A 114,558-nucleotide genomic window follows, 5' to 3' on the forward strand; every position below is an offset into this window, starting at 1 on the left:
GCCGGATGATCGGGCCCGCACCCGCGGGCCCGATCATCCGTGCCGCCGGGCCACTCTGGCAGGCAAATGTTGTTAATTGGCTACGATCGAGGCAAGGCAGAAATTTTTTGATTTTTTCCCGAGAGATATAATGCAATAATCGCATCGTTTTAAACAATGCGTATGTTATCTCCGTGAACACTCAGTTACTTGCGCAAGCGCCTGCTGCAACAGCGGTCAAGCCTGTGCCCCGGCGCGCGAGAAGATTCGGCATCACGGTCGCCGTGATACTGGGCACCCTCGCGCTCGGCGAGACGGTCCTTCAGGTGCGCAGCTACATCAAGTCCGGCCGCAGTGCGGTCGATCTCGTCACCGGGGAAACCGCGGTCGCGATGAACGACGCATATGGGGTGCGCACCTACCGCCCCAACTTCACGCTGAAAATGCCCGATCCGAAGTTCCGCTTCGTGACCAACTCGCAGGGCTTCCGCAGCCCCGAAATCGCACCGCGCCAGGCGCCGGGCGAATACCGGATCGTGGTTGTCGGTGCATCGACCGTGGCCGGCGCGTATTCGAAAACCAATGAGCTGACCTTTCCGGGCCAGCTCGAAACGGCCTTGCGCAAGACCTTGCGCGTACCGGTCGACGTGGTGAACGCGGGGGTGGAAGGCTACACCATCGCCGATATCGAAAGGCTGATCGACCGCGCGCTGATCAAGCAGGCGCCGTCGATGATGCTGGTCTACTCCGGGTACAACGATCTCAGTGCCATCTGCGGCGCGACCCGGCCACGCAAAACCGACCGATGGGACGTGCCGCAACCGGCCTTGCCGCACTGGGTCCTGAGCAGGCAGCTGATCTCCAAGAATACGCTGGCGCTGCGCGAGCCGCCGATCCGGCTCGGCATCGTCGATCCGGCCCGGTATTTCCCGGCCTCCTATGGCGCCACGCTGGATCGTATCGTCATCAAGCTGAAAGCGGCCAACATCGTGCCGGTCCTGCTGACCAACGCGCGTTCTTACCGGGGCGTGGCGCATAAGGAAGCGGCCAAGCTGGCGGAGTCGAGCCTGTTCTACCATTCCTGCATGAACCTCGATGGGCTGCACAAGGCCAGCGAGATGTTCAACCGGACCATCGCCGATGTCGCGCGCAAGCACGATGTCAAGCTGATCGACCTGGCCGCGGCCATTCCCAGCGGGCGCGCCCACTTTGTCGACGCCCACCATTTCACCTTGAAGGGCGATACCGTGGCCGCGCAAGTGATCCATGCCGCCCTCGCCGATGTCATCGTTCCCCGATAGGTCCAGCGTGCAGATCACCGAAAGCCCGTATCTCATTTTCTTCATCGCGGTCCTGCTGCTGCATCGCCTGCTGCAAGGCAGTCACGATCGCCAGAAAGTCCTGCTGACGATCGCCAGCTATTATTTCTACGCCACGCTGGACTGGCGCTTCCTCGGCCTGCTGGTCGCCCTCACGGCGATCAACTTCGTGGCCGGGGCCTGGGTCGCCGGGGCCGGCACGCCGGCTCAAAAGCGTATCGGTGTCTGGGGCGCCGTACTGCTCAGTGTCGGCATCCTCGGCTATTTCAAGTATCTGAACTTCTTCGGACAGATGATCAATTCGCTGTCCGCCTGGTTCGGCGGCAACAGCCTGGTGCCGTTCGTCGAGGTGATCCTGCCGGTCGGGATTTCGTTCATGACCTTCCAGGCGATCTCGTATCCGATCGACCTGTATTACGGCCGCCTGAAACGCCCCTTCGGCCTGCTCGACTTCAGCATGTTCCTGGCCTTCTTCCCGCGCCTGCTGGCCGGGCCGATCGTGCCGGCCGCCCAGTTCCTGCCCCAGCTGGCGACGGTGGCGCCGCGCGTCGGCGCGGACCAGCGTTTCGAGGGCATGGCGCTCATCATGCTGGGCATGTTCAAGAAAGTCGTCCTCGCCGACATCCTCGGTTCGCACCTGGTCAATCCAGCCTTCACCGACCCCGCCGCCTACGCCTCGCCCTTCCTGTGGATCGCGCTGGTGGGCTACAGCTTCCAGGTCTACCTCGACCTGAGCGGCTATTCGGACATGGCGATCGGGGCGGCGCGCATGCTCGGTTACGAATTGCCGAGCAACTTCAACCGGCCGTATATGGCGACCAGCATCGGCGGTTTCTGGCGCCGCTGGCACATCAGCATGTCTTCGTTCTTCCGCAATTACCTGTACATCCCGCTGGCCAGTTCGTGGAAAGCGCCGGCTGCCGTAAATCTGCTGATCGTCTTCGTGGCCATCGGCCTGTGGCATGGCGCCGGCATGAATTTCGTGATGTACGGATTGATCCACGGCTCGCTGGTTGCCTACGAGCGCTTCAGGAAGGATCGCCGCGCCCGCCTCAAGCTGGCGCCGAAAGAATACCGGGGGCCGGCGCTGGCGGGCCGCATCGCCTTCATCTTCTCGATCGTCGTGTTGTCGCGCATTCTGTTCCGCAGCCCGGATTTCGCGTCTGCCGGCACCTATCTCGGTCTGATGCTGTCGTCGCCGGGCACTGCCTTCCCGCTGACCACCGCGGCGGCGATGGTCCTGGCCGTTGCGGCGTTCATGCATTTTTCGCCGCTGCGCTGGCGCGATGCCGCGATGCGCGCGCTGAGCGGGGCGTCGGAATGGAAAACCGGTGTCGCCTTCGTCGGCATGCTGTATGTGGCCGCCGCATTCACGCAGAAAAGCGGCGGCTTCATCTACTTCCGCTTTTGACCGGCAGGTGCCCGCATCCGCGGGCACGCCGCCGGAGCGCGCACCGATGCTGCGCACTGATGCTGGTAAGATGCGCAGTGCGCGCCAAAGCGCATCCGAAAGAGCCCATGTCCGATCTGATCCACGACTTCCTGTTCGCCGTACCGGTGCTGGCCGCCATGCCGCAGCAGGCCGCGCCGACGCGGTACGAGCCGCCGGCGCGCCACGCCATCGAGGTGGCCGCATGAACCCGATGAAGGGCGTCGCGCTGCTCGGCGCGCTCGGCGTCGCGGCCACCGCCGCCGGCGCGGTCGGCACCGTGCTGTACCTGCAGGAGCAGGGCGTGGCGCCGCGCACGCTGGCGCCCTACGTCGAGCGGCGCAGCGCCGGCCACAATCCCATGATCACCGACAGCGGCCAGTGGCTCGGCGCCAGCCTGCGCACGGTCGACCGCGGTGCCGGACTGCCGCTGCTGCTGCCGCCGCTGCGCGCCGGCGCCCAGGAGCAGCCGGCGCAAGGCAAGGGCGGCGCGCTCAAGGACGTCGATTCGAACGGCGCGCTGCTGCGCGCGATGGCGGCCGCGGTGCCGGGCGACGTGATCACGCTGGCGCCGGGCACCTACCGCTTCAACCATGCGATCAATGCCAGCCGCTCCGGCGTGGCCGGGGTGCCGGTGACGGTGCGCGCGGCGCAATCCGGTACGGTCATCATCGAGTTCAGCACGATCGAAGGCTTCGTGGTGCGCGCGCCGCACTGGCGCTTCGAGAACCTGACCATTCGCGGCGTGTGCGGCAACCATAACTACTGCGAACACGCCTTCCACGTGGTCGGCGGCGCCACCCACTTCGCGGCGCTGAACAACACCATCCTCGACTTCAACGCCCACTTCAAGATCAACGGCAAGGACGGGGTCTTTCCCGACCATGGCCTGCTCGAGTCCAACACCCTGAGTAACAGCGCGCCGCGCCGCACGGGCAATCCGGTGACGCCGGTCGACCTGGTCGGCGCCAGCGACTGGACCATCCGCGCCAACCTGATCACCGACTTCATCAAGGTCGGGGGCGACCGCGTCAGCTACGGCGCCTTCGCCAAGGGCGCCGGCGCGCGCACCGTGTTCGAACGCAACGTGGTGTGGTGCGAGGCGCGCCTGCGCGGCCAGCCGGGGCAGCGCGTCGGCCTGTCGCTGGGCGGCGGCGGCACCGAAAAGCCGTATTGCCGCGACCGCAAATGCGTCAACGAACAGCAGGACGGCATCGTGCGCGACAACCTGGTCGCCTCGTGCTCGGACGTCGGCATCTATCTCAACAGCGCATCCGGCAGCCGCGTCGAGCACAACACGCTGGTCGACACGGTCGGCATCGACGTGCGCTATCCGGCCAGCAGCGCCACGGTCGAAGGCAACCTGGTCGACGGTCCGATCCGCAGCCGCGACGACGGCGTGCTGCGCCTGGGCGACAACCGCAGCACGGCATTGGGCTGGTCGTATGTGGGGCGGCATCCGGTGCGCGCCTTGTTCCGCGACTGGGAAGCCGGCGACCTGGCGTGGTCGGATGAAGCGCCGCGCCGCGCCGGCGCAGTCGAACGGCCTGATTTGTGCGGGCAGAAGCGCGCCGTGGCGCCGGCCTACGGCGCGTTCGAGGACTTCGCCGCCTGCGTCACGACTTCGTCGAGCAGACCCGCCAACTGAGCGGCGCGCGCGCCGCGTTCGCAGGCGCGCACGCTATCCGGCGCCGCCAGCGGCGCGCGTCCGGCCGCCACCAGATCCAGGAATTGTTCGAGCGCCACTGTGATCGCGGCGCTGTCGTCCAGCGCGGCGACGGTGTCGATGCCGCAGCCGCGCAGCACGGCGGCGGTGTCGCCGCCGGCATCGGTCAGGGCCAGCAGCGGGCGCCCCGCACGCAGGTATTCGTACAGCTTGGCCGGCACCTGGTCGTTGCAGTTGGCGGCCTGCAGCAGCAGCAGGGCGTCGGCGCCCAGCATCTCGGCCAGCGCCGCGCGGTACGGCAGCGGCTGCGCGATCTCGACCAGGTCGGCGACGCCGTGCCGGCGTGCCAGTTGCGCGACGGCGTCTTCGTGCACCGCCGCGCGCAACACCAGGCGCAGGCTGTCCACGCCGATACGCCCGCGCGCGCGCAAGGCCGCCAATGCCGCGAACAAGGGACCGGGATCGCGCTCGGACGGATACACGATCCCGCTGTGCAGCAGGCGTAGCGGACCGGGCGTGCGCGCGGCCGGGGCGATGCCGGCGAAGGCCGCTTCGTCGTAGCCGTTTTCGATCAGGCGAAAGCGTTCCGGCGGCACGTCGGGGTAGCGCGCGCGGTAGCTGCGCACCGCGCCCGGCGTGGTGCACACCGCGACGCTGCAATGGCGCACCGTGCGCGCCTCGACCCAACTGGCGGCGCGGCGGCGCGCGCGGCCGCTGGGGTGGCTGGCGTCGATCATAGGGTCGCGCAAATCGGCGATCCAGGGCAGGCCGCTCAGGCGGCGCAGGGCCAGGCCCACCAGGTGGGCGCTGGCGATCGGATAGGTCGACCAGATCGCCTGCGGACGATGGCGCCGTATCAATCCCAGGCCGGCCGGAATCGCGCCCAGCAGCCACGATACCCAGCGGTCCGGCAGCGCCGTCCAGCCGAGGTAGCGGCCCTTGAACGCCAGGTGGCGCGCGCTGTCGAGCGCAAAGGCACGGCGTACCGTCACGTCGGGCGGGATCTCGTCCAGCTGGTCAGGGCCGACGCTGTCGTAGGCGCGCGGTGCGGCGCTCAGCACCAATGGTTGCCAGCCCAGCGGCGGCAGGCGCCGCACGAACTGCAAGGTGCGCTGGATGCCGCTGCTGCCGCGCTGCGGCGGGAAGTGGAACGCGATCATCAATACCGGCTTCGCGCGGCTCACCATGCGCGCATCCAGTCGCGCGTCCATTCGGTCAGGCTGTCGTGCCAGGGACGGCGCGAGAAGGTATGGTCGGCCCCGGCCAGGTCGCGCCGCGTCACGCGCGGCCGGCCCAGCAGGCGCCGCCAGCCGCGCGAGCCGGCGGCCACGCCGGCGAATTCCTGGGCAGTCAGGTCGGCCCCGCTCAGCACCAGCAGCACGGCGCCGTCGAAGCGCTGCAGGCGCGCGTACATGCGCGCGGGCAGGGCGTCGTCGCCGCTCTTCGCAAACAGCGACTTCACGTTGCGCCAGGCCGAGCGCAGCGCGGCGCCGACGTCGAATTCGCCGCGCGCGATCTTGCGCCACAGGCCTTTCTGCAGCAGGCGCCCGGTGTAGTAATGGGTGACGGTGGCGCGCGCGGCGCCGGCCTCGGTGCGCACCCACGGGTTGACCAGGGCCAGGCCGGCCACGCGCTTGTCGTTTGGCGCGTACAGGGCGGCGGCGGTGGCGCCGTCGCACAGGCCGAACAGGGCCACCTCGCGCAACTGCGGCTGCTGCACGAAGAAAGCATCGATGGCGGCGCGCAGGTCGGCGTCCACCGTTTCGAAGTCGCGCTGCGCGCCCTCGCTGTCGCCCATGCCGCGGTAGTCGAAGCGCAGCGCCGGGATGCCGGCGTCGGCCAGGCTGCGCGCCAGCAGGGTGAACTGGCGGTGGCTGCCGGCACGGTATTGCGGGCCGCCGACCACGATCACCACGCCGCGCGTGGCTTGTTGCACGCCGGTGGGCAGGCTCAGGATGCCGACCAGGCGCTCGTCGCCGCAGGCGAAGGTGAAGGCGCGTTCTTCATGCATGGCAGGGCTCCGGCGCGGACAGGGCCGACAGGGTGGCGTCGATCAAGGCCGGGCAGACGGCGACTTCCTGGGTATTCCAGAACGGCTCGCCAGCAACCTGTTGCAGGCTGACCGCGACGCCTGCAGCGCGCCACGCCTCGGCCACGCGCAGGCTGGCGGGCGCGAGTCCACGTTCGGGTGCCGGTGTCACGTCGATCCAGTGCACCGGGCAGTGTGGAATCAATGCGGCGCCGTCGGCGGCTTCCATGCCCAACGCCAGCGCCGGCGCCAGCATGTAGCCGGCTACTTCCAGCGTCGCGCCGCCCGCCAGCGTGGCGCGCAGGGCGGCGGTGCCGCCGGACTTTTCTGCGTTGCCGAGCATGTCGCCCGCCACGCGCAGGCGCAGGAACTGGGTCAGATGGGTGGCGCCGCTGAGCACCGGTTGCCACAGCAGCAGCGAGGCGATGGCCGGATCGCGCCGCACATGCGCCAGCCCCAAGAGGGCGCCCAGGCGCAGGCCCCACAGCGTCACCGGCACGCCGCAGCGCGCGCGCAGCCAGTCCACGGCATGGGCGACGTCGTCGAGCCAGCCATCCCAGCTCGCATCGGCGAAATCGCCGCTGCTATCGCCGCAGCCGTGCAGGTCGAGCTGCAACACTGCCACGCCATCTGACGCCAGCGCGCGTGCCTGCAGCGCGGCCATGCGGCGCGCCCGGTTCATCTCTTCGGCGAACGGGTGCAGGTACAGCACGGCCGCGCGGCAGGGCCCCGCCGGCGCGTGGAACAGGGCGAAGCGGGCGCCAATTGGCCGCGCCAAAAACAGCGGCTCGGCCGGTGGAAGTTCGCCCGCCGCCATCTTCATTGCGCCAGCTTGTCGTCGACGAAGGCGCTCAGGCTGCCCAGGGTGGCGAAGGTGCTGGCGCTGATGTCGTCGTCGTCGACCATGATGCCGAAGCGTTCTTCCAGCGCGGCGATGACGCTCACCACCGCCATCGAATCGAGCTCGGGCAGGGCGCCCAGTAGGGGGGAATCGGGACCGAGCGCCTGGCCGGCGTCGCCCAGATTGAGCACGTCGACCAGGACGGCTTTGACTTCTTCGAGTTGCATGTTCACTCCATGGTTGGTTGCGGCCGCGGGCCGGGCGCGGCGCGGCGGCGCCCCAGCGCGTGCAGGCGCTGCAGCAGCGGCCAGCGGTAATAATTGAGATGGTATAGACAGCGTACCTCGTCCGTCCAGCGCAGATGCCATTCCATCACGCGGCCGTAGAATTCGATGCGCTGCAAGCGGCCGGCGTCGAACAGCGCGCGGCATGCTTCTTCGCGCATTAGGAGCGCCGGCGAAAAATGCGCCGGCACGCTTTCGTCGTAGGCGGTCTTCAGCACTACGATGCAGTCATGGCTTTCGACGCACAGGTCCATTGCCACCACCCGATCGTCGAAGCGGTAGCGGTACACCTTCGCCGCCCCGCGCCGCGCAAACGCTTCCAGCAGCAGCGTGTAAAAGCGTGCCTGGGCGTCGCCCGCGCGCACGGCGGTGGCGTCGCGGCCTTTCCAGCCGCCGCTTTCCAGCGCAGCGTAGTCGTTCACCGCCGCCGCCATGTCCTGTGGCGTGGTGAGCGTTTCGCAAAGGGTGGCAATGCCTTCGCGTTCCAGGCGCGCGCGCTGCTTCTTCAGGTTGGAACGCAGGTTCTTGCCGCGCGCCGCCCAGTAGGCGTCGAAGCCGCCGTCCATGGTAATGCGCGCGGTGTCGATGTAGTCCAGCGTCTGCAGGCACGGACCATCGGCGGGACGCGGATCGAGCATCGGATCGAGCTGGCTGATTCCGGCCAGCAGCGCGCAGCCGGGCAGGTTGCGCACCAGCGCCACCAACAATGCCGGCAAGGCGACGCCGGGCCGCGCCAGCCACAGGCCGACCGGCGCCTGGGCCGGCTGGAAGCTGCGCCAGGCGCCGCCACCGCTGCGTTCCAGCAGCGCCATCGCCAAGGTCTCGCCATCCTGTTCGCAGCAGGCCAGCTGCGCGTCGTCGCCGAACGCCGCCAGCAGCGCGCGCACGAAATCGGCGTGCAGCAGCGGCGAGGCCGGGCCGGCCGCATGCAGCGCGCTCCACGCGTCGGCGAAGTCGCCGAAGCGCGCGGCGGGATGGAAGCGCCACTTCATGCTGGAGCCACCGCCGCGCGCACGCGCTCGATGATCCAGTCCAGCTCCGATTCGCTGAGCTCCTGGTGGCAGGGCAGGGCCAGCACCCGTTCCGAGAACGCGACGCCGTGCGGGCACAGGGCGGCGTTGACCTGGGGCGCCAGCGGGCGGCCGAAGCGCACCACCGGCACGCCTTGCGCCACCAGCTGCGCGAACACCGGTTCGGGATGGTCGAACAGCAGCGGGAATTGCCACGGGCAGGCGCCGCCCGGCAGCGCCGGATACAGCGGCCGGCAGCCAGGCAGGGTATTCAATGCCTGTTCCAGGCGCAGGTAGTTGGCGCGGCGGAGCGCGACGATGCGATCGCGCGAGGCCAGGCGCAGCACCAGGCGCGAGAACAGCGACGAGCGCCGCTCCAGCCACCACGGATCGAAGCCGAAGCCGCTGTCGGACGAATCGGGCGTGAGCGCGCGCGCCTGCTGCGGGCGGCGCGCCTTGGCGGCGTTCCACAGCATGTCCTTCAGCGCCAGCGCCGGGCGCAGCGCGGCACGCAGCAGCGGCAGGCGGCCGTGGCGAAAGCTGGTTTCCAGCGTGGCCAGCATCGCCTTGCCTTCGAAGCCGGCGCCGGCGCCGCGCAGTACGACGCCGTCCAGCGCATGGCGCTGCGAAGCCAGGCAGCCGCCTTCGTAGATCGGGAAGAACTTCATGCTGCTGCCGACCGCGTAGTCGCCGCTGGCGCCGATCGCGCGGCCGTCGCGTTGTCCGAAGAAGGCGTGCGCGCAATCCTCGATCAGGGCCAGGCCGTGGGCGTCGCAAAAGGCGCGCGCCGGCGCCAGGTCTTGCACGAAGCCGTAGTAGTGCACCACCACCAGCGCCTTGACCGTGGCGTCGAGCAGCGTGCGCGCGTGTTCCAGGTCGGGCGCGGTGTCTTGCCCGATGCGGTAGAAGCGCGCGGATGCGCCGCGATCCTGTACCGGTCCCAGCATCGACAGGCTGTGCCAGGACGGGGTCAAGACCGTGTCGCCGTTCGTCACGCCCGCGCAGCGCAGCGCCAACGCCAGGGCCACCCGGCCGCTGGTGACCAGGCGCGTGGCGGCCAGGTCGGTCAGCGCCGGCAACGGCGATCCGGCGCCGCTGCGCGGGCCGAAGGCGGCGCGCGACAGCACTGGCGCGATCGGCGCGCGGACGGCGGGAGAGGGACGGTGGAGCATGACGACTAGTATAAAGCTTGCAACGAATTTCGTCGCGGTGCAACATGGCGCGTGCAGGCATGCCTGCGCCCCAAGCTGGTAAGATCGCGCCTTGGCCGACGGCGCGTGGCGCCGGGCCCTGATCTGGTGGAACCCTGGATTGATTCGATGAGCGAGCTGCTTCAAGACTTCATATTCGACACGGCGCGCAAGACGCCCGACGCCGAAGCGCTGGTGTACGGCGCCGAGCGCCTCGACTACCGCGCACTGGCGCAGGCGGTGCGCACCGCCGCGGCGGCTTTTGGCGCAGCCGGCATCAAGCGCGGCGAGCGCATCGCCGTGTACCTGGAAAAGCGCATCGAGACCGTCAGTGCGCTGTTCGGCGCCGCCGCCGCCGGCGCGGTATTCGTGCCGGTCAATCCGCTGCTCAAGCCCGAGCAGGTGACCTACATCCTGGCCGACTGCAATGTGCGCATCCTGGTCACCTCGCCCGAACGCCTGCGCCAGTTGCAACCCGCGCTGGCGGCCTGTCCGGACCTGCGCACCGTGTTCGTCACCGGCGCCGAAGCGCCTGCCGATGCCGCGCTACCGGTGCTGGCCTGGGATGCGGCGCTGGCCAAGCATGCCGAGCCAGCCGAACCCACCGTGCGTCGCATCGATGCCGACGTCGCCGCCATCCTGTACACCTCCGGCAGCACCGGCCGCCCGAAAGGCGTGGTGCTGTCGCACCGCAACCTGGTGGCCGGCGCCAGGAGCGTCGCCGAGTACCTGGCGATCGCGCCGCAGGACCGCCTGCTGGCGGTGCTGCCGCTCAGTTTCGACTATGGCCTGAGCCAGCTGACCTGCGCCTTCTTGCGCGGCGCCAGCGCCGTGCTGCTCAATCACCTGTTCGCGCGCGATGTGCTCAAGGCGGTGGTCGACGAGCGCATCACCGGTCTGGCCGCCGTGCCGCCGCTGTGGAGCCAGCTGGCGCGCCTGGACTGGAGCGCGGCCACTTCGCTGCGCTACCTGACCAATTCGGGCGGCGCGATGCCGCGCGCCCTGGTCGATGCGCTGCGCGAGCGCCTGCCGCACGCCGAACTGTTCCTGATGTACGGCCTCACCGAAGCCTTCCGCTCGACCTATCTGCCGCCGGCCGAACTGGCGCGCCGCCCGGATTCGATGGGGCGCGCGATCCCGAACGCCGAAGTGATGGTGGTGCGTCCCGATGGCAGCCGCTGCGCGCCGCACGAGCCGGGCGAGCTGGTGCACCGCGGCGCACTGGTGGCGCTGGGCTACTGGAACGATCCGGCCAAGACCGCCGAGCGCTTCCGTCCGGCTCCGGGCCAGGATCCGGCGCTGCCGCTGCCCGAGATGGCGGTATGGTCGGGCGACACCGTGCGCTGCGACGAAGACGGCTACCTGTACTTCATCGGCCGCAGCGACGAGATGATCAAGGTGTCCGGCTACCGCGTCAGCCCGACCGAGATCGAGGAAGTGGTCAGCGCCAGCGGCCTGGTCGAAGAGGCGGCGTGCTTCGGCGTGCCGCATCCGGAGCTGGGCCAGGCGGTGGTGCTGGTCGCCGCCGGCGACGGCGCGGCCGTGCCGGCGCTGCTGGCCGAATGCAAGCGCCGCCTGCCGGCTTATATGGTGCCACTGCACGTGGCGCTGCACCCCGGCCAGCTGCCGCGCAACCCGAACGGCAAGATCGACCGCAAGACGCTGCAGTCCGGTTTCCTTACCCTGTTCGATCCATCCGATAAGTTATCGTCATGAGCATCATGAGCATCGCCAAGCCGGTCCACGCGGACCAGATCCATTTCGCCGTCGACGGCGCCGAGCTGCTGGTGGGCGGCCTGCCCCTGAGCCGCCTGGCCGAGCGTGTCGGCAGCACCCCATTCTATGCCTATGACCGTGCCCTGCTCGATGCGCGCGTGGCCAGCCTGCGCGCAGCGCTGCCGTCCGCGCTGCGCCTGCACTATTCGGTGAAAGCCAACCCGATGCCGGCCGTGGTGCGCCACATGACGGGACTGGTGGACGGCATCGACGTCGCCTCCGGCGGCGAACTGCGGGTGGCGCTCGACGCCGGCCAGGACCCGGGCGCGATCAGCTTCGCCGGGCCGGGCAAGAGCGAGGCGGAGCTGATGCAGTCGGTGGCGGCCGGCATCAACATCCACGTCGAGTCGCGCCGCGAGATCGATGCCGTGGCACGCTGCGGCGACCGCTTAGGCGTGCGCCCGCGCGTCACGGTGCGCATCAATCCGCCGTTCGAACTGAAGGCATCCGGCATGCGCATGGGCGGCGGCGCCAAGCCGTTCGGCATCGACAGCGAGCAGGTGCCCGAGCATCTCGCTGGAATCGCTTCACTGGGCCTGGAGTTCCATGGCTTTCACATCTTCAGCGGCTCGCAAAGCCTGAAGGCCGATGCGATCGTCGAATGCCAGGCGCGCAGCGTCGAGCTGGCGCTGGAGCTGAGCCAGCATGCGCCGAGCGCGCCGCAGCTGCTGAACATCGGCGGCGGCTTCGGTATTCCCTACTTCCCGGGCGAGGCGCGTCTCGAGCTGGCGCCAATCGCCGACGGGCTGGAACGCTGCCTGGAACGGGTGAACAATACGCTGCCGGGGGCAGCGCTGGCGATCGAACTGGGACGCTACCTGGTCGGCGAAGCCGGCATCTACGTGGCGCGCGTCATCGACCGCAAGGTCTCGCGCGGCCAGACCTTCCTGATTACCGACGGCGGCATGCACCACCACCTGGCCGCCTCGGGCAACCTGGGCCAGGTGATCCGCAAGAATTATCCGCTGGCGGTCGGTAACCGTATGGATGCGACCCCGGGCGCGCCGGCCACCGTCACCGGCCCGCTGTGCACCCCGCTCGACATCCTGGGCGAGAACGTGGCGCTGCCGGACGCGCAGGAAGGCGACCTGGTGGTGGTGTTCCAGTCGGGCGCGTATGGCCTGAGCGCCAGCCCGACCGGCTTCCTCGGCCATCCGGCGCCGCGCGAAGTGCTGGTCTGACGGGACGCGCGCGCGGCCGGCACGCGCACGCCGGTTTGCAGGAATGACAAGAAAGCATGGTAAATTGCGGCACTCTGTACCGAATCCGACCATGAACCATCTTCCTGCGACCTTCTCGGTCATCATCCCCAACTACAACAATGCCGCCACCCTGGGCCGCGCCCTCGATTCGGTGCTGGCCCAGACCTGGCCGGCGCACGAAATCATCGTCATCGACGACGGTTCCAGCGACGATTCGCCCGCAGTCGCGGCGCGCTACGGCGACCGCATCCGCTACGCACGCCAGGCCAATGGCGGCGTATCGGCCGCGCGCAATGCCGGCGCCGCCCTGGCCAGCGGCAACTGGCTGGCCTTCCTCGACGCCGACGACACCTTCCTGCCCGAGCGCCTGGCGCTGCATGCGCGCTGGATCGAACGCGACGCCGCGCTCGACTTCCTGCTGGCCGACCAGAACTTCCGCACCCCGGAAGGCGAACTGCTGCAGCATTCGATCGACGCCACTCCGTTCGGCCGCGAGCTGCTGGCGCGCCATCCGGGACAGCAGGAGATCGTGCTGGAACAAAGCCAGTTCGGCCCCCTGATCGCCGACGGCTTCACCGAAGTGCGCACGCTGTCGATCCCGCGCGCGACCTTCCACGCCCTGGGCGGTTTCCCGGTCGGCAAACGCATTGGCGAAGACCTGCACCTGGTGGTGCGTCTGTGCGCCGTCAGCCGCCGCGCCGGCGTGGTGCCGCAGCCGGTGGCCGACTATTTCATCTATCCGGCCAGCGCGATCCGCAAGGACGTGGTGGGGGCGCAGCGCAACTTCGTCGCGACGCTGGAAGACCTGGCGCAGGAGATGCGCGCCGCGCCGGCAGGCCTGCGCGCCGGGCTGCGCGAAAAGATCCGCCAGGCACGTATGAGCCTGGCCTATATGTACCTGCGCAAGAACGAGCGCGCCGGCGCGCTGGCCTGCGTCACGCCGCTGCTGGCGCCAGTACCGCGCTGGCGCGCGGTGCGCGACGTGCTGTCGATCCTGCGCGGGCTGCGCTAGAACGGCGGCACGCCGTAATCGGGCTTGAGCTAATCGGGCCTGAGCGTCAGGCGCTCAGGCTGCGCGCGGCCGCGTGGTCGCGCCGCACCAGCTGCAGGCGCTCGAGCTGGCGCTCGATCGATTCGCGGTGGCGCTGTTCGTCCGACAGCGTGACGTGGCCGACCGTGGCGCCCGGGCGTGCCAGCGCTGCCAGCCGCGCGCTGGCTTCGTCGAACTCGCGCGTGCCGCTGGTGGCCGGCACCGGCGGGGTCCAGTTGTCGGACCAGATGCCGGCGCCGCGCAGCGCGCGCTTGATCTTGCCCTTCATGCGGTCGGCCGGCGCCAGATTGCGCTCCATATCCCACAGCGTCGGCAGGGCGGTCGGGCGGTAATCCATCTGCAGCGATTCGCACCAGTCGCGCCACTTGAAGTCGAGGATGTGGTCGTAGCAGCTGACCGGGATCCAGGGCACGCGGAAAGCGTCGGCCACGATCGCCGCATGCATCGCTTCGGCGATCACCAGGCGCGCGCCGCGGATTTTCTCGACGGTGGTGCGCGCATCGTCGGACGGGTCGATGAACTCGATCCCGGCCTGCTCGCACACCGGGCGCCAGTCGGCGTTACCGAGGCTGCCGTGGTGCGGCATGAACACCACCTTCCCGGTCGGCGCCGGGGCCGGGCCGGCGACCTGCGTCAGCAGCACCGCCGGGTCGCTCAGTACCAGCGACGGATCGAGGTTCAGCACCTGGGCCGAGCGCGGGCCGCGCACGCCGTAGAACTTCCAGCGCGCGTCGATGGTGGCGGCGCCGTTGTAGCCGACGCCCGAACCGAACACCAGCTTCTGCGGCTGGGCCGGCACCTTGTCGTTGATCAGGGTGCCGATGCCGACGAACAGCTGCGAGGCGTCTTCGTCAAACAGTTCCGGCGCCAGCGTCTCCCAGATCCAGGGATTCAGGTCGTCGCCGAAGTTGCCGGTCGGGTGTTTGTAGTAATACAGTTTCATGTGGTCCTCAGTGGGGAGCCTGTTGCGGCTCTCGAATCAGGCGTTGCAGGATGGCCGACACGGCGTCGGTATGGTTGCGGATCGAATAACGTTGCGCGGTGACGGCGGCGGCGCGCGCCATGCCTGCGGCCCATTCCGGCTGGTCGAGGATGCGCAGGATGGCGCCGGCCAGCAGCTGCGGGTCGCGCGGCGGCACCAGGAGGCCGTCGCGTTCGTGCGCGACCACGTCCAGCGGACCGCCTTCGGCGGCGGCGATCACCGGGCGCCCGGCCGCCATCCCTTCCAGGAAGGTGCGGCCGAACGGCTCCGGCAGGGTCGAGGCGTGCACCACCACCGAACTCAGTGCCAGCAGGTCGGGAATGTCCTGGCGTCCGCCCAGCAGCATCACGCGGCCCGCCAGGTCGGGGCCGGCGACTCGTTGCTCCAGCGCCTGTGCGAACCGGTTGTCGCGGCCGTAGGCGGAACCGACCAGCAGGAAGCGCGCGCGCGGGTAGCGCGCCAGTACCTGCGGCGCGGCCGCCAGCAGCACGTCCTGGCCTTTCCAGTCGATCAGGCCGCCGACCAGGGTGATCACCGGATCGCCAGGCTCCAGCCCCAGTTCGGCGCGCAGCGCCGGCAGCGGCGCGCGCGGCGCGAACTGCGCCAGGTCCAGCCCTTCCGGCACCACGGTGCATTTTTCCGGCGCGATGCCGACCTTCAGCAGGCCGTCGCGCACCGCGGTCGATACCGGCATGCAGTGGCCGATCCAGGACAGGACCATGCGGTCGATCCGGGTGACCGAATGGAAGCCGCGCGCATGCAGCACCGCCGGCAGCTTCGCCAAGCGCGCGCCGAGAGCGGCCGCGAAGTTGGTGGTGGCGTCGTTGTTCAGGTAGACCAGCCGCACGCCGTCGGCGCGAAACGCCCGGTAGTAGCGCAGCGCGTAGGGCAGCACGTTGGCCAGGTTCTCGATGTGCGAGGCGAACGGCACCCGGCGCCGGTCGAGTGCGGCGCGGTCGACCAGCGGCCGCGCCGGCATGTGGCGCCAGGGGCCGAAGCGCGCCAGGCACCGGTACGGTTCGGTGTCCAGACCGGTGTACAGCAGCGGCGCGAACGGCTGCTCGCGGCGCGTGGCCAGCTGCGCCAGCATCGCTTCCAGCGAGATGATGGCGCCGCCGTAGCCGGCGCCGTTCTCGCAGAAGGCGATCCGGATGGACGAAGAAGTACGCTGGTCCATGCGTCAGCTCCGCGACGGCAGGCGCGCGCCGAGCCAGACCCGGGCCTGTACCAGCTGCCCGCGGATCGGATGATGGCTCCAGACCACCCCGAGCAGCCAGCCAACGAGGGCCAGCAGGCCGCCGAGCACGGCGTCCACCAGCGGCATGCCGGACGAGCCTTCGTAGACCATCAGCAGCAGCGGGCCGGCCACGGCGCACCCGGTCACCAGCGCGCTGCGCGCGGTGGCGCCCAGCACCGCGCCCAGGCCGATGCCGGCGGTGCGCTGCAGCAGGTGCGAGGTGCCGGCCAGCACCACCAGTTCGGTCAGCACGATGCCCCAGGCCACCGCGTGCAGGCCGAGCAGGCTGCCGGCCAGCACCGCCACCACCCGCACCGGCTGAGTCATGAGCTGCATCTTGGTCACTTGCTTGACGTGGCCGTTGGCGATCATGACGTCACCGGCGAAGATGGTCAGCATCGAGATCGCGCCGGCCGCGCACAGGATCTGCACCAGCGGCGCCGAGATGTCCCAGTTGGGACCGTACAGGGTGCGCATGGCCGGCAGCGCCAGCACCGCCATCACGCCGAAGAACGGCCAGGCGAAGCCGGTCAGGTAGGTGATCGCCATCCGGTACGGCTGCACGATGTCGCTGCTGTCGCGCCGCAGCGCCGAGAAGTAGGGCAGCACCAGCGGCAGCACCGCGCCCATCACCAGGGTCTTGAAGATCTGCACCAGGCCGTTGCCGCGGCTGAAATAGCCGGCCGCATCCAGGCTGATCGACTTGGCGATGATGACGTCGGGCGAATTGCTGCTGCCGACGTTGGCCAGGGTGCCCAGGCTGGCGATGCTGCCGAACTGCAGGATCTCGCGCATGTGGGTAAAGCGCGGCAGCAGCGGGATCGCGCCCTGGCGCAGCGCCACCGCGATCAGACCGAACATCACGATGCCGGCGAAATTCGACCAGGCCAGGCTCATTGCGCCATGGCCGCGCAGGGCCAGCACCACCGACACGACCGTGCCGCACAGCGCGCTGCCGATGCGCACGGCGGCGACTTTGCGCAGCTGCATGTTGCGGCGGTAGATGGCGTTGAACAGCGAGCCGACCGGCGTGATCGCGAAGCTGGCCGCCATCACGGTCATGATGCCGTGCAGGCGCGGCTCGTCGTAGAAATCGATCACCGGCTGGCGCAGCGCCAGCAGCAGCAGCGCCATGGCCCAGGCCAGCAGGATCGCCACGCCCAGCGCCGAGCGCATGTTGTCGCGCGTGAGCTGCGGCGCCTGGATCACGTACTTGGCCACGCCGAAGTCGCGGAACACGTGCAGCAGCGCCATCAGGAACGCCGCCACCGAATAGATGCCGATTTCCTCGGACGTGATGATGCGCGCCAGGATCATCACCCCGACGAAGCCGATCGCCAGCTCGGCGTACTGGGTGATGAAAGCGATGCCGAGCGAACGCTTGATCGGGACTTCAGACGACGACATGCCGCTCTCCATGGAACCACTGCAGCAGGCGCGCCGCGAACATCAGGGGATTGCTGTCCCAGGGCCGGCTGCGCGGCAGCTGAAACGGGTCATGGCGCCGGGTGGCGACGCCGGCCGCGGTGCTGAACGCCGCGCGGTAGCCGGCGGCGCGCACCATCGCCATGTGGCGGTCGTCGAAGTCGGCGCCGTACTTGCCGTTGGGGTAGGCGAACAGCTGCACCGGACGTCCGGTGATGCGTTCCAGGTCGCGCTTGTTGTCCTCGATCTCGCGCTGGGCGCTGGCGTCGTCGATGCGCGCCAGGATCGGGTGGGTGACCGTGTGGCCGCCGATGTCGACGCCGTTGGCCAGCAGGTTGCCGATCATGGCGTCGGTCAGCATCAGCTCCTGGCTCAGGTCGGCCCCGGCCAGTTCCTGCAGGCGCGCCAGCATCAGGGCGCGCTGCTGCGGTACCAGGTACTTGCAGCGCTCGGTCAGCAGGTTGACGCTGGCGCTGCGCTCGGCCGGCGTGGCCAGCGGATAGGTGTCGAAGCCGATGTCGCGCAGGTCGACCGCGGGACCGGGCAGGCGCCGCACCGCTTCCAGGATCACGTCGTTCCACATGCTGCTGGCGTCGGCCATGTGGCCGCTGGTGACGAACACGGTGGCCGCCAGGCCGCGCTCGCGCAGGATCGGCAGCGCCAGGTCGTGCAGCGAGCGGTAGCCGTCGTCGAAGGTGATCGCCACCGCGCGCGGCGGCATGGCGCCATGCGCCAGGCGCTCGACCGCTTCGCCCAGGGGCAGCACGTTGAAGCACTCGGCCAGCACGTCCATCTGCCAGCGGAAATCGTCGACCGTCGGGTCGTCGAGCAGCGGGTCGGGCAGGGCCAGAATGCGGTGGTAATTGACGATGCACAGGCGGCCCGCGTCCTCGGCGCGCGGTGCGATCGCATTGCCGATGGCGCGCACCAGGGGCGCGGCCAGGCGCAGGGAAGGGCGGACGATGGTCATGCTCCTTGACGGGTGGCTGGGACAGGCCGCGGCGCCGGCGCCGGTGACGGGACGAGGGCGGTCGACGTGGCCTGCGCGGCGGCCGCCGATCTGGCGGCGGCCAGGCGTTTCAGTTCGGCCGGCACCAGGCGCGTCTCGAGCACGATCACCAGTCCGAACAGCGTGAAGATCAGGTCGAAGTAGGCGAAGCTGAGCGCCGCGCCGCCCACCGCGAAGGCGAAGATGCTCAGCTGGATCGAGGTCGCCATCGTCGACAGCCAGCGCGCGCCGCCGGCGCGGCGGATGGTCTTGGCGGCCTTGCCGGCCTTGCTCCAGCTGAAATATAGGCAGCCCAGGTACAGCGCCAGGCCACCGAAGCCCTGGTCGCCCAGCACCTGGAAGTAGATGCTGTGGGCGGCGCGCGCGAAGCCGACCGGCAGCGCGTCGCCGGTATAGAACCAGGAGTAGCTGAAGAATTCGCGCGCCATCTCGGACGCCACCGCATAGTTCTCGATCGCCTTGAAGCCGCCGCCGAAGAACGGGTTCTGCATGGCCAGGATGAAGCTCAGTTTCCAGACCACGACGCGGCCCATGAACGAGGCGTCCGAGGTGGCGGTCTCGATGGTGTCCATGCGCTCGGTATATTCCGAGGACACGAAGTTGGTCAGCACCGCGACCAGGATCACGATCAGTACCGACAGCAGGATCTTGCGGTCGCTCTTCATGAACAGGTAGCCGCCCAGCGTCAGCAGGGCGATGAAGCCGCCGCGCGACTGGGTGCCGACCACCGCGAACACCAGCATGCACATCACGCCGATCAGGCCCACCTGCAGGATGCGCGCGCGCTTGCCGTACTCCCCCAGCAGATAGACGCAGATCGGCAGCGTCATCACGAACGCTACCGCCAGCTCGTTGCGGTCGCCCAGCACGTGGCCGCTCATGCCGGTGATCATGTGGCCGCCGCCGCTGGCGACGAACTTGAGCGCTTCCAGCGTGCCGTAGAAGCCGACCGACAGCGCCACCCCCCACAGCAGCACGTCCAGGTGCAGCTTCTTTTCCGCGATCAGCACCACGAACACGAACAGCGCGATCACCTTCGAGAAGCGGTTCCAGAAGACCCAGGCCACTTCGGGCCGGCCGATCGTGACCATGGTACTGATCGTGGTCCAGAAGAAGAAGGCCAGCACCAGCGCACCGAGCAGGCCGAAGGTCACCTTGGGCTTGTTCTTCATCACCAGGTAGCCGACGATGGTGATGCCGGCGATCAGGAGGTTGTAGCGGATGCTGCCGGCGATGCCGTACACCCAGCCGTTGGGGAAGAACAGCGCGGTCCACGGCCACATGCCGAGCGCGATGAAGGGGCGCTTGAACATGGCGTACAGCAGGATGGGCAGGATGCCCAGCAAGAACAGGTCGCGCATCGGTTCAGTCCTGCTTCACGTCGTCGCCGGTGTCCGGCTTGTTGTCTTCGCGTAGCGCCCACAGGCACAGGTAGGCGACGGCCACCAGGTCGAGGGCCCAGAGTATCGATTCCATTAATGTTTTCGCAATCCAGAAGCCGGCGCCACTGCGGCGCCGGCGCGCGGCGCGCGGCGCCGCTGCAAGATGTCGCCGAAGATGCGCAGCTGGCCGGCGGTGGTGTCGTCCCAGCTGAAGCGTTCGGCATAGCGGCGCGTGGCGCCGCGGTCGGGGTAGTTCGCGCGCAGGGCGTTGACGGCGTCGGCCACGCCCTGCGGGGTACGTTCCTGCATCAGGATGCCGGCTTCCGGCGCGGCCACCACTTCGGGCGTGCCGTACACGCGGCTGGCCACCACCGGCGTGCCGCAGGCCATCGATTCGAGCAGCACGTTGGCCCAGCCTTCGCGGCTGGAGGCCAGCACCATGGCGTCGGCGCGCGCGTAGTGCTCGCGCAGCGCGGCCTGCGGCAGCGCGCCGAGGAAGGTGACGCGCTCGCGCACCTCGAGCTCGTCGGCCAGCTGCTCCAGCATGCGGCGGTTGGGGCCGTCGCCGGCCAGCACCAGGCGCACGCCCGGCAGCAGCGGCAGCGCGGCCACGATCAGTTCCTGGGCCTTGACCGGCACCAGGTGGCCGACGCTGACCAGGGTGAAGTCCTTGTTCGGTGTGCGTTCCATCGGGCGGAACAGCGTGAGGTCGACGCCATTCCTCAGCGAGGTCACGTGCGATGGCGGCACGCCCAATTCGATCACCTCATCACGCAGCGCGTCGCATACCGTGATCACCGCGTCGGCGCGGCACGCCGCCCATTGGATCATGCGGCGCGGCAGCCGATAGCGCGGCAGCAGCGAGATGTCCGAGCCGCGCGCGGTGATCGCCAGCGGCTTGCCGAAGTAGCGCGCCAGCATGGCCGCCGCCACGCCGTCCGGGTAAAAGTAATGGGCGTCGATCAGGTCGAAGTCGAAGCCTTCGTCGATCAGGCGCGCGATGGTCGGCCGCACCGCCTGCGCCAGCAGGGCGGGGGCGACGTTCATGCCGATCTTCGGCAGGGTCGGGTAGCGCGGATGCGCCACCTGCAAGCCGTGCCGCACTTCCCTGCGCGGCACCCTGGCCATGCGCGCCCAGTTGCCGAAGCGCGGATGGGCCGACGGGAACCAGGGCACCGGCGCCACCACGCGCGCTTCGACCTGGCCGCTGGCGACCAGGTGGCGCAGGCGGTTCTCGACGAAGATGCCGTGGCCCGGCTTTTCCGCGTTCGGGAACAGGGTGCTGAAGGTCAGGATTTTCATGCCGCCTGCTTGGCGCCCTTGCCGGTGATGCGGCCGTAGATGTTTGGATAGCGCCCGACGCTGACCGGCCAGTTACGCTCGGTTTCGACGTAGCGGCGGCCGTTGGCGCGCAGCGCCGGCCAGCTGTCCGGGTTGTCCAGCAGGGCGCCGACCTTGTCGGCCAGCGACACCGGATCGTCGGCCTTGAACAGCACGCCGGTCTTGCCGTCCTCGATCAGTTCCAGGTGGCCGCCGACGTCGGATGCGGCCAGGATGCGGCCCTGGGCCATCGCTTCCAGCGGTTTCAATGGCGTGACCAGGTCGGTCAGGCGCATCGACAGGCGCGGGTACACCAGCACGTCCAGCAGGTCGTAGTATTTCTGCACTTCGTCGTGCGGCACGCGGCCGGTGAACACCACCTTGTCTTCGATGTTCAGCTCCCTGGCCAGCTGGCGCAGCTGGGCGTCCTGCGGACCGCCGCCGACCAGCAGCACGCGCAGGTCGGGAATGCGCGCGCTGAGTGCCGGCACCGCGCGCAGCAGGATGTCCAGGCCTTCGTAGGCGTAGAACGAGCCGATGAAGCCGATCAGGCGCGCGCCCTGCAGGCCGAGTTTTTCCTTGAGCGCCAGGTCGGCGCTGCCGCCCACCGAGAACTTGTCGATGTCGACTGCATTCGGGATCACGGTGACCTTGTCAGCCGCGATGCCGCGCGCCACGATATCCTTGCGCAGGCCTTCGCAGATGGTGGTGACGGCGTCGGCACGCTTCAGGGCCCAGGTCTCGAGCGCGCGCGTGGCGCGGTAGCGCAGGCCGTTCTCGCTGCTGGTGCCGTGGTCGACCGCGGCGTCTTCCCAGAACGCGCGCACCTCGTACACCACCGGGATGCCGAAGCGCTTGCCGGCGCGCAGGGCGGCGACCGCGTTCAGGCTCGGCGAGTGGGCGTGCAGCACGTCGGGTTTCACCAGCGGGATGATCTCGGCCAGGCGTTTGGCGAGGCCGTCGATGACTTCCTTCTGGTTCAGCACCGGCAGCTTCGCCAGCGCGCCGGTCGAAGCGGGCGTACGGTAGAAGTGCAGGCCGTCCACGGTCTCTTCCAGCTGCGCGCCCGAGTGCTGCTTGGAGCCGGTCACGTGGAAGGTTTCCCAGCCGAGCGCGCGCTGCTCGCGCAGGATCGAACGGGTGCGGAAGGTGTAGCCGCTATGCAGAGGGATCGAGTGGTCGAGGACGTGGAGGACGCGCATGGTGTGCTTTCGAACGGTGTGCTGATCTTGCTTTTTTAAGCGGCTTGGGCGACGGGCGCCGGTGCCGGCGTGCTGGCGGCGCCATTCTTGCGCAGGAAGGCGTCGAACATCAGCACCGACCACAGCGTCACCGCATGGTCCTTGGTGCCGGCCAGGTGTTCGTCGACGATCTGCTGCAGGTAGCTGGCGTTGAAGATGCCGGTGTCGATCAGCGCCGGATTGAGCACCGCGCGGCGCATGGTGTCGGCCAGCGGGCCGCGCAGCCAGGCGGACAGCGGAATCGAGAAGCCCATCTTCTTGCGGTACAGGATGTCTTCGGACAGATACGGTTCGAGCGCCTTCTTGAACACGTGCTTGCCTTCGCCGTTACGCAGCTTGCTCGACGACGGCAGGCCCGAGACCCATTCCACGAACTGGTGGTCGAGCAGGGGCACGCGCACTTCGAGCGCGTGCGCCATGCTGGCGCGGTCGACCTTGGTCAGGATGTCGCCCGGCAGGTAGGTCTTCATGTCCAGGTACTGGATCATCGACAGCGGATCGTCGGTCGGCGCATTGGCCGCATAGCCGCGCATGACTTCGACCGCGCGGTAGCCCTGCAGGCGCTGCTGGAACGTCGACGAGAACAGCTGCTTGCGCACGCGGTCGTTGTTGACCGAGACGCCGTGGAAGTAACCCTCGGTCAGGTCGCGCGCCAGCGCTTCGAAGGTGGTCTTGGCGCGGAACATCTGCGGCGCCCAGTCGGCCTTCGGATAGACCTTGCCCAGCATGCCGAACACGGGTTTCCTCAGCGCCAGCGGCAGCATCGAGCGCACGCGCTGTTCGCCCATCGTCATGCGGTGGCGGCGGTAGCCGGCGAAGTTCTCGTCGCCGCCGTCGCCCGACAGCGCCACGGTGACGCGCTTCCTGGCCAGCTGGCAGACGCGGTAGGTCGGAATCGCCGAGCTGTCGGCATACGGTTCGTCGTACAGCGCGGCCAGAGTGTCGATCAGGCCATAGTCGTCCTTGTCGACGGTCTCGGCCTGGTGGTTGGTTTTATAGCGCTCGGCCACCTGGCGCGCGTATTCGGATTCGTCGAAGGCCGGGTCGTTGAAGGCGATCGCGCAGGTATTCACCGGCTTGTCCGAGACGCCGGCCATCATCGCGACGACGGCGCTGGAATCGACGCCGCCAGACAGGAAGGCGCCCAGCGGCACGTCGGCGATCAGATGGCTCTGCACCGCCTCGCGCAGGCGCACCACCAGTTCTTCTTCCATCTCGCGCTCGCTCATCGGCGCATGGGCGGTGAACGGCACGTCCCAGAACTGCTTCGATTGTGGCATCGGCTGGCCGACGCGCAGGGTCAGCGTGTGGCCCGGCAAGAGTTTCTTGGCGCTGGTGAAGATGGTACGCGGTTCCGGCACATAGCCGTAGGCGAAGTAGTCCTCGACCGCCAGCGGGTCGATCTCGCGTTTCAGGTTCGGCAGGCACAGGAGCGACTTGAGTTCCGAGCCGAAGGCGAACATGCCGTCGTCCAGCAGCGCGTAGTGCATCGGCTTGATGCCGAGGCGGTCGCGCGCCAGGAACAGGGTCTTGTTGGGACGGTCCCAGATCGCGAAGGCGAACATGCCGCGCAGGTGCTGCACGCAATCCTCGCCCCACTGTTCGTAGGCGTGGACGATGGTTTCGCTGTCCGACGGCGTGCGGAACACGTGACCCAGGCCTTGCAGCTCGGCGCGCAGTTCGCGGAAGTTGTAGATTTCGCCGTTGAACACCAGCGCCAGCGTCTCGTCCTCGTTGAACAGCGGCTGCAGGCCGGCTTCGAGGGCGATGATCGACAGGCGCCGGTGTCCGAAACCGAGGCCAGGCTCGAGGTGCAGGTCGCCCTCCACCGGTCCGCGGTGGAACTGGCTCTCGTTCATCCGGTTCAGCAGCTCGGGCGAGATCGGGCGGCTGCCCAGGGTGTCAAACAATCCGGTTATTCCGCACATGGTGTGATCGCTTTGTGAGATTTGATCTTGGACTGGCACAGTCCATCGTACAGGTCGAGATAGGCGCCCAGCATGGCGCGCATGCTGTAGCGGCGTTCGACGTGGGCGCGGCCGGCGGCGCCGTGGCTGCGCGCCAGCGCCCGGTCGCGCACGTAGCCGGCCAGGGCCTCGGCCAGCGCCTGCGGGTTGGCGGGCGGCACCAGCGTGCCCATCACGCCGTCCTGGACCAGGTCGGGGATGCCGCCGACCGCGGTCGAGACGACCGGCAGGCCGCTCGCCATCGCTTCCAGCATCGTCACCGGCGTGCCCTCGGCGATCGAGGACAGCGCGAACAGCGAGAAGCCGCGCATCGCCGGCGCCACGTCGGCGCGTGGCCCGGCCAGTATCGCGCTGCCCTGCAGGCCGGCGGCGTCGATGCGCTCGGCCAGCCTGGCGCGCAGCGGGCCGTCGCCGACCAGCACCAGGCGCAGCGCTTCGTTCGGCAGCATGTTGCGCAGCAGGGCGAAGGCGTCGATCAGGGTGGCCTGGTCCTTCACGTCCTGCAGGCGGCCGACGCTGCCGATGACGAACGTATCAGGTTCGTCGGTCCAGCTTTCCGCTGACAGTTGCGTCGCCGAAGCGGGCTGGAAGCGTTCGGTGTCGACGCCGTTGTCGATCACCTGCAGGCGGTTCGGCGCGATGCCGACCACGTTTTCGAGCCAGTCGCGCAGGTCGCGCGAGACCGGCACGATGCGGTCGATGCAGGGCGAGACCGCCCGCCGCAGCAGGTTGTGCTTGCGGTTCAGGCCTTGCGGGTCGCCGGCGTCGCGTCCGTGTTCGGCATGCACCCGCACCGGCACGCCGGCGGCCAGCGCCGTCACGGCGTATTCGTTGCAGCCCAGGTTATAGGTGTGCAGGATGGCCGGGCGCAGGCGGCGCAGCAGGCGCCACAGGGTGGCGTGGGTGCCGAGCGCCTGGCCGGGCGGCTTGTGCAGCGCGAACAGCTCGACGCCGGGACGCGTGATGCGCTGGGCGAAGTCGGTGTAGTCGGTCAGGCATACCACCGCGTGCCGGTAGCGCTCGGGCGGCATGCGGTTGATGGTGTCGACCAGCAGCGTCTCCAGGCCGCCGATGTCGAGCCGGTAGATCAGGTGCACCACCAGTGGCGGCAGCGGGGGCGTGGAGTGGATAACCGCGGCCATGCTCAACGTTCCCGGGTGGTGTTCAGGGCGGCGTCGAGCGCGCCGAAGTGCTGCGTGAAGAAGGCCTGCAGGGTAGCGCGCGCCGCCTGCGGGTCGTCGGTGTATGGCGCGGCCAGCACCACCAGCGCGCCGTCGTCGCCGCGGAAGCGCAGGCGCGCCTGCGCCTGGCGCAGCTTGCCGGCCACGTTGCTGGTCAGGTAGTCGCCGTCGATCCAGGTCAGCTGCCACACCAGCAGCTTTTGCTGGGGACCGAGCAGCACGGTTTCGCGCAGCGGCACCGCGCGCCCGCCCGCCTGTTCGGTGCGCACCGTGTTCGACACCACGTGGAACGGGTCCTTGTCGCCGGTCAGGCGGTTGACGGAGCTGATCAGGCCTTTCTGCTTGTCCTGGTTGCGGTAGTACAGCACTTCCAGGCGCAGCGGACGCTCCGAGCCGGCGGCGCGGAAGGTGCGCGCCAGGCGCATGTCCGGTTCCATGTAGCGCACCTGCCAGTCCGGGAAGCCGGCGCTCTGTTCCCAGCCGATGCTTGGCACCGCCAGGTTCACCGGCTTCGGATTGTGGTTGGCATGATCGTTGAAGACGGCAAACGCCGGCCATACGGCGGCGATCGCGATCACGGCGCAGGCCATGGTGGCGATGCGGCCGATGCCTGGCGCCGCCACGCGGGCCATTGCCGGCGCCGGCGCCTGCATGCGCGCACGCGCCGCGTGGGCGCTGGTGTTGGCCGGTGCCGCCTCGTCCTGGCGCCAGAAGCTGCCGATCCAGAACATGATGAACATGATCAGGCCGAAGAACAGCCAGCCGTACACCAGGTGGTCGACGCCGGTGGCGTATTCCATGCTGCTGTAGTGGCCGATCATCACGATCATGTAGGCGCGCAGGCCGTTGGCGACGATCGGCACCACGATCGACAGGCCGATGAACACGGCGCGGCGCGCGGTGCTGGTGTAGGTGAGATAGGCGTACAGACTGCCCAGGGTGATCGAGGAAATCAGGTAGCGGATGCCGCTGCAGGCTTCCACCACCGACCAGGAGCCGGTCGGCAAGTCGAAGCGGGTGCCGTTGCGCAGCACCGGAATGCCGGTGGCCTGCACCGCCCACACGGTGAAGTCGGCGGTCAGGTGGATCAGCGGCTCGACGAAAACTTCGCCGAACGGCACCGCGAACAGCAGGAACAGCAAGGGGAAAGCGAAGGCGCCGGCCAGGCGCGGCCCGAGCAGGCTTAGGGCCGCCACCGGGAACATGGCCACGAAGGCGTACTGCATCACCACCTGCACCCCGCCCATGCGCCCGGCCAGCCAGGCCGCGCCCAGCATCACCAGGAGCAGCAGCGCCGGCGCGTACGGGCGCGCCGGGATGCGGCCGAACTGCTCGCGCCGGCGCCAGATCAGCCACAGGCTGATCGGCAGGATGATGTAGCCGTGGGCGAAGGTGTCGGAACTGTTCCAGATGTCGACCATCGATGCCGCGGTGCCGAAGTACAGCGCGAACGGCGCCAGCATGGCCAGCACGATCAGCAGCAGCGAAGGCGTGCCGGCGCGGCTCAGGGGAACCGGGGCAGCGGCGGTCAGCGCGGCGTTGGATGGGGTCATCAGCATTCGAGGCGCTCCCCGATGCAGGCCAGGTTGCTCGGCCAGCTATAGTGGTTTTCGACCCTGGCGCGTGCGGCCAGGCCCATGGCGTTGTCGCCGCGTTCGAGCAGCAGCGCGACCGCGTCGGCGAAGGCGGCGCCGTCTTCGGCCAGCAGCAGTTCGCGGCCCGGTTCGGCGCGGATGCCTTCCAGCGCCTGCGGCGACACCACCGTCGGGGTGGCCATCGCCATCGCTTCCAGCACCTTGTTCTGGATGCCGCGCGCGATGCGCAGCGGCGCCACCGCGGCGCGCGCGTGGGCAATGTACGGGCGCACGTCGGGCACGGTGCCGGTGACGGTCACGCCGGGCAGCTTGCCCAGTTCCTGCACCGCAGGACTTGGACGGGCGCCGACGATGTAGAACGACAGTTTCGGATAGCGCGCGCGCAGGATCGGCAACGCTTCGGCCGCGAACCACTGCACCGCATCGACATTTGGCCAGTAATCCATGGCGCCGGTGAACACGATCGCCTGTTCGCCCGCGGCGTAGGGGCTGGCGTAATCCGCGTGCGGGGTGAAGTAGTCGGTGTCGACGCCGTTGTTGAAGTAGCCGATGCGCGCATCGCTTTCCGGCGCCAGCTCGCGAAACAGCGCCGCCTCGGGTTCGGACACGAACAGCGAGGCGTCGTAGTCGCGCGCCACGCGGCGCTCATAGGCCAGCAGCTGGCGCGCCTCGTGCCGGTACAGCCAGCTCATCGGCCATGGCTTCTTGTCGGCGTACTGGCGCCACTTATCGGAGTCGACGTCGCAGAAGTCGACCACCCGGCGCGCCTGCGGATACTTGTCGGCGTACTGCGCCATCGCCGACGAGAACACCAGCACACGCTCGATCTTGTGCGCGGCCACGGTCTGGTCGACCCAGCGCGCCAGGCCGGCGTCCTGGTAGTAGTCGAGCGAGAGCGAACGGTTCTTGACCAGCGCGCCCAGGCTGCGCACCCGCGCCAGCGTCGGGTTCAGGCTGGCGAAGTGGCTGCTGGCGCACAGCTTTTCCACGGTCGGCACGTATTGCCAGTCGTCGGCGTCGTCGACGAAGGTCGCCAGGTGCACCCGGTAGTCGCGCGCCAGGTGCTTGAGCAGGTGGTAGGAGCGGATCTTGTCGCCCTTGTTGGGCGGGAACGGGATGCGGTGGATCAGCAGCAGCAAGTCTTCCACGGCTTACCCCAGGTTGCGCACGATGAACGGGCCCATGAAGTTGGCGACCGGCAGCGGCAGCTTTTTCCAGACCTTGATGAACAGCTGGTACTTCGGGTTCAGCGGATTGTTGTCCGGCAGCGCGGTCGACGCATACAGTTTGTATTCGTACGGCAGCGGCGTGGCCTCGAAGCCCCAGTTCTTCTTGAAGTCGTAGGCGCCGGTACCGAGCTTGCTGCGGCCGAAGTCGAAGATGCGGCAGCCGCGTGCGGCTGCGGCCTGCATCAGGTTCCAGTACATGAAGTCGTTGCCGGCCACCGAGCGCGCCAGGTCCATGCCGCCGCCGTAGTAGGGCACGACTTCGTCGCGCCAGTAAAACGACAGCACCGAGCCGACCAGCTTGTCGTCTTCGGTATAGATCGAACGCACCTCGCATTCGTCGCCGAAGGTCTTCTGCAGCAGGGCGAAGTATTTTTTCGGGAACACGGGGGTGCCCAGGCGCAGTACGCTGTGAGAATAGGCCTCAAACATCCGGTCGACATTGTCCTCGACCACGCCTTTCAAACCAAGCTTGATCCCCTTGCGCACCATCGCGCGCTGCTTGCGCGGGATGGCGTTCATATTGGTCTCGTCGTCGCTGCTGATCTCCTTGCGGAAGGTGACGTACAGTTCCTTGGTGTGCCAGCTGGCGTCGCCCGGATGCGCGCGCTGCATGCCGCGGTATTCCAGGTGGCCGACGCCGAGCTTCTGCGCCAGTTCGTGCGCCGCGCCGTCCAGCATGGCGCGCGCCGCGTCGTTGGTCGCGGCCACGCCGCCGTACACGCAGAACGGCATCGCGCCCAGCGAGTGGCCGAACAGGCGGCTCTTGATCTCGGCCAGCGGCAGCACGCCCTGGATTTCGCCATCCTGCTCGACGTAGTAGAACCAGGTCTTGATGCCGAACGACTGCTCGATGACGCTCTGCCAGCCCGACAGGTGGAAGAAGGTGGCGGACGGGCAGGCGCGCACGAAAGCGTCCCAGCGCGCATAGTCGTTCTTTTGCAGCAGGTGCAGGGTCTGCGGAGCGGCGGCCGGCGGCGCCGCGCGGCGCGCCTGTGCGCCTTCGATGATCGAATTCATGGCTTGTCCAGGAAGATGCGGTCCATGCGGTCCCACTTGAAGTCGCGCGCCAGCAGGGCCAGGCGGCGCTCCATGCGGTCGATGTTGACGTAGTGGCGGAAGCGCGCCTTGGCGCCCAGGCCTTCGGGGCGCGGCTGCTGCGGATCGATTTCCCATGGGTGGAAGTAGAACAGCGCCGACTCCTGGTCTTCGCGGTTGACCTTTTCCATCATCCAGCGGCTCAAGGCATAGGGCAGCAGGCGGAAGTAGCCGCCGCCGCCGGCCGGCAGGTTGCGCCCGCCCATCTTGACCGTGGTGATCGGCACTTCCAGCAGGCCGTCCGGGCCGTTCGGATAAAAGGCAAAGCGCGGCGCGTCCGGCATGCCGTAGTGGTCGTGCAGCACCGGATAGATGCTCGAGCTGTACTTGTAGCCGGCTTCGTGCAGCGCGTCCAGCGCCCACAGGTTGGCGTGGCCGATCGAAAAGCTCGGGGCGCGGTAGCCCAGCACGACCTGGCCGCCGATGTCTTCCAGCAGCGCCTTGGCCGAGCGGATATCGTTGTCGAATTCGGCGCGGCTCTGGTCCGAGGCGCGCAGGTGGCCGTAGCCGTGGCTGGCCAGCTCGTGGCCCGCTTCGACGATGCGGCGCACCATGGCGGGATAGCGCTCGGCGATCCAGCCCAGGGTAAAGAAGGTGGCGCGCACGCCGTTCTGCTCGAACAAGGCGAGGATGCGTTCCATATTGGCTTCGACGCGGCATTCGCGGGTCGGCCAGCTGGCGCGGTCGATGTAGGGCGCGAAGGCCGAGACCTGGAAGTAGTCTTCGACGTCGCAGGTCATGGCGTTGCGGATGCGTTCACCCGGTGCTGGGCGCGGCCGGGCTGCGGGAGCGGTCATTTGCATGGCTTATTCCTGGTGGTCCGTACGTGGGTTGGCGTGAGGGGTGGCGTTATCTTGTGCAGTCAGCGCCGCCTGGCCCTGGGGCGTGGCGACGATTTTCTTCAGGATCGACAGCACCGAGACGATCGATTTCTCGAGGCGCATCATGCGCTCGTCAAGGATCTCGACGCTGGCCGCACGCCGGTCGCCCTGGCGCATCTCGCCTGAACGCATGCCGCCGCGGTGTTCGGCGCCATCGAGGCGCGAATCGTATTCGCTGTCCGGATCCGGCTCGCCGATCGCATCCGGCGCCTGGAATTCCTCGGCGATGTCGCGCACCACGTCGTTGATGTGTTCTTCGGTGAAGGCGTGCAGCTCTTCCAGGAAGCCCATCAGCAGCACGCGGTCCATCAGCGTGTTGGTCTTGCGCGGAATGCCGCCGCTGTAGGCGAAGATCGCGGCGTGGGCGCCGTCGTCGAAGGCGGGGTCGCCGTTCCAGCCGACGGTGGCCAGGCGGTGCTCGATGTAGGCGCGGGTTTCCTGGGCATCCATCGGGCCCAGGTGGTAGCTGGCGATCACGCGCTGGCGCAGCTGCTGCATGCCGGGGCTGTGCAGGGTGGCGCGGAACTCGGGCTGGCCGAGCAGGAAGGTCTGCAGCAGCGAGCGGTCGTCGGTCTGGAAGTTGGACAGCATGCGCAGTTCTTCCACCGTGCGCGCGTTCAGGTTCTGGGCTTCGTCGATCAGGAGCAGGGCGCGCTTGCCCTGGCGGTCCACACTGCGCAGGAACTGCTCCAGGCGATTGAGCAGCTCGGCCTTGCTGGCGCCTTCGTACGGCAGGCCGAAGCTCGACACCACCATACGCAGCGTGTCTTCCGGATCGAGGCTGGTGTTGACGATGTGGGCCGCCACGATCTGGTCGTTCGGCAGGTGGCCCAGCAGGTTGCGCACCAGCGTGGTCTTGCCGGCGCCGACTTCGCCGGTGATGACGATGAAGCCTTCGCCCTGCGACAGGCCGTACTCGAGGTAGGCCATGGCGCGCTTGTGGCCCTTGGAGCCGAAGAAGAAATGCGGGTCTGGCCGCAGCTGGAAGGGCTTGGCCGACAGGCCGTAATAGGATTCGTACATCGTGCTGGTTGTCCGCTCGTTGGTCCGATCAGTACTTCATGTTCAGGAAAGCCACCACGGCGCGTTCGCTGTAGTCGCGCCGGCCCGCGTAGTCGGTGCCGCCGCTGCGCCGGCGCAGCTCGAGGTTGGCCGACAGGTGGCGGCCGATGTCGCGGTGTGCGCTCACGTACAGCATGCGCTGGCGTGTTTCGATGCCGGTGGTGAGCGACTCGCGGAAGCTGTAGTCGGCGCCGCTGTTCAGGTTGGTGCGCGGGCCGAGGCGGTACGAGAAGTTGGCGTTCACGCCGCGCTGGCGTACATTGTCGTTCAGCGAGCTGAACTGGCTGCCGAGCAGGGCGCTGTCGCTCTGCTGGTCGGACAGCGCGATGCGCTCGCTGCGGTAGGCACTGAACAGGGCGGTGCTGCGTCCGCCGCGCCAGCCGACCGAGGCGCGCAATTCCTTCTGGCGCGCCCAGCGGTTGGTGAGGAAGTTGATGCTTTCGGCCAGGCTGGCCGGCAAGCCGTTCTGGAGCATGTAGGCGGCCACCAGGCGTTCGCGTTCGAGCGGGTCGGCGACCGTCGAACTGAACATGCGGTCGAGCATCGATGCGGTGTCGATCGAGGCCGGCAGCACCGACTGGCGGCGCGACGAGGTGATCACGTCGGCATACTGCAGGTTCCAGACCGTGCGGCGGCTGCGTACCGTGGCCAGCACCGATCCGGTCTGGCCGTACAGGTGGCGCCCGACCGAGGCCTGCACGCTGGTGCGCGCGCTCGGGGTCCAGACCCCGCCCACCGTCCAGCTGCGGCCCGAGCTGCCGCCGCCCGGGCCTTCGAAATCGTACTTGTCGTAGCCGGCCGTCATGGTGGCGGCCCAGGCAGGTGTGAACTGGTAACGCAGCGAACCGGTGCTGCTTTCGGACGAGGATTCGCCGACCAGGCCGTTCTTGATGTCCTGGCGCACGTGGTTGAAGCCCCAGCCCAGCGCCTTGGTGGAGGTGCCGCTGGCCAGGTTCAGCAGCACGGTGTCGCTGGTGCTGTTGCCGTACAGGTTGCGCAGGCCGGCATTCACCGCGTCGCGGCTGTAGCGCAGCTGCATGGTGGCATCGCGCCCGAAGCGGCGCACCAGGTAGGGGCTGATGCTCCACGACTCGACGTCGGTCTGGTTCTCGAGCGAATACGGATTTTCTTCGGCGCCCGGCGTGAACGGCTGGATGCTGCGCCGGCTGCGGTTGGCCGAGGCGTCCACGTACAGCAGCTGCTCGACCACCGTGCCCTGCAGGTTGGCGGCGTAGGTGCGGCGGCTGTCGGCCGGACGCAGCATGTCGTCGCGGTCGCTGTAGGCATAGCGCTGCCAGCTGCCGACCGCATCGAAGTTCAGGCGTCGGCTCTTGCCGCTCACCGCCAGCTGCGGACGCAGCTCGGTGACGAACTGGTGTTTGGCCAGGTCATCCTCGCGCAGGTCGATGTTGTCCGACCAGGTGCCCGACAGGCCGACGCTGGGCGTGACGTCCCATTGCGCGTGCGCCGGCGCCGCCAGCAGCATGGCGGCGGCCGCCAACGGCAGCAGGCGCGGCAGGCCGGCAGCGCGCCGCTGATCAGCCATAGTGGTAATCATACGTCTCTTCGATGCCCGGAATGTCGCGGGTCTTGTTGTAGATGAGGTTGACGTTGTCGAAGCCTTCCAGCTTGTGCAGCGCTTCCTTGACCGCGTGCTGGGTCGTGGTCTGGGCTTCCACCACCACCACGATCTGGCCCATGTGGCTGGCCAGCACGCGCGATTCGCTGGTGAGCAGGAGCGGCGGCGAATCGAAGATGATCACGCGGTCCGGATAGCGGTTGGCCAGTTCGTGCAGCATCTGCGTCATCGTCGAGCTGGCCAGCAGTTCGGTGGCGCGCCCGGTGCTGGTGCCGGCCGGCAGGATCGACAGGGTGTCGACGTTGGTGCGCAGCAGCACGTCCTGCAGGTCGAGCTGGTCGTCGATCAGGCAATCCATCAGGCCGCGGTGCGCCGGCAGGCCGAGCGTGCGCAGCACCGAAGGACGTGCCACATCGGCGTCGACCAGCAGCACGGTGTGGTCCAGTTCCATGGCAATGCTCATCGCCAGGTTGATCGAGCAATAGGTCTTGCCTTCGCCCGGCAGCGAGCTGGTGACCATGATCAGGTTGCCCGGATTGTCCTTGGGGCCGCGCTCGGCGAAGGCGCGCTTGAGCAGCGGGCGCTTGATGATGCGGAATTCTTCCAGCAGGTTGGTGCGGCCGCCGGCGGCGGTGACCATGCCCAGCTCGCGCATGCGCGCCAGGTCGAGTTCCACCTTGCGGGTGGCGCCACGCGCCGGCGCGGCGGCCGGGGCCTCTGCGAACACCGGTTCGGCCGGGACGTCCGCCGGGGATTCCGCCGGAGTCGCCGCCGGAGCCGCCGCCGGGGCGGAAGCTGCCGGCACGGGGGCCGGCACCGGAAGTTCGATCACGGGATGCGCGGCCTGCTCGGCCACGGTGTCCGGCTTGGCTGCAGCCGCGCTGTTGGCAGCCTGGCGCTGCTGGTCGATGCGGCTGGCCGCTTTTTCGATAATGCTCACATTCGCTCCTTGGCCTGCGGCCTTACATCGGACGGACGAGGATGGCGGCGACGCCGGCGCCGTAGACGCCGAACAGCACCACCACCGAGGCGGCCAGCGCTACCAGGCGCCGTTTGCGGCGCACGGTCTGCTCGCCGGTCCAGTTCATGCTGATCGAGCCCAGGATCGGGACCCCGGTGGTGTCGCGCAGCGCCGCCTGGCTGAGGAAGGTCGGACGCAGTTGGCTCATCAGGAAGGCACCCGCCAGGCCGGCGATCAGCGCGCCGACGAACACCAGCGAGAACAGCTGCAGGCGGTTCGGGCCCGACGGCAGCGGCGGCGCCAGCGGCGGATCGATCACGCGGAAGGTCAGCATGTCGGTGGCCGACGACAGGTCGCCCGACAGCTTGGCCGATTCGCGGCGCTCGACCAGGCGCTGGTAGTTGGCGCGGTTGACTTCGTAGTCGCGGTTGAGGTTGGCCAGCTGGGCTTCGATCTCCGGCACCTGCTGGCTCTGGGCGCGCAGGGTCGCCACGCGGTTGCTGTATTCGGCCACGCGCGCCTGCAGCGAGGCCACGCGCGCTTCGGCGTCGGACAGCTGCACGTTAAGCTGCTGCAGCATCGGGCTGTAGCTGGCGCCCGGGTCGCCGCTCGGCTTGACGTTCTTGGCTTCCTCGGCCTTGCGTGCCAGCAGCTGCTCGAGCAGGCGGCGGTTGGCGATGATGTCCGGGTGCTCTTCGGTGTACTGGGTGCGCAGGCCGTCCAGAGTCTTGTTGGTGTTGGCGATGCGCTCTTCCAGCACCGGGTCGGTCAGCACCGGCAGCGCGCGCTTGCCCGGGCCGCCGCTGGTGTCGCCCGAGATCTGGCGCCGGATCGCGTTGCGCGCCTGTTCGGCTTCGCTCAGTTCCAGGCGCGCCTGGTTCAGCGCCTCGTTGGCGCCCACCATGCGCGAGTTGTAGTCGGCGCCTTCGCGCGGCAGCAAGCCCATATTGCGCAGCTTGAATTCCTTGAGCGAATTCTCGGCCGCCGCCAGCCGCTCTTCATAGCCGCGGATCTGGTCGTCGATGAACTGCACCGCCTTTTCCGAATCCTGACGCTTGCCGCTGAAGCTGCCCTCGACGAAGATGGTCAGGAAGGCCTGCACCACGTCCTTGGCTTCCTTGGCGCTGCTGCCGGTATAGGTGATGGTATAGATGTCGTCGCGCTGGGTGCCGGCCATCTTGATGCGCGAGGTCATGTCGTCGACGATCTTGTCCAGTTCGCGGCTGTCGCGCGCCTTGACGTCGAGGTCGACTTCACGCACGACGCGTTCCACGTTCGGGCGGCTGAGCAGGGTACGGCGCATGAACTGGACCTGCTGGTCCAGGTTCGGCACCGTGGTCATGCCCGACAGCAGGGGCTTGAGGATGTTCTGGGTATCGACATACACGCGCGCCGACGCCTGGTACTGGTTGGGCAGCTTGAATACGACCGCCCAGCCCGCCAGGGCAACCACCCAGGTAATCGCCACCGCGTGCCAGCGATACTTGCCAATTGCTTTTAAGAAATTCAGAATCAAGGCTGTGATTTCGGCCATCTTAGGTCTCGCCAGTCACGGTCCGGCGGAGGCCGGACACAGTAGATAAAACACCCTGCATGATCGCTTGTAGAGTGAGCAATTGCAATTGCGTGCTGGAAAATTACGCAATTACGTGCTCAGAATGCAAACGGCTTACAACACAAATTCTTCATTGCAACGACAACATCGTTATCGCAGGCCATAGATACACGTATAGTGTTGCATTATCGCAAACATTCAGCGCTTTGGCGCATTGTATTTAGCGAAACTTTGTAACGACGTGAAAACGGTATGGACGACGCGGAAGTGGTTGAGGACAGCGCTGTTGATAGTTGCTGAAAATCAAACATGGTTATTGTAATGTTTAAAATCGGAAAGGGCTTGCACGATTGGCACAAGCCTAGTATCAGCATCCTGGAGCCAATCGATACCAGGTGTACCGCACCAATATGAACTGCACATGAAACGACGAATCTTCCTGCGCCATGGCGGCGCTTCCCTGCTGGCGGCGCTGTCCGTCCCGTTCCCGGCCACTGCGGCGCTGCCAGACACGGTGGTCCGGGTCAAGCGCTCGATCGTCGGTGTCGGCACCCACCTGCAGACGCGCAGCCCGGCGGTCGCGTTCGCCGGTACCGGCTTCGTGGTCGGCGACGGCCTGAGCGTGATCACCAACGCCCACGTGGTGCCCGAGAAGCTTGACGTGGCGCGCAAGGAAACCCTGGGCGTGGTGGTCGGCGACGGCGCCACGGTCGCGTTCCGGCCCGCCACCTTGGTCGGACTCGACCGCGAACACGACCTGGCCCACTTGCGCCTGGAAGGCGCGCCGCTGCCGGCCCTGAGCCTGGCCGAGCGCGAGGATGCGCGCGAAGGGCAGGAGCTGGCGTTCACCGGTTTCCCGCTCGGCATGGTGCTGGGGCTGTATCCGGCCACCCACCGCGCCCTGCTGGCGGCGATCACGCCGGTAGTGCGGCCCTCGCTCAGCGCACGCGGACTCGATGCGCGCGCCATTTCGCAGCTGCAGCGGGCGCCGTTCACGGTCTACCAGCTGGACGGCACCGCCTATCCGGGCAACAGCGGCAGCCCGGTCTACGACCCGGAGACCGGTACCGTGCTGGCGGTGGTGAACATGGTGTTCGTCAAAGGCCTGAAGGAAACCGCGATCACCAATCCAAGCGGCATCACCTATGCAGTGCCGGCGCGCCATGTGCGGGCGCTGCTGCAGCGGCCTTAGCGGGAAGCGGCGGACGCGCGAGTGTGGCAATTTGTACTAACAATTTCATTCGTGCACGGCGTTTCCGAAAAGACTCTGATATACAATAGCGGCTGTTTTGATGGTGAAATAACAATTTTTCAATCGCAAGTCGATGCCGGTCCACCAGCCGGGCGCAGACGAAGGAGTCGAAGTGATCAAGATGACGCAGTGGATGAAACACGTGATGGCGGCCGGCGCCGCAAGCTGCCTGCTGTTGCTGGGTGGATGCGCGACCCCGCCCGCTCCCAGCGCCGCGGCGCTGGCGCCGGTCAATCCCGACTACCTGATCGGCCCGGGCGACGCGGTCAACATCATCGTCTGGCGCAATCCGGAAGTGTCGATGTCGGTGCCGGTGCGTCCGGACGGCAAGATCACCACCCCGCTGGTGGAAGACCTGCCGGCCGCCGGCAAGACCTCGACCCAGCTGGCGCGCGATATCGAACAGGCGCTGGCCAAGTTCATCCAGCAGCCGGTGGTGACTGTGGTCGTCACCAACTTCGTCGGTAATTTTGGCGAGCAGGTGCGCGTGATCGGCCAAGCCGCCCGTCCGCAGGCACTGCCATACCGCCGTGAAATGTCGCTGATGGACGTCCTGATCGCGGTCGGTGGCGTTACCGAATTCGCTGCCGGCAACAAGGCCAGCATCGTGCGCACCGTCGACGGCAAGCAGGAAAAGCTGACCGTGCGCCTGGATGATCTGATCCGCGACGGCGACATCTCGGCCAACGTCATGATGCGTCCTGGCGACATCCTGATCATCCCGGAAAGCTTCTTCTAATTTCCTGTCGATAAATTTTACAGCCGGCATTCATTCCAAATTGCAATGAATGATTGCCGCGCAGACATTCTCACTAGATGCCTGTTTAAAAAGAGATTTTTCCTAATGGCAATTTAAAGGCACGGTTTTTGCTGTGTCTTTACCACCGGCATGCACCCATGCCGGCTTTGCCATGGAGCCTGCTTTTCCCGAGCTTGCGCCGTATGGCTACCTGATTCCGAGGAACCCGACGTGGCCATCGAACAACGACCCGATTCCGAATTTCCTGTCGCGCCAGCCTTGAACGGCCACGGCGCCGCGCGCCGCCGCCTGACCAAGGCCGGCCTGGGCGCCGCCGGCGTCCTGATGACGCTCGAAAGCCGCGCCACGCTGCACCACCGCCCGAGCTGCGCGGCGCCGTCGGCCAGCCTGTCCACCGGTACCGAAAGCACCTACGCCGACAACAATCCGATGTGCGGCGGCGCGCGCGGTCCCAAGTTCTGGTGCCTGGTATCGCACTTCTGGCCGTGCTCGCAAAACATCAAGTTCGGCGAGCTGTTCGGCTGCAGGGGCAAGTATGCCGACTATGCCAACGTCAAGCTGGTCGACATCCTGGGCAAGGACCGGTACGAGGGCTTCGTCGGCCGCTACCTGGCCACCACCTGGCTCAACATCATGACCGGTCAGATTAATTTCCTGACCGAGGACACGGTCCGCATCATGTGGAGCGACCTGCAGACCAAGGGCTATTACAAGCCGACGCCGAAGACCTACTGGATGGCGCCGGACGTCATCGGCTACCTGCAAAAGACTTATCGTGACTGAGCCGCGCCATGCCTGGCGCGTGCGGGCCGGGCAGACGCTGGAACGGCGCGAATGGGATGGCGAAGCCGTATTGTTCAACGACCTGACCGGCGCCACCCATTTATTGTCCTCCACCACGCTGTGGATGCTCGAGCAGCTGTGCGCGGCGCCGGCCGATGCCGCCGGCCTGGCGCGGGCGCTGCAAGTCGAATTGACCGCGGATGGTGGCGAGGCTGAGGCCGAGGCCGATGCCGTCGAGCCGGCCGAGGTCGCCGCGCTCCTGCACGACCTGCACCAGATGCACCTGATCGAACCATGCTGACGCTGTCGCAGCTGAGCCCTGCGCAATTGCGCGCGCGCCTGGACGGCCCCGGGCTGGATCTCCACACCGGCCCCTTTGTCAGTCGCATCCACAGCAATATCCCGCTGCTGGCGCGCAGCCTGGCCAAACTGTACGGCGATTATCCAATCGCCGAGCCGGGCGGCTTCGCCGATTTCCACCTGCGCCTGCAGCAGCCGGGCGGGCTGCGCCGCTGGTGGCGGCCCCAGGTCCGCTTCGACCAGGACGGCCAGCAGCCGTTCAAGCCGCTGCCGGTGGCCCAGGCCTCGGCCATGTTCGAGTGGATGATGAACTGGTGCGTCGCCAACCGCGCCCACTCGTATCTGCTCCTGCACGCGGCGGTGGTCGAAAAGAACGGGCGCGGCATCATCCTGCCGGCGCCGCCCGGTTCCGGCAAGAGCACCTTGTGCGCGGCCCTGGTATGCCGCGGCTGGCGCCTGCTGTCGGACGAATTGACACTGGTGCGCCACGAAGATGGCCTGCTGGTTCCGCTGCCGCGTCCAGTCAGCCTGAAGAACGCCTCGATCGGCGTGATCGGCGCCTTCGCCCCCGACGCCGTGTTCGGGCCGCTGGCGCACGGCACCGCCAAGGGCACGGTCGGCCACATCCGCGCGCCGCGCGCGAGCATCGAACGCGCGCACGAGTGCGCGGCGCCGCTGGCGATCGTGTTCCCGCGCTGGGAAGCCGGCGCCGCCACCCGCCTGACGCCATTGTCCAAAGCGCGCACCTTCATGCGCGTGGCCGACAACGCTTTCAATTACCTGGTGCTGGGCGAACGCGGTTTCCGCACCCTGGGCGCGTTGGTCGAACGCTGCGCCGGCCACGAATTCGTCTACAGCCGGCTGGAAGAAGCGCTGGCGCTGTTCGACGCCCTGGTGGAGGAGGGCGCATGAAGGCATTGCTGACCGGGGTATTGCGCGAACCGGCGACGGTGCGCGGCCTGACAGCGGGTGCCTGGGACCGGCTGCTGCGCCAGGCCGCCAGCGCCGACATGCTGGCCACGCTGGCGCTGCTGCTGGACGACGCCGGCCTGCTGGAGGCGGTGCCGGCGGCGCCGCGCGAGCACCTGGACTGGGCGCGCACGGTCGGCACCAGCCACGCGCGCGGCACTCGCCACGAGGTGGAGCGGATCGGCGCCGCGCTCGATGGCCTGGAGGTGCCGCTGATCCTGCTCAAGGGCGGCGCCTATGCGCTGGCCGGCCTCGATGCCGGGCGCGGGCGCCTGTTTTCGGATATCGACATCCTGGTGCCGAAAGAGCGTATCGAGGAGGTCGAGGCGGCGCTGATGCTGCAAGGATGGGTCAGCACCCACCACGACGCCTACGACCAGCGCTATTACCGCGAGTGGATGCACGAAATCCCGCCGATGACCCATATGTGGCGCGGCAATACGGTCGACGTGCACCACGCGATCCTGCCCGAGACCGCCGCCGTGCGCCCCGATCCGGCCCGGCTGCGCGCCGCCGCCGTACCGGTGCCGGGGCAGGCCGGCCTGTGGATGCTGGCGCCGCACGACATGTTCCTGCACAGCGCGGTGCACCTGTTCTCGGACGGCGAATTCGGCCACGGCCTGCGCGACCTGTTCGACCTGCACCGGCTGGCGCGCCAGTTCGGCGTCGCGCCGGGATTCTGGGACGGCCTGGTGCCGCGCGCAACCGAACTGCAACTGACGCGCCCCCTGTTCTACGCGCTGCGCCATCTGCGGCGCGTGTTCGCTACCGAAGTGCCGCCGGCGGTGCTGGCGGCGGCCGACTGCGGGCGGCCCAATCCGGCGCTGCTGCGGCTGATGGATGGCTTGTTGCAGCGCGCACTGGTGCCGCCGATGAGCGTGAATGCGGCCGGCAGAGCGGCGCTGTTCGCCCTGTACGTGCGCGGCAACTGGCTGCGCATGCCGCCGCTGCTGCTGGCGCGCCACCTGCTGCACAAGGCGTTCCTGTCGCCGGCGGCGCCGTCGGCACCGAAGCCGGCGCCGCTCGACCTGGGCTGAATCCGGCGCAGCGCGGGCCGGGGCGGAAGGCGCGTGACGATGATCTGCACAAGCAAAAAAAAACCTGGCCGGAGCCAGGTTTTTTTTCGTGCATCGCCTCGGCGATGCGCGCTGCAATTACTTCTGCAGACGCTTGCGGCGGTATGCGCCCATGCCCAGCAGGCCCAGGCCCATCAGTGCCAGTGCGCCTGGTTCCGGCACTTCCGAAGGTGCGCCGTTGAAGTCGGTGTTGCCGGTTTCCGAGTTGATCGCCACTTCGGTCGCGCCGGTGCAGAATGCCAGGCCGCCGGTGCCGGCAGCGTTACGGCAGGTCAGACCCTGCGAGGTGTTCTGGAACGAGCTGAACGCGAAGCTGTAGAACGGGTCTGGCGAGACGAAGAATGCCGAACCTTCTTCGGTGATGTTGAAGTTGGTGTTGACGTTCTGGAACGCGCCGCCTTGTGCGCTGATGCCTGCGCTGCCGGCGTTGATGCCGTTGACGGTGCCCAGCAGGACCTGGTCGCCGTTCACGGTCACGCTCGCGTCACGGCCCAGTGCTGCCTGGACGAAGCGGTTGTCCGTGCCCTTGTCGGCAAACAGCGACAGGTTGATGGTATCGATCGAGCAGCTCACGCCTGGCGACAGCAGCGAGCTGCAGGTGAAGGTCTGGGTGAAGGTGGCGTACAGGCCGTAGCCGTTACGCGAACCCAGGCGGGTGTCGTCCACCGAAACGGTTTCGCCGTTGAGCGAGAAGCCGTTGTACTGGATGTAGCCGACGCTCTGGTAGCGGGTGCCGCCGATGCTGGTAACGCGCGCCGACGAAATGCCGTTCATCACGTTGGCTTCGAATTCGACGCCATCGGTCGCCAGACCGTTGCTGTTCGGGTTGATGATGAACGACGGTGCGTTGTTGACTTGTTGTGCTTGTGCACCGAAGGCCATTGCGAACAGGGCGGTTGCCAGCGAGGCGCGGAAGAACTTGGTCATGTGAATCTCCAAAAATTGTTTTTACCTGAGTGCCTTCTTTTGAAGGCTAGTCCGCAAAGAGTCATTACTTCACGGTGCTTTTCTTGTGTTGCTGAGCGGCATTGCCGCAGTTAAACTTCAAACGCTTTTTCTCAACGCTTTCTTTTGAGACTACGAGCTACATAAAGCAATCAGCGTGCCAGCTTGAACTGGTCCTATGCAAATCAATGGTTTACGGTAAATTGATCGTCATGGATATGATATTGAATAAAGCGCTGTAAAAAATCCCGACAGTTAAGAAATTGCCGCAAACCTTTATTTTTTCTTATTGGAAATAAAATGCCGACCATTCCACTCTTGTCTACTGTCGCACGTGAATTCTTTTCTTCAAGACAGGCTCAACGTGAAACCGAACCTTTACTGGTGATGGACGATCCGGAAAGCGTTGCCGCATACGTCAAGGCCGGCCGCGAAGATGCCGTAATGGCCTCGGTTTACCTCTACCATTGCGCGAATATCTGCGAAGTCATCCGTCCCGGCGACACCGTGGTCGACCTGGCCTGCGGCCCGGCCAATATGCTGACCATGGTGGCGCGCCTGAATCCCGAGACCCGCTTCATCGGGGTCGACCTGTCGGCGCCGATGCTGGAACAGGCGCGCGCCCTGGTGGCGAGCAAGGGCTTGAGCAACGTCGAGTTCCGCACTGGCGACATCACCGACCTGTCGATGTTCGCCGACAAGTCGATCGACGCGGTGATGTCCACCATGGCGCTGCACCACCTGCCGACCGTGGACATGCTGTGCCAGACCTTCGCCGAAGTGGCGCGCATCCTGAAGGACGACGGCGGGGTGTACATGGCCGACTTCGGCCACCTGAAACTGGACAGCTCGATCGACTACTTCGGCAACCAGCACGCGCATCGCCAGCCGCAACTGTTCACGATCGACTACATCAATTCATTGAAGGCGGCGTTCTTCCTGGAAGACTTCGAGCGCGCGGTGCGCCCGCTGAACGGCCGCGCCACCCTGTATTCCACGATCGTGCTGCCGTTCATGGTGGCGCTCAAGAGCGCGCCGCGCCGCGCGTGGGTGCCGGAACTGGCCGACAGCCTGGCCAAGGTGCGCAGCAATCTGACCGACTGGCAGATGCAGGACTACAAGGACCTGCGCCGCCACTTCAAGCTCAAGGGCCTGTCGAGCGCGATGCTGCCCTGAGCGAACCAGGGCACCGGCGCCACGCCGGCGCCCCGTTGCAGGAGCCGCCGGCGCCGCGCCCGACTTTACGCGGTCGGCGCGCCCGAGTCGAGCAGCAGGCGCTCGAGCGGCTGGCGTTCGGAGCGCGCGCGCGGCGCCGGTCCGGCGCCGACCCGGCCCATGTAGACCGGGTAGTCCGCGCCGGCGAACACCAGTTCCTCGGCCTGGGCGCGCAGGCGCGCCGCGGCTTCGTGCAGGCCGGGTGTCTGCGTGAAGACGCGGTTTTCGCGCACGTACTTGGAAAAGATCAGCGGCGTCATCTCGGGCTGCATGTACAGGCCGAGATGGGTCAGGGTCAGCCAGAAGCGCTGCACCGCACGTCCCGCTTCGATGTAGTCGTCGATACCCTGCGGTGCCTGGCGCGCCTTGAGCACGAAGTGGGCGGCGCAGGCCACGCCCGGGATCAGGTCCATCTGCAGCCGTGGCGCCCAGGTGCCCATCAGGGTATTGATGGTCGACATGCGCTTCCAGTTCACCATCGCCCATTTCATCAGCACCAGGGTGCCCGGATCGACACCGAGCGCCTTGTCAGGAACCTTGTCGGGGCTGCGGTCGGTGCCCCAGTCGATGATGCGGCGGTGCACCTCGAACGCTTCCGGCATGGTCAGCCGCAGGCGCGCGTTGTCGTACATCAGGCGCGCGGCCTTGAATTTGGCGCGGCCCTCGATCCAGCTGATGCTGTAGGCGGCGCCGGCAGCGTCCTCGAGCGCGCGCTTTTCGCTCTCGCTCAGGGGCCGGGTGCGCATCGCGCGGCGCTGCACGCTGCGCTTGACGATCGATCCGATCAGTTCGCTCGGGGCGACGGCGGCATCCGGCACCAGTCGCACGTCGAACACTGGTTGTTCATCCGGGCTGTCGGAACGCCGCAGCGCGTCCAGGCGCAGGCCGTGGCCAGTGGCGGCGATGCGCATGGTTTCCAGCAGCGCGCCGACCGAGATCTGGCTCGGATGGCCGTCCAGGTCGTACACCGTGTCGGCGCGGGTGTCGTGGCAATGCACCGCCACGTGGTCCTGCGCCAGCACTTCGAAGCGCCAGGGCTGGGTGTTGTCGCCGCTCGGCGCCCAGCGCGCCAGTTCCAGAATCTGCAGCAGGGGACCTTGCGGCTTCATGGTCGGGTCTCCTTGCGCATCTGGCGCCGCGCCACCGCGATCATCAGGCGGTGCCATGGATTGCGGTTGCCGCCGGGGCGCCAGGTACGGGTCAGCCGGTTGCGGTAGGCGTCGAACTGCATGCCGTGCGGCGCCGCCAGCACTTCGCCGCGGCCCAGCAGGATCTTGAGCGCTTCGGTCGCCGCCACGCCGGCGCACAGCTGGCACGCCATGATGGTCGAGGGACCGCGCCGCTCGGCGAAATTGACCGAGGACGGCACCATCAGGTAGGGCCGGTGCAGCCCGGCCGGGGCCAGGCCGACCACGAAGCGGATCGCCTTGTCCAGTTCGTCCAGCTCGCCCCACTGGAAGTATTCCTCGAACGTCATCTTGCCCGGCATGAAATTCAGTACCGCCGCGCCCATGCCCAGCGGCGCCGCGGTGGTGGCCGGGATGCCGAGCCGGGCGCAGGCGGCGAAGGTGTCCTGGCGCGCATCGAAGGCGAAGAAGTCGAGCGCGTCGACATACAGGTCGACTCCGTCCAGGAAGGCGTCGAGGTTGTCCTTGTTGACGCCATGCTCGAACACCTTGATCTCGAGCTCGGGATTGATGTCGCGCGCCATGCGCGCCATCACCTCGACCTTGGGCTGGCCCACGGTGGACATGGTGGCGCCGACCTGGCGGTTGAAGTTCGGGATGTCGAAGCTGTCGAAATCGGCGATGTGGAAGCTGCCGATGCCCAGGCGCGCCAGGGTCAGGAGGTGGACGCCGCCCACGCCGCCGCCGCCGGCGATGGCGACGCGCTTGCCGCGCAGGCGCGCCTGTTCGTCCGGCGTGACCCAGCCGATATTGCGTGCGAACGCCTGTTCGTAATTGAACGTGAATGTCATGTCTTCAGGAGGAAATACGCAGGGTATGCAGCGCCGCTCAGGCTTCGACGGTTTGCGTATCGATGCGTAGCAGGCGGTTGATGATGCCGTGCTCTTCGCGCGGGGAGAAGAAATACGGATAGAACGAGCGGTCGGTGCTGCCTTCGTTGATGGTGCCGCCGTGCTTCTTGATCTGTTCCGTCACGTACTCGAGGTTCACGCGCAGCAGATACGCGGGGGCGTTGACGCGCGGGTTGATCTTGACGTCGCCTTCGGCCACGAAGCCGAGCATGGCCTGGTAGAAGCGGCGGTGGCGCGGATTGACTTCGATGACGATGTCGGTGCAGTGGTGCAGGTCGCGCGCGTAGATCACGGCCAGGTGGAACAGGTTGGCCAGCGAGGCCTTGGACCGGACCGAGGAATCGAAGGCCAGCTTGGTGAATTCGCACAGGCGCGCGCCGCGCTGGCGGTGGTAGTCCAGTTCTTCCTTGAAAATATCGTCGGCCATCAGGCCGATCGACGAATCCATCCCCAGCGTCAGGGTGCCGACCACGTCGCCCTTGTCGGTCGCGGTCAGGGTGATGCGGTTCGGGTCGTCGGTAAGGGTATGCGTGCCGGCGTAACCGCGCCACGCATACATTCGGTTGATCAGCATGCTGGCCGAATTACGCCCCGCCGCAGTATCGGTGAGGCGGATACCGTAGGAGTTTTGTTTCACAATGACGTCTTCAAGCTCGGAGTCATCTATGGTAGCGCGATCCTCAGCATTAGCCTTGTTCGATTGAGCAGCCGAGGAGTCGTCCGTCGTTGCAGGCGAAGGAGTAGTCTTGGTCATGATGGATTCCCTGTCCGGCTGCCGTGCCAGCATAGCTTGTCGTTAATCTGAACCGTTAAAGTGTTTGTAGCAATGCTATTGCATCTGCAGAATATTTGCTACCTTTCTCACCATCATTGATTATTTTATTCAACTCGGTGCGGGCCGCAGCCTTGTCGCCGCTCTTGGCCAGCGCCGCCGCCAGGTGGTAGCGGATATCCTGCGATTTCGGCGCCGCGGCGCTGGCTTTGCGCAGCAGCGCCAGGCCGCCGTCGGTGTCTCCGCGCTCGACCATGATCCAGCCGGCCGTATCCAGGATCGCCGGGTGGTTGCCGGCCAGTCCGACCGCGCGCTTGGCGGTATCCAGGGCGCGTGGGTCCTTGACCTGGTGGTAGGCCCAGGCCAGATTGTTCAGGACCGCCGGGTTGTTCGGCACCGAAGCGCTGGTCTTTTCCAGGATCGCGATCGCGCCCTTGTAGTCTTTACGCTCCAGATATTTCTCTGAAACGAAGGCAGGCACCGTCACGTCGTTCGGATTGGTCTTTTGCCATCCCGTCACCAGCTGGCTCAGCTCGGCGGTCTTGCCGGTCTGCGCGTAGACATAGGCCAGGCGCACCGCCATGTCCGGCGACTTAGTCTCGGCCAGCGCTTTCTGGTAGGCCGGGATCGCCTGCGGCAGCTGCTTGCCGGTGGCATGGATATCGCCTTCCAGCAGATAGCCGGCGGCGCGCGTCGAATCGCGTTCCTGCATCGAGCGCGCGACCTTCAGCGCTTCTTCTGGCTTGCCCTGCTGGACATAGTACTGGGCCATGGCCTGGCGCGCCGGCAGCAGATCGGGATCGAGGCTGACCGCACGCTTCAGGTCGTCCAGCACCGCCGACTGGTTTTTCAGCAGGCCGTGCGCGGCCGCCAGGCGCAGGTGGGGCATGGCCGCCTTCGGCTGCAGATTGGCCAGCTTGCTGTAGCTTTCCAGCGCGCCGGCGCCATCCTTGGCGGCCAGCTGGGCCTGGCCCATCAGGTCGATCACGCTGGCATCGGTCGGGTTCGCCACTTGCAGCTTGCGTGCCAGGGCAATGGCTTTTTCGGGCTGCTTGTAGCCGATGTAATGGCGGCCCAGCAGCAGCGCCGGGGCGATCGCTTCCGGATGGCCGTTATGCGCTTTTTCCAGCAGGCGCGTGGCTTCCTCGGGCTGGTTCTGCATCACGGCGATCTGTGCCAGCGCCGACAGCGCCTGGAAGTTGGCCGGGTCCTTGGCCAGCATCGCGTTGAAGCGCTTCTTGGCGGCTTCCGGCTGCTTGTCGGCCATGTCCATGCGGGCCAGGTGGGCGACCGGCGGCAGGAAGCTCGCCTCGGCCGCGGCCGCTTTTTCGAAAGCGGCGCGGGCGCCGGCCTTGTCGCCGCTGGCCAGCTGGACTTCGCCCTTGAGCGTCATCACCCGGGCGTTGTTGGGGTGGCTCTGCTCCAGCTTCTGCAAAGTGGCCAGGGCCTTGTCGTACTGCTTCAGGCCGACCTGGGCGCTGGCCAGCGACATCGCCGCTTCGATCGATGCCGGGTCGAGCGCGACCGCGCGTTCGAGCTCGGCCACCGCCTTGTTGACGTCGCCCTGGCCGAGGCGCGACATGCCCAGCGAGGTGCGCAGTGCGACCGCCTTCGGCGCCAGCGTGGCGGCGCGCTCCAGGTAGCCGCTGGCCTTGTCGAATTCGCGCGCCTGCATGTGCGATTCGCCTGCCAGGGCCAGCAATTGCACGTCGTCGGCGGCCGATGCCAGGGCCGGCGCCAGGATCTCCCTGGCTTCGGCCGGGCGCTCGCCCTTGATCAGGGCTTGCGCCAGCAGCTTGCGCGCATAGACATTGTCGGGGTTGGCTTCGAGGTACTTGCGCAGATGCTGCTGCGCCTGCTGGTTGGAACCCAGCGCCAGGTCGACCTTGCCGGCCAGCAGGACCGCCGGCATGTAGTCCGGCGCGCTGCGCAGCACTTTCTGCAGGCTTTCCTGGGCCGCGGTGTCCTTGCCGCGCGAGGAGTCGAGCAGCGCCTGGGTATAGGTCACCAGCAGGCTGCCCGGCGCATTCTTCCTGGCGCCGTCGATTTCCTTTTGCGCCTCGTCGAATTTCGCCAGCTTGATCTGAACATAGGCGCGCTCGATACGGGCGCTGCGATGATGGGGTTCGAGCTTGAGCACCTGGGCGAACGCGTCGAGCGCGGCCGCATCCTGGGCGTCGGCGCGCATGATCATGCCCTTGAACATATAGGCGCTGGCATCGTTCGGCGCCTTAGCGATCGCTTCGTCGACCAGCGTCAGGGCGCCGATCTTGTCGCCCTGGGACAGGGCCAGGCCGGCCAGGCCCAGGCGCGGCGCGACCGCGGCGGGAGCGGCCGCCAGCGCTTCGCGGTAGGCGGCTTGCGCTTCTTCCGGCTTGCCGGTGGCAAGCAGCGAGCCGCCGCGCAGCGACAGCAGTTCGGCATTGCCTTGTGCGACTTGCGGCGTGATTTCCTTCAGCAGATCCTGGTGCTGGCCCAGTGCCTGCATCGCCTTGCCCAACGGTACCATCACGCGCTCGGCCGGCACGCCCAGCGAGCGCGCGCGGCGCAGTTCCTTGTCGGCCGAGGCGTAGTCGGCCACGTCCAGCTGCAGCTGGCCCAGCGCCATGCGCGCTTCGGCATTGTCCGGACTCTTTGCTACCGCGTTCTTCAGCTGGATCAGGGCAGCCTTGCGATCGCCCTTGTCCTGGTATTGCTTGGCATCCTGGAGCAGGCTTTCGGTCGACTGCTCGCTCTTGCAGCCAACCACGCCCATGATCAAGAGGCTGGAGACAACGGCAGTGGCGAGTCGTTTCTTGGCAATGCTGGGCATAACTTTCCTCTGGAATCGAATGTGACTGGAGATGCACGAAATTTCACTCCAGGCAATAATACCCCATGCATCGCGCCTTCTACCACGCCGATCGGACGCCACTGTTCAAATGTTGTACGCTGCCGTCGAAACTATTGATTCTGGGCTACATTTGACCAAAAAATAGATCCATAGGGCAATATTCGGCGTATTGCAGGCGGTGTGGCGCAATCCGGACGCCGCGTAGCGGGCCGGTCGTTGGCGCACTCGACCGGCGCACGCGTTCAGCTCATTCCTTCGGCTTATTCGTCCGGCTTGCGCAGGCGGCTGAGCAGCGCCTCGACGTTGTCGCCCACCGGCAGACCATGGCGGCGCAGCAGCTGCACGTGCAGCACCAGGTTTTCCAGCACCAGCTTGGCCGATACCGCCAGCAAGGTGGTCAGCCGGTCTTCGGCGCTGAAGCTGTCCATCGCGGCCGCCATTTCGCACAAGTGGCCGGCCACCAGCAGGCGCAGTTCGTCTTCGGGAAAGGGCAGGTCGGCGAAGTCGATCGGGTCTTCCTGTTCGACTTCGGCCATCAGGGCGGCGAGTTGTTCCGGCTGGATCGGCATGCGGACCTCGGCTGAATGCGACGGGCTGTCGCGACAACTCATTCTACGGCAGGCGCCGCGGCGCCGTGTCGCCTTACTTGCCCGAGGCCGGCGCGCCGCGGCGGCGTCCCAGCGGCAAGCGCGCGCCGACTGCGCCCCAGGCTTTCTTCAGCATCTGGCCGACGTCGCTGAAGAAGGGACCGGCGTCGCCCAGCGTGAACACATAGTAGCGGCTGCGCGGACGCACGAAGCCGCCGAGGTAGCCGAGCAGCTCGGGCAGGCGCCGGAAATGCAGGTTCTTGTCGGCGATTTTTTGTGGCGCGAACAGGATGCGCAGCAGGCGCTTGGTCTCGGGCAGCATGTAGCGGCAGCGTACGCCGCTGCGGTAGGCTGGCGCCGCCAGCGGCTGGCGCCGTCCCCACAGCGTGTGCATCATGCTCGGGAAGCGCGCGCCGGCATGCCAGGCCAGCGGCAGGCTGCCCCAGAAGCGGCCGTTGACTTCCATCAGCGCCGATTCGCCGGTCAGCGGATCGTGGCGGTACTCGACCATCGCGATGCCTTCCCAGCGCAGCTCGCGCAGCAGGGCCACCGACCTGGCCATCAGTTCGGCGTGCGCGTCCGGCGGCAGCGACTCGCACATGCTGGAAAAGCCGCCTTCCGGCGGCCACTCGTGCACACGCCGGTGCTGGAAGGTGTACTGCGGCTGGCCGTCCTTCATCAGCACGAACTGGCCCAGGCCGTAGCCGGCGCAGTATTCCTGCACCAGCGGATAGACGCCGGCGCGCTCGTACGGGGCCAGATAGGCCTGCAGTTCCTGCGCCGAGTGGCAGTAATGGGTCTTGTCCAGCGCCAGTCCGGCCGCGCCCAGGCGCGCCGCGACCTCGTGCGGATTGGCCCACTTCAGCACCACCGGGAAGCGCAGTTCGGCGCCCAGGCGCGCGACCTCGGCCAGCGACGCCGGCTGTTCGGTGCGCGGGGTGCGGATGCCGACTTTGGCGGCGGCGGCGTAGGTCTGGTCCTTGTTCAGCACCGAATCCATGCGCACCTGGTCGGCGAACATGATGGTGAAGCCGCTCAGGCGTTCGCGGTGGCGGTTGAGCAGGGTGATGTCGCTCTCGGAGACCGCGAACAGGCAGGCCGGGCCCAGTTCGGCGTTCAGGTGCACCAGCTGGTCGATCATGGCGTCGGGGTCGCGCGGGCGCACCAGGCCGCGCGTCAGGTAGCGCGAGCGCATGCCGAGCGCGTGCACGCCGCGGCCGATGCCGTAGACCGGTACTCCGGCCTGGCCCAGGTCGCGCACCACGGTCAGGCCGATCGGGGTGTCGATGCCGACCACGACGGCCGGCAGGGTGCGTTCGGTGGAAACTGGGCTCATCGGCTCAGGCCTGCGGCGCCATGGCGCGGGCGTCGGCGGCCGGCGTGCCGGTCGGGACCACCGGGGCGGCATCCACGGCCTTGGCGCGCACATGCGGCAGCGCGCGCGCCAGGCGCTCGACCGCCAGTTCCACACGCTTGAAGCAGGCCTCGAAATACGGATCGCACAGCGTGTACGGGTCGTGCAGGTGCGGCATCACCGGCTGGCCCCACAGGCCGAGCAGGCTGACGTGGACGTCGCGCCGGTTGCCCAGCAGGCGGCGCAGCTTGTGCGCCTGGCGCACTTCCATTACCAGGAACAGGTCGCCCGGCTGGATCTCGAAGTCTTCCAGCGCGCAGGCGCGGTGCGCGCTCATGTCCACGCCGAGTCGGGTGGCGGCGGCCAGCGCCGGCTCGGGCGAAGCGTTGCCGGTCTTGGTCGACAGGCCGAGCGAGGCCACGTGCATGCCGAGCCGGTTGGCGATCATGTGGGCGTAGGCGCTGCGGCAGATATTGCCGTGGCAGACGAACACCACGCGCCGCACCGAGGCCGGATCGCGCAGCTTGAACGGGGACAGGCGGCCGCTGGCCAGTTCGGCGTAGCCGAGCGCGGTGCGGACCAGGCCGCGGAAGGTACCGAAGCGGTGATTGACGAAAGTCTTCATGATGCCCTGGCAGGCTGGCGGCTCAGCGCCCAGCGCCCATATTTGTCGTAGATGACCTGCTCGGCCATGCGCGGCACGCTTTGCAGCAGCGAGACGTCGAGCAGGGTATTGCGGTCGGAGACCGTGGCGTCGGCATCGAGCGCGTGCACCAGGCCGCAGGCCTCGAAGCGGTCGTCGTTCTGCTGCAGGAAGGCGCACAGGCGGCGCAGGCGCTGCTGCGTCACGTGGTGCGCCCGGGTGCGGGTCAGCCCGTAGTCGCCCCAGTGGATGTATTCGAACGGGTGGGTCAGGATCACCACCGTCGGGATCTGCGCCGCGCGCGCCTTTTCCAGCAGCGTGCGGGTCTCGCCGAAGCTGGTGCCGGCGATGGTCAGCGACTTCATGTGCTTTTTGCCGCCCAGCGACCAGTCCGAGAACGACAGCACCGGGCATTCGACCACGCCGTGGCGCTGGTGGTGGCCGCTGTACAGGCGGTAGTCGGGGTCGCCGCTGTCGAAGATGGCGGTGCCGATGTTCGAGCTGTAGGGAATCCCGACCTGGGCCAGCGCTTTATACAGCGTGGCGTCGTGCTGCAGGTTGCCGCTGCGGAAAGCCTTGGGTTTGTCCAGACCCCAGTCGCCGAAGGTGGCGATGCCTTGCTCGATCAGCGCCACCGAATCGTCCAGCGCGCGGCCCTTGAAGTCGTCCAGGCGCTGCGCGGTGCGGGCGCGTTCGCGCCAGTCCTCGTGCCGGAACACGTTCCAGCAGGGGTGGGTGTGCAGCTCGACCTCGTGGCCGGCATCGACGATCCGGCGCGCGATCGGGCGCATCGGATCGTGCTTGAAATAATGGCGCTGGACGGTTTCGACGAAGAAGGTCGCCTGCACGCCATGACGGTGGAAGGTATCGAGCATGAAGCCCAGGCCCTCCGAGCGGTCCTGGACATTGCAATAGACGTTTTGTTCGGCGACCGGATGGCGTGCCGGGTCCGCGAACGCGCCGCCGATCGTGAATTCGGTGTCGATGGTGATGCAGACGCGGGTGCGCATGACTGCCAAAAGAATAAGAAATTGCCGCGATGTTACCACGCGTCAAAGTCAGGGGTGTGTTCTTATGGGATCGACAATCATGTTGCTGTAAAAGCATGACATCCGGGCGGACGCCGGGCTGTCATGCCGCTGTCATCTGCCGGGCTACATATTGCGCCGGTACTGCCCACCCACCTCGAACAGCGCGGTCGTGATCTGGCCCAGCGAGCACACGCGCACCGCGTCCATCAGGCGCGCGAACACGTTCTCGTTGTCGATCGCGGCCTGGCGCAGCGCCGCCAGCGCGGCGGGGGCCGCATCCGCATGGCGCGCGTGGAAGGCGTCCAGGCGCTGCAGCTGCGACTGTTTTTCGTCGTCGGTGGAGCGCGCCAGTTCGATGGTGGCCGGGGCGCCCGCGCCCTTCGGGTTGCGGAAGGTGTTGACGCCGATGATCGGCAGCGAGCCGTCGTGCTTCTTGTGCTCGTACAGCATCGACTCTTCCTGGATCTTGCCGCGCTGGTAGCCGGTCTCCATCGCGCCCAGCACGCCGCCGCGTTCGGCGATGCGCTCGAATTCCTGCAGCACCTGCTCTTCGACCAGGTCGGTCAGTTCGTCGATGATGAAGGCACCCTGGTTCGGGTTCTCGTTTTTGGCCAGGCCCCATTCGCGGTTGATGATCAGCTGGATCGCCAATGCCCTGCGCACCGATTCGTCGGTCGGGGTGGTGATCGCTTCGTCGTAGGCGTTGGTGTGCAGCGAGTTGCAGTTGTCGTAGATCGCGATCAGTGCCTGCAGCGTGGTGCGGATGTCGTTGAAGTCGATCTCCTGCGCGTGCAGCGAGCGGCCCGAGGTCTGGATGTGGTACTTGAGTTTTTGCGAGCGGTCGTTGGCGCCGTACTTGTCGCGCATCGCCACCGCCCAGATGCGGCGCGCCACCCGGCCCAGCACCGTGTATTCCGGGTCCATGCCGTTCGAGAAGAAGAACGACAGATTCGGCGCGAAGTCGTCGATGTGCATGCCGCGCGCCAGGTAGGCTTCGACGAAGGTGAAGCCGTTCGACAGCGTGAAGGCCAGCTGCGAGATCGGGTTCGCACCGGCTTCGGCGATGTGGTAGCCCGAGATCGACACCGAGTAGAAGTTGCGTACGCCGTGTGTGACGAAGTACTCCTGGATGTCGCCCATCACCTTGAGCGAGAACTCGGTCGAGAAGATGCAGGTGTTCTGGCCCTGGTCTTCCTTCAGGATGTCGGCCTGCACCGTGCCGCGCACGGCGGTGAGAACCCAGGCGCGGATCTTCGCCGCTTCTTCGTCGCTCGGGGCGCGGCCCTGCTCCTGGGTGAATTTGTCGATCTGCTGGTCGATGGCGGTGTTCATGAACATCGCCAGGATGGTCGGCGCCGGGCCGTTGATGGTCATCGAGACCGAGGTACTCGGACTGCACAGGTCGAAGCCGTCGTACAGCACCTTCATGTCATCCAGGGTCGCGATCGACACCCCCGAGTTGCCGACCTTGCCGTAGATGTCGGGGCGCAGCGCCGGGTCGGCGCCGTACAAGGTGACCGAATCGAAGGCGGTCGACAGGCGTTTCGCGTCCATCCCGGTCGAGACCAGTTTAAAACGCTTGTTGGTGCGGAAGGCGTCGCCCTCGCCGGCGAACATGCGGGTCGGGTCTTCGCCTTCGCGCTTGAACGGGAACACGCCGGCGGTGTAGGGGAAGGCGCCGGGCACGTTTTCCAGCATCAGGAAGCGCAGGATCTCGCCGTGGTCCTCGAAGCGCGGCAGCGCCACCTTGCGGATCGGGTTGCCCGACAGGGTGGTGTGGACCAGGCGGGTGCGGATTTCCTTGTCGCGGATTTTCACGACATGTTCATCGCCGGCGTAGGTGTGCTGCAGCTGCGGCCAGGACGCCACCAGTTCCTTCGCTTCGCCGCTCATGGCGTTGTCGCGCTGCGCGATCAGGTCGTCGAACGGCGCCTCGCGTTCGGCCGCGGCCAGCATGCGCCTGGCTTCGGTCAGCTGCTGGCGTTCGCGCGCCAGCTTCACCTGCCTGCCGACGTTGCGGTGGTAGCCGCGCACGGTGTCGGCGATTTCGGCCAGGTAGCGGCTGCGCGCCGGCGGCACGATCACGTGCTTGCCGCTCGAGTACTTCTGGCCGGGGGCCTGCAGGCTGCCGCCTGCCACCTTCAGTCCCAGCTCGGCCAGCTTCGGCAGCAGGCCGTGGTACAGGGCGGTGACGCCGTCGTCGTTGAAGCGCGAGGCCTGGGTGCCGTACACCGGCATCTGCTCCGGGCTCTGGCTCCACAGCTCGCGGTTGCGCTGGTACTGCTTGGCGACGTCGCGCAGCGCGTCCTGGGCGCCCTTGCGGTCGAATTTGTTGATGGCGATGAAGTCGGCGAAATCGAGCATGTCGATTTTCTCGAGCTGGGAGGCGGCGCCGAATTCCGGCGTCATCACGTACATCGCGGTGTCGACGTGCGGCACGATGGCGGCGTCGCCCTGGCCGATGCCCGAGGTCTCGACGATCACCAGGTCGAAGCCGGCCACCTTGCAGGCCGCGATCACGTCGGGCAGCGCCTGCGAGATCTCGGAACCGGCGTCGCGCGTGGCGAGCGAGCGCATGAACACGCGGCTCTGGCCGTTCCACGGGTTGATCGCGTTCATGCGGATGCGGTCGCCCAGCAGGGCGCCGCCCGACTTGCGGCGCGACGGGTCGATCGAGATCACCGCGATGTTGAGGCGGTCGCCCTGGTCGAGGCGGATGCGGCGGATCAGTTCATCGGTGAGCGAGGATTTGCCGGCGCCGCCGGTGCCGGTGATGCCCAGGGTAGGCACGCGCACGGCGTCGGCGGCTTCCAGGATTTCCCGGCGCAGACCCGGGGCCACCTTGCCGCTCTCTAACGCCGTGATCAGCTGCGCCAGCGGGCGGTGGCGCGCGGCGACGTCGCCTTCGCGCAGCGGCGCCAGCGAAGCCGGGGCGAAGCCGGACAGGTCGACGTCGCAGGTTTCCAGCATCGAGCGGATCATGCCGACCAGGCCCATGCGCTGGCCATCCTCGGGGCTGAAGATGCGCGTCACGCCGTAGGCATGCAGTTCTTCGATCTCGTGCGGCACGATCACGCCCCCGCCGCCGCCGAACACCTTGATGTGTTCGCCACCGCGCTGGCGCAGCAGGTCGATCATGTACTTGAAGTATTCGACGTGGCCGCCCTGGTAGCTGGAAATCGCGATGCCCTGCGCGTCCTCGCTCAGTGCCGCCGTCACCACCTCGTCGACCGAGCGGTTGTGGCCCAGGTGGATCACCTCGGCGCCGTTCGACTGCAGGATGCGGCGCATGATGTTGATCGAGGCGTCGTGGCCGTCGAACAGCGAGGCGGCGGTGACGAAGCGGACCTTGTTGGCGAGCGTCGGCTGGTCGGCGAGCGCGAGTTTGGCGGCGGGGGTAATGTCGTTCATGGCAGCGGTCCTGGGGGATTCGGATGAGGACGAGGGTGCTGGTACGGTATATGACGTTAACGTTAACGTCAAGCACTGCGCGTCAAGCACTGCGCGTCAAGCAGTGGCGTGGATGTGTTGTGCTCGTGTTGGCTCACCGGCAGCCTGGCTTCATGCCACCTTAATGATGGGTTGTATCCCGTTGGCAACAAATGGTTATCTGGTGTAATGTCGCGCTTATACTTGGTGCATAAGGCTGCACAGGCAATAGACAACGACAGAGACAGGCACGATGCTGAAAAAAGTGGATTCTTCGCAGCTGAAGGTCGGCATGTTCATCCACGACCTCGACTGTGGCTGGATGGAGCATCCGTTCATGCGCAACCGCTTCCTGCTGAGCAGCGAAGACGAGATCCGGAAGATCGCCGCGGCGCGCATCCGCGGCGTGGTGATCGATTGCGGACGCGGACTGGACGTGGACGGCGCCCCGGGCGTGGCGCAGGCGGCGCAGCGTACGGAGGCCGAGGTGGTGGCGCTGGCGGCCGCACCGGCGCCGGGAGCGCGGCCGCAGCCGGACCCGTCTGCGGACCTGCGCCCGCAGCGCCCGCTGCCGGCGCCGCTGGGCGCCGAGCTGCAGCGCGCCGCCGCCCTGCGCCGCCAGGCGACCGAACTGGTACGCAGCGTGATGCAGGACGCGCGCCTGGGCCGGGTGGTGGAAACGGGCGAGGTGGCGCCGGTGGTGCGCGGCATCACCGAATCGATCCTGCGCAATTCGGGCGCGATGCTCAGCCTGCTGCACATCAAGAACAAGGACGACTACACCTTCCAGCACTCGGTCAGCGTGTGCACGCTGATGGTGGCGTTCTGCCGCGCGCGCGGCATGGACGAGGAACTGACCCAGCAGGCCGGCATCGGCGGCCTGTTGCACGACATCGGCAAGGCGCTGGTGCCGGATGCCATCCTCAACAAGCCGGGGCGCCTGCTCGATGCCGAGTTCGAGATCGTCAAGCGCCACCCGCGCGACGGCTACGAGTTACTGCGGCGCGCGCCCGACATCGGCCCGGTCCCGCTCGACATCACGCTGCACCACCACGAACGGCGCGATGGCAGCGGCTATCCCGAGCGCCAGGCGGGGGAGGGGATCAGCGAGCTGGCGCAGATGGCGGCGATCGTCGACGTCTACGATGCGATCACTTCCGACCGCTGCTACCACAAGGGCGTCGCGCCGGCCGAAGCGCTGCGTAAACTGCACGAATGGAGCAAGCACCACTTCGATCCGAAGCTGGTGCAGGAATTCATGCGCTGCGTCGGGATCTATCCGGTCGGTACTCTGGTGCTGCTGGAGTCCGGGCGCCTGGGCGTGGTGGTCGAGGCCCATCCGTCGAGCCTGCTCACGCCGAAGGTCAATGTGTTCTTCCACACCCGCCAGCAGGCCTACATCCGGCCGGCGACGGTCGACCTGTCGAAAGGCCTGGACCGCATCGTGCGCCACGAAGCGCACGACGCCTGGAATGTCGACCCGCAGCGCTTCATGGTGCTGGCCGAGGATTGATCCCGCCCCTGTTCAGAAGAATTCGGCGGTGTCGTTGACGGCGACGGTCTGCAGCAGGCCGCCTTGCACCAGCTCTTCGTAGTGGCAGACGCGGTTGCGGCCGTTGGCCTTGGCGTAGTACAGGGCCTGGTCGGCGTGGCCGAGCGTGACCACCGGCGAATCGGCGGCGCTGACGCTGGTGAAGCCGACGCTGACCGTGACCCGGCCCACCTGCGGAAAGGCGTGCGCCTCGACGTCGCCGCGGAAGCGGTCGATGATGCGGCGCGCGTTATCGAGCGTGGTCGAGCGCAGCAGCACCACGAACTCCTCGCCGCCGAAGCGGAATACCCGGTCCTGGGCGCGGAACGAGGTCTGCAGCAGGTTGGCGATCAGGATCAGCACCTCGTCCCCGTACAGGTGGCCGAAGCGGTCGTTGACGCCCTTGAAGTGGTCGACGTCGACCACCGCCAGCCACTGCTTTTCTTCCCCGTTCTGATGCCGACGTTCGGCCTGCGGCGCGCCCGCCGGTCCGGCATCGGCGTCGGCCGCGTGCAGCATGCGCGCCAGCTGGTCGTCGAAGGTCTTGCGGTTCAATAGACCGGTGAGCGAGTCGCGCTCGCTGTAGTCGAGCAGGTTCTGGAAGTTGCGGTAGACGCTGACGATGCCGCTGACCATGTACAGCGCTTCCGGCGTGAACGGATCGGCGTGCGCGATCTCGAGGCAGGTGTCGGCCTTGTCGCCGAACCAGATCGGCAGCCACAGGCGGCGCAGACCGTCGGCGCCGAGCGATTCGGCGCGCATGTCGTGGCGGCGCAGGCAGCGTTCGAGGTCGGGATAGGCGGCGATCGGCTCGCCCGGGCCGGCGTCCTGCGGCTCTTCCGGGCAGGCCACGCCGCCGGCGTGGATGCAGGCGCGCGAGCGCACGAATTTCTGGGCGCCGACACTGGCGATGTTCAGCACGCGGGTATAGGCGGCGCCCGACAATTCCTGTACGGCCGATACGACGGAAATGTCGAGCATGGTGTGATCGCGGTGGCCGGTCATGTCCACCATGTGTTGCAGCAGGGAATCCATGTCGTTACAGATCTAGAACAACAGAAAAGTCTTGGGGCAAGGCACAACGCGTCGCTACCAGCGGCGCCGCATTTTTCAGCGGTCAAGCTGAACAGCATAGCGTTTTTTTGTATTACAGGCAATTATTCTTAACAATGTTTATTCATGTTTTCTTTGTGTCGAGACACAACTGCAGGTAAGACGGTTTTCGCTAAGAATCTTTAATTTCCATGTAGGAAAGTTGTTCATAGTCAACTTGCCGTACGGCACTAATAGTTACAGTGAACTCACTGGCAAACGCAGCACAGCAGTCGCGACAGGGCCCGGTCGCAGCCAGTTTTTATCAACCACCATAAGGAGTTTGACATGAGCACGATTACCTCTGCCATCAAAGCGTTTATCGCCGACGAAGACGGTGTCACCGCCATCGAGTATGGCCTGATCGCCGCCCTGATCGGTGTGGTGATGGCGGGCGTCGCTGGTGAAGTGGGCGAGAAGATCAAGGAAGCGTTCGAGTACATCCGTGACGCGATCGTGGTCGAAGCCCCCGCTGCCGCCCCTGGCGCCGGTACCAACTAATCACCTTGCTCCCCGGGGCCGCAGTCCGGCTCCGGGGTTTTCCTTCCTGGAGTCCTTCATGGCAGTCGCATCCTGGCTCGACACGCTGCTGCTGCTGATGGTGGTAGCAGCCGCGATCAATGACCTGAGCAGCCGGCGCATTCCGAATCTGCTGCTGCTGGCCGGCATGAGCGGCGCCCTGGTCCTGCACCTGCTGTCGCCGCAGCCGCTGCGCGCGCTGTTGTCCTGGCTGGGCGGCGCCGCCGTCGGACTGCTGGTGTTTCTTCCCTTTTACCTGATCCGCGGCATGGCTGCCGGGGACGTCAAGATGATGGCCGCCGTCGGCGCCTTCACCGGACCGGCCGAAGCGCTGCACATCGCGATCCTGGCCTGGTGCGCCGGCGGCGTGATGGCGCTGGCGGTATTGCTTGTCAAAGGCCGGCTGCGCATGGCGCTGTCCAACCTGGGCGCGATCCTGCGTCCCGCGCTGCTGCGCCTGCGGGCGCCGGCGATCGGCAGCGTGGAGCGGCCCAGTGCCGGCTCGATTCCGTATGGCGTGGCGATCGCGGCCGGCACCATCGCGGTCCTGATCGGACGCTATGGCTGATCGACTGCCGGGTAACGCGCGGCGGCCGGGCCATCGCAGGCCGCACGCCATGCAGACAGGCCGCACGGCGCCGCCTGTAAAGCTGAGTCCGCTCCTTGTCAGGTATCAAGTGCCTGCCAGGGACGCTCGCTAGAATCGAATCAAGGTCTTCAAATCAAGGTTCGTCAAATCAAGGTTCTCCAGAATCTATCCTCCAGAACCAGTCCTTCAGACCATCCGCATTCGCAGGAGGAGTCATGATGCAAGCGTTATCGGCCGCCGCTCCCGCGGCCGCACAGGACGCGCGCGCCCCTGGCACGGCGGCTGCGCCCGGCGTGGCGGACGGCGATCCGGCCGCGGTGCTGCCGCGCCAGGCACGCACGGTGCGCGACACCGGCCTCGATCCGCGCTTCGTCACGGGGCTGGTGCTCAAGACCCTGCACGCCGGCGGCAAGACCCCGCTGTCGGTGCTGACCGGGCGCCTGCGCCTGGCCAGCAGCGTGGTGCGCGAAGTGCTGCAGGGCCTGATCGGCGTGCAGCAGGCCGAAGTCGCCTGGGCCGGAGAGACCGATCTCGACGTGCATTACAGCCTGACCGCCGGCGGCCAGCGCGCCGCCGCCGGGCACCTGGCCGAGTCGCGCTACGTCGGCCCGGCGCCGGTGACCCTGGCGGCCTGGCGCGCGGTGCTGGCGCACCAGTCGCAGCGGCGCCAGGATGCGGCGCGCGTCGGCCGGCCCGAACTGGAAGCGCTGCTGCACGAAGACGGGCTGGAGCCCGCGGTGCGCGAACTGATCGGCGCGGCGCTGCACTCGCACCGCCCGCTGCTGCTGTACGGCCCGTCCGGCAGCGGCAAGAGCACGCTGGCGCGCAAGTTCGCGCGCCTGCGCCAGGATCCGGTGGCGGTGCCGCACGCGGTGCTGGTGAATAACGAAGTGGTGCAGCTGTACGACCCGGCGCTGCACCCGGCGCCGCTGCAGCCGCGCGGCCTCGACGAGCGGCGCAGCGTCGACGCGCGCTGGATGCCGAGCCAGCGCCCGCTGGTGCACCTGGGCGCCGAACTGACGCGTGACATGCTGGAGCTGCGGCCCGATGCCGCCGCCGGCGTGCTGCGCGCACCGCACCACTTGTGCGCCAACAGTGGCCTGCTGGTGGTCGACGACCTGGGACGCCAGCGGGTGCCGGCGGCGGAACTGCTGCACCGCTGGCTGGCCGCGCTCGAAAGCGGCCAGGATCACGTGGCGGTGCCGGGCGGCCCGACGCTGGCGCTGCCGTTCGACGTGGTGCTGGTGCTGGCCACCGGCCAGGCGCCGGAAGCGGTGCTGGACGACGCCTGCCTGCGCCGCATCGGCTACCGGATTCCGGTCGGTCCGCTGTCCGAACCCAGCTACCGCGCGCTGCTGCGGCGCCAGGCGCGCCTGCGCCGCATCGAGCTCGACGACGGTGCGCTCGACTACCTGGTCGGCGAACTGCACCGCCGCACCCGGCGCCCGCTGCTGGCCGCCTATCCGCACGAGCTGCTGGACCGCATTGCCGACTTCGCCGGCTTTGCCGGCCACGCGCCGCGCGCCGATGCACACAGTCTGGCGCAGGCCTGGAGCAGCATGTTCGGCGCCGCCGTGACGACCAACCCGGCCATCCCGGCCGCGGCGAACGGCGGCGCGGCACGGGGAGATGCGCGATGAAGAACAAGCGAGCAGTGGTCATGATGGCGCTGGCGGTGGTGCTCGGGCTGGCGGCGGTGGCGCTGGCTGCGCGCTGGCTGCTCAATGCGCCGGCCGCCAGCACCGGCCGCATCGTCGTCGCCGGCGCCGACATCGACATCGGCCAGCGTCTGACGCCCGAGATGCTGAAGGTGGTCGACTGGCCGGCCGACAGCGTGCCCAAGACCGCCTTCACCGACCCGGCCAAACTCAGCGGCCGGGTACTCAGGACCAGCGTGCTGGCCGGCGAACCGCTGAGCGAATCCAAGCTGGCCCCGGCCGGCACCCTGGGTGGCCTGTCGGCCCTGATCACCGAAGGCAAGCGCGCCATCACGGTGCGCGTCAACGACGTGATCGGGGTGGCCGGCTTCGCGCTGCCGGGCAACTACGTCGACATCATCGTCAGCACCGAGACCGTACCCGATCCGAACGCCGCCAACGCAGCCCAGGCGCGCGAGCGCAGCATCTCGAAGATCGTGCTGGAGCGGATCCTGGTGCTGGCGGTGGCGCAGGAAGTCAATCGCGACGTGACCAAGCCGAAGGTGGTCAACGCCGTCACGCTCGAAGTCACGCCCGAGCAGGCCGAGAAGCTCGACCTGGCGCGCAGCGTCGGCACGCTGTCGCTGGCGCTGCGCAACCAGGTCGACCCGGCCGCCGCCGCCACCCTGGGCGCGACCAAGGACAACCTGCTGCCGGCGCCGCCCGCCGCGGTTCCGCCGCCGCCGGCGATGCGTTCGGCCAAACCGCGGGTGCAGCCGGCGCGTGCCCTGGCGCCGCGGCGCGACTGCATCCCCGTCATCAACGGCCTGCACGCGTCGCAGGAATGCTTCTGATTTCAACCGGGATCCATCATGAACAGCCATTTCCCGATCGCGTCCTGCGCCATATTGCTGGCCGGGCTGGCGCTGGCGCCCGGCGCCGGCGCCGCGACAGCGCCGACCGCGGCGAGCCAGGCGGCCCAGGCCGCGCAATCGGCCAGGCCGGTCGACCAGCGCGCCCGTAGCGCCGGCGCGGCGCAGAAAGACCCGCAACAGAAACCGCAGGCCGACGCGCGCCAGGATCCATGGCCCGCCGCGCGCAGCGAATCCGGCTGCGTCGGCGAAGCGGCGCGTCCGGCCGCGATGGCGCTCCAGATGGGCAAGTCGACCATGCTGCGCCTGCCCGAAGCGGTGCGGCGGCGCAGTGTCGGCAATCCGGCCGTGGTGCAGGCCATGCTGGTGGCGCCCGACACCCTGTACATCGCCGGCGTCGACGTCGGCAGCACCAACATGATCGTGCAGGGCCGCAGCGGCTTGTGCAGCGTGATCGACATCACGGTGGCGATGGACCCGAGCGACCTGCGCGCCACCCTGGCCGCCGCCATGCCCGAAGAGAAGGACATCCAGGTGCTGGCCGCGGCCGACTCGCTGGTGCTGACCGGCAGCGTCAGCGACGCCGCCGCGGTGTCGCGCGCGGCCGAACTGGCCGCCGCCTACGTGCGCCGCCCGCTGCGCCAGCTGGCCGCCGCCGCCAAGGACAACGAGACCGATGGCGTGATCGTGGTGGGCGGGGGAGGGAATGGCGGCAGCGGCGGCGCCGGCGGCACGCGCGTGGTCAACCTGCTGGCGGTGAGCGCGCCGCAGCAGGTGCAGCTCGAAGTGAAGGTGGCCGAAGTCTCGCGCGGCCTGATCGAGCGCCTCGAGACCGGCACCCGCTTCAGCTTCGGTTCCGGCAGCTGGACCACCACGCTGGCCACCGACTTCCTGACCGGACTGGCACGCGGCGGCCTCTCGGGCGTCAAGACCAACGGCAACGCCTTCGGCATCGACACCGACAAGCAGGACAGCCTGGTGCGCATCCTGGCCGAACCGAACGTGCTGGCGATCAGCGGCCAGGAAGGCACCTTCCTGGCCGGCGGCAAGTTCTACATCCCGGTGGCGCAGGACAACAACAAGGTCTCGCTGGAAGAAAAGGAATTCGGCGTCGGCCTGCGCTTCACCCCGACCGTGCTGGCGGGCGGGCGCATCAACCTGAAGGTGGCGCCGGAAGTGTCGGAGCTGTCGCGCGAAGGGATCGGCGTCACCGCCGCCGGCATCAACGGCGCCGCCATCATGCCGCTGGTGACCACGCGCCGCGCCAGCACCACGGTGCAGCTGTACGACGGCCAGAGCTTCGCCATCGGTGGCCTGGTGCGCAACAATCTGGTGACCAGCCTGAAAGGCTTGCCGGTGCTGGGCGAAGTGCCGGTGCTGGGCGCGCTGTTTCGCAGCACCGACTTCCAGCACGACCGCAGCGAACTGGTGTTCCTGATCACGGCGCGCCTGGTCAAGCCGCTGCCCGGCGCCGCCTATGCGCTGCCGACCGACGCGATCCAGACGCCCAGCCGCGCCGACCTGATCCTGGGAGGACGGCTGGAAGGCGCGCCGCCGGCGGCGCGTGCGCCGGCGCCGCCGTCCGCATCCGCTGCACCGGTCCCTGCAGCGGTCCCCGCACCTGTACCGGCGCCGGCGCCGGCGCAGACCGCCGGCGGCTTCGAACTGAAATAGGAGAACGCGATGCGAGCACGATCGACACCCCGGACGGCGCGCCGCCTGACCGCGGCAGCAGCCCTGCTGGCCTGCCTGCAGGGCTGCGCCGCGCCCACGCCGTACTGGGACACCCGCTTCGGCAACGCCACCCGCGCCAACCTGGCGGCCCAGGTGATCGACCCCGCACCCGCCGCCAGCGCCAGCAGCGCGGCCGGCCTCGATGGCCGCGCCGCGCGCGCCGCTTATGAAACCTACCAGCGTTCGTTCACCCAGCCCGAGCAGCCGGCGGCGCTGGTGAAGAGCCGCTAGCAGACCAGAGAAAGATCCAGAGGATTCCATGAGAGCGCTCCTGATCAGCCGGGACAGCCACCTGTACGCGGAACTCGCCTCGCAAGGCGCCGCGCGCGTGCCGCCCCTGCACCTGGCGGCCACCCGTGCCAGCCTGCGCGAGGCGCTCGACCGGCCCGAAAGCGAACCGCCGCAACTGGTGATCGTCGACGCTAGCGACGCCGACCCGTCCGAGTCCGGCCTGCTCGAGCGGCTCGGACGCCAGTACCCGTCGTCGCAGCTGATGCTGCTGACCGACCAGCACCAGCACGAGCTGTTGATCACGGCGATGCGCGCCGGCGTGCGCGAAGTGCTGCAGCTGCCGCTGGTGCACCGCGCCCTGCACGAGGCGCTGGACCGGATCGCGGCCGCCGCCGGCGTCACCGCGCTGCGCGACGGTAAAGTCCTGGCCTTCATCGCCTGCAAGGGCGGCAGCGGCGCCACCTTCATCTCGACCAACTTCGGCTACGCGCTGGCCACGCTGGCCGGCAAGAAGGTGCTGCTGATCGACCTGCACGGCCAGTTCGGCGACGCCGCCCTGTACGTGTCGGACCAGAAGCCGGCCATGACCCTGTCCGACGTCTGCAGCCAGATCGCGCGCGTCGACGGCCCGTTCCTGGAGTCGTGCGTGGTGCACGTCACGCCCGGCTTCGGCGTGCTGGCCGCGGCCGACGATCCGGGCCACACCCGCGAAGCCCAGCCGGAACATATCGACACCGTGCTGCGCGTGGCGCGCCAGCACTACGACTACGTGCTGCTCGACGTCGGGCGCCAGATCGACGCGGTGTCGCTGCGCGCGCTGGACGTCACCGACACCATCTATCCGGTGCTGCAGCTGGCGCTACCCGATATCCGCGACGCACGCCGCCTGCTGGATATCTTCCGCTCGCTCGGCTACGTGCTGGACAACATCCGCCTGATCGTCAACCGCTACGAAAAGGGCGGCAAGCTGCGCCTGCAGGACCTGCATGCGGCGCTCGGCTGCGAGGTGGTGCACACCTTCCCCAACGATTACATCGCGGTCACCGATTCGGTGAACCAGGGCGTGCCGGTGCTGCAGCTGTCGCGCTCGAGCGCCGCCGCGCGCAGCCTGGCCGAGATGGTGGCGATGGTGACCGCGCGCCGGGTCCAGGAAAGCAAGGGCCTGCTCGACCGCCTGTTCGGCCGGCTCGACGCCGAATCCTGACCTGCATTTCATCCGGGAGCCTTCATGTCACTTCGCGAACGCCTTGCGCAGTCGGGCCAGGAGCGCGCCGCCGGCGCCGACCTGTTCGACGCCGCCGCCCACGCCTACCAGGAACTCAAGAAGTCGATGCACCAGATGATCCTCGACCGGATCGACCTGGAGCGCCTGAAGCGCCTGACCGCCGAGCAGTTCAAGCACGAGCTGGCGCTGCTGGTCCAGCGCATCATCGAGGAAGAGCGCATCGTCCTGAACCAGCACGAGCGCCACCACCTGGTGCTCGACATCCAGCACGAGATGCTCGGCTTCGGCCCGCTCGAGCCGCTCTTGGGCGACCCCACGGTGTCCGACATCCTGGTCAACACCGCCAGCAAGGTCTATGTCGAGCGCCACGGCCGGCTGGAACTGACCGACGTCACCTTCCACGACAACGCGCACCTGATGAAGATCATCGAGAAGATCGTCTCACGCGTCGGACGCCGGGTCGACGAATCGAGCCCGATGGTCGATGCGCGCCTGCCGGACGGCTCGCGCGTGAACGCGATCATTCCGCCGCTGGCGGTGGACGGTCCGCTGCTGTCGATCCGGCGCTTCGGCGCCAGCCCGCTGACGCCGCAGAACCTGCTCGACTACAAGAGCCTGACCCCGCCAATGCTGCGGGTGCTGGCCTGCCTGGGCGTGGCCAAGGTCAACATCCTGATCTCGGGCGGCACCGGCAGCGGCAAGACCACCTTGCTGAACCTGATCTCGGGCTTCATCCCGGGCAGCGAGCGGGTGGTGACGATCGAGGACGCGGCCGAGCTGCAGCTGCGCCAGCCGCACGTGGTGCGCCTCGAGACCCGCCCGCCGAACATCGAAGGCAAGGGCGAAGTCACCCAGCGCGCGCTGGTGAGGAACGCCTTGCGGATGCGCCCCGACCGCATCATCCTGGGCGAGGTGCGCGGCGCCGAGGCGCTCGACATGCTGCAGGCGATGAATACCGGCCACGAAGGCTCGCTGGCCACCATCCACTCCAACACCCCGCGCGACGCGCTGGCGCGTCTCGAGAACATGGTCAGCATGGCGGCGGTGAACCTGACCCCGCGCGCGATCCGCCAGCAGATCGTGTCGGCGGTGACAGTGGTGGTGCAGGCTTCGCGCCTGACCGACGGCACGCGCAAGGTGGTCAGCCTGCAGGAAATCACCGGCATGGAAGGCGAGATCATCTCGATGCAGGAGATCTTCCGCTTCGAGCAGCGCGGGGTCGATGCCGAGGGCAAGGTGTTCGGCCACTTCTGCGCCACCGGCGTGCGGCCGCGCTTCGCCGACCGCCTCAAGCTGTTCGGGGCGCCGGTGCCGGAAGACGCGTTCGATCCCGACCGCGTGTTCGAATAACGCTGGCGCAAACAAGGAGCCGCCATGGACGCATTCTTCTACGGCTTCGTGGTGCTGCTGTTCGCGGCGGTGATCCTGGCGGTCGAAGGGATCTACCTGTGGTGGATGAGCACCCACGGCGCCGCCGCACGGCGCATCGCGCGCCGCCTGCAGATCATGTCCGGCGGGTCGCACGGACGTGCCGGCGAACGGATCTCGATCCTCAAGCAGCGCCGCTACAGCCATGCCCCCGCACTGGACCGGCTGCTGCACCGCTTCAAGCCGGCGCACCGGATCGACGCGCTGCTGGTGCAGTCCGGCGCCACCTGGACCGTCACCCAGTTCCTGGCCTGCTCGCTGGCCTGCATGCTGCTGGCCTTCACCCTGACCTTCGCGCTGCCTGCGGTGATGGCGATTCCGGCGCCGGCGCGTGCACTCATCGCGGCCGGCGGCCTGCTGCTGCCCTGGGGCCTGCTGCGGCGCATGCGCATGCGGCGCCTGGTGCGCATCGAGCACCAGCTGCCCGAGGCGGCCGACTTCATCGCACGCGCACTGCGCGCCGGCCACTCGTTCACCAATGTGCTGCAAATCGTCGGCAACGAGTTGCCGGAACCGCTGGCCGGCGAGTTTAGGGTGGCGCGCGAAGAGATTAACTACGGGGTGCCGATGAACGAGGCGCTGCACGGCCTGGCCGCACGCATCCCGCTGACCGACCTGCGCTACCTGGTGATCGCGGTGCTGATCCAGCGCGAGTCGGGCGGCAACCTGGCCGAGATCCTCGGCAACATCAGCCAGATCATCCGCGCCCGCCTCAAGCTGGTGGCGCATGTACGGGTGCTGTCGGCCGAAGGGCGGATGTCGGCCTGGATCCTGGGCCTGCTGCCGTTCGCGGTGATGGGCGTGATGATGGTCAGCAGCCCGGGCTACATCGCCATGCTGTGGAAGGACCCGGGCGGCATCCGCCTGCTGTGGTGCGGCCTGGGCATGATCGCCTTCGGCGTGCTCTGGCTGCGCAAGATCATCCGCATCCGCGTGTGAGGCCGTCATGCAATCGACCCAACTGATTTTTTTGCTGATCGTCTTCGTGGTCGCCTGCGCGCTGGCCTGGCTCGGCTTCGTCCTGTTCGCGCCGCTGGCGCTACGCGAGCGCCTGCGCCTGTTCCTGGGCCGGCGTGGCGGAGAGAACGAAGCCGGGGTGCGCTGGATCGAGCGCGTGGCCAGCGTCGCCAAGCCGCTCACCAAGCTGTCGATCCCCGAAGAGGGCTGGGAAAAATCGACCCTGCGCACCCGCTTCATGAACGCCGGCTGGCGCCACCCGTCGGCGCCGACCCTGTACTTCGCTTCCAAGACCGGCCTGGCGCTGCTGCTGCCGGCGCTGTCGGCGCCGTTCCTGGTGCTGTACGGCGCGGCGCTGGGCGGCGGCAAGGTGCTGGCGGCGCTGCTGCTGGCCGCCACCCTCGGCTACTACCTGCCGAACGCGGTACTGGCGCGGCTGGTGGCGCGGCGCCGGCGCGAGATCTTCGAAACCGTTCCCGACGCGCTCGACCTGCTGACGGTGTGTGTCGAGGCGGGCCTGAGCCTGGAGCGGGCGATGGTCAAGGTGGCCGCCGAAATCCACATCAAGAGCGCGGTGCTGGCGCAGGAATTGCAGCTGGTGCTGATGGAAATGCGCGCCGGTTTCAGCAAGGAGAAAGCGTTACGCAACTTCGCGCTGCGCTCGGGCGTGGAAGACGTCGACACGCTGGTGGCGATGCTGATCCAGTCGGAACGCTTCGGCACCAGCGTCGGCGACTCGCTGCGCGTGCATGCCGAGAACCTGCGCCACAAACGGCGCGTGCTGGCCGAGGAGCATGCCGCCAAGATCGGCCTCAAGCTGCTGTTCCCGCTGATCTTCTGCATCTTCCCGACGCTGTTGATGGTCCTGCTGGGACCCGCCGCGATGCAGATCTCGCGTACGCTGGGCGCGCTGCCCGGCGCGCGCTGAACCGTTGGAGTGTGTATGAAATACGCGATTAAACGAGCGATTTCCCTGGGCTTGCTGTGCGCCGCGCTGGCATCCTGCGCACCCATCGCGCAGCGTGTCGATGATGCGCCGGACGCGCAAGCCGACGCAACTTACCGCGCCGGCCGCGTGCACCACCTGGCCCAGCGCCAGGATCTGGCGCGCAGCGCCTACCTGGAAGCGCTGCGCATCGCGCCGCGGCACCTGGATGCCCGCAACGGCCTGGCCGCGCTGCACGTCGAGCGGCGCGAACTGACGCAGGCGATCGCGATCTGGCGCGAGCTGACCGCCTCCCTGAGCATGGCGTCGGGACCATCGAGCGCTTACCTGTTCAGCAACCTGGGACGCGCCCATATCCTGAACGGCGAGCCTGAGGCGGCAACGGCGGCGCTGGAAAAGGCCTGCCTGCTCGACCCGCTGAACTACCGCACCTGGCAGCTGCTGGGCGAGACCCTGCGGCGAAACGGGCAGGAAGCGCGCGCCGAACAGATGCTGCGCCAGGCCGCCACCCTGCGCCAGCACGACCTGCGCGCCGACATCGCCGCCACCGGCAGCACCACCGGGGTGGCGGCGCTCGGCCAGGCATTGCAAACGCCGCAAGCAGCACCGCCGGATCAGCAGGGATGGGCGCGGACCTACGTGCACGTGAGCGCGGATGGCATGATGGAATTGCGGCGCACCACGGCGCGGGAAGAAGCACCTGCGGTGCCCGTCGCCGTCGCAAGCAGCGTGGCGCCGGAAGGCGTGGCCCTGCTCGAAATCCGCAACGGCAACGGCATCGCCGGCATGGCGCGCGCCGTCTCGCGCAGCATCGACGAGCCGGGCCTGCAGGTGGCGCGGCTGTCGAACGAGCCGGGCTTCGCGGTCGACCAGACCCGCATCGAGTACGAACCGGGCCGCCATGCGGCCGCGCGCCGGCTGGCGCGGCGCCTGGGCAGCGCCGAACTGCGCGCGGTGCCGCACGGCGGCCCCACCGACCTGCGCCTGGTACTGGGGCGCGACCTGGCCGGCCAGGCGGCGCCGCTGCGGCCCGCCGCGCACCCGCTCAAGGCAGGATGACGATGACACCCGGCGATCAGGCCTGGCGGTAACGCGACAGCCAGTGCGCGTACTGCGGCGGCAGCACATCCCACGGCTGCTCCAGGCCCAGCTCGCGCGCCGCGCGGTACACGTAGTGCGGATCGGCCAGGAAGGCGCGGCCGATCATCACCAGGTCCATCTGGCCCTGTTCCACCACCCGGTTCGCCACCTTCGGATCGTCGATGTTCCACGAGGACGCCACGGCGATGCCGGCTTCGCGCCGCACCCGCTCGGCGTACGGCGCCAGGAAGGCCGGGCCCCACGGGATGTTCGTCTGCGGGATGGTGAAGTTGACGCTCACGCTCAGCAGATCCAGGCCGCCCGCGCGCATGCGGCGCGTCAGTTCGATCGATTCCTGCAGCGTTACTTCGTCGCGGCCGTCGAACTCGATCACGCCCATGCGCGCGGTCAGCGGCAGGTGCTGCGGCCACACTTCGCGTACCGCGGCCAGGGTCTCGAGCAAAAAGCGGCTGCGGCCTTCGAAGTCGCCGCCGTAGATGTCGTCGCGCCGGTTCGAGTGCGGCGACAGGAAGCTCTGGCCCAGGTAGCCGTGCGCGAAGTGCAATTCCAGCCATTCGAAGCCGGCCTCCAGCGCACGGCGTGCGGCGGCCACGAAATCGTTTTTGATGCGGGCGATGTCGTCCAGGCTCAGTGCCTGCGGCTCTTTCGGCAGGTTGGCGCCGAAGGCGAGGGCGGACGGCGCCACCGTCTGCCAGCCGCGCGCATCGTCGTTGGGGATATGGTCGTCGCCTTCCCACGGGCGGTTGGCGCTGGCCTTGCGGCCGGCATGCGCGATCTGGATGCCGGCCACGGCGCCGCCATTCTTGATCTCTTGCGCGATGGCGGCCATGCCGGCCACTTGCGCGTCGTTCCACAGGCCGGTGCAGCCCGGGGTGATGCGGCCTTCCGGCGAAACGGCGGTGGCTTCCACTACCACCAGGCCGGCGCCGCCGCGCGCGATCGAGGCGTAGTGGGCGCGGTGCCAGTCGTTGGTGACGCCGTCGACGGCGCTGTACTGGCACATCGGCGGCACCGCGATGCGGTTGCGCAGGCGGACGGATTTGAGTTCGAAGGGGGTGAACAATGCGGTCATTGAGGTGCTTTCTGATGCAGGCCACCTGGCCGGTACCGGCAAAGCCGGTCGGCGCAGTGATGGCGATGGATGTCAAGAATGCTGGCGAAGGATTCCCATGGGTGGCATGGGTCAAGGTTTTGCCAGGAGCAGCATTCTCTCACCACCGCGCATTGCTTGCTGGGGAGATCCACAATGTGCGATCTGGCCCGGACGCCGGCATGCGGGCCGGCGCCTGGTGCGGGCTTAGCGCGGGTCAGCCTTCCGATACACGCGCACGTAATCGACCAGCATCCGGCGCGGGAACTCGGTGGTCGCATCCGGATACCCCGGCCACATCCCGCCCACGGCCAGGTTCAGCAGCAGGAAGAAAGGATGATCGAACACCCACTCGCCCTTGACCAGGTCGGGCCGCGCGGTGTGATAGTGGACGCCGTCGCGGTACCAGCGGATCTCGCCCGGCTCCCATTCCACCGCGAACACGTGGAAGTCGTCGCCATACTCGGCGCCCGGCAGGGCGCTGGCCTTGCTGAATGCGTGTTCGCCCGAGTAGCCCGGCCCGTGCAGCGTGCCATACACATTGCCCGGCTCCTTGCCGATGATCTCCATGATGTCGATCTCGCCGCTCTTCGGCCAGCCGGCGCTGCCGATATTCGCGCCCAGCATCCAGAACGCCGGCCAGATGCCCTGGCCCTTGGGAATCTTGATGCGTGCCTCGTAGCGCCCGTACTGCGTTTCCTTCAGGCCCGCGGTCTTGAGCCGCGCCGAGGTGTATTGGCTGCCCTGGTAGGCTTCCTTGCGCGCCTCGATGGTGAGCATGCCGCCGCCGACGCGCACGTTCTCCGGCCGCCCGGTATAGAACTGCAGTTCCTTGTTGCCCCAGCCATGGCCGCCGGTTTCAGGCACCCACTTGCTGCGGTCGAGCGCATCGCCGTCGAATTCGTCGCTCCAGGCCAGGGTCCAGCCGGCAGGCGCGGCGCCGGCGGTGCCTTGCCTCACGTGCTTCATGACGTTCAGGAAGGTGTCGGTCCAGTATTCCTTGCGGTGCGCCGCCAGGAACTGCAGCAGTTCCTCATGCGCTTCTTTCGACACGCTCAGGTGGTCGCCGCCGATGCCGTGGAAGGTAAAGGCGACCATGGTGCCGCGCGCGCCGGCTTGTTTGACCATCTCGATCAGCTCCTTGCCGCTTGTGCCCACCGGTCCCACCGATCCCACCATGAACGGGTCGACCGCCGCCATCGACGCCGGCACGCCGGGCCGTCCGTGTCCGGCCTTGATGGCGACGAAGCCCTGGTGCAGCAGCGGGATGTAGTCGGTCCCGCCCGCGAGCACGTCGCCGCAGGGCGCGGTATAGGTGCGCTCGCGCCGGCCGTCGATCGCCATCAGCATGGTATTGGCCAGCAGTACCTGGTCGCGCATCTGCGCGGCGCCCGTGGTATCCAGATCGCGGTGCGGCGCCACCCAGGCGCGGTCGGCGCCGGCGCCGGAACACTGGTGGAACAGGCTGTGGTTGCCCAGCTCGTGCCCGCGCCGGGCCGCCGCACGCCAGGCCTCCATGCGCTGGCCCACCGGAGGATTCGACAGCTGCAGATAAAAGGTGCCGCGCAGGCCATGGCGGTCGAGCGCGGGAATCGCGTTGTCGAGCTGCGAGTCGAGCGCATCGTCATACGCGAGGCTGACCGCCGCGCGTGCGCCGCCGGGCCAGGCAAACGTGTCCGCGTGCGCCGGCGTACAGGCGAATGTGACGCCACCGGCAAGGAGAAGGCCAGCAAGAAAGTGGTGCATCGATGCTCCAGTTTGGAAACGTTACCAAAACAGCAACGCGACTATATCATTCGCAAAAAATCGGTGTCAACGCGGGAAACGTCACGCTGAGTCGACCAATTATCGACCGGTTCTCACTCTCGCACATGCACCAATGTGTTGCAAAACTACGTCAACCCAGCCCTGATCCGCTTGGAGATTCCGTTGACAATTTATTTTCCTAACCCTAATATTCAGACAACTTACATGGAAACGTTTCCATGCTCCGAACCAGCTGACTTCGATCCAACCGGCGCAGTGCGCCAAGGCCCCGAGGACACATGAAACAGCGCACCGCCCGCCTGGCACAAGGCGACCACGCAATGACGATACCGGCAGCCGCCGGTGCCGGCGTTGCGTGCCGCCGTTCGCCGGCGCGCGCTGCCAGCGGACCCCGGCACGGCCGGGATGGCCGGCGCTTGCCGGCGGCAGCACTTGCCCGGCAAGGAGGTGTGCGCGAGTGAAGCAACGGTAGGGCGCAAGCACAGACGGCTGCGTCCGAATGGCAGGAGACACCGTGGATGGGTGACGGTCATATTTATAAAAAAAGACAGGAGAACACATGTACTACCCGAAGGCCAAACAGACTTTGATGAGCCTGGCAGTCGCCAGCGCCTGCGCCGCATTCGTGCCGGCCTACGCTCAAGAGCAGGCCGCCGAGCCTAGCCCGACCAGCGCCGCTACCCAGGCGACCGACGCCGCCAGCAACCCTACCGCTTCGATCACCGGCCCGGCCCAGAACAGCCCCCAGACCGTGGTCGTGACCGGCCTGCGCGCCAGTCTCGAGTCGTCGCTGAACCTCAAGCGCAACGCGCAGGGCTTCGTCGACGGCATCGTCGCCGAAGACATCGGCAAATTCCCCGACACCAACCTGGCCGAATCGCTGCAGCGCATCTCGGGTGTGTCGATCGACCGCGAAATCGGCGAGGGCTCCAAGATCACCGTGCGCGGCGTCGGCCCCGACTTCAACCTGGTGCTGCTCAACGGCCGCCAGATGCCGAACTCGAACCTGGGCGACCGCAACGGCCGCGCCTTCGATTTCGCCAACCTGGCGTCGGAAGCGATCTCGCAGCTGCAGGTGTACAAATCGAGCCGCGCCGAGACCCCGACCGGCGGCGTCGGCGCCACCATCAACGTGATCACCGCGCGTCCGCTGTCGCGTCCCGGCATGCAGGCCAGCGTCGGCATCAAGGGCGTGCACGACACCTCGGCCAGCAACCTGCCGGACGACATCAAGCACGGCAACAAGGTCACGCCCGAACTGTCGGGCATTTATAGCAATACCTCGGCCGACGGCCGCTTCGGTATCGGCCTGTCGGCCAGCTACCAGGAGCGCAACCTGGGCTACAACCGCGCCGCGGTCTCGAACGGCTGGCGCGGTCCGGTACGCGGCGACCAGCAAGGCGATATCGCGATCCCGCTGCCAGGCCAGCCCGGTTCGGAAAACATCACCAACCGTCCGGAGCCCGGCGACATCTACCAGCTGCCGCAGAACCTGAACTACAACATGAGTGGCGTGCAGCGCGAGCGCACCAACGGCCAGGTGGTGTTCCAGTTCGCTCCCAACAAGGACCTGACCACCACCCTCGACTACACATATTCGGAAAACAAGATCCACACCCGTCGCGCCGACATGTCGGCCTGGTTCAACTTCGGCCGTTCGTCGAGCAACTGGACCGACGGTCCGGTCGCCGCGCCGCTGCAGTACACCGAATTCATCAACCCTGGCACCGCCGACATCGCGATGGGCGGCGCCGATTTCGCGACCAAGAGCGAGAACAAGTCGCTCGGCTTCAACGCCGCATGGCGCGTCAACAGCGATGTGCGCCTCGAGCTCGACATGCACAGCTCGTCGGCCGAATCGACTCCAAACAGCCCGTTCGGCTCGAGCAATACGCTGAGCACCGCCAGCTTCAGCCGCGGCGACACCACGGTCGACTTCTCGGAAGACTTCCCGGTGCTGAGCATCCAGGGCGCCGACTTCAATCGCGCGCCGCAGCAGGTCACCGGCTCGGTGTTCGAGAACGGCTACATGAAGACCGAAGTCGACCAGGTGCAGACCCACGGCAGCTGGAAGATGCTGGAAGCGTCCGAGCTGAAGTTCGGCCTGGGCGCGACCAAGGTCGACTACCGCTCGGCGTTCTCGGTGATGCAGCGCGACAGCTGGGGCGGCGCCTCGCGTCCGGAAGACTATCCGGCCAGCGTATTCCACGCCGAGACCCTGTCCAAGTACTTCGACAACATCAACGGCAGCGGCAACCCGGCGCTGTTCAACACCTTCAATACCTTCAACTTCGACGAGGTGCGCAAGCTGGCCGCCGCCGCTACCGGCGCACCGAACGAGTACCTGCCGCGCAACGACTACACCACCGACCAGCGTACCGAAGAGAAGTCGAAGAGCCTGTACCTGCAGTTCAACACCGAGTTCGATGGCCGCTTCCCGATCAACACCTCGCTCGGCGTGCGCTATGAGAAGACCGACGTCACCTCGACCGCGCTGGTGCCGACCGCAACGGCCCTGAGCTGGGTGTCGCAGAACGAGCTGCCGGTGGTGTTCGGCCCGGCCAGCTTCACCACCCTCAAGGGCAAGTACAGCAATGTGCTGCCGAGCTTTGACGCCGACATCGCGCTGCGCGACGACATCAAGGGCCGCTTCAGCTATGGCGAAACCATCGGCCGTCCGCGCTACGACCAGATCGCCGGCGGCCAGGTGCTGGATCGCCAGGCGCGCGTCAACGGCGGCACCGGCTCGCAGGGCAATCCGGCACTGGAACCGGTCAAGTCGAAGAACATCGACCTGGCACTGGAGTGGTACTACGGTCGCCAGAGCTTCGTCTCGGTCAACCACTTCCGCAAGTCGCTCGAGAACTATGCGGGCCAGTCGCAGATCATCGCCCAGCCATTCGGCATCCGCACCCCGGTGGGCGGCCCACGCTGGAACGCGGCGCTGGCCAGCGGTTGCGTGACCGCGGACACCACCTGCATCCGCAACTACATCTTCCGCAATTACCAGGGCACCGACGGCGTGGTGCGCACGGCGGACGATGCCCAGGGCAACGCGCAGGGCACCATCACCGCAGTGGGGGACGATCCGATCGCGGACTTCCGCATCACGTCGTATTCGAACCAGAAGGAAGCGCGCATCCGCGGCCTGGAGTTCAACGTCCAGCACATGTTCGGCAACAGCGGCTTCGGCTTCCAGGCCAACTACACCTACGTCAATTCGGGCCTGAAGTACGACAACAGCAGCATCGGCGAGCAGTTTGCGCTGGTCGGCCTGGGCGACTCGGCCAACCTGGTGGGTATCTTCGAGAACGACAAGTGGAACGTGCGCGCGGCCTACAACTGGCGCGACGAGTTCCTGTCGTCGACCTTCGACGGCTCGGGTCCGAACCCGAACTACGTCGAGGCCTACGGCCAGCTCGACGTCAGCGTCGGTTACAACGTCAACAAGAACCTGAGCCTGTCGTTCGAGGGCATCAACCTGACCGACGAGATCCAGCGCGTGCACGGTCGCACCAAGTCACAGGTGCTGTTCGTGACCCAGTCCGGCCCGCGCTACATGCTGGCCGCGCGCTACAAGTTCTGATCGTACGGCGCCGAAACGCGGCCGCGGGCAGTTTCGCCGCGGCCGTGTTTCGGAGTAGACTTGCCTGATCGGTTTTTCAGGAAGCACCGCGGTGACGAACACCTTGCATTGCATACCGGATGGCGGCGTGTCGGTCTCGTACCGGTGCGCCGTTTTTTTGTCGTGCCCCCTGATCCGACCGCCCGCCGGCGCCACCAATAACGACATCAAGAGACTCACATGCCCAATATCGCCCTGCTGAACAACATCGAGCACAAGGACCTGCGCATCATCACCGGGCACCGCCCCGGTCTGGGCAGCGACGTGGCCTGGGCGCCGACCTTCGGCGCCGAATTCCGCTCCCTGCAGGGGCATTATCCGATCATCTTCCGCCAGACCGACGATGCCCAGCGCTACGAAGCCATCGCCTTGCTCGGTTTCTTGGAAGACGAGAACCTGTTCCTCGACGACGGCCGCTGGGACGCCCATACCGTGCCGATGCTGCTCGAACGCCAGCCGTTCCTGATCGGCCGCAGCGGCGACGAGCTGATGGTCCAGATCGACCTCGACAACCCGCGCGTGAGCAAGACCGAGGGCCAGCCGATCTTCAAGGAGCACGGCGGCTCGAGCGAGTACCTGGAGCACATCAACGACGTGCTCTCGACCATCCACCGCGGCGTGCAGGCCAACGTCGGCTTCATCGAGGCCCTGATGCGCCACCAGCTGCTGGAAGGCTTCACCTTCGACCTGACCCTGGACGACGGCTCGCAGAACCGCCTGGCCGGTTTCTTCACCATTGCCGAGGAACGCCTGGCCGGCCTCGACGCGGCAATCGTGGCCGAGCTGCACAAGGCCGGCTACCTGGAACAGATCTACTACGCGATGGCCTCGCTGTCGAACTTCCGCGTCCTGGTCGACCGCAAGAACAAACACGATGCTGCCCGCCGCTAAGCCCATCCGCGAGATCGCCGGCCTGCGTCCGGGCGACCTCGGCAACGAGATCCTGGCGTCCACCGAGCCGCTACTGCTGCGCGGCCTGGTGCGCGACTGGCCGATAGTGCAGGCCGGCTTGCAGTCGGCGCAGGCGGCCGACGCCTACCTGCGCCGCTTCTACCGCGACGCCACCGTCAACGCCATGCTGGGCGCGCCCGAGATCGACGGCCGCTTCGGCTACAACGACGACCTCAGTGGCTTCAATTTCTACCCGGTGCGGGTACGTCTCGACACCGTGCTGGGCGAACTGGAAAAGCATGCTGCCAGCGAGCCGTCCCCCACCATCTATGTCGGCTCGACCAGCATCGAGGGCGCGCTGCCGGGTTTTCGCGCCGAGAACGACGTCGACCTGAAAGGGCGCGAGGCGCTGGCCAGCATCTGGATCGGCAACCACACCGTGATCGCGGCCCATTACGACCTGCCGGACAACCTGGCCTGCGTCGCGGTCGGCCGGCGCCGCTTCACGCTGTTCCCGCCGGGCCAGCAGCACAATCTGTACATCGGACCGCTCGACTTCACGCCGGCCGGGCAGGCCATCAGCCTGGTCGATTTCGCCAGACCCGACCTGGCGCGCTTCCCGCGCTTCGCGCAGGCGATGGAACATGCGCAAGTAGCCGAGATGGAACCGGGCGACGCCCTGTTCATCCCCAGCATGTGGTGGCACCACGTCGAGGCGCTGGACCGCTTCAACGTGCTGGTGAATTACTGGTGGCGCCAGTCGCCGGAGTGGATGGACACGCCGATGAACGCGCTGATGCACGCGCTGCTGTCGGTGCGCGACCTGCCGCCTGCGCAGCGCCAGGCCTGGGCCGAACTGTTCCGCCACTATGTGTTCGAAGCGGACGAGGAAACCGCGAGCCACATTCCGCCGGCCGCTCGGCGCATGCTTGGACCGATCGACGATGACACGGCGCGCGCGATCCGCGCTCAATTATTAAAGCGGATTAATCGCTAAATTAGCCGCTGACAGGAGACAGCAGATGGAGAATAAAAACAGCCAGGAGACAGGCTTGAAAGGCCGCCCGGTGCGGCGTGTGGTGATCGCCGGCGGCGGCACCGCAGGCTGGATGGCGGCGGCGTGCATCTCTAAGATCCTGGGCAAGCGCCTCGAGATCAAGCTGATCGAGTCGGACGAGATCGGGACCGTGGGCGTGGGCGAAGCCACCATCCCGAGCCTGATCAACTTCCATAACCTGCTCGAGATTAACGAGCAGGAGTTCATGGCCGCCACCAACGCCACCTTCAAGCTCGGGATCGGCTTCGAGGGCTGGCGCGACGTCGGTGAAGACTACATCCACTCGTTCGGCATGACCGGCACCGACCACTGGACCGCCGGCTTCCAGCACTTCTGGCGCAAGGGCCGCGAGCGCGGCCTGGCCGGTGACTACGGCGACTACTGCCTGGAACTGCGCGCGGCCCAGGAAAACCGCTTCGCCCATCTGCCGCGCGGCGGCATGAACTACGCCTACCACCTGGACGCCACCGCCTACGCCAGATTCCTGCGCGCGTTCAGCGAGCGTTTCGGCGTGCAGCGCATCGAGGGCAAGATCGTCGATGTCACCACCAGCGCGCTCACCGGCCATATCCGTTCGCTGACGCTCGATTCTGGCCTTGATGTCGAGGGCGACCTGTTCATCGACTGCACCGGCTTCCGGGCGCTCCTGATCGGACAGGCTCTGGGCGTCGAATACGAGGACTGGTCGCAATGGCTGTTCAATGACAGCGCAGCCGCGCTGCAGACCATGTCGGTCGGTGACGCGGTGCCGTACACGCGCTCGATCGCGCACGGCTTCGGCTGGCAATGGCGCATTCCGCTGCAGCACCGGGTCGGCAACGGCATGGTGTTTTCCAGCCGCCACGTCGACCAGGACCAGGCCGTTCAGGCACTGGTGAACAACGTCGAAGGCGAAGCCTTGACGAAACCGCGCGTGCTGCGCTTCACGCCGGGCCAGCGCAAGCAGGTCTGGAAGGGCAACTGCGTGGCGGTCGGCCTGGCGAGCGGCTTCCTGGAGCCGATCGAATCGACCAGCATCCACCTGATCCAGCGCTCGATCGTGCGCCTGATGCAGATGTTCCCGTCCGACGGCATCGCCCAGAGCGACATCGACGAATACAACCAGCAGGCGGCGACGGAGGTCGAGCACATCCGCGACTTCATCATCCTGCACTACAAGGTCACCAACCGCGCCGATACCCTGTACTGGCGCCAGGCGCGCGACATGACGGTGCCGGCGTCGCTGCAGCACCGCATCGACCTGTTCCGCCAGACCGGGCGCGTGTTCCGGGTGCCGAACGAGCTGTTCGCCGAAAATTCCTGGATCCAGGTGATGATCGGGCAGGGCATCATGCCGCTGCAGCATCATCAATCGGCCGACCTGATGGGCGACGCCGAGCTGTCGCATTTCCTCGGCTCGATCAAGGGCGCGGTCGACAAGACGGTGAGCCAGCTGCCGAGCCATCAGCAGTACGTGCAGCGCTACTGCGCCGCGCCGAAATAAACAAAGCCCGCATGAGCGGGCTTTGTTGACGTAGGGTTGGCGGCTATGTATGGCACAGGGACATAGGTAACAGTCGTCTAGGGACATAGGTAACACTTTTCTTATCATCGACACACGACCAATAGCTGGAGTGTGCGATGCCTTGGAAGGAGTGTTCCCAGATGACTTCTCGCCTAGAGTTCGTAATGTTGGCAAGTGCGCCAGGCGCCAACATAAGCACGCTTTGCCGCGCTTTCGGCGTCAGCCGTAAGACTGCCTATAAGTGGCTGGCTCTGTTCAAAGAACATGGCAAAGACGGCTTAGCAGATCGGTCACGTCGGCCGACCAATTCTCCTAACCGAAGTGATGCTCACCTTGAGGCGCAAGTCGTTGCACTCCACGATGCACATCCGTGCTGGGGACCACGCAAGCTGCAAGCCCTGCTTCCCGAGGAGGGCCCTAGACCTCATCCCAATACCATTGGAGCAATCCTGCGTAGGCATGGGCGCCAGGTAATCCTCTCAAGCGATGCCGGACCTCCAGCGACCAGCAGGTTCGAGCACGAGGCCCCGAATCTGCTGTGGCAGATGGATTTCAAAGGTCACTTTGCGCTGACCGATCCGAAGGCGGGACGCTGCTATCCGCTAACGGTTTTGGATGACCACTCACGCTTTGCCATCTGTCTTGCAGCGTGCCGTGGAGAGACGGCGGAACACGTGAAGAGCGCCTTGATCGACGTGTTCCGGCAATATGGTCTTCCTCAGCGCTTCACCTGCGACAACGGTAATCCTTGGGGGACGCCGAAGCAAAATGGACTTACCAAATTCGAAGTCTGGCTTCTCAGGCTTGGTGTCCGCGTCGGACATAGCAGGCCAATGCATCCGCAGACCCAAGGAAAGGACGAGCGCTTCCATCGTACGCTCAAGCTTGAACTGTTGGAGAGACGAGGCTTTCATTCGCTCAGTGCATGCCAGTACGCCTTTGATGACTGGCGCGAGCAGTACAACACAATACGTCCGCATTACGCACTGAACCAGAAACCGCCGGCCAGTCGCTACGTCGTCAGCGCACGTCGATATCCGGAAGAGCTACCGGTGCTCGAATACGATCAAGGCGAAACGGTACGCAAGGTACGAGGTAATGGCCACATCACCTTCAAAAGCCATCAACTGTTCGTTGGGGAAGGCTTGGTGGGAGAGTCCGTCGCTATCCGGCCAACGGATATCGACGGGCTTCTTAGCGTCGTGTTCTGCGATCGTCAGGTCGGCGAAATCGACCTGCGGATTGCAGGCTAGAATACAGACAACATGTGTAACCTATGTCCCTAGACAAGTGTTACCTATGTCCCTGTGCCAAACAGGCTATGCCGCCGACGCGGTGATAGTTGGCAGCAAGATCATCCGTCGCGAAAGCGAAGCCGATAACAACCACCGCGTCGGCGGCCAAGCCGCCAACCCTACCGATCAATCCACTACAATCGTCTGCTTGTGCAGATTGGCGTACTTGACGCCGTAGTACAGCACGAACAGATAGCACGCTGCCGGTACCAGGAACGAGATCTGCAGGCCGATGGTGTCGGCCAGGATGCCCTGCACGAACGGCACCACCGCGCCGCCGACGATCGCCATGCACAGGAAGCCCGAGCCCTGGCCGGTGTACTTGCCCAGGCCGTGCAGCGCCATGCTGAAGATGGTCGGGAACATGATCGAGTTGCACAGTCCAACCGCGATGAGGGCGTACATCGCCAGGCTGCCGCTGGTGAAGGTCGCGGTCAGGACCAGCAGGATCGAGCCGAGCGCGGTCACCGCCAGCGACTTGCCCGGGCTGACATAGCGCATCACGGCGAAGCCGATGAAGCGGCCGACCAGGGCGCCGCCCCAGTACATGCTGACGAAGTGCGCGGCGTCGGCGTGGCTCAGGCCCGCGATGTGCGGCTCGCCGATGAAGTTGATCAGGAAGCTGCCGATGCTGACTTCGGCGCCGACATACAGGAAGATGCCGAGCGCGCCCAGCACCAGGTGGCGGTAGGCCATGGCGCCGCCCTTGCCGTCCACGGCGACGGTGGTTTCCTCGAACGCGATCTTCGGCAGGCGTGCCACGGCGAACAGCACCGCCAGCAGCGCCAGCGCGGCGGCCAGGCCCAGGTAAGGACCTTGCACTGCGGCCGCTTCGGCGGCCTTGTGCGCGGCCTGCTCGGCGTCCGACAGCAGCGCCAGCTGGTCGGCGCCCAGCACCGCGGTCGACAGGATCAGGATCCCGCCCAGCGCCGGCGCCACGGTGGTGCCGAGCGAATTGAAGGCCTGGGTCAGGGTCAGGCGGCTGGCGGCGGTGCGCGCAGGTCCGAGCACGGTGACGTAGGGGTTGGCCGCCACCTGCAGGATGGTGATGCCGCTGGCCAGCACGAACAGCGCGAACAGGAACATGCCGTAGCCGCCGTTCGAGGCCGGGTAGAACAGGGCGCAGCCGGCGGCCGCGATCATCAGGCCGGTGACGGCGCCGTTCTGGTAGCCCAGGCGCCGGATCAGGGCGCCGGCCGGCAGCGAGACGATGAAGTAGGCGCCGAAGAAGCAGAACTGCACCAGCATCGCCTGCATGTAGGTGAGGGTATAGATAGATTTCAGGTGCGGGATCAGGACGTCGTTGAGCGACGTGATCAGGCCCCACATGAAGAACAGGATGGTGACGATCACCAGCGCGCCGGTGTGCTGATTGTGTTCGCCGTCCGCGCTAGCGCTGGCCACGGTCGGATTCTGTACTGGGTTCTGCATGCGGTCTCCGTTGTTATTGCAGAGGTTTGACTCGATCCGACAGCATAGCCGAAACGCCGCGCAATGCGGGATATTGTTCAGTAATCAAGTAAGTCGGGATGCGCGCCAGGTAGCCGTTCAGGCGCCCCTTGTCCTCGAACCGCGCGCGGAAGCTTGACCGCTCGAACAGCTCGCCCAGGCGCGGCACGATGCCGCCGCCGATGTACATACCGCCGGTGGCGCCCAGCGTCAGCGCCACGTTGCCGGCCACGCTGCCCAGAATCGCGCAGAACACGTCCACCGTGGCGCGGCAGTCACCAGGCGAACCGTCCAGCGCCGCCTGCGTGATGTCGGCCGCCTTGAGGCGCTTGCCGGTGCGCGCCCAGTGGATCAGCTCCAACCCCATGCCCGACAGCAGGCGCTCGGCCGAGACGTGGCCGTATTCGCCCCACAGCGCTTCCAGGATCGCCACTTCGTCGCGGGTGCACGGAGCGAAGCTGACATGGCCACCTTCGCCGGCGAGAGCGATCCATCGATCCCCGGCCGGGATCACGCCGGAGACGCCCAGGCCGGTGCCGGGTCCGATCAGGCCGATCGGACGGCCCGCCAGCTCGACGCCGCCGCCGATGCGGCGTTTGCCATCAGGGGCCAGATGCGGCAGCGCCATCGCCAGCGCCGCGAAGTCGTTCACCACCAGCAGGGTGGTCAACCCCTGTTCCTGGCGCAGCGCTTCGATCGAGAAGCTCCAGTGGTGGTTGGTCATCTTGACCGCGTCGCCCTCGACCGGGTTGGCGATCGCCAGCGCCGCGTGGCGCACGCCGTCGGTTGCCAGCCCGCGTGCGCGTGCATTGGCGAGATACGCGCGCATCGCGTCGCCCAGCGTCGGATAAGCGGCCGCCGACAGGACTTCGACGTCGTCGAAGCCGCCGCCTGGCGACTGCAGGGCGAAGCGCGCGTTGGTGCCGCCGATGTCGGCCAGCAGGCGCAGCTCCTGGGTCATTTCAGTTCCTCGCAACGCACGGCGTCGGCATCCTTTGCTCCGCCGCCGGCGATCTCGATGTTGGCGAAGGCCGCGGCGAAGGCCTTGTCGCTGGTGACGCTGAACGGGGTGTCGACCTTGGACAAGTCCACCCCCTTGGCCTGGAAGCAGGACAGGGGGACGTTGACGGTCTGCTTGCCGATGCCCGACAGGCGCTTGAACAGGGCGGTGGCGTCGAGCTGGGTGGAGCCCATCGCCAGCGTCACCTTGCCTTCAGGTGCCTTGAACACGATGGTGTCGAAGCGCAGCGCGCCGTCTTTCGCCGCCGCGCTTGGGAGCACCATGGCGCGCGCGCCGCGTGCCTCGAAGGTGGCCGGGCCGCTCCAGGTGATCAGCTTGGCGTCCTGCTGGGTGTTGACCTGCGCCGTGGCGGCGGTCACGTTCGGCAGCTTGAAGGTGGCGTTCAGGTCGGCGCCCAGCACGGTGCTCTGCTGGCCGCTCTTGATCGCCAGCGGATAGCTGGTGCGGTCGGCCTGGGTAAAGACCGAGAAGGTGTTGCTGGCGCTGCAGCCGCCCGCCGGAATCGTTTCATCGAGCTTGCCGACCTTCGAGCGCGTGCCGGCCTGCAGGCCGTAGCTATAGGCGAACAGCGGCGCGTAGTCCTTGTCGCCGACATTCAACCTGGTCTGGCACACCGACTTCGGCCACGAGAACGGCAGCTTGCCCTTGAAGTCGTAGCGCTGGCTGCCGGCCACCAGCAGGTCGGACACGCCTTTGCCCTCGGAACCCGGCAGCCAGGCCGAGATGAAGGTGTCGGAGAGATTCAGCAGATCGTTGGCATACACCGGACGGCCGGCAACCATGACGGTGATCACCGGCTTGTCCTTGCCGGCCACCGCTTTGAGCACCGCCAGGTCTTCCGGATAGCGGCTGCTGTGGCGCAGGGTGCCGGACGGGTGGATGTCGCCGTCGCCTTCCGCATACGGACGCTCGCCGATCACCGCCACCACGGCGTCAAACTTGGATACGTCGACCCCCTTGGCATCGGCGCTGAAGGTCACGTTGTCCTTGCCGGCCGCTTCACGCAAGCCGGCCAGGATGGTGTCGGCATTTTTGAAGTCGGCATTGGTATTGGCGGTGCCTTGCCAGGTGATGGTCCAGCCACCGCTCTGGTTCGACAGGTCGTCAGCCGTCTTGCCGACTACCAGGATCTTCTGGCCGCGCTTCAGGGGGAGAAGCGGGCCTTCGTTCTTGAGCAGCACCAGCGATTCGCGCACCGCTTGGCGTGCCAGGGCGCGTGCCTGCATCGCATCATCCTTGCCGGCATATGCGTTCTGGGCCGGGCTCTTGTCGAACAGGCCGGCGCGCAGCTTGACGCGGACGATGCGGGTGACGGCGTCGTCGATGCGCGACATCGGGATCTCGCCGCTTTCGACCTGCTTGATGGTGTTGGCGATGAAGGCCTTCCAGTCGTCCGGCACCATCACCATGTCGACGCCGGCGTTGATCGCCTGGGCGCAGCTGTCGTTGCGGCAGCCTTTGACTTCGCCCTGGCCATTCCAGTCGGTGACCACGAAGCCGTCGAAGCCGGTCTTGTCCTTGAGGATGCCGGTCAGGACCGGTTTGCTGCCGTGCAGCTTCCCGTACTCGGTACCGGTGGCGGTATCGGTCCAGCTGTTGAACGAGGCCATGACCGTCTGCGCGCCCGCCTCCAGTGCCGGCAGGTAGCCGGCGCCGTGGATGTTCAGCAGCTCGCTCGCCGTGGCCTTGGTCACGCCGCGGTCCTTGCCGTTCTCGGTGCCGCCGTCGCCGATGAAGTGCTTGGCGGTGGCGATGGTGTTGGCATCATCCTTGAACGTGCCCTGCATGCCTTTCACGTATTCGCCGGCGTAGCTGCGCACGATCTCCGGGTTCTCGCCATAGCTCTCGTAGGTGCGTCCCCAGCGGTCGTCGCGCACTACCGCCAGCGTCGGGCCGAACACCCAGGCGATGCCGGTCGCGCGCACGGCTTTCGCGGTGGCGGCGCCGATCTCGCGCACCAGCTGCGGATTGCGCGCCGCACCGAGGCCGATGTTATGCGGGAACAGGGTGGCGCCCGGTACGTTGTTGTGGCCATGGACCGCGTCGGTGCCCCAGATCACCGGCACCTGAATCGCCATGTCGGTCTTCATCGACGCTTCATGATAGGCCTGGGCCAGCGCCAGCCATTCCTTGGCCGAGGCGTTCTTGTTCCCGTTCGGCCAGCTGCCGCCGCCATTCAGGACCGAGCCGAGATAGTACTTGCGCACATCGTCCGGCGTGGCGGCCTTGATCTCGGGCTGGGTCATTTGGCCGATCTTCTGCGCCAGGGTCATCTTGCCGACGATGTCCTGCACGCGCTTCTCGAGCGCGGCATCCTTGGCGATGGCGCTGCGCACCTGTGGCCAGTCCTTGAGCGGCGCATTGGTGGCTGCGGTAGCGCACAGGGCTGGCAGGGTGAAAGCGAGGGCGATGGCAAGCGTGGCGGGGCGGAGCTTCAGGGTCATGGGTCGTGTCTCGTCGTTGTCGTTAGTTGGATAGTCGGATCATTCCTGGCGCAGGAAGGCGCGGTACCACTTGCCGCTGTTCTTCAGGCGGCGTTGCTGCGTGTCGTAGTCGATGTGGACCAGGCCGAAGCGCTTCAGGTAGCCCTCGGCCCATTCGAAGTTGTCGAGCAGGCTCCAGGCGAAGTAACCCTTCACCGGCACGCCGTTGTCGATTGCATCCTTCAGCGAAGCCAGGTGGCGTACCAGATAGTCACGGCGCTGCACGTCGTTCACCTCACCGTCCGGGCCGACCGTATCATCGAAGGCCGAGCCGTTTTCGGTGACGTACATCGGGCCGGGGTGGTAGTCGCTTTCGATACGTGTGAGCAGTTCGCTCAGGCCTTCCGGCGCCACCGGCCAGCCCATTGCGGTGATCTCGCCATCAAGGGTCGGCAGCACCCTGGTGCGGAACGGCGCGTGGGTCGGATCGTCGGCCACGACCTCGGGGAAGTAGTAGTTGACGCCCATGAAGTCGGTCTTCACGGCGATGGCTTCCATGTCGCCTGCTTCGACGACCGGCCCCGCGTCCTTGACCAGGTCCAGCGTCGCCTGCGGATAGCCGCGGCCGAACAGCGGATCGAGGAACCAGCGATAGCGCAGGCCGTCGTGGCGTTCTTTGGCCGCCTGGTCTTCAGGGCTGCTGCTGGCCGCGCGCAGCGGGTGCAGGCTGACCGCCATGCCGACTTGCGCATCCGGCACGTTGGCGCGGATCACCGGCGTCGCCTTGCCATGCGAGACCAGCACATTGTGCGCCACCTGCAGCGCGGTCTTGAGGCTGGTGTTGCCCGGCGCGTGCCAGCCTTCGTAGTTGCCGATGATGGCAGTGCACCAAGGCTCGTTATGGGTGATCCAGTGCTTGATGCGGTCGCCCAGCGTGCGCGACATGGCATCGGCGAAATCGACGAAGGCATCGATCGTGGCGCGGTTTTCCCAGCCGCCGATGTCCTGCAACGATTGCGGCAGGTCCCAGTGGTACAGCGTGGCCCATGGCTGCAGACCGCGTTCCAGCATGCCGTCCACCAGGCGCGAATAGAAGTCCAGTCCCTTCTGGTTCGGCCGTCCCTGTTCGCCGGTGTAGATGCGCGGCCAGGCGATCGAGAAGCGGTAGGCGTTCAGGCCCATGTCCTTGGCGATGTCGAAGTCTTCCGGCCAGCGGTGGTAGTGGTCGCAGGCGACCAGGCCGTTCGAGCCGTCCTTGACGCACCCCGGCGTGGCGGCGAAGCGGTCCCAGATCGATTCGACCCGGCCGTCTTCGCGGCCGGCGCCCTCGATCTGGTAGGACGAGGTAGCGCAGCCCCACAGGAAGTCGGAGGCGAAGTCGCTGCGCTGCGGGGCGGCGGAGTTGGGACGGTTGGCAGTGGTCATGGTTCGCTTTTGGTATTGGTCTAAACAATATGTTGGAAAAGCCTTGCGATGCCTTTGGAAAGCTTTCCAGTTCTGGTTCAAAAAAAAGGCCGCGCACGGCCGCGATGAGTTGGGGTATCAGCGCTGCGCCTTGTCTCCCTTGGTTTTGCTCTTGCCTTTGCCGCCCGTCGCCTTGGCCAGTGAAGCGCGCATGGTCACGCCGACCGGGAAGCTGCGCGTCACCGGGCGCTTCAGGTCATAGCAGCGGTTGAGCAGGGCGTTGATGCCGTTCTGCGTCATCTCGCGCCATGGCATGTGCACCGACGTCAGGCGCGGCGCCGAGAATTCCGCGCTCGGCGTGTCGTCGTAGCCGATCACCGACAGGTCGCGCGGCACGCTGATGCCGGCTTCCTGGAAGTACGACAGGGCGCCGACCGCCATCTCGTCGTTGGCGCAGAACAGGGCGCTGCACGGCGTGCCGGATTCGATCAGCTCCTTGGCCGCGAGCCAGCCGCCATGCGGCGAGAAGTCGCTTTCGACGGTCCAGATCTTGCCGGTGTCGATGCCGGCGCCTTGCAGCTCCTGCATGAAGCCGCTTAGACGCGCCACGTTGTCGCCCAGCGCATTCGGGCCGCCGATCACGGCGATGTCGCGGTGGCCATAGTCGAGCAGGGTGCGCGCCGCCAGGCGTCCACCGAGCGTGTGGTCGACCGTGAAGCACTGCTCGGGAATCGCCGTGAAGTCGTGGTTCAGCGCGACCAGCTGGCGCTGCTTGATGCCGAGCGCCGCGATGTCTTCGTCGAGCAGGGCGCTGGTCATCATGATCAGGCCATCGCAGCCACGCTCGATCAGGAACTCGATCCCTTCCATCGCCTGGCGCCGCGCGTCGCCGAGGCCGACGCCGAACGCCACCACCATGTGCAGGCCGGCGGCGCGCAGCTCGGTATCGATGATCTGCAGGATCGGGGTGTAGAAGGTGCCGGACAATACGGGAATGTAGACGCCCACCATGCGGCTGGTGCCGGACAGCAGGGCGCGCGCCGCGTGCGAGGGGCGGAAGCCCAGCTCGTCGATCGCCTTGCGCACGCGTTCGAGCGTGGCCGGGGACACCGAGCCCTTGCCGCTGACCACGCGCGAGGCAGTGCCGAGGCCGACTCCGGCCAGACGCGCTACATCCTTGATTGTTGCCACCTACGGTTCCTATCCAAAATTAATTTAACCAACCGTCAAGCATACTGCATCCGCATGCATACGGCATGTTTTACAAGCGCTGGCCGCTGCCCTGGTCGAACAGCGAAACACGCGCCGCATCGATGGTGAAGCGCACTTTTTGGCCGCTGGCGAGAGGACGCGCATCGTGCTCGATCAGCGACAGCGCCTGGCCGCCGCAGTCGATCCACACCACCTGGTGGTTGCCCATCGGCTCGACCAGCGTGACGGTACCGCTCATGGCGCCATTGTCGTCGATGTGGAGGTGTTCCGGGCGCGCCGCCAGCGTTACGGCACCTTGTTTAGTCGTGGGAAGCATCATGTTCAATGCCCCGGCGCTGAAGCGTCCCTGGGCATCGACGCTGCCCTCGATGAAGTTCATCGATGGCGAACCGAGAAAGCCCGCCACGAAGCGGTTGGCGGGACGGTCATAGACTTCGGCCGGGGTGCCGATCTGCTGGATGCGGCCGCCCTGCATGACCACGATGCGCGTCGCCAGCGTCATCGCCTCGGCCTGGTCGTGGGTCACGTAGACCATGGTCGAACCGAGCGTCTGGTGCAGCATCTTCAGTTCGCGCCGCAGTTCCGCGCGCAGCTTGGCGTCCAGGTTCGACAGCGGCTCGTCGAACAGATACACGCCCGCTTCGCGCACTAGCGCGCGCCCGATTGCGACCCGCTGGCGCTGGCCGCCCGAGAGTTGCGACGGCTTGCGATCCAGCAGGGCGTCGAGCTGCAGCATCTCGGCGGTGCGGCGCACGCGGCGCTGGATTTCGGTCTTCGGGGTGCCGGCGATTTTGAGGCCGAACGACATGTTCTTTTCGACCGACATGGTCGGGTATAGCGCATACGACTGGAACACCATGCCGATCCCGCGCTCGCTCGGGTCGGCGTAGCTCATGTCGCGACCACCGATCTCGATCGCGCCGCTCGACAAGTCGATCAGGCCGGCGATGCTGTGCAGCAGGGTCGACTTGCCGCAGCCGGATGGTCCGAGCAGCACCAGGAATTCGCCCGGCTCGATCTGCAAATCGAGGTCGCGCAGGATCTGGTTGTCGCCGCGGGTGATGCACAGTTTGCGCAGGGTGACATTCGACATGGAGTTCAGCCTTTCACGGCGCCGGCGGCGATGCCGCGCACGAACCAGCGTCCGGAGATGAAATAGATCGCCAGCGGCACGGCAGCGGTGAGGATGGTCGCGGCCATGTTGACGTTGTACATGCGCGTGCCGGTGGTGGTGTTGATCACGTTGTTCAACTGGACCGTCATCGGCAGGTTCTCGCGGCCGGCGAAAACCAGGCCCAGGATGTAGTCGTTCCAGACGCCGGTGACCTGCATGATCGCCGCCACCACCACGATCGGCAGCGACATCGGCAGCATCACCTGCAGGAATATGCGCCAGAAGCCGCCGCCATCGATGCGCGCGGCCTGGAACAACTCGTGCGGCACCGAGGCGTAGTAGTTGCGGAACAGGAGCGTCATCAATGGCATGCCGAAGATGACGTGCACCAGCACGATCGCAGGCAGAGAGCCGAACACACCGGCGCGCGCCATCATCCACACCAGCGGATAGATCATCACCTGTACCGGGATGAAGGCGCCGGCCAGCAGCACGCCAAACAGCAGGTTCGCGCCGCGCGGACGCCAGAACGACAGCGCATAACCGTTGATCGCGCCGAGCAGGATCGGGATCACGGTGCTGGGCACGGCGATCGCCACCGAGTTCCAGAAGCCCTGGCTGACCGCGCCCCAGGCTTCGCGCCACGGGTCGAGCGTGGCCATGGCGGGCAGGGCGAACACGTTGCCGCTGCGGATCTCGAGCATCGGCTTGAACGAGGTGATGATCATGACGTACAGCGGCAGTAGGAAGAACAGGGCAGCGCTGAACAGGAAGGCGTAGACGCCGATGCGCGCCGGCGTGAGGTGGCGCTTGCGCTTCCTTGTCGTCATTGTCTCGACCGGCAGCGGCGGGGCGATCGCCTGCAGCGAATGGTGGCTCATGCGTGTGCTCCTCCGGCGCGGGCACGGCGGCTGCGTGCATAGGCATACGGCGCCAATAAGGCCAGCACGGGAAGCAGCAGCGTCACCGCGCCAGCCGAGGCCAGGCCGATGTTCGAGCGCAGGAACAGGTGGTCCATGATGAACTTGGCCGGCACTTCGCTGGCGATGCCGGGGCCGCCCTGGGTCATCGCCACCACCGCGTCGTACAGTTTTACTACGGCGGTAGTCAGGAGCAGGAACACGGTGGCGACGGTGGGCCCGAGCATTGGCAGCACGATCTGCAGATAGGTGCGCCAGGCCGGAATGCCGTCCAGGCGCGCGGCTTTGTAGATCTCGGGATCGATGCCGCGCAGGCCGGCCAGCATCAGCGCCATCACCAGGCCCGAAGCTTGCCACACGGTGGCGATGACGACCGTGTAGATTACCAGGTCCTGGTGCACGATCCAGTCGAACGAGAAACTGGTCAATCCCATCTGGCGCACCGCGCCTTCGATGCCGCTGCCCGGTGCCAGCAGCCATTGCCATACCAGGCCGGTAGCGATGAAGGACATCGCGTACGGATACAGGAACACGGTGCGCAGCACGCCTTCGCCCTTGACGTTCTGGTCGATGAACACGGCCAGCAAAAAGCCCAGCACCATGCAGGCGATGATGAACAGCGCACCGTAGACGGCCAGGTTGTGCAGCGACAGCAGCCAGCGCTCGTTGTCGAACAGGCGCACGTACTGGGCGACACCGATGAATTTCTCGGACGGGAAGGTGCGCGCCGCGGTGAACGAGGTGCGCAGCGTCCACAGCGCGCCGCCGATGTACGCGAGCAGCACCGTCAATGCCATCGGCAGCAGGGCAAGGTATGGACTCAAGCGGGGGCTGAACTTGTGGATGCGGCGTGCGAGCATGGCGTCAGTATTTGAGGGCGTTGGCGATGCTGCGCTGGACCTTGTCGACCTTGATGTCCATGTTCCAGTAGGCGGTCAGGATGTCCTGCAGCGCGCCGTTCTGGTCCGGCGTCAGGTAGACCTCGGTCACGCCGAGCTGGCGCGAACGGTCCTTGACGATCTCGATGCCTTTTTGCGCGCACAGGTCGAGCTCCGACACATCGGCATCCAGGCGCACCGGGATCGAGCCTTTCAGCTTGCTGAACGTGACTTGCAGCTGGGGCTGCGACACCACGTTGGCCAGCAGTTGCTGGGCCTTGATGGCGTTCGGGTTGTCGGTGCGCGGAAAAACGAAGACGTCGCCCTGCATCAGATAAGGAGTGTCGGGTTTCAGGCCGGCGATGCAGCCGTAGTGCTGGCCGGGCAGTTGGCCGGCATTGGTGAATTCGCCCTTGGCCCAGTCGCCCATGATCTGGAAGCCTGCCTTGCCGCTGATGAGCATTGCGGTGGCGTCGTTCCAGTTGCGGCCCGGCGAGCCGGCGTCCACGTACGACTTCATGCGCTTGAAGGCCAGCAGCACGTCGCGGAAGGCGGGCGACTTGATCGTGGCCTGGTCGCGGTCGCGGATCACTTTCAGGTACAGCTCGCGGCCGCCGATATTGGCCAGCAGGCTTGAAAACAGCACGGTCTCCTGCCACGACTGGCCGCCGTGGGCCAGCGGCACCAGGCCGGCGGCTTTCAGCTTGTCGAGGGCGGCGAACAGTTCCGGCATGCTGGCTGGTTCCTTTTCGATGCCGGCCTTCTTGAAGGCGGCCTTCGAGTACCAGATCCAGGTCTGCATGTGGATGTTGAGCGGCACTGCGTAATAGTGGCCGTTGTGCTTGATCACGTCGATCAGCGGCTCGGGCAGGATGCGGTCCCAATCCTGGGCTTGGGCTACCAGGTCGACGTTGTTGAGCATGTCCTGCTCGATGACGTCGGTGAACTGTTTTGAAGTGTTGAACTGGGCGGCGGTTGGCGGGTTGCCGCCGATGATGCGATTGATGGTCACAGCGCGTGACTGGTCGCCGCCGGCGATGGCGCTGTCGATCCAGACCCCGCCAGCGTTGCGGAAGGCTTGAGCGACCTGCTTGACGGCGCTCGATTCTCCGCCTGAAGTCCACCAATGGATGACTTCGGCCTTGGCCGCCGCATGGGCAGGCGCAGGCAGCACGAAAGCGGGCAGCGCGAAAGCAGTGGCGCACAGCCATGCGCAGGCTGCTGCCATCGTGCGGGGTGTGACCATTGTGTCTCCGTGTCCAGCCGTTTATTTTTTGGCACGTTTGGAAACGTTACCATTGGCTTGGTCCGACTATAGCATCGGGTTAAATCAGGGTCAAACTAAACTTGCACTTAGTAATTTTGACATGAATCAGTAGCGAATTGTGAACAGTTAATGGCTCCTGGTTGAGGTAAGAGGCTCGCTTTTGTCCTAAATCATGTAATCTTATTTACACACTTTTCTATCATGTTTAATGGGTTTTTTGACGATATTACTGATACTATTCTGTGTATATGCCTTCTACTACATGCACCCTACAGGTCTTCATCGACGATGTCTGGCACGATGCGGCTGCGCTCGACCTTACCGGTGAGAGAGCTCGGGGCATAGCAGCATCGACTTATCTGGTGTACCTGGCCGACTATGCGCTGCAATATTGGGGAAGATCGGATGCAGCAGCATTGTCTATGAATGTTCCTGTCGAATTGCTCGATTATCACCCCAAGCATTGGCCGCCATTCCTGGTCGACCTGCTACCACAAGGATATGGGCGAACCGAGTTACTGAAACAACTGGAGCGCACAGAAAACACTGGACCCGGGGCGGATTGGGAGCTGTTGCTTGCCGGCGCAGGCAATCCGATCGGCAATGTCCGTATCAAGGAAGCGCATGAGTGGACAATCGCCCGCACCGGAAATACGACCCGCGGTTTTAGCATGGACGAGGTCGCATCCAGAGCCGGCGACTTCAATGAATACCTGGCACAACACGGTCTGTTTTTGGCGGGATCTTCCGGCATTCAGGGAGAGTGGCCCAAGATACTTCTGACCCGGGCAAAAGACGGCCTTTTTTATCTGGATCACACTCTTCCAGATGAACAAGCTGAACAACACTTCATCGTGAAGTTTGGGCGAGGTAACGATGTCTCCCTGGCCAATATCCTGCGCCTGGAAGCGCCTTATATGCAGCTTGCGCGGGGCTTGGGACTGAATGTTCATGCCGATCTCGTCCTGCGGGATCGTGCTCTCTTCATCCCTCGCTTTGACCGGGAAGCGATAGGCGACCGGACCATGCGTTATGGTCAGGAGAGTATCGCTTCGCTGTGTGGAATGGTCGGCTTCGACACGGTACCGAGCCATAACGACGTATGCCGTCAATTAAGCAAGATGGCAACCGACCCCACTCGCGAAGTCATTGAATACGTCAAAAGGGATATTGCGAACATCGCCTTGGGGAACAAGGACAATCACGGCCGCAACACGGCAATTCAACGCAGACCTGACGGCAAAATTTCCCTTACCCCGTTATTCGATTTCGCGCCAATGTGGCTCCATCCGGATGGTATCGCCAGACGCATCCGTTGGGCAGCCGATGACGCAGGCTTGCCTGATTGGGCCAGCGTGCTGGCGCAAGCCTGTGACGCGGCAAACATCGACCAGGACGTCGTGAAGAATGAAATAAAGATGATGGCAGCGCCACTGGCAACGGTATTGGACGACGCGCACGGTATGGGGATCAGCGATGAATTCCTGAAGCCGTTCGTCAAGATTGTCGGGAATGTACGTTCGCAGTTGGAGAAGCTATAGATGGACAAGCGTTTCAAGCCCTTGTCGCCTGCCGAGGCGATCGAAGCGCGACGGGCGCTGGCCGATGAACTCGCGGCCGATCCTTCCATGCCGATTCCGACGGTGATCAGGAAAATTCGGGGAGCATTACGTCTCACGATTGCAGAGTATGCAAAGTTATGCGGCGTGTCGGCGCGGACGCTGCAGGATATCGAACGTGAAGAGTCGAGCCCGACCCTGGCGACGGCCGAAAAACTGTTGCGGCCAATGGGCATGGTGGTCAGTGCGGTAATCAAACCGCGATAACCGTGGTCTCCTGTCGCATCGGTCACTTGACCTGATGCCTGCACGGCCATGCGCCGTGAGGTGCCCACAAAACAAAAAGCCCAACCATATGGCTGGGCTAAGTGCTTAATTCAGTTGGTGCCGACTGCAGGACTCGAACCCGCCACCTGATGATTACAAATCAACTGCTCTACCTGATGAGCTAAGTCGGCACGTGATCGTTAGAGCAACAATTATACGCTATTTGATGCGGGTCAACGTCGGACGTCCGCCTTTCTTGGGCGGTTCGTCGTCGCCATCCGACGGTGTCGACGCAGCTTCGTTGACCACCGGCGAATCGACACCCTTTGACGGCACCGCCGACAGCGACGGCGCGGCAGGCGCGCTCTCGGCTTCCGGCGCCGGCGTCTCGGACGCCGTGGTATTCACCTCGAATGCCATCCCCTGGCCATTCTCGTTGGCATAAATCGCCAGCACGTTCTGGACCGGGATATAGATCTCGCGCGACACGCCGTTGAAGCGCGCGTGGAACTGGATCGCCTCGTTGTCCATCTTCAGGCGCGAGGTGGCGCCGAAGCTGATGTTGAGGATGATCTCGCCCTTCCTGACGTATTCCATCGGCACTGTCGTTGCCCCGTCGACCTTGACGGCGATATAGGGCGTGTAGCCGCTGTCGCTGCACCATTCGTAGATGGCGCGCAGCAGATAGGGTTTGGTGGAGATCTCTGCCATGGTGTTGTTGTCTTGATTACAGCGATCACGCCAGTTTACCGGATTCGCCCTCAGGGCGCGGCATGTCTGGCGTGTATGGTGCGCGGTATGGACGGAAACACAGGCTTCCGTCCACGATCCATCAGCGACGCATCACTTTCTCGGACGGGGTCAGCGCCTCGATGTAGGCCGGACGCGAGAAGATGCGCTCGGCGTACTTCATCAGCGGGGCCGCGGTCTTCGACAGTTCGATGCCGTAGTGGTCCAGGCGCCACAGCAGCGGGGCGATCGCCACGTCCAGCATCGAGAACTCGTCACCCAGCATGTACTTGTTCTTCAGGAACAGCGGTGCCAGGGTGGTCAGGCGGTCGCGGATTTCGGCGCGTGCCTTGTCGTGGTTCTTGTCGTTGGTCTTGTTGCGCTCGCTTTCCAGCGTGTGCACGTGGACGAACAGCTCTTTTTCGAAGTTGAACAGCATCAGGCGGGCACGGGCGCGCATCAGCGGGTCGGCCGGCATCAGCTGCGGGTGCGGGAAGCGCTCGTCGATGTACTCGTTGATGATGTTCGATTCGTACAGGATCAGTTCGCGCTCGACCAGGATCGGCACCTGGCCGTACGGGTTCATGGTCGAGATGTCTTCCGGCTTGTTGAACAGGTCGACGTCGCGCACCTCGAAGTCCATGCCCTTTTCGAACAGGACCAGGCGGCAGCGTTGGGAGAATGGGCACGTGGTGCCGGAGTAGAGAACCATCATGGTTTATAGTTCCTTAAGAAACAAAGGGGTGTAGCGCAAAGCACTCACCCCAGAGAAATGATTGCCCGTATTATAGCCAACCGGGCAATGAAAGCGAATTACTTCACTTGTTTCCAGTACGATTCGTTCAAGCGCCAGGCCAAAAACGAGAAGATCGACAGGAAAATCAGCACTACCACGCCCAGCCTTTTGCGCGTATGTTGCGCCGGCTCAGCCATCCAGCTGAGGTAGGCAACCAGGTCGGCGGTGGCGGTGTCGAAGTCTTGCTGGCTCATGGTTCCCGGCTCCACCTGCTCGAAGCCGGCGAAGGCGTGCACGGTCTTGCCGGCCTCGTGCGGATCGGGCTGATCGCTGAACTTGGCGGCGCGTATCCCCTGTTGCTGCCACATCGCGTGCGGCATGGCCACGTTCGGCACCACCATATTGTTCCAGCCGGTCGGGCGGGAATCGTCCTTGTAGAAAGTGCGCAGATAGGTGTACAGGTAGTCCGCGCCCGAGCCCGCCGGCGAGGACTTGGCGCGCGCGATCACCGACAAATCCGGCGGCACCGCGCCGAACCAGGCCTTGGCGTCGTCCGGCCGCATGGCGGTCGTCATCATGGCGCCGACCTTGTCGGCAGAAAACAACAGATTGTTCTTGATCTGCTCTTCGCTCAGGCCCAGGTCGCGCAGCCGGTTGTAGCGCATCGCCGACGCCGAGTGGCAATTCAGGCAGTAGTTGACGAAGATTTTGGCGCCGTTCTGCAGCGATGCCAGGTCGTTGCGTTCCGGTGCGCGGTCGAGCGGATAGCCGCCTTCCGCCGCGAATGCCAGTCCCGGCACCAGCGCCAGGACCGCGATCAGTTTCTTTGCAAAAACTTTCATAGGGTGTCCTCGGTCCGGGTTCAGTGCGGCGTGAAGGTCAGGCGCGTCGGCAGCGGCTTGAACGTGCCCATCGTGCTCCACCATGGCATCAAGAGGAAGAACGAGAAATAGGCCAGCGTGCAGACCTGCGAGATGATGGTGTAGGCCGGCGTCGGCAACTGGGTGCCGAGGTAGCCGAGCGTCAGGAACACCAGCGCGAACACGCCGTACAGGTAGCTGTGCCACGACGGCCGATAGCGCAGCGAGCGTGCCGGCGAGTGATCCAGCCACGGCAGGAAGGCCAGGATCACGACCGACGAGCCGAACAGCACCACGCCCCAGAACTTGGCGTCGAGCACCTGCGGCAGCATGCCGACGATCAGGATGATGCCGATGACGGCGATCGCCACCTTGACCCGGTAGGCCAGCTTCGACTTGAGCCAGATGAACACCACCAGCGCCGCAACGGCAGCCATCACCACGTACATGAAGTCGGCGGTAGTAGCGCGCAGCACCGAGTAGAACGGCGTGAAGTACCAGGTCGGCGCGATGTGCGGCGGCGTCTTCATCGAATCGGCCGGCAGGAAGTTGTTGTACTCGAGGAAGTAGCCGCCCATCTCGGGCGCGAAGAACACCACTGCCGAGAACAGCAGCAGGAACACCGAGACGCCGAACAGGTCCTTGGTGGTGTAGTAGGGGTGCGACGGAATCGCGTCCAGCGAATGGCCGTCTTCGCCCAGGTGCTGCTTGACCTCGATGCCGTCCGGATTGTTGGAGCCGACTTCGTGCAGCGCGATCAGGTGCGCCGCCACCAGACCCAGGATCACCAGCGGCAGGGCGATCACGTGGAAGGCGAAGAAGCGGTTCAGCGTGGCGTCCGAGACCACGTAGTCGCCGCGGATCCATTCCGACAGGTCCGGACCGATCACCGGAATCGCGCCAAACAGGTTGACGATCACCTGCGCGCCCCAGTACGACATCTGGCCCCACGGCAGCAGGTAGCCGAAGAAGGCCTCGGCCATCAGGCACAGGAAGATGGCGAAGCCGAACAGCCAGATCAGCTCGCGCGGCTTGCGGTAGGAGCCGTACATCAGCGAGCGCGCCATGTGCAGGTAGACCACGATGAAGAAGGCCGAGGCGCCGGTCGAGTGCATGTAGCGCACCAGCCAGCCCCACGGCACTTCGCGCATGATGTATTCGACCGAGCCGAAGGCGAGCGCCGCGTCCGGCTTGTAGTGCATGGTCAGGAAGATGCCGGTGACGATCTGCAGCACCAGCACCAGCATGGATAGCGAGCCGAACAGGTACCAGACGTTGAAATTCTTGGGCGCGTAGTACTTGCCCCATTGGTCATTCCACAGCTTCGACAGCGGGAAGCGGTCATCGACCCAGGCCAGCGCCTTGGCGCTGGCCGGTGCGTCGGCGGGTAGCTTGGTCTCCTCGTATGCGCCCATTTTTTATGCCTCGCCTTTCTCGTCTTTGCCGATCACCAGCTTGTTATCGGAGAGATACATGTACGGGGGGACGTCCATATTCGTCGGCGCCGGCTTGTTCTTGAACACGCGCGCGGACAAATCGAAGGTGGAACCGTGGCAGGGGCACAGGAAGCCGCCCGGCCAGTCGTCCGGCAGGTTGGCTTGCGGGCCGGAGGCCAGGCGTGAAGAGGGCGAGCAGCCCAGGTGCGAGCAGATCCCGACCGTGACCAGCACTTCGGGGTGCTCCTTGCGCGCGCGCTGGGGATTCTTGCAGTATTCCGGCATCGGCAGCTGGAACTCTTTTTCCGATGCGGGGTCGGCCAGTTCGCCCTCGTCCTTGGTAAGGGTGGCCATCATCGCCGGCGTGCGGCGCAGGATCCAGACCGGTTTGCCGCGCCATTCGACGACTTTCATTTCTCCCGGCGCGACGTCCGAGATGTCGACTTCGACCGGCGCGCCGGCCGCTCGGGCACGCTCGGAAGGCTGGAAGGTGCTGACCAGGGCTCCCGCCGTGGCCACTCCGACGACACCGCCGGCCGCGCATGTGGCGACCAGCAAGCCGCGTCGACCTGAATCGACCTGCTTTTCAATACTCATACCAACCCCATTTCCGTGAATATACGAATTTTAAGAATTAATACAGAGCTTCCAGCAATGCAAAATTATATGTGATTGGCAATACCTGTTGGAAAAAATTGTCACGGTTATATGCGTAAAAAATGTGCAGTTGCAGCAATATGGCGGGTGCATAGGAGACCCCTGAAACGCGCTCGTTTGGGCCTTCGGGTATCATGCAATCGCTTGTATCAATAACAATGAAGGGAATCCAAATGGCGATGCTGGAAGAGTTCAAGAAGTTTGCCATGCGCGGCAATGTAGTGGACCTGGCCGTGGGCGTGATCATTGGCGGCGCGTTCGGACGCATCGTGGATTCGCTGGTGCAGGACGTCATCATGCCGCCGATCGGGAAGCTGTTCGGTGGCCTGGACTTCGCCAACTATTATATTCCTCTCAACCACCAGGCATACAACCTGCCGCTGGCGGAAGCCAAGAAGGCGGGTGCGGTGCTGGCCTACGGGAATTTCCTCACCATCCTGCTCAACTTCATCCTGCTGGCCTTCGTGATCTTCCAGATGGTGCGCCTGATTAACCGCCTGCGCGGTCCGGCCGAAGCCGCGGCCGCCAAGCCGGCGCCGACGCCGGAAGACATTTTGCTGCTGCGCGAGATCAGGGACTCCCTGAAAAACGACAAACGCGATCCGAAAGACGCGCTCTAACGCCTGAACCGAAAGAAAAGAAGTGAAAGACGACGTACTCCACGACCTGCGGCGGCCGCATCCGCTGCGCCGCTTCTGGTTGCTGTTCGCGCAGACGGTCACGGTCGCGCTCGCGCTGTGGTTCGTGGTGGCCGCGCTCAAGCCCGACTGGCTGGCGGGCAAACCGAAGCAGGTGCAGGTTGGCGGACCCGGCAACGGCGTGCCGGTGCTGCAGGCGCCGAGCCAGCCGACGGCGGGGAGCTTCCGCGACGCCGCCGCCAAGGCCATGCCGGCGGTGGTCAATATTTTTACCAGCAAGGCCTCGCGCGAATCGCATCCGCTGCTGAAGGACCCGTTCTTCCGCCGCTTTTTTGGTGACCGCGCACCGCCGGACGAACAGCTGGCCAGCCTCGGCTCGGGCGTGATCGTCAGCAGCGACGGCTATATCCTGACCAATTTCCACGTGATCGACGGCGCCGATGCGATCGAGGTCGGCCTGGCCGACGGCCGCAAGGCACAGGCGCGCATCGTCGGTACCGATCCCGAGACCGACCTGGCGGTGATCCGGATCAAGGAAGACAAGCTGCCGGTGATGACGCTGGGCGACCCGGAGCGCTCGCGCGTGGGCGACGTGGTGTTGGCGATCGGCAATCCGTTCGGCGTGGGCCAGACCGTCACCTTCGGCATCATCTCGGCGCTGGGGCGCAACAACCTGCACATCAACCACTTCGAGAACTTCATCCAGACCGATGCCGCGATCAATTTCGGCAACTCGGGCGGCGCGCTGGTCGATACCAACGGCAACCTGCTGGGCATCAACGCGGCGATCTATTCGCAGACCGGCGGTTCGGTCGGCATCGGCTTCGCCATCCCCGTGTCCACCGCCAAGATGGTGCTGGAATCGATCGTCGAGCATGGCGCCGTGGTGCGCGGCTGGATCGGCATCGAGTCGCAGGACATCACGCCCGAGCTGGCCGACAGCTTCGGCCTGGCCAAACGCAGCGGCGCCATCATCGCCGGCGTAGTGCGGGGCAGCCCGGCCGACCGCGCCGGCATCATGCCGGGCGATATCCTGGTGGCCGTGGCCGGCGAAAAAGTGTCCGATACCAGCGACATGCTGAACCTGATCGCCCGCCTCGAGCCGGGCGCCAAGACCCCGATGACCATCCTGCGCAAGCGGCGCGAGGCCACGCTCGACGTGACCGTCGGCCGCCGCCCGCGCCAGACGCCATAAACCATCACTCCGAAGCCTATGCACCTGCGCGACCTGACGCAATACCTGACCGAACTGAACCAAACCAACAACCGTCCCTGGTTCATCATGAACAAGCCGCGCTACGACATCCTGCGCGAGGAATTCCAGGAAGTGGTGACCGAACTGATCCGCGAGCTGACCAAATTCGACAAACAAGTGGCGGCCTGCAATCCCAAGAAGGCCATGTTCCGGATTAACCGCGACATCCGTTTTTCCAACGACAAGACACCCTATAAAACCCGGTTCTCGGCCGGCATCACGCCCAACGACAAGCGCCGTCCCAGCGCCGGCGGCGGCTCGACCTATTACTTCCAGATCGAGCGCACTGGCAAGCTCGGTTTCGGCGTGGGCGAATACCTGCCGCCGGCGCCGCGCCTGAAGGCGATCCGCGAGCACGTGGTCAACGATGCGACGGGATTTGCCAAAGTGTTGAAGAATAAGCATCTCCGCGCCACCTACGGCGACCTGCTCGACGAGGACAAGTTGCAGCGTCCTCCGAAGGGCTTTGACCCGGATCACCCGCTGGTCGAGTACCTGAAGCTGAAGAGCTTTTTCGTGTGGACCGAAGTGGATCTGGAGCTGAATGCGCCGGAAAAACTGGTGCCGCGGCTGGCGCAGGGATTCGAGGACGCCTTCGCGCTGGTCACCTGGCTGCGCGGAGTGCCTGAACCATTGGAAGAACAAGCAGACGACGAATAGAGGAGGGCGACATGGCCTTGCAACACGCAGTATCGGGCGAGAAAATCGCATTGCAGCGCGGCGACGACGACATCGCCCATTTCACCTCGGTGGCGCTGGTCAAGACCGAGCACATGGAACTGATCCGGCTGGTGCTGCCGACCGAACGGCCGATCCCCGAGCACAAGATCGATGGCGAGGTGACGCTGCAATGCCTGGAAGGCGAGATCGCCGTCGACGCGCACGGGCGCACGGTGGTGCTGCAGCCGAACGAGATGCTGTACCTGGCGGGCGGCGAGCCGCATACGATCCGTGCCACCAGGGATGCGGTGGCACTGATGACGATTCTGATGGGGCCGGTGCGCTCGGGCGGGCCGGTGAGCGATCCGCGCGGGTCGGCGAACTGATGATGTTGGCGGGCGACGTGGTGACGTTGTCGGCCGACGATTGACGTTATTGGTGTGCTGCGGACTTGGGTCCCCGCCTTCGCGGGGATGACGGTCTCTAGTGAGGTAGTTCAGGCCGAAGTCGCGGACTGTTCTACTCTCCACCACCCTAAACCAACGTCATTCCCGCGCAGGCGGGAACCCAAGTTTCCATGAACAGCCACGATCAACGATCGTAGCCACAACCACGTCAAGCCACTTCGATCCGCGGATCGCGCGCCAGCAACCGGGCCGCCATCTCCCCCGCATCCACCCCATCGAACAACACCCCGGCCACCGCCTCGGTGATCGGCATATCCACCCCCATCCCGCGCGCCAGCTCGCGCACCGCCTTGGCACACGGCACGCCTTCCGCCACATGCCCCAGCTCGGCCACGATGGTGTCCAGGGCCTTGCCCTGCGCCAGCGCCAGCCCCACGCGCCGGTTGCGCGACAGGTCGCCGGTGCAGGTCAGGATCAGGTCGCCCATCCCGCTCAGGCCCATGAAGGTGCCCGGCTGCGCGCCCAGCGCCACGCCGAGGCGGGTGATCTCGGCCAGCCCGCGCGTGATCAGCGCCGCGCGCGCATTCAGTCCCAGCCCCAGCCCGTCGGCGGTGCCGGTGGCGATCGCCATCACGTTCTTGACCGCGCCACCGACTTCCACGCCGACCAGGTCGTCGCAGGAATAGACGCGCAGGTTGTCGCCATGCGCCGCTGCCACTACCCGTTCGCGCAGTTCGGCCGAGCTCGACGCCACGGTCAGCGCGCACGGCAGCGAGCGCGCCACTTCCTGCGCGAACGACGGCCCCGACAGCGCCGCACCCGGCACGCTGTCGCCCAGCACCTGCGCCACCACCTGGTGCGGCAGCAGGCCGGTGCCGGCTTCGAAACCCTTGCACAGCCACACCACGTTCGGGATCGCGCGTCCGCGCAATTGTTCCAGCAATGGGCGCAGGCCGGCCACCGGGCTGGCCAGGATCAGGATCGGCGCCGCATCCGCCGGTGCGGCGACCACATGCGCCAGCGCCGCCTCGAAGTCGGCGCTCACCCTCAGGCTGTCCGGCAGCGGATGGCCTTTCAGGTAAGCCAGGTTGTCGCGCGCGGCGTCCATCTCGGCCATCTGCTGCGGGTTGCGCCCCCACAGCAGCACGTCATGACGGGCGGCCAGCGCGATGGCGACGGCGGTGCCCCAGGCGCCGGCGCCGAGGACAGTGATCTTGGAAGGGGATTTATTCTGTTGCATGGAACTCCTGGAGTGAATCGGGGGCCGGACTACAGGCCCCAGATGTCCGCGACCTTGATATAGCCGGCGATGCCGTCGCGGTGGCGCACGCGCGCCCACGCGGGGGCATTCGGATCGACCAGTTCAAGCAGTACGCCCTTGTCGGCAGTCATCAGAACTGCCGACCCGTCGCTTGGTTCGGCATGGACTTTCGCCCCCGGCGTGCGCACCAGCACATTGCGCCGGACAACCAGGTTACGCGCCTGGGTCCAGGCCACGTCGCCGTTCATGTCGCGCACCTTCACCCAGTCGCCGTAGGCCAGCATCACCTGCAGCGGCATGCCGGGCGGCGCCACGTAGCGCTTGGCGCCGGTGGCCGAGGGCGTGTCGTACAGGATCGCCGGCCTGGTGCCGACCATCCGGGCATCGAAAGCAAACGCGGATGGCGCGGCCAGCAATGCCATGGGCAATGCCAATGCAGCGGCCAGAGATGTGCCAGCGAAAGGTCGGGAAGGGAACATGGCGGGCCTGGGTTGTGGGTGGAACCGGGACGCCGGGAGGGCTTGAATTCGGTACGGGACGCAGCCGTGCTGCGCCCCGCGGGTATTGCTTAGTTTGCCGGTGCGGCTGCGGCGGCTTCGGCCATGGCCTGGGCGCGCTGCTGGTAGAACGCTTCGAAGTTGATCTCGGCCAGGTGCACTGGCGGGAAGCCGGCACGGCTGATCACGTCGGCGATGTTCGCGCGCAGGTACGGGTAGATGATGTTCGGGCAGCCGATGCCCAGCAGCGGATCCATCTGGTCAGCCGGGATGTTGCGGGCTTCGAAGATACCAGCTTGCTTGCCTTCCACCAGGAACGCGACCTTGTCCTTAACCTTGGCGGTCACGGTGATGGTGACGGTCGATTCGTAGATGCCTTCGGCGATGCTTTCAGCGCCCACGTCGAGCGACACTTCGATGGCCGGAGCTTCCTGTTCCAGGAAGATCGACGGCGAATTCGGTTGTTCCAGCGACATGTCTTTCAGGTAGACGCGTTGGATTTGGAATACTGGTTGCAGGTTTTCGTCAGACATGGAACGCTTTCTAATAATAGTAAGGAGCGGATCGCCGCCCCGGGTACTGGGTCGGTCGCGACTGCGGGGCCAAACGCGGACAATTGTAGCAAAATCAATTTGCTTGCAATAGGCGTTTTGGGGATGACGACAGAATCGTAACTAACCAACTTGGGTTGTTTCATCCCGGTCAGCCGCCAGTCGTGCGACGCACGCACATCATGGCCGCTCTCGCCGCCATGATGTGCGCCTTGCCTTACTCGCCCTTCAGCAGCGGGTCCAGGCGTCCCGCCTGGTCCAGCGCATACAGGTCGTCGAAACCGCCGACGTGGGTCTCGCCCACATAAATTTGCGGCACGGTGCGGCGGCCGGTGCGCTGCATCATGATCTGGCGCTGTTCCGGATCGAGGTCGATGCGGATGCGTTCGATGTCGGTCACGCCCTTGGCTTCGAGCAGGCGCTCGGCGCGCACGCAGTAAGGGCAGCTGGCGGTGTGGTACAGAACGACATGAGCTGTCATGATATTTCCTTCCTTATCTTGACCAGGCTATTCGCCCGATCGGTTATTTGGTTACCGGCAAACCAGCCGCGACCCAGGCCGCCTGGCCGCCCTCGAGGGCGTGGACGTCCTCGAAACCGGCCGCCTGCAGCTGGCGCGCAGCCTTGTCGGCGCGGGCGCCGGTCTGGCACACCACCACCACGGTGCGGTTTTTCGACTTGTCCAGTTCGCCGATGCGATTGCCCAAGTCTGCCAGCGGGATGTGTTTCGCGTCGCGCAGGTGGCCTGCAGCGAACTCTTCCGCACTGCGCACGTCCACGACCGTGGTCTTGCCGCGGTTGATCATCTGCGTGACTTGCAGCGGCGTGGCGCGTTTTCCGCGCGGTGCCAGGGCCGGCCACAGCAGGGCGCCGCCCGAGATCACGGCGATCGCCACAATGAAAATATTATCGACTATGAAATTCACAAGGCTTCCGTTTGGTTGAACTGAATCGGAGCATTATAAAATAGATGCCGGACCGGACTTCAACCAGAAATTTTTCCCCGAGAAGAGACCACATGTACAAGATCGTATTCATGCGCCATGGCGAATCCACCTGGAACCTGGAAAACCGCTTCACCGGCTGGACCGACGTCGACCTGACCGAGAAAGGCATCAACGAAGCCAAGACCGCCGGCCGCGTGCTGAAAGAAGCCGGCTTCACCTTCGACGTCGCCTACACCTCCGTGCTCAAGCGCGCGATCCGCACCCTGTGGCTGGCGATGGACGAGATGGACGCGATGTACCTGCCGGTGAAAAACGACTGGCGCCTGAACGAGCGCCACTACGGCGCCCTGCAGGGTCTGGACAAGGGCGAGACCGCCGCCAAGTTCGGCGACGAGCAGGTGCTGGTGTGGCGCCGCAGCTATGACACCCCGCCGCCGGCACTGGAAAAGGACGACGAGCGCACTTCGTTCAACGACCCGCGCTACGCCGGCCTGGAAGAATCGCAGATCCCGCTCACCGAATGCCTGAAGGACACCGTGGCGCGCGTGATGCCGGCCTGGGACGAAGAGATCGCCCCGGCGATCCGCGCCGGCAAGAAGATCCTGATCTCGGCCCACGGCAACAGCCTGCGCGCCATCATCAAGATGCTCGACAACATCAGCGACACCGACATCGTCGGCCTCAATATCCCGAACGGCCAGCCGCTGGTGTACGAACTGGATGCCGACCTGAAGCCGATCAAGCACTACTACCTGGGCGACCAGGACGCGATCGCCGCCGCCATGGCGGCCGTGGCCAACCAAGGGAAGGCGAAGTAAAGTCTTGCGTTTGCCATTCACGAAGTCAGCCGGCAGCGCACTGCTGTGCACACTGCTGGCGGTCGCGCTGTCCGGCGCGTTCTCGAGCGACGCCTGGGCCCAGCGCCAGACCGAACGCAGCCGCCAGAAAGCGGCGGCCGAGAAACAGCGCGCCGGCATCCAGCAAAAGCTGGAAGCGATCAAGCGCGACATCAGCCGCACCGAGAGCGCCAAGGAAGACGCCGCCGACACGCTGGCCGAATCCGAAGCCGCGATCTCGGACGCCAACCGCGCCCTGCGCGACCTCGATGCCGAGCAGGGCGAGACCAACACGCGCCTGCAGGACCTGGCGCGCCAGGGCGCCGAGCTCGAGCAGACGATCGCGGCCCAGAAGAAGCAGCTGGGCAAGCTGATGCGCGAACACTACGTGGCCGGCAACGAAGACCGCATCAAGCTGCTGCTGTCGGGCGACAACCCCAACCGCATCAGCCGCGACCTGCAATTGATGGCCTATGTCTCGCAGGCCCAGGCGCGCCTGCTGGACTCGCTGCGCGGCAACCTGGCCCAGGTCGAGGCCAACCGCGACAAGGTCGAGAACGCCCAGCAAGAGCTGGAAGAAATCGCCCAGGAACAGCGCGACCAGAAAGCGCTGCTGGAAAAGGAAAAAGCCCGCCGCGCCGCCTTGCTCAATACCCTGTCGGGCCAGCTGACCGACCAGCGCAAGCAGGCCAGCCGCCTGGAGCAGGACGAGGAGCGCATGTCGGGGCTGGTCGACCGCCTGGCGCGCCTGATCCGCGAACAGGCCGAGGCCGAGCGCAAGCGCCAGATCGCGCTGGCGGCGAAAGCCAAGGCCGCGGCCGAAGCCAGGGCCAAAGCCAAGGCCGAAGCGGAAGCCAGGGCACGTGCGCTGGCGCAGGCGCGCGCCAAGGCGGCGGCCGAACGGGCCGAGCGCGAACGCATCGTGCGCCAGAACGCCAAGCCGGGGGCCAAGCAGGAGCCGTTGCCGGTGCCGCGCGAAGAAGCGCCGGTGATCGTCGAGCAGCCGCGTCCGGTCGAAAAGCCGGTCGAGACCGCGCCGCCGCCGGAAGTCACGCTGGCGCCGGCCGCGCCGGCCGGCGCCTTCGCCGCCCTGAAAGGCCGCATGGGCGCGCCGATCAGCGGCAGCGTGGTGGCGCGCTTCGGTGGGCGCCGCGGCGACGGTCCGACCTGGAAGGGCACCTTCATCAAGGCACCGGAAGGCGCCGAGGTGCGCGCGGTAGCCGGTGGCCGCGTGGTGCACGCCGACTGGATGCGCGGCTTCGGCAACCTGATCATCATCGACCACGGCGGCGAATACCTGTCGATCTACGGAAACAACCAGACGCTGCTCAAGCGCCCGGGCGACACCGTGCGCGCCGGCGAGACCATCGCCAGCGCGGGCAACACCGGCGGCAACGAGGAATCGGGGCTATACTTTGAGCTCAGGCATCGCGGCAAGGCCTTCGACCCGGCAGGATGGGTCAGGTTCTAAACACCCGCTATCAATCACAAGGCAGGCACAGGCGAACACATGGGCAAAGCAAAGCAATTCGGCTTCATCGGACTGGGCATGGCGCTGGGCGTGGCCGCCTCGTTCCAGTTCTCGGCCCATGCGCAGAAGGCCGCCGCCACGGCGCCGCTGCCGCTCGACGAACTGCGCCAGCTGGCCGACGTGTATGGCCTGATCAAGACCGACTACGTCGAGCCGGTCGAAGACAAGAAATTGCTCACCGAAGCGATCGGCGGCATGGTCGCCTCGCTCGACCCGCATTCCACTTACCTCGACGCCAAGGCCTTCCGCGACATGCGCGAAGCGGTGCAGGGCAAGTTCGTCGGTGTCGGCGTCGAGATCTCGAACGAAGACGGCGCTATCAAGGTAGTCTCGCCGATCGAGGACACGCCGGCGTATAAAGCCGGCATCAAGGCGGGCGACCTGATCACCCGCATCGACAATGTCCCGGTGCGCAATATGTCGGCCGACGAAGCGGTCAAGCGCATGCGCGGCAAGGTCGGCAGCAAAGTCACGCTCACTATCGCCCGTCCCGGCGAAGACAAGCCATGGGTGGTGCCGGTGGCGCGCGAGGAAATCAAGGTCCAGAGCGTCAAGGCCAAGATGGTCGAACCCGGCTACGCCTGGGTGCGCGTGAGCCAGTTCCAGGAAAACACGCTGGACGAACTGGCCAAGAAGACCAAGGCGCTGTACGCCGAACAGCCCGACATCAAGGGCCTGGTGCTGGACCTGCGCAACGACCCCGGCGGCCTGCTGCCGGGCGCGATCGGCGTCTCGGCCGCCTTCCTGCCGAAACCGGACCAGGTGATCGTCACCACCAAGGGGCAATTGCCCGACTCGAACCAGGCCTTCTACGGCCGGCGCGAATTCTATGCCCAGCGCGGCGATCCGCTGGCCGGCCTGCCGGCCGGCCTGAAAACGGTGCCGATGGTGGTGCTGGTCAACGGCGGTTCGGCTTCGGCCTCCGAGATCGTGGCCGGCGCCCTGCAGGATTACCAGCGCGCGATCGTGATGGGCAGCCGCACCTTCGGCAAGGGCTCGGTACAGACCCTGCGCCAATTGTCCGCCGACACCGCGATCAAGCTGACCACGGCGCGTTACTACACTCCGAAAGGGCGCCCGATCCAGGCCACCGGCGTCACGCCCGACATGCGGGTCGACGAGACTGCCGAAGGCGATCTGCTGAACGCTCTGCGCGTGCGCGAATCGGACTTGCAGCGTCACCTGATGGGCGAGGGCGAGAAGAAAGAAGCGGCGAAGGATGTGATCAATAAGGAAGTCACCGCCAACCTGGCCCAGCAACAGCGCGCGCTGGCCCTGCTAAAAGACCGCAAGCCGCTCGAGTTCGGCGGCAAGGACGACTTCCAGCTGGCGCAGGCGATCAACCATTTCAAAGGGCTGCCGGTGCAGCTGGCCAAGGGCGTGCCGGAAGAGCAGAAGGCGGCGCCGAAGGCCTTGCCGGGGGCCGAGCACAAGCCGCCCGAGCTGGATGCGGCGCCGAAGAAATAACGCGGCCTGATTGCATACAACCCAGCCCCTGCGCCTCGCGCGGGGGCTGGGCACATCTGCACCTTCCACACCCATGAACGACAACCAACTCCTGCGCTACTCGCGCCACATCCTGCTCGACGACATCGGCATCGAAGGCCAGGAACGCCTGCTCGCCGCCCACGCCGTGATCATCGGCGCCGGCGGCCTCGGTTCGCCCGCCGCCCTGTACCTGGCCTCCGGCGGCATCGGCCGCATCACGCTGGTCGACGACGACACGGTCGACCTCACCAACCTGCAGCGCCAGGTGATGCACACCACCGAGCGCATCGGCCAGCCGAAAGCCGACTCCGGCCGCGCAGCGCTGCTGGCCATCAACCCCGACATCGAAGTGACCGCCTTGCGCGAACGCGCCGGCCCCGCGCGATTGCTTGAACTGGCGCGCTCGGCCACGGTCGTACTCGACTGCAGCGACAACTTCGCCACCCGCCACGCGGTCAACCGCGCCTGCATGGAAGCGGGCACGCCGCTGGTGTCGGGCGCCGTGATCCGCTTCGACGGCCAGTTATCGGTGTTCGATCCGCGCCAGCCGGAGGCCCCGTGCTACGCCTGCGTGTTCCCCGAAGACAGTGGCGCCGAAGACGTTGCCTGCAGCACCATGGGCGTGTTCGCGCCGCTGGTCGGGGTGGTCGGCGCGGTCCAGGCCGCCGAAGCGATGAAGCTGGTGGCCGGCATCGGCCGCCCGCTGGCGGGGCGCCTGCTGCTGCTCGACGGCCGCGCCATGGAATGGACGTCGATCGGTGTGGCACGCAATCCGGCCTGCCCGGTGTGCGCCGCACGCGCCAGGGCCGCCTGAGCAAAGGATCCCGGCGAGGTCCCGGTCAAGCCAGAGCCGGCCGCATGGCCGCCCGTGCAAGCCCGCGGTTAAGCAGGCCTTAACGCCATGGATTAAAGGTGTCGCCCCTGCCGAAGGTGGCTTACAATTGCACACCCACGGCCGGTACGGTTGTCATAATTCGGGCTTATACTGTTCCGGTTCCACCGATTCACCTGCCTAGAAACTATGTATATGGATTCGCAACGCACCCTGCACCGTCCCGCCCGCGCAACCAGACGCGCGCGCGGCTTCACCCTGGTCGAGATCATGGTCGTCGTGGTCATCATCGGCATCCTTGGCGCGCTGGTCGTGCCCAAGCTGCTGGGCCGCACCGGCGAGTCGCGCGTGACCGCGGCCCGGGTCGACATCGCCACCATGATGCAGGCGCTCAAGCTGTACAAGCTCGACAACCAGCGCTACCCGACCACCGAACAGGGCCTGAACGCCTTGATCACCAAGCCGACCGCCGGTCCGGCCGCCAACGGCTGGAAGGCCGGCGGCTACATCGAGAAGCTGCCGAAGGACCCGTGGGGCGCTCCTTACCAGTACCTGTCGCCGGGCATCCACGGTGAAGTCGACGTGTTCTCGTTCGGCGCCGACGGCCAGGCCGGCGGCACCGGCGAAGACGCCGACGTCGGTTCCTGGGAATAATTCGTCCCATGGCGGCCTGGACCGCTCAGCGCCGGCGCCCGCAGGACGGCCGCGGCTTTACCCTGGTCGAGCTGCTGGTGGTGATGGTCATCATCGGCATCACGCTGGGGCTGGCCACGCTGAACGCGATCCCGAGTCCGCGCCAGGACCTGCAGCAGGAAGCCCAGCGCCTGGCGCTGTTGCTGCAGCTGGCGCGCGACGAAGCCATCGTGCGCAACCGCCTGGTGGCGTTCGAAGCCAACGGCGAGCGCTACCGTTTCATGGTGCGCGGCGACGTCGGCTGGGAGCCGGTCACGCGCGACGACCTGCTGCGCGAACGCACGTTTAAGAACGCCCCGCTACGGCTGGTGCTGGAGCCGTCCGGCACCACCGGGCCCGACCTGATGCGCATCACCTTTGGGCGCGAGCCGGTCGACAAGCCGTTCGTGCTGACCCTGGCCTCGGGCGCCAACGCGGTCGCGATCCGCGCCGACGGGGTCGGCCATTTCACTGTCGAATGAAGACCATGCCGTCGCGCCGATCTCACGGATTCACCCTGCTCGAAGTGCTGGTGGCGCTGGTCATCGTCGGCACCGCGCTGGCCGCCGGCCTGCGCGCGGTCGGCAGCCTGACCTCCAACAGCGCCGGCCTGCGCGCCTCGATGATGGCGACCTGGTCGGCCGAAAACCGGCTGGTGCAGATCCGTATCGGACGCGAATTCCCCGAAGTCGGCAAGCGCAGCTTTCCCTGCCCGCAGGGCGATCTCAACCTGGTGTGCGAGGAAGAAGTCCTGACCAGCCCCAACCCACTGTTGCGCCGCATCGAAGTTTCGGTGTTCGACGCCGACAATCCCGGCCGCCGTATTGTCAAACTGATCCAATTGGTCCTGAGGCCTTCACCGGTATGAGCATGAGCGGCATCCACGACAAGCGGCATCGGGGCTTCACCCTGGTCGAACTGCTGGTGGCGATCGGCATCCTGGCCATGGTGGCGGTGCTTGGCTGGCGCGGCCTGGACGGCATCGTGCGTGCGCGCGTGGCGCTCACGGCCGACATGGAAACCACGCGCGGCATGCAGCTCGCCTTTGCCCAGATGCAGAGCGATTGCGAGCACCTGGCCGAGGCCGACATCATGGTGCGCCGTCCGACCCTGCTGTGGGATGCCGACCGCCTGACCCTGGTGCGCAAGGCTTATGTCGAGAACGAACCGTCGCGCCTGCAGGTGGTGAGCTATCGCGTGGTCGGCGGCCAGCTGCTGCGGCGCGAGTCGCCCGGCACGCGCGATCTGGCCCAGATCGAACAGCTGTGGCAAGCCATGCTGTCCGACGCACCGGCCGAGAATACGCCGGCGGTGGTGCTGCAGACCGGCGTCGCCGCGATGACGGTGCAGGGCTGGCTCAACGGCGCCTGGCGCGACGAGCTGACCCAGAGCACCGCGCAAGACGACCAGGGCGGCGGCCAGGGCGGCACGCTGCAGCCTACGGCGCCGCCCGGCACGGTGGTGGTGCCGACCGGGCTGCGGGTGGGGCTGACGGTACAGGGCGTGAACGTGCCGATGCTCAAGGCCTTACTGCTGGGAGGCACCTGATGCGGCGCCCCTTCACCGGATTGCGGCGCCAGCGCGGCGTAGCCGTGGTCACCGCGCTGCTCCTGACCACGCTGGCGGTATCGATCGTCGCCAGCCTGTTCTGGCAGCAGCAGGTGCAGGTGCGCTCGATGGAAAACCAGCGCCTGCACCTGCAGACCAAGTGGATCCAGCGCGGCGCGCTCGACTGGGCCAGCGTGATCCTGCGCCAGAACTACGGACCGCGCATCTCGCTCGACCAGGTCTGGGCCACGCCGCTGCAAGAGACCCGGCTCGACCAGTACATCGAGCGCGAGCGGGTCGAGGGTGAAAATTTCGCCGCCACGCTGTCGGGCCAGATTTTCGATGCCTGCTCGCGTTACAATCTCAACAACCTGGCCAGCGGCGGCATCCGCGACGTCGCGCAGACCCAGGTACTGGAACGCCTGCTGAGCAATGCACGTCTCGAGCCGCGCCTGGCGCGCCCGATCGCCGATTTCGTCGCCAACGGCCAGCCGCTGGCGCCACCGCCGGATGGGACGCCGGCAGTGATTCCGGCCGGACGCACGGGCACGCCGATGCCGCTGCTGCGGGTGGACGACCTGCTGGCGGTGCAGGGCGTCACGCTCGAAATGGTCGAGCGCCTGCGGCCGTTCGTGATCGTGCTGCCGTCCGGGGGCACCAAGGTCAACGCCAATACCGCGCCGGCCGAGGTGCTGGCCGCGGTGCTGCCGGGCTATTCGCTGTCCGAGGCGGCTACCCTGGTCGAACAGCGCAAGCGGGTGCCGTGGAACGATGTGCAGCAACTGAAGACGGAATTGAAGGAAACGTCGCAGACCGAGGAAACGTCCTACGACGTCAGGAGCGATTATTTCCTGGTGCAGAGCCGGATCCGGCTCGACCGCGCGGCACTGGACGCCGAATCGCTGGTGCGGCGCGGCGCCGGCAACGCGCCGATGATCAGCGGCGGCGGCGTGACGGTGATCTGGACCCGCCAGAACTAGAAGAAAGCGAGACGGTTTGAGTACACTTTATATTCGGCATCCGGCCCGCGCCCAGGGCGAAGGCGCGCTGTGCCGCTTCGCGCTGGCGCTCGACAACGGCGCCATCGGGCAGCAGGGCGAAGGCCAGTTGCGCAACCTGGGCGACCTGGTGGCCGCCGCGCGGCGCGTGGTACTGGTGCTGGCCGCCAGCGACGTCACCCTGCTGGCGGTGCAGGCGCCGCCACTGTCCGGCGCGCGCCTGCGCGCGGCGCTGCCGGCGCTGGTCGAGGAACACGTGCTGGGCGACCCCGAGGATTGCGTGCTGGTGGCCGGTCCCGCCTTGCCCGACGGCCGCCGTCCGGTGGCGGTGGTGCAGCAGGCCTGGCTCGAGCCGCTGGTGCGCACCCTGCTGGCGATGGGCGCGCGCGCGGTCGCGGCCGTGCCGGAACAATTGTGCCTGCCGCTGCAGCCGGGCAGCGTCAGCGCCGCCATCGGCCATGGCGAACTGATCCTGCGCCAGAGCCAGTACGACGGCCTGGGCCTGTCGCTGGACGGCAATGCCCAGGCCGCGCTGCAGACCGCGCGTGCGCTGGCCGGCGACGCGCCGCTGGTGCTGTACGTGGAACACGATCAACTGGGCGAGTACCAGATGCTGCTGGCCGAGGCCGGTCCCGGCATCACGCTGGAAAGCGACGACTGGGCGCACTGGATCTCCGGAGCAAAAAATGGCGGTGCCGCGCTCGACCTCGTTCCCGGCCTGGGCACGGCCGGCGTGGCGCGGCGCGACTGGCGCCGCTGGCGCTGGCCGATCCGGCTGGCGCTGCTGGCGGTGCTGGTCAATATCGTCGGCCTGAACGTCGAATGGCTGCGCCTGAAGCGCGAAGCCGACGCCGTGCGCCAGCAGATGACCCAGACCTTCCGCTCGGTGTATCCGAACGTGCCGGCGATCGATCCGGTGGCGCAGATGCGCCAGAACATCGACCGTGCCCGCGCCGGCAGCGGTGCGGCCGGCGCCGATGACTTCACCTGGGTCGCGGCCGCCTTCGGCGAAGCGCTGCGCGGCCTGCCGGCGCCGCCGTCGATCGCGTCGATGGAGTTCCGCGAACGCGCGCTCACCGTGCGCCTGAAACCCGAAGGCTTCGATCCGGGCGCCGCCACCGCGCTGAAAGCGGCGCTGGCGCCGCGCAACCTGAGCCTGGAAGAAACCGCCACCGCCACCTGGGTCATCCGCAGCGCCGGCGCTGCAGGTGCGCCATCGGCCGCGCCGGCGGCCCCACAACCTGGAACCACATCATGAGCATCGCCACCAAAGCCGGCGAGCTGCGCGAACGCGCACTGGCCTACTGGATCGCGCGCACCGGGCAGGAGCGCAAATTCCTCGCCGTCGGCGCCATCGTCGTCGTGCTGGCGCTGCTGTACCTGGTGCTGCTGGCGCCGGCCCTGGAAGGCCGCGAACAGCTGCAGCGCTCGCTGCCCGAGCTGCGCCAGCAAGCCGCCCAGCTGCAGACGCTGGCCGGCGAAGCCCAGGCCCTGGCGGCGCAGCCGCCGGTCGAGGTGGCGCCGCTGACGCGCGACGCGCTGGCCGCCACCATGACCGCGCGCGGCCTCGATCCGGCTTCGCTGACCGTCACTGGCGAATATGCGCGCGTGCAATTGAATGGCGTCTCGTTCGCCAACGTCATTGCCTGGCTCGACGCCCAGCGCCGCGACAGCCGCCTCAGTGTGCAAGACGCCCAGTTCAAGGCCCTGGCCGCTCCCGGACAAGTCGATGCCACCCTCACGCTGCGCCAGAGCGGCAACGCCGCTTCATGAGGCGCGCGCTGACGTGGAGCCTGCTGGTGGCGCTGGCGGTGGTGGCGACCGTGCTGGCTTTTTTGCCGGCCGCCTGGATCGGACCGATGGTCGAGCGCCAGACCGGTGGCCGTTTGACTCTGGGGGATGCGCAGGGTACGCTGTGGCGCGGCTCAGCCTTCGTGGGCGGCGCGCCGG

Annotated in this window: 103 protein-coding genes and 1 tRNA gene (1 of these 104 only partly in view); 48 read left to right on the top strand and 56 right to left on the bottom strand. The window is 66.5% G+C overall.

The genetic code is table 11. The features are described 5' to 3' along the window. Positions 1–173: 173 nt before the first annotated feature. The 3 genes from RTQ83_RS08820 to RTQ83_RS08830 all read left to right on the top strand — a co-directional run bounded on the left by RTQ83_RS08820 (position 174) and on the right by RTQ83_RS08830 (position 4,375). Positions 174–1,280, top strand: a complete 1,107-nt coding sequence (locus tag RTQ83_RS08820) for an SGNH/GDSL hydrolase family protein (protein ID WP_312513424.1) — start codon at positions 174–176, stop codon at positions 1,278–1,280. A gap of 7 nt (positions 1,281–1,287) precedes the next feature. Then, positions 1,288–2,709, top strand: a complete 1,422-nt coding sequence (locus RTQ83_RS08825) for an MBOAT family O-acyltransferase (protein WP_312513426.1) — start codon at positions 1,288–1,290, stop codon at positions 2,707–2,709. 223 nt (positions 2,710–2,932) lie between these two features. Further along, positions 2,933–4,375, top strand: coding sequence for a right-handed parallel beta-helix repeat-containing protein (locus tag RTQ83_RS08830; RefSeq protein WP_312513428.1), 1,443 nt, complete (start codon positions 2,933–2,935; stop codon positions 4,373–4,375). Here the strand turns inward: RTQ83_RS08830 and RTQ83_RS08835 are convergent. Genes RTQ83_RS08835 through RTQ83_RS08860 form a run of 6 tightly spaced genes read right to left on the bottom strand, consistent with a single transcriptional unit; the run spans position 4,312 to position 9,729 of the window. Continuing rightward, positions 4,312–5,604, bottom strand: coding sequence for a glycosyltransferase (locus tag RTQ83_RS08835; protein WP_312513430.1), 1,293 nt, complete (start codon positions 5,602–5,604; stop codon positions 4,312–4,314). The genes RTQ83_RS08830 and RTQ83_RS08835 overlap by 64 nt on opposite strands. Next, positions 5,574–6,404: a hydrolase 1, exosortase A system-associated gene (locus RTQ83_RS08840; RefSeq protein ID WP_312513432.1), complete on the bottom strand. Its 831-nt coding sequence runs from the start codon at positions 6,402–6,404 to the stop codon at positions 5,574–5,576. Before RTQ83_RS08840 ends, RTQ83_RS08835 begins: the two co-directional genes overlap by 31 nt. Next, entirely contained in the window at positions 6,397–7,245 is an 849-nt protein-coding gene (locus RTQ83_RS08845; RefSeq protein ID WP_312513434.1) for a hydrolase 2, exosortase A system-associated, read from the bottom strand. The genes RTQ83_RS08840 and RTQ83_RS08845 overlap by 8 nt, the downstream gene beginning before the upstream one ends. Beyond that, on the bottom strand, positions 7,242–7,490 hold the full coding sequence (locus tag RTQ83_RS08850; RefSeq protein ID WP_312513436.1) for an acyl carrier protein: 249 nt from the start codon (positions 7,488–7,490) through the stop codon (positions 7,242–7,244). Before RTQ83_RS08850 ends, RTQ83_RS08845 begins: the two co-directional genes overlap by 4 nt. 2 nt (positions 7,491–7,492) lie before the next feature. After that, a complete protein-coding gene (locus RTQ83_RS08855) occupies positions 7,493–8,539 on the bottom strand; it encodes a GNAT family N-acetyltransferase (RefSeq protein WP_312513438.1) in 1,047 nt (348 codons plus the stop codon). Then, positions 8,536–9,729 (bottom strand): DegT/DnrJ/EryC1/StrS family aminotransferase, encoded by a 1,194-nt coding sequence (locus tag RTQ83_RS08860; RefSeq protein ID WP_312513439.1) that lies wholly within the window; start codon positions 9,727–9,729, stop codon positions 8,536–8,538. The genes RTQ83_RS08855 and RTQ83_RS08860 overlap by 4 nt, the downstream gene beginning before the upstream one ends. Before the next feature lie 147 nt (positions 9,730–9,876). Here RTQ83_RS08860 and RTQ83_RS08865 point away from each other — a divergent pair, with 147 nt between their 5' ends. The 3 genes from RTQ83_RS08865 to RTQ83_RS08875 all read left to right on the top strand — a co-directional run bounded on the left by RTQ83_RS08865 (position 9,877) and on the right by RTQ83_RS08875 (position 13,737). Continuing rightward, positions 9,877–11,463: an acyl-CoA ligase (AMP-forming), exosortase A system-associated gene (locus RTQ83_RS08865; RefSeq protein WP_312513441.1), complete on the top strand. Its 1,587-nt coding sequence runs from the start codon at positions 9,877–9,879 to the stop codon at positions 11,461–11,463. Between the two features lie 5 nt (positions 11,464–11,468). After that, positions 11,469–12,704: a pyridoxal-dependent decarboxylase, exosortase A system-associated gene (locus tag RTQ83_RS08870; RefSeq protein ID WP_312513709.1), complete on the top strand. Its 1,236-nt coding sequence runs from the start codon at positions 11,469–11,471 to the stop codon at positions 12,702–12,704. A gap of 91 nt (positions 12,705–12,795) precedes the next feature. Further along, positions 12,796–13,737 carry a glycosyltransferase family 2 protein gene (locus RTQ83_RS08875; RefSeq protein WP_312513443.1) on the top strand — a complete coding sequence of 314 codons (942 nt, stop codon included), beginning with the start codon at positions 12,796–12,798 and terminating at the stop codon, positions 13,735–13,737. Between the two features lie 46 nt (positions 13,738–13,783). On the opposite strand, the gene RTQ83_RS08880 is transcribed toward RTQ83_RS08875, so the two are convergent. The 17 genes from RTQ83_RS08880 to RTQ83_RS08960 form a co-directional block, all read right to left on the bottom strand. After that, entirely contained in the window at positions 13,784–14,719 is a 936-nt protein-coding gene (locus RTQ83_RS08880) for a polysaccharide pyruvyl transferase family protein (protein WP_312513445.1), read from the bottom strand. Positions 14,720–14,726: 7 nt separating this feature from the next. Then, on the bottom strand, positions 14,727–15,935 hold the full coding sequence (locus tag RTQ83_RS08885; RefSeq protein ID WP_312513447.1) for a glycosyltransferase family 4 protein: 1,209 nt from the start codon (positions 15,933–15,935) through the stop codon (positions 14,727–14,729). Between the two features lie 3 nt (positions 15,936–15,938). Then, positions 15,939–17,402 (bottom strand): oligosaccharide flippase family protein, encoded by a 1,464-nt coding sequence (locus RTQ83_RS08890; RefSeq protein WP_312513449.1) that lies wholly within the window; start codon positions 17,400–17,402, stop codon positions 15,939–15,941. After that, positions 17,389–18,390, bottom strand: a complete 1,002-nt coding sequence (locus RTQ83_RS08895) for a polysaccharide deacetylase family protein (RefSeq protein WP_312513451.1) — start codon at positions 18,388–18,390, stop codon at positions 17,389–17,391. The genes RTQ83_RS08890 and RTQ83_RS08895 overlap by 14 nt, the downstream gene beginning before the upstream one ends. Then, positions 18,387–19,790: a putative O-glycosylation ligase, exosortase A system-associated gene (locus tag RTQ83_RS08900; protein WP_312513455.1), complete on the bottom strand. Its 1,404-nt coding sequence runs from the start codon at positions 19,788–19,790 to the stop codon at positions 18,387–18,389. Before RTQ83_RS08900 ends, RTQ83_RS08895 begins: the two co-directional genes overlap by 4 nt. A gap of 114 nt (positions 19,791–19,904) precedes the next feature. Further along, complete coding sequence (locus RTQ83_RS08905) at positions 19,905–21,113, bottom strand: glycosyltransferase family 4 protein (protein WP_312513457.1); 1,209 nt, start codon at positions 21,111–21,113, stop codon at positions 19,905–19,907. After that, the gene (locus RTQ83_RS08910; protein ID WP_312513459.1) at positions 21,110–22,333 is read right to left on the bottom strand and encodes a TIGR04063 family PEP-CTERM/XrtA system glycosyltransferase; all 1,224 of its coding nucleotides are present in this window, start codon (positions 22,331–22,333) and stop codon (positions 21,110–21,112) included. Before RTQ83_RS08910 ends, RTQ83_RS08905 begins: the two co-directional genes overlap by 4 nt. Positions 22,334–22,368: 35 nt before the next feature. Continuing rightward, positions 22,369–24,300, bottom strand: a complete 1,932-nt coding sequence (locus RTQ83_RS08915) for an XrtA/PEP-CTERM system amidotransferase (RefSeq protein WP_312513461.1) — start codon at positions 24,298–24,300, stop codon at positions 22,369–22,371. After that, complete coding sequence (locus RTQ83_RS08920; protein ID WP_312513463.1) at positions 24,288–25,481, bottom strand: TIGR03088 family PEP-CTERM/XrtA system glycosyltransferase; 1,194 nt, start codon at positions 25,479–25,481, stop codon at positions 24,288–24,290. The genes RTQ83_RS08915 and RTQ83_RS08920 overlap by 13 nt, the downstream gene beginning before the upstream one ends. 2 nt (positions 25,482–25,483) lie before the next feature. Further along, positions 25,484–27,073 carry an exosortase A gene (gene xrtA / locus RTQ83_RS08925; protein WP_312513465.1) on the bottom strand — a complete coding sequence of 530 codons (1,590 nt, stop codon included), beginning with the start codon at positions 27,071–27,073 and terminating at the stop codon, positions 25,484–25,486. Next, on the bottom strand, positions 27,073–28,263 hold the full coding sequence (locus RTQ83_RS08930; RefSeq protein ID WP_312513467.1) for a TIGR03087 family PEP-CTERM/XrtA system glycosyltransferase: 1,191 nt from the start codon (positions 28,261–28,263) through the stop codon (positions 27,073–27,075). Before RTQ83_RS08930 ends, xrtA begins: the two co-directional genes overlap by 1 nt. Positions 28,264–28,266: 3 nt before the next feature. Beyond that, entirely contained in the window at positions 28,267–29,361 is a 1,095-nt protein-coding gene (locus tag RTQ83_RS08935) for a FemAB family XrtA/PEP-CTERM system-associated protein (protein WP_312513470.1), read from the bottom strand. Beyond that, positions 29,358–30,242 carry an XrtA system polysaccharide deacetylase gene (locus RTQ83_RS08940; protein ID WP_312513473.1) on the bottom strand — a complete coding sequence of 295 codons (885 nt, stop codon included), beginning with the start codon at positions 30,240–30,242 and terminating at the stop codon, positions 29,358–29,360. The genes RTQ83_RS08935 and RTQ83_RS08940 overlap by 4 nt, the downstream gene beginning before the upstream one ends. Before the next feature lie 3 nt (positions 30,243–30,245). Beyond that, positions 30,246–31,343 carry an XrtA/PEP-CTERM system-associated ATPase gene (locus RTQ83_RS08945; protein WP_312513476.1) on the bottom strand — a complete coding sequence of 366 codons (1,098 nt, stop codon included), beginning with the start codon at positions 31,341–31,343 and terminating at the stop codon, positions 30,246–30,248. Between the two features lie 28 nt (positions 31,344–31,371). After that, complete coding sequence (locus RTQ83_RS08950) at positions 31,372–32,940, bottom strand: TIGR03016 family PEP-CTERM system-associated outer membrane protein (protein WP_312513478.1); 1,569 nt, start codon at positions 32,938–32,940, stop codon at positions 31,372–31,374. Continuing rightward, positions 32,921–33,901, bottom strand: a complete 981-nt coding sequence (locus RTQ83_RS08955) for an XrtA-associated tyrosine autokinase (protein ID WP_312513480.1) — start codon at positions 33,899–33,901, stop codon at positions 32,921–32,923. Before RTQ83_RS08955 ends, RTQ83_RS08950 begins: the two co-directional genes overlap by 20 nt. A 22-nt stretch (positions 33,902–33,923) precedes the next feature. After that, complete coding sequence (locus tag RTQ83_RS08960; RefSeq protein WP_312513482.1) at positions 33,924–35,456, bottom strand: XrtA system polysaccharide chain length determinant; 1,533 nt, start codon at positions 35,454–35,456, stop codon at positions 33,924–33,926. Between the two features lie 442 nt (positions 35,457–35,898). Here RTQ83_RS08960 and RTQ83_RS08965 point away from each other — a divergent pair, with 442 nt between their 5' ends. The 6 genes from RTQ83_RS08965 (at position 35,899) to RTQ83_RS08990 (ending at position 40,578) form a co-directional block, all read left to right on the top strand. Then, positions 35,899–36,669 carry a serine protease gene (locus RTQ83_RS08965; protein ID WP_312513484.1) on the top strand — a complete coding sequence of 257 codons (771 nt, stop codon included), beginning with the start codon at positions 35,899–35,901 and terminating at the stop codon, positions 36,667–36,669. Positions 36,670–36,850: 181 nt separating this feature from the next. Continuing rightward, positions 36,851–37,468 carry an XrtA/PEP-CTERM system exopolysaccharide export protein gene (locus RTQ83_RS08970; protein ID WP_312513711.1) on the top strand — a complete coding sequence of 206 codons (618 nt, stop codon included), beginning with the start codon at positions 36,851–36,853 and terminating at the stop codon, positions 37,466–37,468. 231 nt (positions 37,469–37,699) lie between these two features. After that, positions 37,700–38,272, top strand: coding sequence for a hypothetical protein (locus RTQ83_RS08975; RefSeq protein ID WP_312513487.1), 573 nt, complete (start codon positions 37,700–37,702; stop codon positions 38,270–38,272). Next, positions 38,265–38,573 carry an HPr-rel-A system PqqD family peptide chaperone gene (locus RTQ83_RS08980; RefSeq protein WP_312513489.1) on the top strand — a complete coding sequence of 103 codons (309 nt, stop codon included), beginning with the start codon at positions 38,265–38,267 and terminating at the stop codon, positions 38,571–38,573. Before RTQ83_RS08975 ends, RTQ83_RS08980 begins: the two co-directional genes overlap by 8 nt. Further along, the gene (locus tag RTQ83_RS08985) at positions 38,567–39,484 is read left to right on the top strand and encodes an HprK-related kinase A (RefSeq protein WP_312513491.1); all 918 of its coding nucleotides are present in this window, start codon (positions 38,567–38,569) and stop codon (positions 39,482–39,484) included. The genes RTQ83_RS08980 and RTQ83_RS08985 overlap by 7 nt, the downstream gene beginning before the upstream one ends. Next, a complete protein-coding gene (locus tag RTQ83_RS08990; protein ID WP_312513492.1) occupies positions 39,481–40,578 on the top strand; it encodes a nucleotidyltransferase family protein in 1,098 nt (365 codons plus the stop codon). The genes RTQ83_RS08985 and RTQ83_RS08990 overlap by 4 nt, the downstream gene beginning before the upstream one ends. 117 nt (positions 40,579–40,695) lie before the next feature. Here the strand turns inward: RTQ83_RS08990 and pepA are convergent, their stop codons facing one another. Further along, positions 40,696–41,544: a flocculation-associated PEP-CTERM protein PepA gene (pepA, locus tag RTQ83_RS08995; RefSeq protein WP_312513494.1), complete on the bottom strand. Its 849-nt coding sequence runs from the start codon at positions 41,542–41,544 to the stop codon at positions 40,696–40,698. Positions 41,545–42,006: 462 nt separating this feature from the next. Here pepA and RTQ83_RS09000 point away from each other — a divergent pair, with 462 nt between their 5' ends. Further along, a complete protein-coding gene (locus tag RTQ83_RS09000; RefSeq protein ID WP_312513496.1) occupies positions 42,007–42,738 on the top strand; it encodes a class I SAM-dependent methyltransferase in 732 nt (243 codons plus the stop codon). 65 nt (positions 42,739–42,803) lie between these two features. Here RTQ83_RS09000 and RTQ83_RS09005 read toward each other — a convergent pair whose 3' ends face one another. The 9 genes from RTQ83_RS09005 to icmF all read right to left on the bottom strand — a co-directional run bounded on the left by RTQ83_RS09005 (position 42,804) and on the right by icmF (position 55,446). Further along, a complete protein-coding gene (locus RTQ83_RS09005) occupies positions 42,804–43,886 on the bottom strand; it encodes a nitroreductase family protein (RefSeq protein ID WP_312513497.1) in 1,083 nt (360 codons plus the stop codon). After that, on the bottom strand, positions 43,883–44,755 hold the full coding sequence (locus RTQ83_RS09010; RefSeq protein WP_312513499.1) for a ThiF family adenylyltransferase: 873 nt from the start codon (positions 44,753–44,755) through the stop codon (positions 43,883–43,885). Before RTQ83_RS09010 ends, RTQ83_RS09005 begins: the two co-directional genes overlap by 4 nt. Positions 44,756–44,792: 37 nt before the next feature. Continuing rightward, complete coding sequence (locus RTQ83_RS09015) at positions 44,793–45,452, bottom strand: N-acyl amino acid synthase FeeM domain-containing protein (protein ID WP_312513501.1); 660 nt, start codon at positions 45,450–45,452, stop codon at positions 44,793–44,795. 172 nt (positions 45,453–45,624) lie between these two features. Continuing rightward, positions 45,625–48,399, bottom strand: a complete 2,775-nt coding sequence (gene prsT, locus RTQ83_RS09020; RefSeq protein ID WP_312513503.1) for an XrtA/PEP-CTERM system TPR-repeat protein PrsT — start codon at positions 48,397–48,399, stop codon at positions 45,625–45,627. 281 nt (positions 48,400–48,680) lie between these two features. Further along, entirely contained in the window at positions 48,681–48,989 is a 309-nt protein-coding gene (locus RTQ83_RS09025) for a hypothetical protein (protein WP_312513505.1), read from the bottom strand. 73 nt (positions 48,990–49,062) lie between these two features. Next, positions 49,063–50,343 (bottom strand): hypothetical protein, encoded by a 1,281-nt coding sequence (locus RTQ83_RS09030; RefSeq protein ID WP_312513507.1) that lies wholly within the window; start codon positions 50,341–50,343, stop codon positions 49,063–49,065. A gap of 4 nt (positions 50,344–50,347) precedes the next feature. Next, positions 50,348–50,986, bottom strand: coding sequence for a hypothetical protein (locus tag RTQ83_RS09035; protein WP_312513509.1), 639 nt, complete (start codon positions 50,984–50,986; stop codon positions 50,348–50,350). Further along, complete coding sequence (locus RTQ83_RS09040; protein ID WP_312513511.1) at positions 50,983–52,014, bottom strand: polysaccharide deacetylase family protein; 1,032 nt, start codon at positions 52,012–52,014, stop codon at positions 50,983–50,985. The genes RTQ83_RS09035 and RTQ83_RS09040 overlap by 4 nt, the downstream gene beginning before the upstream one ends. 144 nt (positions 52,015–52,158) lie before the next feature. Then, positions 52,159–55,446: a fused isobutyryl-CoA mutase/GTPase IcmF gene (icmF, locus tag RTQ83_RS09045; RefSeq protein ID WP_312513513.1), complete on the bottom strand. Its 3,288-nt coding sequence runs from the start codon at positions 55,444–55,446 to the stop codon at positions 52,159–52,161. A gap of 271 nt (positions 55,447–55,717) precedes the next feature. Between icmF and RTQ83_RS09050 the strand changes: the two genes are divergently transcribed. Continuing rightward, entirely contained in the window at positions 55,718–56,977 is a 1,260-nt protein-coding gene (locus RTQ83_RS09050; protein WP_312513515.1) for an HD-GYP domain-containing protein, read from the top strand. 12 nt (positions 56,978–56,989) lie between these two features. On the opposite strand, the gene RTQ83_RS09055 is transcribed toward RTQ83_RS09050, so the two are convergent. Beyond that, entirely contained in the window at positions 56,990–58,030 is a 1,041-nt protein-coding gene (locus RTQ83_RS09055) for a GGDEF domain-containing protein (protein WP_312513518.1), read from the bottom strand. Positions 58,031–58,375: 345 nt separating this feature from the next. Between RTQ83_RS09055 and RTQ83_RS09060 the strand changes: the two genes are divergently transcribed. The 11 genes from RTQ83_RS09060 (at position 58,376) to RTQ83_RS09110 (ending at position 69,284) form a co-directional block, all read left to right on the top strand. Continuing rightward, a complete protein-coding gene (locus RTQ83_RS09060) occupies positions 58,376–58,588 on the top strand; it encodes a Flp family type IVb pilin (protein ID WP_312513519.1) in 213 nt (70 codons plus the stop codon). Between the two features lie 58 nt (positions 58,589–58,646). Continuing rightward, entirely contained in the window at positions 58,647–59,174 is a 528-nt protein-coding gene (locus tag RTQ83_RS09065; RefSeq protein WP_312513521.1) for a prepilin peptidase, read from the top strand. Positions 59,175–59,410: 236 nt separating this feature from the next. After that, positions 59,411–60,835, top strand: coding sequence for an ATP-binding protein (locus tag RTQ83_RS09070; protein WP_312513523.1), 1,425 nt, complete (start codon positions 59,411–59,413; stop codon positions 60,833–60,835). After that, entirely contained in the window at positions 60,832–61,686 is an 855-nt protein-coding gene (gene cpaB / locus RTQ83_RS09075) for a Flp pilus assembly protein CpaB (RefSeq protein WP_312513525.1), read from the top strand. Before RTQ83_RS09070 ends, cpaB begins: the two co-directional genes overlap by 4 nt. A gap of 18 nt (positions 61,687–61,704) precedes the next feature. Beyond that, on the top strand, positions 61,705–63,378 hold the full coding sequence (locus tag RTQ83_RS09080) for a type II and III secretion system protein family protein (protein WP_312513527.1): 1,674 nt from the start codon (positions 61,705–61,707) through the stop codon (positions 63,376–63,378). A gap of 9 nt (positions 63,379–63,387) precedes the next feature. Beyond that, positions 63,388–63,669 carry a hypothetical protein gene (locus tag RTQ83_RS09085; protein ID WP_312513529.1) on the top strand — a complete coding sequence of 94 codons (282 nt, stop codon included), beginning with the start codon at positions 63,388–63,390 and terminating at the stop codon, positions 63,667–63,669. A 28-nt stretch (positions 63,670–63,697) separates the two neighbouring features. After that, positions 63,698–64,873: a CpaE family protein gene (locus RTQ83_RS09090; protein WP_312513531.1), complete on the top strand. Its 1,176-nt coding sequence runs from the start codon at positions 63,698–63,700 to the stop codon at positions 64,871–64,873. Positions 64,874–64,897: 24 nt separating this feature from the next. Beyond that, positions 64,898–66,244: a CpaF family protein gene (locus RTQ83_RS09095; RefSeq protein WP_312513533.1), complete on the top strand. Its 1,347-nt coding sequence runs from the start codon at positions 64,898–64,900 to the stop codon at positions 66,242–66,244. 24 nt (positions 66,245–66,268) lie between these two features. Then, positions 66,269–67,261: a type II secretion system F family protein gene (locus tag RTQ83_RS09100; RefSeq protein ID WP_312513535.1), complete on the top strand. Its 993-nt coding sequence runs from the start codon at positions 66,269–66,271 to the stop codon at positions 67,259–67,261. A gap of 7 nt (positions 67,262–67,268) precedes the next feature. Continuing rightward, on the top strand, positions 67,269–68,207 hold the full coding sequence (locus RTQ83_RS09105) for a type II secretion system F family protein (RefSeq protein WP_312513537.1): 939 nt from the start codon (positions 67,269–67,271) through the stop codon (positions 68,205–68,207). 15 nt (positions 68,208–68,222) lie between these two features. Continuing rightward, on the top strand, positions 68,223–69,284 hold the full coding sequence (locus RTQ83_RS09110) for a tetratricopeptide repeat protein (RefSeq protein WP_312513539.1): 1,062 nt from the start codon (positions 68,223–68,225) through the stop codon (positions 69,282–69,284). Between the two features lie 16 nt (positions 69,285–69,300). Here the strand turns inward: RTQ83_RS09110 and RTQ83_RS09115 are convergent, their stop codons facing one another. Continuing rightward, positions 69,301–70,398 (bottom strand): NADH:flavin oxidoreductase/NADH oxidase, encoded by a 1,098-nt coding sequence (locus RTQ83_RS09115; RefSeq protein WP_312513541.1) that lies wholly within the window; start codon positions 70,396–70,398, stop codon positions 69,301–69,303. 225 nt (positions 70,399–70,623) lie between these two features. Beyond that, positions 70,624–72,162 carry a family 16 glycosylhydrolase gene (locus RTQ83_RS09120; RefSeq protein ID WP_312513543.1) on the bottom strand — a complete coding sequence of 513 codons (1,539 nt, stop codon included), beginning with the start codon at positions 72,160–72,162 and terminating at the stop codon, positions 70,624–70,626. Positions 72,163–72,742: 580 nt separating this feature from the next. On the opposite strand from RTQ83_RS09120, the gene RTQ83_RS09125 reads away from it, so the two are divergent. The 5 genes from RTQ83_RS09125 to RTQ83_RS09145 all read left to right on the top strand — a co-directional run bounded on the left by RTQ83_RS09125 (position 72,743) and on the right by RTQ83_RS09145 (position 80,513). After that, positions 72,743–75,769, top strand: coding sequence for a TonB-dependent receptor (locus RTQ83_RS09125; RefSeq protein WP_312513545.1), 3,027 nt, complete (start codon positions 72,743–72,745; stop codon positions 75,767–75,769). A 219-nt stretch (positions 75,770–75,988) separates the two neighbouring features. Beyond that, entirely contained in the window at positions 75,989–76,699 is a 711-nt protein-coding gene (locus RTQ83_RS09130) for a SapC family protein (RefSeq protein ID WP_312513547.1), read from the top strand. After that, complete coding sequence (locus tag RTQ83_RS09135; protein WP_312513549.1) at positions 76,683–77,696, top strand: cupin-like domain-containing protein; 1,014 nt, start codon at positions 76,683–76,685, stop codon at positions 77,694–77,696. Before RTQ83_RS09130 ends, RTQ83_RS09135 begins: the two co-directional genes overlap by 17 nt. Positions 77,697–77,721: 25 nt before the next feature. Then, positions 77,722–79,239 (top strand): tryptophan halogenase family protein, encoded by a 1,518-nt coding sequence (locus RTQ83_RS09140; RefSeq protein ID WP_312513550.1) that lies wholly within the window; start codon positions 77,722–77,724, stop codon positions 79,237–79,239. Between the two features lie 137 nt (positions 79,240–79,376). Then, the gene (locus tag RTQ83_RS09145; protein ID WP_312513551.1) at positions 79,377–80,513 is read left to right on the top strand and encodes an IS481 family transposase; all 1,137 of its coding nucleotides are present in this window, start codon (positions 79,377–79,379) and stop codon (positions 80,511–80,513) included. Positions 80,514–80,681: 168 nt separating this feature from the next. Here the strand turns inward: RTQ83_RS09145 and RTQ83_RS09150 are convergent, their stop codons facing one another. The 9 genes from RTQ83_RS09150 to RTQ83_RS09190 all read right to left on the bottom strand — a co-directional run bounded on the left by RTQ83_RS09150 (position 80,682) and on the right by RTQ83_RS09190 (position 92,222). Further along, positions 80,682–81,986: a sugar MFS transporter gene (locus RTQ83_RS09150; RefSeq protein ID WP_312513553.1), complete on the bottom strand. Its 1,305-nt coding sequence runs from the start codon at positions 81,984–81,986 to the stop codon at positions 80,682–80,684. Between the two features lie 13 nt (positions 81,987–81,999). After that, the gene (locus tag RTQ83_RS09155; RefSeq protein ID WP_312513555.1) at positions 82,000–82,965 is read right to left on the bottom strand and encodes a glucokinase; all 966 of its coding nucleotides are present in this window, start codon (positions 82,963–82,965) and stop codon (positions 82,000–82,002) included. Next, positions 82,962–85,469: a glycoside hydrolase family 3 N-terminal domain-containing protein gene (locus tag RTQ83_RS09160; RefSeq protein WP_312513558.1), complete on the bottom strand. Its 2,508-nt coding sequence runs from the start codon at positions 85,467–85,469 to the stop codon at positions 82,962–82,964. The genes RTQ83_RS09155 and RTQ83_RS09160 overlap by 4 nt, the downstream gene beginning before the upstream one ends. A 39-nt stretch (positions 85,470–85,508) precedes the next feature. Next, positions 85,509–86,873 (bottom strand): GH1 family beta-glucosidase, encoded by a 1,365-nt coding sequence (locus RTQ83_RS09165; RefSeq protein WP_312513560.1) that lies wholly within the window; start codon positions 86,871–86,873, stop codon positions 85,509–85,511. 117 nt (positions 86,874–86,990) lie between these two features. Next, entirely contained in the window at positions 86,991–88,043 is a 1,053-nt protein-coding gene (locus RTQ83_RS09170; RefSeq protein WP_312513562.1) for a LacI family DNA-binding transcriptional regulator, read from the bottom strand. Between the two features lie 70 nt (positions 88,044–88,113). Then, positions 88,114–89,157: an ABC transporter ATP-binding protein gene (locus RTQ83_RS09175; protein WP_312513564.1), complete on the bottom strand. Its 1,044-nt coding sequence runs from the start codon at positions 89,155–89,157 to the stop codon at positions 88,114–88,116. A 5-nt stretch (positions 89,158–89,162) separates the two neighbouring features. Then, positions 89,163–90,008, bottom strand: a complete 846-nt coding sequence (locus tag RTQ83_RS09180; protein ID WP_312513714.1) for a carbohydrate ABC transporter permease — start codon at positions 90,006–90,008, stop codon at positions 89,163–89,165. Between the two features lie 47 nt (positions 90,009–90,055). Further along, complete coding sequence (locus tag RTQ83_RS09185) at positions 90,056–90,958, bottom strand: sugar ABC transporter permease (RefSeq protein WP_312513566.1); 903 nt, start codon at positions 90,956–90,958, stop codon at positions 90,056–90,058. Between the two features lie 4 nt (positions 90,959–90,962). Beyond that, the gene (locus tag RTQ83_RS09190; protein WP_312513569.1) at positions 90,963–92,222 is read right to left on the bottom strand and encodes an ABC transporter substrate-binding protein; all 1,260 of its coding nucleotides are present in this window, start codon (positions 92,220–92,222) and stop codon (positions 90,963–90,965) included. A gap of 269 nt (positions 92,223–92,491) precedes the next feature. Between RTQ83_RS09190 and RTQ83_RS09195 the strand changes: the two genes are divergently transcribed. Then, entirely contained in the window at positions 92,492–93,784 is a 1,293-nt protein-coding gene (locus RTQ83_RS09195; RefSeq protein ID WP_312513571.1) for a type II toxin-antitoxin system HipA family toxin, read from the top strand. After that, a complete protein-coding gene (locus RTQ83_RS09200; protein WP_312513573.1) occupies positions 93,785–94,069 on the top strand; it encodes a helix-turn-helix transcriptional regulator in 285 nt (94 codons plus the stop codon). It abuts the gene before it with no gap. Positions 94,070–94,184: 115 nt separating this feature from the next. Here the strand turns inward: RTQ83_RS09200 and RTQ83_RS09205 are convergent. From RTQ83_RS09205 to petA, 6 genes are all read right to left on the bottom strand, one after another. Next, positions 94,185–94,260, bottom strand: a tRNA-Thr gene (locus tag RTQ83_RS09205). Positions 94,261–94,288: 28 nt separating this feature from the next. Then, positions 94,289–94,780, bottom strand: a complete 492-nt coding sequence (locus RTQ83_RS09210) for a ClpXP protease specificity-enhancing factor (protein WP_312513576.1) — start codon at positions 94,778–94,780, stop codon at positions 94,289–94,291. A gap of 121 nt (positions 94,781–94,901) precedes the next feature. Next, positions 94,902–95,513, bottom strand: a complete 612-nt coding sequence (locus RTQ83_RS09215) for a glutathione S-transferase N-terminal domain-containing protein (protein ID WP_211522107.1) — start codon at positions 95,511–95,513, stop codon at positions 94,902–94,904. 98 nt (positions 95,514–95,611) lie between these two features. Next, the gene (locus RTQ83_RS09220) at positions 95,612–96,376 is read right to left on the bottom strand and encodes a cytochrome c1 (protein WP_312513582.1); all 765 of its coding nucleotides are present in this window, start codon (positions 96,374–96,376) and stop codon (positions 95,612–95,614) included. A 20-nt stretch (positions 96,377–96,396) separates the two neighbouring features. Further along, positions 96,397–97,809, bottom strand: coding sequence for a cytochrome b N-terminal domain-containing protein (locus RTQ83_RS09225; protein ID WP_312513584.1), 1,413 nt, complete (start codon positions 97,807–97,809; stop codon positions 96,397–96,399). Between the two features lie 3 nt (positions 97,810–97,812). Then, complete coding sequence (gene petA / locus RTQ83_RS09230) at positions 97,813–98,427, bottom strand: ubiquinol-cytochrome c reductase iron-sulfur subunit (RefSeq protein ID WP_312513585.1); 615 nt, start codon at positions 98,425–98,427, stop codon at positions 97,813–97,815. 233 nt (positions 98,428–98,660) lie between these two features. Here petA and mscL point away from each other — a divergent pair, with 233 nt between their 5' ends. The 4 genes from mscL to RTQ83_RS09250 all read left to right on the top strand — a co-directional run bounded on the left by mscL (position 98,661) and on the right by RTQ83_RS09250 (position 101,426). Next, on the top strand, positions 98,661–99,107 hold the full coding sequence (mscL, locus tag RTQ83_RS09235) for a large conductance mechanosensitive channel protein MscL (RefSeq protein WP_312513717.1): 447 nt from the start codon (positions 98,661–98,663) through the stop codon (positions 99,105–99,107). A gap of 64 nt (positions 99,108–99,171) precedes the next feature. Continuing rightward, complete coding sequence (locus RTQ83_RS09240) at positions 99,172–100,320, top strand: Do family serine endopeptidase (protein ID WP_312513719.1); 1,149 nt, start codon at positions 99,172–99,174, stop codon at positions 100,318–100,320. Between the two features lie 18 nt (positions 100,321–100,338). Beyond that, positions 100,339–101,040, top strand: a complete 702-nt coding sequence (locus tag RTQ83_RS09245; RefSeq protein WP_312513587.1) for a DUF2461 domain-containing protein — start codon at positions 100,339–100,341, stop codon at positions 101,038–101,040. A gap of 11 nt (positions 101,041–101,051) precedes the next feature. Continuing rightward, on the top strand, positions 101,052–101,426 hold the full coding sequence (locus RTQ83_RS09250; RefSeq protein WP_312513589.1) for a hypothetical protein: 375 nt from the start codon (positions 101,052–101,054) through the stop codon (positions 101,424–101,426). Positions 101,427–101,655: 229 nt separating this feature from the next. On the opposite strand, the gene RTQ83_RS09255 is transcribed toward RTQ83_RS09250, so the two are convergent. The 5 genes from RTQ83_RS09255 to RTQ83_RS09275 all read right to left on the bottom strand — a co-directional run bounded on the left by RTQ83_RS09255 (position 101,656) and on the right by RTQ83_RS09275 (position 104,682). Then, positions 101,656–102,687: an NAD(P)H-dependent glycerol-3-phosphate dehydrogenase gene (locus RTQ83_RS09255; protein WP_312513591.1), complete on the bottom strand. Its 1,032-nt coding sequence runs from the start codon at positions 102,685–102,687 to the stop codon at positions 101,656–101,658. Between the two features lie 29 nt (positions 102,688–102,716). Beyond that, entirely contained in the window at positions 102,717–103,130 is a 414-nt protein-coding gene (locus RTQ83_RS09260) for an SH3 domain-containing protein (RefSeq protein WP_312513593.1), read from the bottom strand. Positions 103,131–103,276: 146 nt separating this feature from the next. Next, positions 103,277–103,738, bottom strand: coding sequence for a protein-export chaperone SecB (secB, locus tag RTQ83_RS09265; RefSeq protein WP_290418681.1), 462 nt, complete (start codon positions 103,736–103,738; stop codon positions 103,277–103,279). Positions 103,739–103,973: 235 nt separating this feature from the next. After that, positions 103,974–104,237, bottom strand: a complete 264-nt coding sequence (gene grxC, locus RTQ83_RS09270) for a glutaredoxin 3 (RefSeq protein ID WP_312513599.1) — start codon at positions 104,235–104,237, stop codon at positions 103,974–103,976. Positions 104,238–104,280: 43 nt separating this feature from the next. Beyond that, positions 104,281–104,682: a rhodanese-like domain-containing protein gene (locus RTQ83_RS09275; RefSeq protein WP_312513601.1), complete on the bottom strand. Its 402-nt coding sequence runs from the start codon at positions 104,680–104,682 to the stop codon at positions 104,281–104,283. Positions 104,683–104,774: 92 nt separating this feature from the next. Between RTQ83_RS09275 and gpmA the strand changes: the two genes are divergently transcribed. The 12 genes from gpmA to gspN form a co-directional block, all read left to right on the top strand. Further along, positions 104,775–105,521 (top strand): 2,3-diphosphoglycerate-dependent phosphoglycerate mutase, encoded by a 747-nt coding sequence (gpmA, locus tag RTQ83_RS09280; protein ID WP_312513603.1) that lies wholly within the window; start codon positions 104,775–104,777, stop codon positions 105,519–105,521. Between the two features lie 10 nt (positions 105,522–105,531). Beyond that, positions 105,532–107,010: a peptidoglycan DD-metalloendopeptidase family protein gene (locus RTQ83_RS09285; protein WP_312513723.1), complete on the top strand. Its 1,479-nt coding sequence runs from the start codon at positions 105,532–105,534 to the stop codon at positions 107,008–107,010. 39 nt (positions 107,011–107,049) lie between these two features. Continuing rightward, positions 107,050–108,537, top strand: a complete 1,488-nt coding sequence (locus RTQ83_RS09290) for a S41 family peptidase (protein WP_312513606.1) — start codon at positions 107,050–107,052, stop codon at positions 108,535–108,537. 73 nt (positions 108,538–108,610) lie between these two features. Next, complete coding sequence (locus RTQ83_RS09295) at positions 108,611–109,372, top strand: HesA/MoeB/ThiF family protein (RefSeq protein WP_312513608.1); 762 nt, start codon at positions 108,611–108,613, stop codon at positions 109,370–109,372. A 213-nt stretch (positions 109,373–109,585) separates the two neighbouring features. Continuing rightward, the gene (gene gspG / locus RTQ83_RS09300) at positions 109,586–110,044 is read left to right on the top strand and encodes a type II secretion system major pseudopilin GspG (RefSeq protein ID WP_312513610.1); all 459 of its coding nucleotides are present in this window, start codon (positions 109,586–109,588) and stop codon (positions 110,042–110,044) included. A gap of 8 nt (positions 110,045–110,052) precedes the next feature. After that, the gene (gspH, locus tag RTQ83_RS09305) at positions 110,053–110,544 is read left to right on the top strand and encodes a type II secretion system minor pseudopilin GspH (protein ID WP_312513611.1); all 492 of its coding nucleotides are present in this window, start codon (positions 110,053–110,055) and stop codon (positions 110,542–110,544) included. 5 nt (positions 110,545–110,549) lie between these two features. Then, the gene (gene gspI / locus RTQ83_RS09310; protein ID WP_312513726.1) at positions 110,550–110,930 is read left to right on the top strand and encodes a type II secretion system minor pseudopilin GspI; all 381 of its coding nucleotides are present in this window, start codon (positions 110,550–110,552) and stop codon (positions 110,928–110,930) included. 2 nt (positions 110,931–110,932) lie between these two features. Then, a complete protein-coding gene (locus tag RTQ83_RS09315) occupies positions 110,933–111,610 on the top strand; it encodes a prepilin-type N-terminal cleavage/methylation domain-containing protein (protein ID WP_312513613.1) in 678 nt (225 codons plus the stop codon). After that, positions 111,610–112,590, top strand: a complete 981-nt coding sequence (gspK, locus tag RTQ83_RS09320; RefSeq protein ID WP_312513615.1) for a type II secretion system minor pseudopilin GspK — start codon at positions 111,610–111,612, stop codon at positions 112,588–112,590. Before RTQ83_RS09315 ends, gspK begins: the two co-directional genes overlap by 1 nt. 16 nt (positions 112,591–112,606) lie before the next feature. Further along, positions 112,607–113,866, top strand: a complete 1,260-nt coding sequence (gene gspL, locus RTQ83_RS09325; RefSeq protein WP_312513618.1) for a type II secretion system protein GspL — start codon at positions 112,607–112,609, stop codon at positions 113,864–113,866. Then, positions 113,863–114,381, top strand: a complete 519-nt coding sequence (gene gspM, locus RTQ83_RS09330; RefSeq protein ID WP_312513621.1) for a type II secretion system protein GspM — start codon at positions 113,863–113,865, stop codon at positions 114,379–114,381. Before gspL ends, gspM begins: the two co-directional genes overlap by 4 nt. Then, on the top strand, positions 114,378–114,558 hold the 5' portion of the coding sequence (gene gspN, locus RTQ83_RS09335) for a type II secretion system protein N (protein WP_312513624.1). The gene runs 593 nt beyond the window's last position; the window shows 181 of its 774 coding nt (coding positions 1–181); the start codon lies at positions 114,378–114,380; its stop codon lies off the right edge, out of view. Before gspM ends, gspN begins: the two co-directional genes overlap by 4 nt.

Origin of the sequence: Massilia sp., assembly GCF_031995545.1 — a bacterium.
Lineage (GTDB): Bacteria > Pseudomonadota > Gammaproteobacteria > Burkholderiales > Burkholderiaceae_D > Telluria.

Coding starts and splice junctions, on each gene's coding strand:
- RTQ83_RS08830 (WP_312513428.1), top strand. CDS start 2,933: ATGAACCCGATGAAGGGCGTCGCGCTGCTCGGCGCGCTCGGCGTCGCG.
- RTQ83_RS08835 (WP_312513430.1), bottom strand. CDS start 5,604: ATGGACGCGCGACTGGATGCGCGCATGGTGAGCCGCGCGAAGCCGGTA.
- RTQ83_RS08840 (WP_312513432.1), bottom strand. CDS start 6,404: ATGCATGAAGAACGCGCCTTCACCTTCGCCTGCGGCGACGAGCGCCTG.
- RTQ83_RS08845 (WP_312513434.1), bottom strand. CDS start 7,245: ATGAAGATGGCGGCGGGCGAACTTCCACCGGCCGAGCCGCTGTTTTTG.
- RTQ83_RS08850 (WP_312513436.1), bottom strand. CDS start 7,490: ATGCAACTCGAAGAAGTCAAAGCCGTCCTGGTCGACGTGCTCAATCTG.
- RTQ83_RS08855 (WP_312513438.1), bottom strand. CDS start 8,539: ATGAAGTGGCGCTTCCATCCCGCCGCGCGCTTCGGCGACTTCGCCGAC.
- RTQ83_RS08860 (WP_312513439.1), bottom strand. CDS start 9,729: ATGCTCCACCGTCCCTCTCCCGCCGTCCGCGCGCCGATCGCGCCAGTG.
- RTQ83_RS08865 (WP_312513441.1), top strand. CDS start 9,877: ATGAGCGAGCTGCTTCAAGACTTCATATTCGACACGGCGCGCAAGACG.
- RTQ83_RS08870 (WP_312513709.1), top strand. CDS start 11,469: ATGAGCATCGCCAAGCCGGTCCACGCGGACCAGATCCATTTCGCCGTC.
- RTQ83_RS08875 (WP_312513443.1), top strand. CDS start 12,796: ATGAACCATCTTCCTGCGACCTTCTCGGTCATCATCCCCAACTACAAC.
- RTQ83_RS08880 (WP_312513445.1), bottom strand. CDS start 14,719: ATGAAACTGTATTACTACAAACACCCGACCGGCAACTTCGGCGACGAC.
- RTQ83_RS08885 (WP_312513447.1), bottom strand. CDS start 15,935: ATGGACCAGCGTACTTCTTCGTCCATCCGGATCGCCTTCTGCGAGAAC.
- RTQ83_RS08890 (WP_312513449.1), bottom strand. CDS start 17,402: ATGTCGTCGTCTGAAGTCCCGATCAAGCGTTCGCTCGGCATCGCTTTC.
- RTQ83_RS08895 (WP_312513451.1), bottom strand. CDS start 18,390: ATGACCATCGTCCGCCCTTCCCTGCGCCTGGCCGCGCCCCTGGTGCGC.
- RTQ83_RS08900 (WP_312513455.1), bottom strand. CDS start 19,790: ATGCGCGACCTGTTCTTGCTGGGCATCCTGCCCATCCTGCTGTACGCC.
- RTQ83_RS08905 (WP_312513457.1), bottom strand. CDS start 21,113: ATGAAAATCCTGACCTTCAGCACCCTGTTCCCGAACGCGGAAAAGCCG.
- RTQ83_RS08910 (WP_312513459.1), bottom strand. CDS start 22,333: ATGCGCGTCCTCCACGTCCTCGACCACTCGATCCCTCTGCATAGCGGC.
- RTQ83_RS08915 (WP_312513461.1), bottom strand. CDS start 24,300: ATGTGCGGAATAACCGGATTGTTTGACACCCTGGGCAGCCGCCCGATC.
- RTQ83_RS08920 (WP_312513463.1), bottom strand. CDS start 25,481: ATGGCCGCGGTTATCCACTCCACGCCCCCGCTGCCGCCACTGGTGGTG.
- xrtA (WP_312513465.1), bottom strand. CDS start 27,073: ATGACCCCATCCAACGCCGCGCTGACCGCCGCTGCCCCGGTTCCCCTG.
- RTQ83_RS08935 (WP_312513470.1), bottom strand. CDS start 29,361: ATGAATTCGATCATCGAAGGCGCACAGGCGCGCCGCGCGGCGCCGCCG.
- RTQ83_RS08940 (WP_312513473.1), bottom strand. CDS start 30,242: ATGCAAATGACCGCTCCCGCAGCCCGGCCGCGCCCAGCACCGGGTGAA.
- RTQ83_RS08945 (WP_312513476.1), bottom strand. CDS start 31,343: ATGTACGAATCCTATTACGGCCTGTCGGCCAAGCCCTTCCAGCTGCGG.
- RTQ83_RS08950 (WP_312513478.1), bottom strand. CDS start 32,940: ATGATTACCACTATGGCTGATCAGCGGCGCGCTGCCGGCCTGCCGCGC.
- RTQ83_RS08960 (WP_312513482.1), bottom strand. CDS start 35,456: ATGGCCGAAATCACAGCCTTGATTCTGAATTTCTTAAAAGCAATTGGC.
- RTQ83_RS08965 (WP_312513484.1), top strand. CDS start 35,899: ATGAAACGACGAATCTTCCTGCGCCATGGCGGCGCTTCCCTGCTGGCG.
- RTQ83_RS08970 (WP_312513711.1), top strand. CDS start 36,851: ATGACGCAGTGGATGAAACACGTGATGGCGGCCGGCGCCGCAAGCTGC.
- RTQ83_RS08985 (WP_312513491.1), top strand. CDS start 38,567: ATGCTGACGCTGTCGCAGCTGAGCCCTGCGCAATTGCGCGCGCGCCTG.
- RTQ83_RS08990 (WP_312513492.1), top strand. CDS start 39,481: ATGAAGGCATTGCTGACCGGGGTATTGCGCGAACCGGCGACGGTGCGC.
- pepA (WP_312513494.1), bottom strand. CDS start 41,544: ATGACCAAGTTCTTCCGCGCCTCGCTGGCAACCGCCCTGTTCGCAATG.
- RTQ83_RS09000 (WP_312513496.1), top strand. CDS start 42,007: ATGGCCTCGGTTTACCTCTACCATTGCGCGAATATCTGCGAAGTCATC.
- RTQ83_RS09005 (WP_312513497.1), bottom strand. CDS start 43,886: ATGAAGCCGCAAGGTCCCCTGCTGCAGATTCTGGAACTGGCGCGCTGG.
- RTQ83_RS09010 (WP_312513499.1), bottom strand. CDS start 44,755: ATGACATTCACGTTCAATTACGAACAGGCGTTCGCACGCAATATCGGC.
- prsT (WP_312513503.1), bottom strand. CDS start 48,399: ATGCCCAGCATTGCCAAGAAACGACTCGCCACTGCCGTTGTCTCCAGC.
- RTQ83_RS09025 (WP_312513505.1), bottom strand. CDS start 48,989: ATGCCGATCCAGCCGGAACAACTCGCCGCCCTGATGGCCGAAGTCGAA.
- RTQ83_RS09030 (WP_312513507.1), bottom strand. CDS start 50,343: ATGAGCCCAGTTTCCACCGAACGCACCCTGCCGGCCGTCGTGGTCGGC.
- RTQ83_RS09035 (WP_312513509.1), bottom strand. CDS start 50,986: ATGAAGACTTTCGTCAATCACCGCTTCGGTACCTTCCGCGGCCTGGTC.
- RTQ83_RS09040 (WP_312513511.1), bottom strand. CDS start 52,014: ATGCGCACCCGCGTCTGCATCACCATCGACACCGAATTCACGATCGGC.
- icmF (WP_312513513.1), bottom strand. CDS start 55,446: ATGAACGACATTACCCCCGCCGCCAAACTCGCGCTCGCCGACCAGCCG.
- RTQ83_RS09050 (WP_312513515.1), top strand. CDS start 55,718: ATGCTGAAAAAAGTGGATTCTTCGCAGCTGAAGGTCGGCATGTTCATC.
- RTQ83_RS09055 (WP_312513518.1), bottom strand. CDS start 58,030: ATGGATTCCCTGCTGCAACACATGGTGGACATGACCGGCCACCGCGAT.
- RTQ83_RS09060 (WP_312513519.1), top strand. CDS start 58,376: ATGAGCACGATTACCTCTGCCATCAAAGCGTTTATCGCCGACGAAGAC.
- RTQ83_RS09065 (WP_312513521.1), top strand. CDS start 58,647: ATGGCAGTCGCATCCTGGCTCGACACGCTGCTGCTGCTGATGGTGGTA.
- RTQ83_RS09070 (WP_312513523.1), top strand. CDS start 59,411: ATGATGCAAGCGTTATCGGCCGCCGCTCCCGCGGCCGCACAGGACGCG.
- cpaB (WP_312513525.1), top strand. CDS start 60,832: ATGAAGAACAAGCGAGCAGTGGTCATGATGGCGCTGGCGGTGGTGCTC.
- RTQ83_RS09080 (WP_312513527.1), top strand. CDS start 61,705: ATGAACAGCCATTTCCCGATCGCGTCCTGCGCCATATTGCTGGCCGGG.
- RTQ83_RS09085 (WP_312513529.1), top strand. CDS start 63,388: ATGCGAGCACGATCGACACCCCGGACGGCGCGCCGCCTGACCGCGGCA.
- RTQ83_RS09090 (WP_312513531.1), top strand. CDS start 63,698: ATGAGAGCGCTCCTGATCAGCCGGGACAGCCACCTGTACGCGGAACTC.
- RTQ83_RS09095 (WP_312513533.1), top strand. CDS start 64,898: ATGTCACTTCGCGAACGCCTTGCGCAGTCGGGCCAGGAGCGCGCCGCC.
- RTQ83_RS09100 (WP_312513535.1), top strand. CDS start 66,269: ATGGACGCATTCTTCTACGGCTTCGTGGTGCTGCTGTTCGCGGCGGTG.
- RTQ83_RS09105 (WP_312513537.1), top strand. CDS start 67,269: ATGCAATCGACCCAACTGATTTTTTTGCTGATCGTCTTCGTGGTCGCC.
- RTQ83_RS09110 (WP_312513539.1), top strand. CDS start 68,223: ATGAAATACGCGATTAAACGAGCGATTTCCCTGGGCTTGCTGTGCGCC.
- RTQ83_RS09115 (WP_312513541.1), bottom strand. CDS start 70,398: ATGACCGCATTGTTCACCCCCTTCGAACTCAAATCCGTCCGCCTGCGC.
- RTQ83_RS09120 (WP_312513543.1), bottom strand. CDS start 72,162: ATGCACCACTTTCTTGCTGGCCTTCTCCTTGCCGGTGGCGTCACATTC.
- RTQ83_RS09125 (WP_312513545.1), top strand. CDS start 72,743: ATGTACTACCCGAAGGCCAAACAGACTTTGATGAGCCTGGCAGTCGCC.
- RTQ83_RS09130 (WP_312513547.1), top strand. CDS start 75,989: ATGCCCAATATCGCCCTGCTGAACAACATCGAGCACAAGGACCTGCGC.
- RTQ83_RS09135 (WP_312513549.1), top strand. CDS start 76,683: ATGCTGCCCGCCGCTAAGCCCATCCGCGAGATCGCCGGCCTGCGTCCG.
- RTQ83_RS09140 (WP_312513550.1), top strand. CDS start 77,722: ATGGAGAATAAAAACAGCCAGGAGACAGGCTTGAAAGGCCGCCCGGTG.
- RTQ83_RS09145 (WP_312513551.1), top strand. CDS start 79,377: ATGCCTTGGAAGGAGTGTTCCCAGATGACTTCTCGCCTAGAGTTCGTA.
- RTQ83_RS09150 (WP_312513553.1), bottom strand. CDS start 81,986: ATGCAGAACCCAGTACAGAATCCGACCGTGGCCAGCGCTAGCGCGGAC.
- RTQ83_RS09155 (WP_312513555.1), bottom strand. CDS start 82,965: ATGACCCAGGAGCTGCGCCTGCTGGCCGACATCGGCGGCACCAACGCG.
- RTQ83_RS09160 (WP_312513558.1), bottom strand. CDS start 85,469: ATGACCCTGAAGCTCCGCCCCGCCACGCTTGCCATCGCCCTCGCTTTC.
- RTQ83_RS09165 (WP_312513560.1), bottom strand. CDS start 86,873: ATGACCACTGCCAACCGTCCCAACTCCGCCGCCCCGCAGCGCAGCGAC.
- RTQ83_RS09175 (WP_312513564.1), bottom strand. CDS start 89,157: ATGTCGAATGTCACCCTGCGCAAACTGTGCATCACCCGCGGCGACAAC.
- RTQ83_RS09180 (WP_312513714.1), bottom strand. CDS start 90,008: ATGACGACAAGGAAGCGCAAGCGCCACCTCACGCCGGCGCGCATCGGC.
- RTQ83_RS09185 (WP_312513566.1), bottom strand. CDS start 90,958: ATGCTCGCACGCCGCATCCACAAGTTCAGCCCCCGCTTGAGTCCATAC.
- RTQ83_RS09190 (WP_312513569.1), bottom strand. CDS start 92,222: ATGGTCACACCCCGCACGATGGCAGCAGCCTGCGCATGGCTGTGCGCC.
- RTQ83_RS09195 (WP_312513571.1), top strand. CDS start 92,492: ATGCCTTCTACTACATGCACCCTACAGGTCTTCATCGACGATGTCTGG.
- RTQ83_RS09200 (WP_312513573.1), top strand. CDS start 93,785: ATGGACAAGCGTTTCAAGCCCTTGTCGCCTGCCGAGGCGATCGAAGCG.
- RTQ83_RS09210 (WP_312513576.1), bottom strand. CDS start 94,780: ATGGCAGAGATCTCCACCAAACCCTATCTGCTGCGCGCCATCTACGAA.
- RTQ83_RS09215 (WP_211522107.1), bottom strand. CDS start 95,513: ATGATGGTTCTCTACTCCGGCACCACGTGCCCATTCTCCCAACGCTGC.
- RTQ83_RS09220 (WP_312513582.1), bottom strand. CDS start 96,376: ATGAAAGTTTTTGCAAAGAAACTGATCGCGGTCCTGGCGCTGGTGCCG.
- RTQ83_RS09225 (WP_312513584.1), bottom strand. CDS start 97,809: ATGGGCGCATACGAGGAGACCAAGCTACCCGCCGACGCACCGGCCAGC.
- petA (WP_312513585.1), bottom strand. CDS start 98,427: ATGAGTATTGAAAAGCAGGTCGATTCAGGTCGACGCGGCTTGCTGGTC.
- mscL (WP_312513717.1), top strand. CDS start 98,661: ATGGCGATGCTGGAAGAGTTCAAGAAGTTTGCCATGCGCGGCAATGTA.
- RTQ83_RS09245 (WP_312513587.1), top strand. CDS start 100,339: ATGCACCTGCGCGACCTGACGCAATACCTGACCGAACTGAACCAAACC.
- RTQ83_RS09250 (WP_312513589.1), top strand. CDS start 101,052: ATGGCCTTGCAACACGCAGTATCGGGCGAGAAAATCGCATTGCAGCGC.
- RTQ83_RS09255 (WP_312513591.1), bottom strand. CDS start 102,687: ATGCAACAGAATAAATCCCCTTCCAAGATCACTGTCCTCGGCGCCGGC.
- RTQ83_RS09260 (WP_312513593.1), bottom strand. CDS start 103,130: ATGGCATTGCTGGCCGCGCCATCCGCGTTTGCTTTCGATGCCCGGATG.
- secB (WP_290418681.1), bottom strand. CDS start 103,738: ATGTCTGACGAAAACCTGCAACCAGTATTCCAAATCCAACGCGTCTAC.
- grxC (WP_312513599.1), bottom strand. CDS start 104,237: ATGACAGCTCATGTCGTTCTGTACCACACCGCCAGCTGCCCTTACTGC.
- gpmA (WP_312513603.1), top strand. CDS start 104,775: ATGTACAAGATCGTATTCATGCGCCATGGCGAATCCACCTGGAACCTG.
- RTQ83_RS09290 (WP_312513606.1), top strand. CDS start 107,050: ATGGGCAAAGCAAAGCAATTCGGCTTCATCGGACTGGGCATGGCGCTG.
- RTQ83_RS09295 (WP_312513608.1), top strand. CDS start 108,611: ATGAACGACAACCAACTCCTGCGCTACTCGCGCCACATCCTGCTCGAC.
- gspG (WP_312513610.1), top strand. CDS start 109,586: ATGGATTCGCAACGCACCCTGCACCGTCCCGCCCGCGCAACCAGACGC.
- gspH (WP_312513611.1), top strand. CDS start 110,053: ATGGCGGCCTGGACCGCTCAGCGCCGGCGCCCGCAGGACGGCCGCGGC.
- gspI (WP_312513726.1), top strand. CDS start 110,550: ATGCCGTCGCGCCGATCTCACGGATTCACCCTGCTCGAAGTGCTGGTG.
- RTQ83_RS09315 (WP_312513613.1), top strand. CDS start 110,933: ATGAGCGGCATCCACGACAAGCGGCATCGGGGCTTCACCCTGGTCGAA.
- gspK (WP_312513615.1), top strand. CDS start 111,610: ATGCGGCGCCCCTTCACCGGATTGCGGCGCCAGCGCGGCGTAGCCGTG.
- gspM (WP_312513621.1), top strand. CDS start 113,863: ATGAGCATCGCCACCAAAGCCGGCGAGCTGCGCGAACGCGCACTGGCC.